Source organism: Flavobacterium luteum, assembly GCF_008806775.1.
Classification (GTDB): Bacteria; Bacteroidota; Bacteroidia; order Flavobacteriales; family Flavobacteriaceae; genus Flavobacterium; species Flavobacterium luteum.
Map to the genome: position 1 here is coordinate 115,344 of NZ_WAEM01000002.1, position 115,343 is coordinate 230,686.

Annotated in this window: 101 protein-coding genes, 1 tRNA gene and 2 pseudogenes (2 of these 104 cut by a window edge); 52 read left to right on the top strand and 52 right to left on the bottom strand. The window is 32.4% G+C overall.

Annotation, left to right across the window (positions count from 1 at the left end; all coding sequences use genetic code 11):
• Positions 1 to 773, bottom strand: partial view of a putative porin gene (locus F6464_RS04315; RefSeq protein WP_151106578.1) — the 5' end (the start) only. It extends 1,171 nt beyond the left edge of the window; only the first 773 of its 1,944 coding nucleotides appear in the window; it begins with the start codon at positions 771 to 773; its stop codon lies beyond the left edge, outside the window.
• Positions 774 to 1,008: 235 nt separating this feature from the next.
• Here F6464_RS04315 and F6464_RS04320 point away from each other — a divergent pair, with 235 nt between their 5' ends.
• The 5 genes from F6464_RS04320 to F6464_RS04340 all read left to right on the top strand — a co-directional run bounded on the left by F6464_RS04320 (position 1,009) and on the right by F6464_RS04340 (position 8,883).
• Entirely contained in the window at positions 1,009 to 4,374 is a 3,366-nt protein-coding gene (locus F6464_RS04320; RefSeq protein ID WP_151106579.1) for a SusC/RagA family TonB-linked outer membrane protein, read from the top strand.
• Positions 4,375 to 4,379: 5 nt separating this feature from the next.
• Complete coding sequence (locus tag F6464_RS04325) at positions 4,380 to 5,858, top strand: RagB/SusD family nutrient uptake outer membrane protein (RefSeq protein WP_151106580.1); 1,479 nt, start codon at positions 4,380 to 4,382, stop codon at positions 5,856 to 5,858.
• Between the two features lie 24 nt (positions 5,859 to 5,882).
• Positions 5,883 to 6,743: a zinc-binding metallopeptidase gene (locus F6464_RS04330; protein WP_151106581.1), complete on the top strand. Its 861-nt coding sequence runs from the start codon at positions 5,883 to 5,885 to the stop codon at positions 6,741 to 6,743.
• 46 nt (positions 6,744 to 6,789) lie between these two features.
• Positions 6,790 to 8,130 (top strand): DUF4302 domain-containing protein, encoded by a 1,341-nt coding sequence (locus F6464_RS04335; RefSeq protein ID WP_317132229.1) that lies wholly within the window; start codon positions 6,790 to 6,792, stop codon positions 8,128 to 8,130.
• An 87-nt stretch (positions 8,131 to 8,217) separates the two neighbouring features.
• Positions 8,218 to 8,883, top strand: coding sequence for a ribonuclease HII (locus F6464_RS04340; RefSeq protein ID WP_151106583.1), 666 nt, complete (start codon positions 8,218 to 8,220; stop codon positions 8,881 to 8,883).
• Here the strand turns inward: F6464_RS04340 and lipB are convergent.
• Complete coding sequence (gene lipB, locus F6464_RS04345) at positions 8,872 to 9,582, bottom strand: lipoyl(octanoyl) transferase LipB (RefSeq protein ID WP_151106584.1); 711 nt, start codon at positions 9,580 to 9,582, stop codon at positions 8,872 to 8,874. The genes F6464_RS04340 and lipB overlap by 12 nt on opposite strands.
• Positions 9,583 to 9,763: 181 nt before the next feature.
• Between lipB and lysS the strand changes: the two genes are divergently transcribed.
• Positions 9,764 to 11,473 (top strand): lysine--tRNA ligase, encoded by a 1,710-nt coding sequence (gene lysS, locus F6464_RS04350; protein ID WP_151106585.1) that lies wholly within the window; start codon positions 9,764 to 9,766, stop codon positions 11,471 to 11,473.
• Positions 11,474 to 11,617: 144 nt separating this feature from the next.
• Here lysS and F6464_RS04355 read toward each other — a convergent pair whose 3' ends face one another.
• Positions 11,618 to 11,998, bottom strand: a complete 381-nt coding sequence (locus F6464_RS04355) for a hypothetical protein (RefSeq protein WP_151106586.1) — start codon at positions 11,996 to 11,998, stop codon at positions 11,618 to 11,620.
• A 253-nt stretch (positions 11,999 to 12,251) separates the two neighbouring features.
• Here F6464_RS04355 and F6464_RS04360 point away from each other — a divergent pair, with 253 nt between their 5' ends.
• Complete coding sequence (locus F6464_RS04360) at positions 12,252 to 13,379, top strand: SDR family oxidoreductase (protein ID WP_225318029.1); 1,128 nt, start codon at positions 12,252 to 12,254, stop codon at positions 13,377 to 13,379.
• Here the strand turns inward: F6464_RS04360 and F6464_RS04365 are convergent.
• On the bottom strand, positions 13,369 to 15,189 hold the full coding sequence (locus F6464_RS04365) for a hypothetical protein (protein WP_151106588.1): 1,821 nt from the start codon (positions 15,187 to 15,189) through the stop codon (positions 13,369 to 13,371). The genes F6464_RS04360 and F6464_RS04365 overlap by 11 nt on opposite strands.
• Positions 15,190 to 15,425: 236 nt before the next feature.
• Here F6464_RS04365 and nadA point away from each other — a divergent pair, with 236 nt between their 5' ends.
• The 3 genes from nadA to F6464_RS04380 all read left to right on the top strand — a co-directional run bounded on the left by nadA (position 15,426) and on the right by F6464_RS04380 (position 18,431).
• Positions 15,426 to 16,355 carry a quinolinate synthase NadA gene (nadA, locus tag F6464_RS04370; protein WP_151106589.1) on the top strand — a complete coding sequence of 310 codons (930 nt, stop codon included), beginning with the start codon at positions 15,426 to 15,428 and terminating at the stop codon, positions 16,353 to 16,355.
• Complete coding sequence (nadB, locus tag F6464_RS04375; protein WP_151106590.1) at positions 16,355 to 17,884, top strand: L-aspartate oxidase; 1,530 nt, start codon at positions 16,355 to 16,357, stop codon at positions 17,882 to 17,884. Before nadA ends, nadB begins: the two co-directional genes overlap by 1 nt.
• 100 nt (positions 17,885 to 17,984) lie before the next feature.
• Positions 17,985 to 18,431, top strand: coding sequence for a hypothetical protein (locus F6464_RS04380; protein ID WP_151106591.1), 447 nt, complete (start codon positions 17,985 to 17,987; stop codon positions 18,429 to 18,431).
• A 93-nt stretch (positions 18,432 to 18,524) separates the two neighbouring features.
• On the opposite strand, the gene hemL is transcribed toward F6464_RS04380, so the two are convergent.
• From hemL to F6464_RS04405, 5 genes are all read right to left on the bottom strand, one after another.
• Positions 18,525 to 19,811 (bottom strand): glutamate-1-semialdehyde 2,1-aminomutase, encoded by a 1,287-nt coding sequence (gene hemL / locus F6464_RS04385; protein WP_151106592.1) that lies wholly within the window; start codon positions 19,809 to 19,811, stop codon positions 18,525 to 18,527.
• 4 nt (positions 19,812 to 19,815) lie between these two features.
• On the bottom strand, positions 19,816 to 20,712 hold the full coding sequence (locus tag F6464_RS04390; RefSeq protein ID WP_151106593.1) for a glucosaminidase domain-containing protein: 897 nt from the start codon (positions 20,710 to 20,712) through the stop codon (positions 19,816 to 19,818).
• Positions 20,705 to 21,610, bottom strand: a complete 906-nt coding sequence (locus F6464_RS04395; protein WP_151106594.1) for a 1-aminocyclopropane-1-carboxylate deaminase/D-cysteine desulfhydrase — start codon at positions 21,608 to 21,610, stop codon at positions 20,705 to 20,707. The genes F6464_RS04390 and F6464_RS04395 overlap by 8 nt, the downstream gene beginning before the upstream one ends.
• Before the next feature lie 84 nt (positions 21,611 to 21,694).
• Entirely contained in the window at positions 21,695 to 23,569 is a 1,875-nt protein-coding gene (locus F6464_RS04400) for a T9SS sorting signal type C domain-containing protein (protein ID WP_151106595.1), read from the bottom strand.
• A gap of 189 nt (positions 23,570 to 23,758) precedes the next feature.
• Entirely contained in the window at positions 23,759 to 24,085 is a 327-nt protein-coding gene (locus tag F6464_RS04405) for a hypothetical protein (RefSeq protein WP_151106596.1), read from the bottom strand.
• A gap of 27 nt (positions 24,086 to 24,112) precedes the next feature.
• Between F6464_RS04405 and F6464_RS14475 the strand changes: the two genes are divergently transcribed.
• The 8 genes from F6464_RS14475 to F6464_RS04440 all read left to right on the top strand — a co-directional run bounded on the left by F6464_RS14475 (position 24,113) and on the right by F6464_RS04440 (position 34,701).
• Positions 24,113 to 24,289 (top strand): DUF5522 domain-containing protein, encoded by a 177-nt coding sequence (locus F6464_RS14475; protein WP_191963321.1) that lies wholly within the window; start codon positions 24,113 to 24,115, stop codon positions 24,287 to 24,289.
• A gap of 53 nt (positions 24,290 to 24,342) precedes the next feature.
• The gene (locus tag F6464_RS04410) at positions 24,343 to 26,325 is read left to right on the top strand and encodes a urocanate hydratase (protein ID WP_151106597.1); all 1,983 of its coding nucleotides are present in this window, start codon (positions 24,343 to 24,345) and stop codon (positions 26,323 to 26,325) included.
• Positions 26,326 to 26,390: 65 nt separating this feature from the next.
• Complete coding sequence (locus tag F6464_RS04415; protein ID WP_151106598.1) at positions 26,391 to 26,924, top strand: DUF4136 domain-containing protein; 534 nt, start codon at positions 26,391 to 26,393, stop codon at positions 26,922 to 26,924.
• A 329-nt stretch (positions 26,925 to 27,253) separates the two neighbouring features.
• Positions 27,254 to 28,933, top strand: coding sequence for a dihydroxy-acid dehydratase (gene ilvD / locus F6464_RS04420; protein ID WP_151106599.1), 1,680 nt, complete (start codon positions 27,254 to 27,256; stop codon positions 28,931 to 28,933).
• Between the two features lie 12 nt (positions 28,934 to 28,945).
• Entirely contained in the window at positions 28,946 to 30,694 is a 1,749-nt protein-coding gene (ilvB, locus tag F6464_RS04425; RefSeq protein WP_151106600.1) for a biosynthetic-type acetolactate synthase large subunit, read from the top strand.
• A 10-nt stretch (positions 30,695 to 30,704) separates the two neighbouring features.
• Positions 30,705 to 31,292, top strand: a complete 588-nt coding sequence (ilvN, locus tag F6464_RS04430; RefSeq protein ID WP_151106601.1) for an acetolactate synthase small subunit — start codon at positions 30,705 to 30,707, stop codon at positions 31,290 to 31,292.
• A 64-nt stretch (positions 31,293 to 31,356) separates the two neighbouring features.
• Positions 31,357 to 32,835, top strand: a complete 1,479-nt coding sequence (ilvC, locus tag F6464_RS04435) for a ketol-acid reductoisomerase (protein WP_151106602.1) — start codon at positions 31,357 to 31,359, stop codon at positions 32,833 to 32,835.
• A gap of 123 nt (positions 32,836 to 32,958) precedes the next feature.
• The gene (locus tag F6464_RS04440; RefSeq protein WP_151106603.1) at positions 32,959 to 34,701 is read left to right on the top strand and encodes an aromatic amino acid hydroxylase; all 1,743 of its coding nucleotides are present in this window, start codon (positions 32,959 to 32,961) and stop codon (positions 34,699 to 34,701) included.
• 1 nt (position 34,702) lies between these two features.
• Here F6464_RS04440 and F6464_RS04445 read toward each other — a convergent pair whose 3' ends face one another.
• Positions 34,703 to 35,455, bottom strand: a complete 753-nt coding sequence (locus F6464_RS04445) for an enoyl-CoA hydratase/isomerase family protein (RefSeq protein ID WP_151106604.1) — start codon at positions 35,453 to 35,455, stop codon at positions 34,703 to 34,705.
• A gap of 119 nt (positions 35,456 to 35,574) precedes the next feature.
• Here F6464_RS04445 and F6464_RS04450 point away from each other — a divergent pair, with 119 nt between their 5' ends.
• Positions 35,575 to 35,883, top strand: a complete 309-nt coding sequence (locus F6464_RS04450; protein WP_151106605.1) for a rhodanese-like domain-containing protein — start codon at positions 35,575 to 35,577, stop codon at positions 35,881 to 35,883.
• 5 nt (positions 35,884 to 35,888) lie between these two features.
• Here the strand turns inward: F6464_RS04450 and F6464_RS04455 are convergent, their stop codons facing one another.
• A complete protein-coding gene (locus tag F6464_RS04455; protein WP_151106606.1) occupies positions 35,889 to 36,509 on the bottom strand; it encodes a DUF4230 domain-containing protein in 621 nt (206 codons plus the stop codon).
• A gap of 2 nt (positions 36,510 to 36,511) precedes the next feature.
• Positions 36,512 to 37,462 carry a GSCFA domain-containing protein gene (locus F6464_RS04460; protein WP_151106607.1) on the bottom strand — a complete coding sequence of 317 codons (951 nt, stop codon included), beginning with the start codon at positions 37,460 to 37,462 and terminating at the stop codon, positions 36,512 to 36,514.
• A gap of 104 nt (positions 37,463 to 37,566) precedes the next feature.
• Between F6464_RS04460 and F6464_RS04465 the strand changes: the two genes are divergently transcribed.
• On the top strand, positions 37,567 to 39,312 hold the full coding sequence (locus F6464_RS04465) for an ABC transporter ATP-binding protein (RefSeq protein WP_151106608.1): 1,746 nt from the start codon (positions 37,567 to 37,569) through the stop codon (positions 39,310 to 39,312).
• Positions 39,313 to 39,324: 12 nt separating this feature from the next.
• Here F6464_RS04465 and F6464_RS04470 read toward each other — a convergent pair whose 3' ends face one another.
• Entirely contained in the window at positions 39,325 to 39,702 is a 378-nt protein-coding gene (locus F6464_RS04470) for a GxxExxY protein (protein WP_151106609.1), read from the bottom strand.
• 169 nt (positions 39,703 to 39,871) lie between these two features.
• Positions 39,872 to 42,508, bottom strand: a complete 2,637-nt coding sequence (gene alaS, locus F6464_RS04475) for an alanine--tRNA ligase (RefSeq protein ID WP_151106610.1) — start codon at positions 42,506 to 42,508, stop codon at positions 39,872 to 39,874.
• Positions 42,509 to 42,829: 321 nt separating this feature from the next.
• On the opposite strand from alaS, the gene F6464_RS04480 reads away from it, so the two are divergent.
• From F6464_RS04480 to F6464_RS04515, 8 genes are all read left to right on the top strand, one after another.
• The gene (locus F6464_RS04480) at positions 42,830 to 43,807 is read left to right on the top strand and encodes a peptidoglycan DD-metalloendopeptidase family protein (protein ID WP_151106611.1); all 978 of its coding nucleotides are present in this window, start codon (positions 42,830 to 42,832) and stop codon (positions 43,805 to 43,807) included.
• Entirely contained in the window at positions 43,807 to 44,139 is a 333-nt protein-coding gene (locus F6464_RS04485; RefSeq protein ID WP_151106612.1) for a MerR family transcriptional regulator, read from the top strand. The genes F6464_RS04480 and F6464_RS04485 overlap by 1 nt, the downstream gene beginning before the upstream one ends.
• A 62-nt stretch (positions 44,140 to 44,201) precedes the next feature.
• The gene (locus F6464_RS04490) at positions 44,202 to 44,789 is read left to right on the top strand and encodes a LemA family protein (protein WP_151106613.1); all 588 of its coding nucleotides are present in this window, start codon (positions 44,202 to 44,204) and stop codon (positions 44,787 to 44,789) included.
• A gap of 43 nt (positions 44,790 to 44,832) precedes the next feature.
• A complete protein-coding gene (locus tag F6464_RS04495) occupies positions 44,833 to 45,270 on the top strand; it encodes a TPM domain-containing protein (protein ID WP_151106614.1) in 438 nt (145 codons plus the stop codon).
• Positions 45,270 to 46,085 (top strand): TPM domain-containing protein, encoded by an 816-nt coding sequence (locus F6464_RS04500; protein ID WP_151106615.1) that lies wholly within the window; start codon positions 45,270 to 45,272, stop codon positions 46,083 to 46,085. The genes F6464_RS04495 and F6464_RS04500 overlap by 1 nt, the downstream gene beginning before the upstream one ends.
• A 109-nt stretch (positions 46,086 to 46,194) precedes the next feature.
• The gene (locus tag F6464_RS04505; RefSeq protein ID WP_151106616.1) at positions 46,195 to 46,608 is read left to right on the top strand and encodes an RrF2 family transcriptional regulator; all 414 of its coding nucleotides are present in this window, start codon (positions 46,195 to 46,197) and stop codon (positions 46,606 to 46,608) included.
• Between the two features lie 251 nt (positions 46,609 to 46,859).
• Positions 46,860 to 49,451 carry a TonB-dependent receptor gene (locus F6464_RS04510; RefSeq protein ID WP_151106617.1) on the top strand — a complete coding sequence of 864 codons (2,592 nt, stop codon included), beginning with the start codon at positions 46,860 to 46,862 and terminating at the stop codon, positions 49,449 to 49,451.
• Between the two features lie 162 nt (positions 49,452 to 49,613).
• Complete coding sequence (locus F6464_RS04515; protein WP_151106618.1) at positions 49,614 to 50,354, top strand: DUF2490 domain-containing protein; 741 nt, start codon at positions 49,614 to 49,616, stop codon at positions 50,352 to 50,354.
• 7 nt (positions 50,355 to 50,361) lie between these two features.
• Here F6464_RS04515 and leuB read toward each other — a convergent pair whose 3' ends face one another.
• Together leuB and F6464_RS04525 are read right to left on the bottom strand one after the other, a co-directional pair.
• Entirely contained in the window at positions 50,362 to 51,483 is a 1,122-nt protein-coding gene (gene leuB, locus F6464_RS04520) for a 3-isopropylmalate dehydrogenase (protein ID WP_151106619.1), read from the bottom strand.
• Between the two features lie 20 nt (positions 51,484 to 51,503).
• Positions 51,504 to 52,670, bottom strand: coding sequence for a 2-isopropylmalate synthase (locus F6464_RS04525; protein WP_151106620.1), 1,167 nt, complete (start codon positions 52,668 to 52,670; stop codon positions 51,504 to 51,506).
• A gap of 154 nt (positions 52,671 to 52,824) precedes the next feature.
• On the opposite strand from F6464_RS04525, the gene F6464_RS04530 reads away from it, so the two are divergent.
• Complete coding sequence (locus F6464_RS04530; RefSeq protein WP_151106621.1) at positions 52,825 to 54,369, top strand: hypothetical protein; 1,545 nt, start codon at positions 52,825 to 52,827, stop codon at positions 54,367 to 54,369.
• A 22-nt stretch (positions 54,370 to 54,391) separates the two neighbouring features.
• Here the strand turns inward: F6464_RS04530 and F6464_RS04535 are convergent, their stop codons facing one another.
• Positions 54,392 to 57,124, bottom strand: a complete 2,733-nt coding sequence (locus F6464_RS04535; RefSeq protein WP_151106622.1) for an outer membrane beta-barrel protein — start codon at positions 57,122 to 57,124, stop codon at positions 54,392 to 54,394.
• A 108-nt stretch (positions 57,125 to 57,232) separates the two neighbouring features.
• Here F6464_RS04535 and F6464_RS04540 point away from each other — a divergent pair.
• Positions 57,233 to 57,436, top strand: a pseudogene (locus F6464_RS04540) (hypothetical protein); the annotation flags it as partial.
• 22 nt (positions 57,437 to 57,458) lie between these two features.
• Here F6464_RS04540 and F6464_RS04545 read toward each other — a convergent pair.
• Both F6464_RS04545 and der read right to left on the bottom strand, forming a co-directional pair.
• Positions 57,459 to 60,233: an outer membrane beta-barrel protein gene (locus tag F6464_RS04545; RefSeq protein WP_151106623.1), complete on the bottom strand. Its 2,775-nt coding sequence runs from the start codon at positions 60,231 to 60,233 to the stop codon at positions 57,459 to 57,461.
• A gap of 92 nt (positions 60,234 to 60,325) precedes the next feature.
• A complete protein-coding gene (gene der, locus F6464_RS04550) occupies positions 60,326 to 61,636 on the bottom strand; it encodes a ribosome biogenesis GTPase Der (protein WP_151106624.1) in 1,311 nt (436 codons plus the stop codon).
• A 141-nt stretch (positions 61,637 to 61,777) separates the two neighbouring features.
• Here der and F6464_RS04555 point away from each other — a divergent pair, with 141 nt between their 5' ends.
• Positions 61,778 to 62,272 carry a hypothetical protein gene (locus F6464_RS04555; protein ID WP_151106625.1) on the top strand — a complete coding sequence of 165 codons (495 nt, stop codon included), beginning with the start codon at positions 61,778 to 61,780 and terminating at the stop codon, positions 62,270 to 62,272.
• 13 nt (positions 62,273 to 62,285) lie between these two features.
• Here the strand turns inward: F6464_RS04555 and F6464_RS04560 are convergent, their stop codons facing one another.
• The 4 genes and pseudogenes from F6464_RS04560 to era form a co-directional block, all read right to left on the bottom strand.
• Complete coding sequence (locus tag F6464_RS04560; RefSeq protein ID WP_191963322.1) at positions 62,286 to 64,322, bottom strand: CotH kinase family protein; 2,037 nt, start codon at positions 64,320 to 64,322, stop codon at positions 62,286 to 62,288.
• Positions 64,323 to 64,447: 125 nt separating this feature from the next.
• Positions 64,448 to 64,549 (bottom strand): annotated as a pseudogene (locus F6464_RS14630) (GTPase Era); the annotation flags it as partial.
• Positions 64,550 to 64,758: 209 nt separating this feature from the next.
• On the bottom strand, positions 64,759 to 67,305 hold the full coding sequence (locus tag F6464_RS04570) for a TonB-dependent receptor (protein WP_151106627.1): 2,547 nt from the start codon (positions 67,303 to 67,305) through the stop codon (positions 64,759 to 64,761).
• Between the two features lie 720 nt (positions 67,306 to 68,025).
• Positions 68,026 to 68,907, bottom strand: a complete 882-nt coding sequence (era, locus tag F6464_RS04575; RefSeq protein WP_151106628.1) for a GTPase Era — start codon at positions 68,905 to 68,907, stop codon at positions 68,026 to 68,028.
• 344 nt (positions 68,908 to 69,251) lie between these two features.
• On the opposite strand from era, the gene F6464_RS04580 reads away from it, so the two are divergent.
• Together F6464_RS04580 and F6464_RS04585 are read left to right on the top strand one after the other, a co-directional pair.
• Positions 69,252 to 69,839: a DUF4202 domain-containing protein gene (locus F6464_RS04580; protein ID WP_151106629.1), complete on the top strand. Its 588-nt coding sequence runs from the start codon at positions 69,252 to 69,254 to the stop codon at positions 69,837 to 69,839.
• A gap of 84 nt (positions 69,840 to 69,923) precedes the next feature.
• A complete protein-coding gene (locus tag F6464_RS04585) occupies positions 69,924 to 70,580 on the top strand; it encodes a response regulator (protein ID WP_151106630.1) in 657 nt (218 codons plus the stop codon).
• A 42-nt stretch (positions 70,581 to 70,622) separates the two neighbouring features.
• Here F6464_RS04585 and moaA read toward each other — a convergent pair whose 3' ends face one another.
• The 12 genes from moaA to F6464_RS04645 all read right to left on the bottom strand — a co-directional run bounded on the left by moaA (position 70,623) and on the right by F6464_RS04645 (position 80,104).
• Complete coding sequence (gene moaA / locus F6464_RS04590) at positions 70,623 to 71,630, bottom strand: GTP 3',8-cyclase MoaA (protein ID WP_151106631.1); 1,008 nt, start codon at positions 71,628 to 71,630, stop codon at positions 70,623 to 70,625.
• The gene (gene moaCB / locus F6464_RS04595; protein WP_151106632.1) at positions 71,617 to 72,531 is read right to left on the bottom strand and encodes a bifunctional molybdenum cofactor biosynthesis protein MoaC/MoaB; all 915 of its coding nucleotides are present in this window, start codon (positions 72,529 to 72,531) and stop codon (positions 71,617 to 71,619) included. Before moaCB ends, moaA begins: the two co-directional genes overlap by 14 nt.
• Positions 72,532 to 72,969: a molybdenum cofactor biosynthesis protein MoaE gene (locus F6464_RS04600; protein WP_151106633.1), complete on the bottom strand. Its 438-nt coding sequence runs from the start codon at positions 72,967 to 72,969 to the stop codon at positions 72,532 to 72,534.
• Positions 72,970 to 72,987: 18 nt separating this feature from the next.
• On the bottom strand, positions 72,988 to 74,058 hold the full coding sequence (locus tag F6464_RS04605; protein ID WP_151106634.1) for a HesA/MoeB/ThiF family protein: 1,071 nt from the start codon (positions 74,056 to 74,058) through the stop codon (positions 72,988 to 72,990).
• A gap of 31 nt (positions 74,059 to 74,089) precedes the next feature.
• The gene (locus F6464_RS04610) at positions 74,090 to 74,326 is read right to left on the bottom strand and encodes a MoaD/ThiS family protein (protein WP_151106635.1); all 237 of its coding nucleotides are present in this window, start codon (positions 74,324 to 74,326) and stop codon (positions 74,090 to 74,092) included.
• Complete coding sequence (gene cobA, locus F6464_RS04615) at positions 74,323 to 75,120, bottom strand: uroporphyrinogen-III C-methyltransferase (protein ID WP_151106636.1); 798 nt, start codon at positions 75,118 to 75,120, stop codon at positions 74,323 to 74,325. Before cobA ends, F6464_RS04610 begins: the two co-directional genes overlap by 4 nt.
• Positions 75,121 to 75,250: 130 nt before the next feature.
• Entirely contained in the window at positions 75,251 to 75,994 is a 744-nt protein-coding gene (locus F6464_RS04620) for a sulfite exporter TauE/SafE family protein (RefSeq protein WP_151106637.1), read from the bottom strand.
• Positions 75,995 to 76,000: 6 nt separating this feature from the next.
• The gene (locus tag F6464_RS04625) at positions 76,001 to 77,173 is read right to left on the bottom strand and encodes a molybdopterin molybdotransferase MoeA (protein ID WP_151106638.1); all 1,173 of its coding nucleotides are present in this window, start codon (positions 77,171 to 77,173) and stop codon (positions 76,001 to 76,003) included.
• A gap of 121 nt (positions 77,174 to 77,294) precedes the next feature.
• Positions 77,295 to 77,367, bottom strand: a tRNA-Met gene (locus F6464_RS04630).
• 175 nt (positions 77,368 to 77,542) lie between these two features.
• A complete protein-coding gene (locus F6464_RS04635) occupies positions 77,543 to 78,394 on the bottom strand; it encodes a leucine-rich repeat domain-containing protein (RefSeq protein ID WP_151106639.1) in 852 nt (283 codons plus the stop codon).
• 425 nt (positions 78,395 to 78,819) lie between these two features.
• Entirely contained in the window at positions 78,820 to 79,674 is an 855-nt protein-coding gene (locus F6464_RS04640; RefSeq protein ID WP_151106640.1) for a leucine-rich repeat domain-containing protein, read from the bottom strand.
• A gap of 154 nt (positions 79,675 to 79,828) precedes the next feature.
• Positions 79,829 to 80,104 carry a 4a-hydroxytetrahydrobiopterin dehydratase gene (locus tag F6464_RS04645; RefSeq protein ID WP_151106641.1) on the bottom strand — a complete coding sequence of 92 codons (276 nt, stop codon included), beginning with the start codon at positions 80,102 to 80,104 and terminating at the stop codon, positions 79,829 to 79,831.
• An 85-nt stretch (positions 80,105 to 80,189) separates the two neighbouring features.
• On the opposite strand from F6464_RS04645, the gene F6464_RS04650 reads away from it, so the two are divergent.
• Positions 80,190 to 81,338, top strand: coding sequence for an 8-amino-7-oxononanoate synthase (locus tag F6464_RS04650; protein ID WP_151106642.1), 1,149 nt, complete (start codon positions 80,190 to 80,192; stop codon positions 81,336 to 81,338).
• 15 nt (positions 81,339 to 81,353) lie between these two features.
• Here F6464_RS04650 and F6464_RS04655 read toward each other — a convergent pair whose 3' ends face one another.
• On the bottom strand, positions 81,354 to 82,223 hold the full coding sequence (locus F6464_RS04655) for a diacylglycerol/lipid kinase family protein (protein ID WP_151106643.1): 870 nt from the start codon (positions 82,221 to 82,223) through the stop codon (positions 81,354 to 81,356).
• 65 nt (positions 82,224 to 82,288) lie between these two features.
• Between F6464_RS04655 and F6464_RS04660 the strand changes: the two genes are divergently transcribed.
• From F6464_RS04660 to F6464_RS04685, 6 genes are all read left to right on the top strand, one after another.
• A complete protein-coding gene (locus tag F6464_RS04660; RefSeq protein ID WP_151106644.1) occupies positions 82,289 to 83,254 on the top strand; it encodes an App1 family protein in 966 nt (321 codons plus the stop codon).
• Positions 83,255 to 83,295: 41 nt separating this feature from the next.
• Entirely contained in the window at positions 83,296 to 84,504 is a 1,209-nt protein-coding gene (locus F6464_RS04665) for a helix-turn-helix domain-containing protein (protein WP_151106645.1), read from the top strand.
• A 182-nt stretch (positions 84,505 to 84,686) separates the two neighbouring features.
• Positions 84,687 to 85,043 (top strand): hypothetical protein, encoded by a 357-nt coding sequence (locus F6464_RS04670; RefSeq protein WP_151106646.1) that lies wholly within the window; start codon positions 84,687 to 84,689, stop codon positions 85,041 to 85,043.
• 54 nt (positions 85,044 to 85,097) lie between these two features.
• Positions 85,098 to 85,601, top strand: coding sequence for a GIN domain-containing protein (locus tag F6464_RS04675; RefSeq protein ID WP_151106647.1), 504 nt, complete (start codon positions 85,098 to 85,100; stop codon positions 85,599 to 85,601).
• 173 nt (positions 85,602 to 85,774) lie between these two features.
• Positions 85,775 to 86,260: a DoxX family protein gene (locus tag F6464_RS04680; RefSeq protein WP_151106648.1), complete on the top strand. Its 486-nt coding sequence runs from the start codon at positions 85,775 to 85,777 to the stop codon at positions 86,258 to 86,260.
• On the top strand, positions 86,260 to 86,619 hold the full coding sequence (locus F6464_RS04685) for a hypothetical protein (RefSeq protein ID WP_151106649.1): 360 nt from the start codon (positions 86,260 to 86,262) through the stop codon (positions 86,617 to 86,619). The genes F6464_RS04680 and F6464_RS04685 overlap by 1 nt, the downstream gene beginning before the upstream one ends.
• 13 nt (positions 86,620 to 86,632) lie before the next feature.
• Here F6464_RS04685 and F6464_RS04690 read toward each other — a convergent pair whose 3' ends face one another.
• Together F6464_RS04690 and abc-f are read right to left on the bottom strand one after the other, a co-directional pair.
• Entirely contained in the window at positions 86,633 to 87,022 is a 390-nt protein-coding gene (locus tag F6464_RS04690) for a DUF4345 domain-containing protein (RefSeq protein ID WP_225318030.1), read from the bottom strand.
• Between the two features lie 201 nt (positions 87,023 to 87,223).
• The gene (gene abc-f / locus F6464_RS04695; RefSeq protein WP_151106651.1) at positions 87,224 to 89,131 is read right to left on the bottom strand and encodes a ribosomal protection-like ABC-F family protein; all 1,908 of its coding nucleotides are present in this window, start codon (positions 89,129 to 89,131) and stop codon (positions 87,224 to 87,226) included.
• A 64-nt stretch (positions 89,132 to 89,195) separates the two neighbouring features.
• Here abc-f and F6464_RS04700 point away from each other — a divergent pair, with 64 nt between their 5' ends.
• On the top strand, positions 89,196 to 89,576 hold the full coding sequence (locus tag F6464_RS04700; RefSeq protein ID WP_151106652.1) for a DUF983 domain-containing protein: 381 nt from the start codon (positions 89,196 to 89,198) through the stop codon (positions 89,574 to 89,576).
• 1 nt (position 89,577) lies between these two features.
• Here F6464_RS04700 and F6464_RS04705 read toward each other — a convergent pair whose 3' ends face one another.
• From F6464_RS04705 to topA, 7 genes are all read right to left on the bottom strand, one after another.
• Positions 89,578 to 90,624 (bottom strand): NAD(P)/FAD-dependent oxidoreductase, encoded by a 1,047-nt coding sequence (locus F6464_RS04705; RefSeq protein ID WP_151106653.1) that lies wholly within the window; start codon positions 90,622 to 90,624, stop codon positions 89,578 to 89,580.
• Between the two features lie 61 nt (positions 90,625 to 90,685).
• On the bottom strand, positions 90,686 to 91,600 hold the full coding sequence (gene porN / locus F6464_RS04710) for a type IX secretion system ring subunit PorN/GldN (protein ID WP_151106654.1): 915 nt from the start codon (positions 91,598 to 91,600) through the stop codon (positions 90,686 to 90,688).
• Positions 91,601 to 91,652: 52 nt separating this feature from the next.
• Entirely contained in the window at positions 91,653 to 93,194 is a 1,542-nt protein-coding gene (porM, locus tag F6464_RS04715) for a type IX secretion system motor protein PorM/GldM (protein ID WP_151106655.1), read from the bottom strand.
• A 44-nt stretch (positions 93,195 to 93,238) separates the two neighbouring features.
• Positions 93,239 to 93,874, bottom strand: a complete 636-nt coding sequence (gene porL / locus F6464_RS04720) for a type IX secretion system motor protein PorL/GldL (RefSeq protein ID WP_151106656.1) — start codon at positions 93,872 to 93,874, stop codon at positions 93,239 to 93,241.
• 45 nt (positions 93,875 to 93,919) lie between these two features.
• Positions 93,920 to 95,335: a T9SS ring complex lipoprotein PorK/GldK gene (porK, locus tag F6464_RS04725; protein WP_151106657.1), complete on the bottom strand. Its 1,416-nt coding sequence runs from the start codon at positions 95,333 to 95,335 to the stop codon at positions 93,920 to 93,922.
• A 241-nt stretch (positions 95,336 to 95,576) separates the two neighbouring features.
• On the bottom strand, positions 95,577 to 96,728 hold the full coding sequence (locus F6464_RS04730) for a formimidoylglutamase (RefSeq protein WP_151106658.1): 1,152 nt from the start codon (positions 96,726 to 96,728) through the stop codon (positions 95,577 to 95,579).
• Positions 96,729 to 96,731: 3 nt separating this feature from the next.
• Positions 96,732 to 99,233, bottom strand: a complete 2,502-nt coding sequence (gene topA / locus F6464_RS04735) for a type I DNA topoisomerase (RefSeq protein WP_151106659.1) — start codon at positions 99,231 to 99,233, stop codon at positions 96,732 to 96,734.
• A gap of 286 nt (positions 99,234 to 99,519) precedes the next feature.
• Between topA and miaB the strand changes: the two genes are divergently transcribed.
• From miaB to groL, 7 genes are all read left to right on the top strand, one after another.
• Positions 99,520 to 100,965, top strand: coding sequence for a tRNA (N6-isopentenyl adenosine(37)-C2)-methylthiotransferase MiaB (gene miaB / locus F6464_RS04740; RefSeq protein ID WP_151106660.1), 1,446 nt, complete (start codon positions 99,520 to 99,522; stop codon positions 100,963 to 100,965).
• Between the two features lie 84 nt (positions 100,966 to 101,049).
• Entirely contained in the window at positions 101,050 to 102,309 is a 1,260-nt protein-coding gene (locus F6464_RS04745; RefSeq protein WP_151106661.1) for a sigma 54-interacting transcriptional regulator, read from the top strand.
• A gap of 70 nt (positions 102,310 to 102,379) precedes the next feature.
• Complete coding sequence (locus tag F6464_RS04750) at positions 102,380 to 102,883, top strand: LptE family protein (RefSeq protein WP_151106662.1); 504 nt, start codon at positions 102,380 to 102,382, stop codon at positions 102,881 to 102,883.
• A 43-nt stretch (positions 102,884 to 102,926) separates the two neighbouring features.
• A complete protein-coding gene (locus F6464_RS04755) occupies positions 102,927 to 103,886 on the top strand; it encodes a tetratricopeptide repeat protein (RefSeq protein ID WP_151106663.1) in 960 nt (319 codons plus the stop codon).
• A 2-nt stretch (positions 103,887 to 103,888) separates the two neighbouring features.
• Positions 103,889 to 104,251, top strand: coding sequence for a preprotein translocase subunit SecG (gene secG / locus F6464_RS04760; RefSeq protein WP_151106664.1), 363 nt, complete (start codon positions 103,889 to 103,891; stop codon positions 104,249 to 104,251).
• 140 nt (positions 104,252 to 104,391) lie between these two features.
• The gene (locus F6464_RS04765; protein ID WP_035670228.1) at positions 104,392 to 104,667 is read left to right on the top strand and encodes a co-chaperone GroES; all 276 of its coding nucleotides are present in this window, start codon (positions 104,392 to 104,394) and stop codon (positions 104,665 to 104,667) included.
• A 65-nt stretch (positions 104,668 to 104,732) separates the two neighbouring features.
• Positions 104,733 to 106,361, top strand: coding sequence for a chaperonin GroEL (gene groL, locus F6464_RS04770; RefSeq protein WP_151106665.1), 1,629 nt, complete (start codon positions 104,733 to 104,735; stop codon positions 106,359 to 106,361).
• A gap of 66 nt (positions 106,362 to 106,427) precedes the next feature.
• On the opposite strand, the gene F6464_RS04775 is transcribed toward groL, so the two are convergent.
• The 6 genes from F6464_RS04775 to xrtF all read right to left on the bottom strand — a co-directional run bounded on the left by F6464_RS04775 (position 106,428) and on the right by xrtF (position 111,209).
• Positions 106,428 to 107,114, bottom strand: coding sequence for a DedA family protein (locus tag F6464_RS04775; RefSeq protein ID WP_151106666.1), 687 nt, complete (start codon positions 107,112 to 107,114; stop codon positions 106,428 to 106,430).
• 107 nt (positions 107,115 to 107,221) lie between these two features.
• Positions 107,222 to 107,593 carry a heavy-metal-associated domain-containing protein gene (locus tag F6464_RS04780; RefSeq protein ID WP_151106667.1) on the bottom strand — a complete coding sequence of 124 codons (372 nt, stop codon included), beginning with the start codon at positions 107,591 to 107,593 and terminating at the stop codon, positions 107,222 to 107,224.
• Between the two features lie 54 nt (positions 107,594 to 107,647).
• Entirely contained in the window at positions 107,648 to 109,666 is a 2,019-nt protein-coding gene (locus tag F6464_RS04785; RefSeq protein WP_151106668.1) for a TonB-dependent receptor plug domain-containing protein, read from the bottom strand.
• Positions 109,667 to 109,743: 77 nt separating this feature from the next.
• Positions 109,744 to 110,148, bottom strand: coding sequence for an HYC_CC_PP family protein (locus F6464_RS04790; protein ID WP_151106669.1), 405 nt, complete (start codon positions 110,146 to 110,148; stop codon positions 109,744 to 109,746).
• 82 nt (positions 110,149 to 110,230) lie between these two features.
• Positions 110,231 to 110,674 (bottom strand): exosortase F system-associated membrane protein, encoded by a 444-nt coding sequence (locus F6464_RS04795; RefSeq protein WP_151106670.1) that lies wholly within the window; start codon positions 110,672 to 110,674, stop codon positions 110,231 to 110,233.
• The gene (gene xrtF / locus F6464_RS04800; RefSeq protein ID WP_151106671.1) at positions 110,655 to 111,209 is read right to left on the bottom strand and encodes an exosortase family protein XrtF; all 555 of its coding nucleotides are present in this window, start codon (positions 111,207 to 111,209) and stop codon (positions 110,655 to 110,657) included. The genes F6464_RS04795 and xrtF overlap by 20 nt, the downstream gene beginning before the upstream one ends.
• 72 nt (positions 111,210 to 111,281) lie before the next feature.
• On the opposite strand from xrtF, the gene F6464_RS04805 reads away from it, so the two are divergent.
• The 3 genes from F6464_RS04805 to F6464_RS04815 all read left to right on the top strand — a co-directional run bounded on the left by F6464_RS04805 (position 111,282) and on the right by F6464_RS04815 (position 114,444).
• A complete protein-coding gene (locus F6464_RS04805; RefSeq protein ID WP_151106672.1) occupies positions 111,282 to 111,737 on the top strand; it encodes a GAF domain-containing protein in 456 nt (151 codons plus the stop codon).
• 141 nt (positions 111,738 to 111,878) lie between these two features.
• On the top strand, positions 111,879 to 112,148 hold the full coding sequence (gene rpsO / locus F6464_RS04810) for a 30S ribosomal protein S15 (RefSeq protein ID WP_151106673.1): 270 nt from the start codon (positions 111,879 to 111,881) through the stop codon (positions 112,146 to 112,148).
• A gap of 145 nt (positions 112,149 to 112,293) precedes the next feature.
• Positions 112,294 to 114,444 (top strand): polyribonucleotide nucleotidyltransferase, encoded by a 2,151-nt coding sequence (locus F6464_RS04815; RefSeq protein ID WP_151106674.1) that lies wholly within the window; start codon positions 112,294 to 112,296, stop codon positions 114,442 to 114,444.
• Positions 114,445 to 114,500: 56 nt separating this feature from the next.
• Here F6464_RS04815 and F6464_RS04820 read toward each other — a convergent pair whose 3' ends face one another.
• Positions 114,501 to 115,187: an LA_2272 family surface repeat-containing protein gene (locus F6464_RS04820; RefSeq protein ID WP_151106675.1), complete on the bottom strand. Its 687-nt coding sequence runs from the start codon at positions 115,185 to 115,187 to the stop codon at positions 114,501 to 114,503.
• 104 nt (positions 115,188 to 115,291) lie between these two features.
• Here F6464_RS04820 and F6464_RS04825 point away from each other — a divergent pair, with 104 nt between their 5' ends.
• Positions 115,292 to 115,343: the 5' portion of a hypothetical protein gene (locus F6464_RS04825; protein WP_151106676.1), read on the top strand. 911 nt of this gene lie beyond the right edge of the window; 52 of the gene's 963 nt are visible here — the first part of the coding sequence; it begins with the start codon at positions 115,292 to 115,294; its stop codon lies beyond the right edge, outside the window.

Consider the following 115,343-nt stretch of genomic DNA (forward strand, 5'->3'; position numbering starts at 1 on the left):
TTATGATCTAAAAATATTCGTTTCCCTTTTATAAAGGATTTGGCATCAGTCAAATAGACTTCTAATCGTTGTCGTTCTTTAAACTCTGGGCTTTTACTTTCAAAATCAACTATCGAAGTAATTCCACCATTTTCTCCGTTAAGAAAATCTTGACTTGTAAAATGTGCATTTACAAAATAACGTTTGTTTTTAGTGTGATAACTTGTTGTAAATCTAAAATTTCCAGTACTTGAAAGTTGATTGATGTATTTTCCTAAAGATCGTAATCCTTTATAAGCAATAGAAAAATTAAATCTTTCCGAAGTATTCAGTGTGATAAAAGCATCCAAACTTTGACCTTGGGTCATCACTGTTTTAAAATACAATTCGGTTAAAGGGGTTGCAACCGAGTAATACTTAATATCGTGAGCTTCTAGATAATTAAAATGCTTGGCTTTATAACCAAATTCTGGAAAAGGAGATACCCTATTTAAATCAAATTGTAATGTATTGTAGGTTTGCCCTTCATTTGCAAAAGGCAAAAGACCAAAATTATCTTTACGAAGATAATTATAATCGTACTCTTTTTTAATAGTAAGAGAAGTATCTACAAAAGTAGTATCGCGATCCAAAGTGATTATCTTATAAGAAGTAATTGGAGCTTTTTGAGAGCGCTCTTTAGCTTTTTGCGCTTCTGACTTTACAAGACTCTTTTTTTGTTTCTCTTTTGTTGGCTCTTGTGAAAAAACTATTATGGAAAAAAGAGAAATTAAAACTGAAAATACAATTTTCATACATATATTATAAGCAACAAAAATAGGTATTTGTTTGTAAAAAGCATCTTACTAGTAAAAAATTTGTAATTTAATGAAATGTTTTAGCCAATAAAAAAGCCATTTAAAATAAAAGAAACTTTACCTTATTGTTAAAAAAATCAACCTGAACGAAAAAATAATTCAAAAAAATCAAATATAATATTATTAATTTGTTTTTTATTTTAATTTTGTTGCAAAATATAACTAAACGATTATGACAAAAAATGTATTTTTTTATTTCTTTTTCTTTTTGTTTTCAGCTTTAAGCCAACAAGGATACGCACAAGAAAGGATAATAGCTGGAACCGTAACTTCCAAATCAGATAAATTACCACTGCCGGGGGTAAGTGTTACTATTAAAGGCAGCAAACTTGGTGTTTCTACTGATTTTGATGGTAAATATTCCATTAAAGTTAAAGATAACGAAGCGGTTTTAATATTTAGTTCTATTGGATACAAAAAAATTGAAATAAAAGTTCTCAATAAAACTTCTATTAATGTTGCTCTTGAAGAAAGTGCAGAAGAATTGAATGAGGTAAAAATTACTACTGGTTACGAAACAACTTCAAAAAGAACGTTTACAGGAGCAAGTAGTAAAATTTCTGAAAAAGATTTAAAGGTAGAAGGTGTAGTTGATGTAAGTAGAATGATAGAAGGTAAAGCTGCTGGAGTTACAGTACAAAACGTTAGTGGTACTTTCGGAGCTGCTCCTAAAATAGTAGTACGTGGTTCTTCTTCTATTTTTGGAGATACGAAACCGCTTTGGGTAATTGATGGAATTGTACAAGAAGACATTGTTAATCTTTCGTTTGCCGATTTAGCTTCTGGAAATTCAGAAACTTTATTAGGATCTTCGGTAGCAGGATTAAATGCAAATGATATTTTGAGTATTGAAATTCTTAAAGATGCATCCGCTACTGCTATTTACGGTTCACGATCTTTAAATGGAGTGGTAGTAGTAACTACTAAAAAAGGAAAGAAAGAAACTCCATTAAGTATTAATTATTCTTATGAACAAGCTTTGAGAACTATACCGAATTATAGTCAATATAATATTTTGAACTCTCAAGAAACAATGGTTATTCTAAAAGAATTAGAATCAAAAGGGTTTCTAGAACTACCTACGATAGCTCAAGGCAGATATGGCGGTGTGTACAATATACTTGCTAAAGAATTAAATAGATATGATGAGACTTCTGGGCAATTTGGAGTGAGAAACGATCCTGCAAGTAAAAATAGATTTTTAAGAAAATACGAATTGGCGAATACGGATTGGTTTAAAGTATTGTTTAGACCGTCTATATCTCAGAATCATTCCTTAAGTTTTTCTGGTGGTGGAAAAAACAACAGTTATTTTGCTTCTTTAGGATATTATAGTGACCCAGGTTGGACTATTGCTGATAATGTTAAAAGGATTACTGCCGACTTAAAAAACACTTTTTTTATTAATGATAAACTTAATTTAACGCTTCAAACCCAAGCTTCTGTTAGAGACCAAGGCGCTCCAGGAACTTATGATAGTCAAAGAGATAACGTTACAGGAAGTACAACAAGAGATTTTGACATTAATCCGTTTAATTACGTTCTAAACACTAACCGTGCACTAAGGCCTTATGATGAAAATGGAAATTTAGAATTTTATAGAAATAACTGGGCTCCAATAAACATAATCAACGAATTAAAGAATAATTATATTGAGATACAAGTTAAAGATATAAAGTTTCAAGCTGACTTGAGTTACAAAATTAGTCCTGCATTAACCTATAATTTTACAGCTTCTTCAAGGTATGCAAATACCATAAGAGAGCATAATATCCTTGAGAATTCTAATGTTGTTGGAGCTTATAATGCAGATGAAACTACTATTGTTAGAGATGCAAACATTTTTTTATATAGAGATCCAGATAATATTACAAAACCACCTGTGTCTGTCTTGCCAAGTGGAGGCATTTTAAGAAAATTTACAAATGCTTTGACCTCTTATAATATAAGAAATAGTTTTAGTTATAAAAAAACACTAAAAGAGTTGCACGAATTAGATGCTTTATTTGGTCAAGAGTTACGATCTGTTGACAGAAGTAGTGATAATTTTACAGCATTCGGGTTGCAATACGATAGAGGTTTAACCTCCTTTACCGATCCTAAAATTTTGGCAAAATTACTTGAGGGTGGAAATTCTTATTTTGGAGTTAATGAGGAGAGAGAAAGAACTGTAGGTTTTTTTAGTAAAATTGGCTATACCTATGACCGAAGATATACTGGGTCTATAACTGGAAGATATGATGGGTCTAACAGACAAGGAAATACAAATTCCTCAAGATGGTTGCCTACCTACACTTTTAGTGGGAAGTGGAATGCAAGCGAAGAAGAATTCATAAAAAAAATTGAGACTATTAGCACTTTAGGATTTAGAGCTTCATACGGTCTTACTGCTACAGCAGGTCCTGCTACTAATTCATTAGCAATTTATCAAAGTTTTATTACCGATAGATTAAATTTAGGAGATCGAGAAAACGGCTTAAACATTCAGGATTTACAAAACAATGATTTAACTTGGGAAAAACAATTTGAAACCAATATAGGTATGGATTTAGGATTGTTTGACAATAGATTGCAGTTAACAACGGATGTTTATAGCCGAAAGGCGTTTGATTTAGTGGATGTAATTACTACATCAGGCATAGGTGGACAAAGTTCTAAACTAGGCAATAACGCCAATATGGAAACTAAAGGATTGGAACTTTCTATCACCACGCAAAATTTAAAAAACACTGCTGTAAAATGGTCTACTACATTCACTGCTTCTGTATTCAAACAAGAAATTACAAATTTACAAAATCAGCCAAGTGTGTTAGGACTAGTTGATGGTACTGGAGGAAATACAGTAGGAAGACCTAGAAATTCGTTATATTCTTTTCAATTTACTGGCCTTAACTCTCAAGGGATTCCTACTTTTGTTATGGCTGATGGCGTTGTTGACAATGTAGGTGGTGCCAATTTTCAAGACAGTGAGGACATAACCAAATATTTAAAATATGAAGGGTCTATAGAGCCTAACAAGTCAGCAGGTATATCAAACACATTTACGTATAAAAACTGGAATTTAAATATATTCATAGTAGCCTCTGGCGGAAATAAAATTAGATTAAACCCCGTATATTCTTCTCAATACAATGACTTGACAGTATTTACTAAAGAATTTAAAAACCGTTGGTTAAACCCTGGAGACGAAAACTACACTTCTATTCCTGTAATTGCAGATCAAGCTTTAATAAGAAATTACAGTTCTACTGGAACCGATTTGGGAATAGCCTACAACACTTATAATTATTCTGATGCAAGAGTAGCAGATGGTGCTTTTGTTAGGCTTAAAAACATTTCCTTAGGTTATGAATTCCCTAAAGATTTCAAGAAAAAACTTGGAGTGTCTTCTTTCAACTTTAAATTAGTGAGTACAAACCCGTTATTGATTTATTCAGACAAAAAACTAAACGGTCAAGACCCAGAATTTTTTAGATCAGGTGGCGTTTCGCTACCAATAACAAGTCAGTATACATTTGTAATAAATTTATCAATTTAAAAAACATGAAAACTATAAAATTAACCTTCTATTTTTTGATTGCTATAGGATTTAGTAGTTGTGAAGATTTTCTTTCGGAAATTCCTGATAATAGAACTCAAATAAATACACCAGAAAAAATTTCAGAACTTTTGGTGAATGCCTATCCAGCAGCAAATTACATGGAGTTTACAGAAACAATGACGGATAACGTTTTTGATAGTGGTGACAAGACCCTTACAACACTATTCAATACTCAAAATTACAATTGGGATGTACCTATAAGAGTAGATTTTGACACACCTGCTAGCTATTGGGAAGCCTGTTACAAAGCTATAGCGCATGCCAATCAAGCATTAGCGTCTATAAAAGAATTAGGAGATACGAAAGAATTGGAACCCCAAAAAGGAGAAGCATTATTATGTCGCGCTTATGCTCATTTTATGCTCGTTTCACTTTGGTCTAAACCCTATAATCCAGCAACTGCTGCTGCTGATTTAGGAATTCCTTATGTACTTGAACCTGAAACAATCTTACTAAAAAAATACAAACGCAATACGGTTGCCGAAGTTTTTAATTTTATAGAAAAAGACTTAGAAGAAGGATTGAAATATGTAACAAATGATTATAAGCACCAAAAATTTCATTTTAATAAATCAGCGGCAAATTGTTTTGCAAGTAGGTTTTATTTAGTAAAAGGAGAATGGGATAAAGTCATTTCAGTTTCAACAGAATTGGGATCAAATCCCGTAAATAAATTAAGAGATTACCAATCGTATCTTGATGTTGATTTTAGAACAAGACAAATAAACTACAGTAGTGCTGATGAAGGAACTAATCTATTACTTGCTTCTGTAAACAGTGTATATTTTAGAAGTTTTTATTCTAATAGATATCAGTTAACTGGTGCAGATGAAGGTGAAATATTAGGCAGCCAAACCAATGTTTTTGGTAAAGATTGGTTGTATCAAACCCTATCATATAATGGAAATATAACCAATTTCATTCCTAAATATTTTGAATATTTTAAAATTACCAATGCTAATGCAGGTATCGGAGAGCCTTATAATACTCTAGTTTTATTGAGTAACGATGAGTTTTTCTTAAACAGAATTGAGGCACATATCATGACCAATCAATTTGATTTGGCAAATGTTGAATTGCAATACTTTATTGGCACTAGAACCGATGGGTATGACCCTGATAACGATATTATTACCGAAGAATTAATTCTTGACCAATATCCTGTAATTGTAAATGAGTTTACTCCTTTTTATGGGCTAACTCCTAAACAAGCCTCTTATATCAAAGCGTTGGCCGATGTAAGAAAAAGAGATTTTCTTCATGAAGGTTTGCGTTGGTTTGATATTAGACGTTTTGATTTGAAAATTACACACCGCTTTTTTGATGCTCCACCTAATATTTTACAAAAAGGAGATAAAAGACGCGTGTTACAAATACCCTTAGCAGCTAGTAATCAAGGAATAGAAAAAAACCCAAGATAATTTATTAAATTACTTTTAAATATTATGAAAACAAAAAATAATTTATTTAAAATCGTCACAATACTGCTAATTTCAGTAATGATTAGTTGTTCAAGTGATGACAAACTAACAAGCAGTCAGTTGCCGGATTCTAATCCTGAAAATTCAGCATTAGATAATTGGATAGATACCAATTATGTAAATCCGTATAATATTGCAGTATATTACTCTTGGAATCAGAATAAGGTAGATAACAATCGTTTTTTATTTCCACCTTTTCAAAACAAAGTACAACCTGTTTTAGAAATTGTTAAAACAATATGGCTAGACAGTTATACCGAACTTGGTGGTCCTGATTTTGTAAAAAAAATTGCTCCTAGAGAAATAGTCCTTGTTGGAGGAATTAATTTGAACACCACAGGAACCGTTACCCTAGGATTAGCAGAGGCGGGACAACGTATTACTTTATTTGAAACCGATAACGTTAACAAAAAAGACAGAGAAAATGTTCAACGATTTATAGCAACTATTCAACATGAGTATATTCATATCTTAAATCAAACGAAACCATTTAACGAACAGGCTTTTGAAAAAATAACACCTGCAGGTTATACAACAAACTGGTACGCAACACCAATAGAACAAGCTAGAGAAGAAGGCTTTATAACCGATTATGCTAGAGCCAGCGTTATTGAAGATTTTGCCGAAATGGCTTCTATAATGCTAACCTATTCAAAAGACGAATATCAAAATATACTGGATAGTATTGTTAGCGACAAAGCCTATTTTGATATTAAAGCTAAAGAAGCATTGGTTGTAAGTTATTTCAAGCAAGCATTTAATATCGATTTTTATGCTTTAAGAGATGCTGCAGAGAGAAATACGGATAAAGTTGTAAACGATTAATTAAATCTTGTGCTAAAATAGCACTGCAAATAAAAAATAAATGAAAATGAAAAATTTAATAAAGCTCATTCTAATTCTAATAATTACATTGCAATTTGTTGGCTGTGAGAACAAGGAGGACATCACTGTATTTGATCAAAACGCAACTGAAAGATTAAATACCCGTACTAAAGAATTATCAGACATTCTACTTTCCTCAGAATATGGTTGGAAAGCAGTGTATTTTACTGACAGTACTCAACTAGGTGGTTTTACGCATTTATTCAAATTTAAAGATTTGAAAAATGTAGACATGGCTTCTGATTTTGATGAAGACACTTCTATAAGTAGTAGTGAATATAAATTAGAATTAGGAAGTACTGTAAGTTTATTGTTTACAACAAGAAATAGAATACATCTCCTTTCAGATTCTGACAATTATCCAACAGCCGAATTAAGAGGACAAGGATATAAGGGTGATTTCCAGTTTTTGTATTATGGGCAAGAAAATGGCGAAATTATTTTCAGAACCAATAGAAGTTTTGAAGAATTGCGTTTTGTAAAGGCTACCGCACAAGATTGGGGCGATTTAGCAAAAAACACAACTATACGTGCAAATTTAACTGGCACAATAGATTCCTCCCTGTTTAAATTCTTAGAAACAAATGATGGAAATACTATTGAAAAATTCGATTTCAATTATGATGTTCCTTCACGTTTTGCAGATGCCACTCCTATTGATGTTTCATCAGATGAAACTAAATCTTTCGCAATTGCTTATACTCCAACTGGAATTATTGTAAAACCAGCCCTAACGGTCAACGGTCAAAAATTATCTGTTTTTACATATGATTCAGAAACTAAAAACTTTGTAGCAACTGGAACAGGTGGTGTTTCTGCAATAATTGGCAGCACCAATATTCCTCCGCTTTTAACAGATGATTATAAAGATTTATTGTCTGGAAATCCAGAAACAGGATTTGGATATATTGCAGAATACCTTGAGGGAGCATCATCAAACTCACCTCTGTTTGAATCTATTATTAATGAAATAAATGCAGGACTTCCTCCTGGCGTAGCAATTGATAGAGTTCAATTTATTTTTAATGATGGTCCCTTCAATTATGTAGCATATACATTTACTGGAGGAAAGAAGGCAATATTACATCTCTTTACAACAACTGAAGATGAAATAAACAAGGCAATAATTTTTACACCTGGAGCATGGCAAGAAAATGGCAAAACAATTGCTGCTCCCGCTTTTTTAAAAAATTTAGACGATCAAATAATGAATTCATCTGGTCTTTATGTTAAAAAAGAAAACTTTAATATCGCTTTTTCTAATGATATTTATACTTTTACAAGTACAACAACACCATTTAGAATAACCACTTATTCGTTTCAATAAATAAATAAATTTTCAAAAAAGGTTGTCTTTTCAAGGCAACCTTTTTTATTAAATATAGTTTCAGTTATTTGTATTTTATTTTAAAATATGTTAAAAAACAACTTTTCTGATTTTAAATATGAAAGTGGTACTGACGAAGCAGGACGTGGTTGTCTTGCTGGTCCTGTAACAGCCGCAGTGGTTGTTCTTCCACCAGATTTTCAGAATGAATTATTAAATGACTCCAAGCAATTATCTGAAAAAATAAGAGAAAAATTAAAATCAATTATCAAAGAACAATCACTTTCGTATGCTATAACACATTTGTTCCCGAAGGAGATTGACGAAATTAACATTCTAAATGCTTCGATGAAAGCCATGCAAGAATGTATTTTGAAATTAAACCCAAAGCCTGAATTTATTATCGTAGATGGAAACCGTTCCTTGAATGCCAAATTGGGATTAGTAAGCGTTTTTGGAAAACAGTTTTCAAAAAATGAAATCAAAATTTTAAAGTCAATTCCCAACCAAAGTATTATTAATGGGGATTCAAAATATTTAAGTATTGCCGCAGCTTCGGTTTTAGCAAAAACGGAGCGAGATGCTTACATGAATACTATTCACGAGGAATTCCCTATGTATAATTGGAAACAAAATAAAGGCTATCCAACAAAAGAGCATCGTGAAGCAATACGAATACATGGTGTAACTAAATACCACAGGATGACGTTTCGCTTGCTGCCAGAACAATTGAATTTAGATTTAGAATTTTAAATTTTGGATTTCCGCCTCAAACAATTCAGAAAAATGTTTTAAAATTTTAGCTTTCACTTCGGCTTCATCCACTTTCTCAACACCGAGCTCAACGTTTAAAGAAGTAACAGCTTTACCTCGAATACCACAGGGAATAATATTATCGAAATAACCCAAATCGACATTGACGTTTAAGGCAAAACCGTGCATCGTTACCCAACGTGAAGCCCGAACACCCATAGCGCAAATTTTACGTGCAAATGGAGTTCCTACTCCCAGCCAAACTCCAGTTTCTCCCTCGCTTCTGCCACATACTAATCCGTATTCTTGCAAAGTCAATATAATTGCTTCCTCTAAAAATCGCAAATACTTGTGTATATCTGTAAAAAAATTTTCTAAATCTAATATAGGATATCCCACTATTTGCCCTGGTCCGTGATAAGTAATGTCTCCTCCACGATTAATTTTGTAGAAAGTTGCTCCTTTAGCTTCCAGTTGCTTTTCGTTTAATAATAGATTTTCTAAATCGCCACTTTTACCTAAAGTATACACATGAGGATGTTCTACTAAAAGTAGGAAGTTAGGAGTTGGAAGATGGGAGTTTGAATTTCGGTTTTTAATTTTTATCTCGACAACTTCTTTAAAAAGTGATTCTTGATACTCCCAAGTCGCTTTATAGTCTTTTAAACCTAAATCTTGAAGTTGTACTATTTTGTTCATTTTATAAAGAGACAAAGGTTTTAGGTTTCAAAGGTACAAAGGTTTTAGATTGTAGCCATCAATTTTTATATACCAAAATTACATTTCAAATTTACTGTTTCTTACTTTTCAACTTTGAGCCTTTGTCCCTTTGCAACTTTATAACTTATAACCTATCTTTGCACTCTTAAAATTAGAATACATGGCCTTATCCGAACAAGAAATCTTACGTAGAGAAGCACTTACAGAATTACGAAATTTAGGTATTGAACCTTATCCAGCAGCCGAATTTACAACTACAGCTTATTCTAACGAAATACTTGCTAATTTCGAAAAATTCGAGGGTAAAGAAGTTGTTTTAGCGGGAAGATTGATGGGAAAACGCATCATGGGAAAAGCTTCATTTGCAGAATTGAAGGATGCTGAAGGTCGAATTCAAGTATATGTTTCTAGAGATGATATTTCTACTGACGAGGAGAAAACCATGTATAATGTGGTTTTCAAAAAGCTATTAGACATCGGCGATTTTATAGGAGTTCGAGGTACCGTTTTTAAAACGCAAGTAGGCGAAATTTCCGTTCATATTTATGGTTTAACCGTTTTGGCGAAAGCTTTAAAACCGCTCCCAGTTGTAAAAATTGATGCTGAAGGTAAAGCACATGATGCTTTTTCAGATCCTGAACAAAGATACCGTCGTCGCTATGTAGATTTGACTGTAAACGACCATGTGAAAGAAACGTTTATCAAGAGAACAAAATTGTTCAATTCGATGCGATCCTTTTTTAATAATAAAGGCTATTTAGAAGTTGAAACTCCTGTTTTGCAACCCATTCCTGGTGGTGCTGCCGCTAGACCTTTTATTACCCATCACAACTCGCTTGACATTCCGCTTTATATGCGAATTGCGAACGAATTGTATCTAAAAAGATTGATTGTAGGTGGTTTTGATGGAGTGTATGAGTTTTCGAAAAACTTCCGTAACGAAGGAATGGACAGAACGCACAACCCAGAGTTTACCGCAATGGAAATATATGTAGCCTACAAAGACTACAACTGGATGATGAACTTTACCGAAAATTTGTTAGAGCATTGCGCTATTGGCGTAAACGGAACTAGTGAAGCTACTTTTGGGGAGCATAAAATTAATTTTAAAGCACCTTATGCCCGTGTTACCATGACCGATTCTATCAAACACTTTACGGGTTTTGATATTTCAGGAAAATCTGAATCTGAATTATATGATGCTGCAAAAGGCATGGGAATTGATGTTGACAAAACCATGGGAAAAGGAAAATTGATTGATGAGATTTTTGGAGCCAAATGCGAAGGAAATTATATTCAACCTACATTTATTACCGACTATCCTAAGGAAATGTCACCATTGTGTAAACAACACCGTAACAATCCAGAACTTACAGAACGTTTTGAATTGATGGTTTGTGGCAAAGAGGTAGCCAACGCCTATTCTGAATTGAATGACCCAATTGATCAAAGAGAACGTTTCGAAGACCAAATGCGTTTAGCTGAAAAAGGCGATGATGAAGCTAACGGAACAATAGATGAAGATTTCCTAAGAGCTCTCGAATACGGAATGCCACCAACATCTGGATTAGGAATTGGAATGGATCGTTTAATGATGTTTTTGACAAATAATTCATCTATTCAGGAAGTCTTATTCTTTCCGCAAATGCGACCAGAGAAAAAACAAGTTCAAATTGAGTTGGAAGATGAAGAAAAAGTTATTGTCGCAATTTTGCAAGAAAATAATAATCTTATGGAATTTGGTTTGCTAAAAATCAAATCAGAATTGAGCGGCAAAAAATGGGACAAAGCCATGAAGAATCTATCTGCATTAGGAATGACAGAAGTAGTAGTTAATGGTGATATTAAGGCGTGCCGATTGAAAGAGTAAATAAAACATTAATTATAGTTCCAAATAATAGATACCGATTATTAGATAAAAATAGAATCAAAGCAATTATGAGGATGATTTTTTTACTATTCAAAGATAAATTGTGAAATAAAATTGGCGAAGTTTTCATACTATTTTTTTATCTTAGCTTGTAAGAATTCCGTTTTGCTCTAACAATGCTAAAAGATAGATGTTTTGATTGGGATCGTATTTTTCTACACCACTTTCATACCATTTTTCTATAGTGTTAATCTGAATATCGGTATAACCATCAGCATCTATTTTCATTCCTAAAATTCCAGCTAGAAGAAATTCTTCTAAAACTTTGCTTGTAACAATTTTATCGGGAATTCCGTTAGTGACAAAACCATTACAATTCTCATATTCTATTCGGCCATTTGTAAAGCCAGAAGTAAATGCTAAACTTGCTTTTTTGCAATTTAGTAATTGTACAAATGGATTTAAACCATTTTCATATCCTTCAAAATAATCTTTCCTATATACTTGATTGAAAATATCGTCCATAATGTTCTACTTTTTTAAAGATTACTTGACAAAATTATGCGCTAAATTTTTATTAAAAAATTAAAATCGTTTAAATGAAAGAAAACTCTTTGAACATCAATTATTAACAAATTTCATGTTGTTTGTCGATGGAAAAACGCTCATGAATCGCACCTATTAGGTTGATTTTTTAATAAAATGATATTATGCTATTATTTTAATATTAGTTATTATCTTGATTTATTAAATCTATATTTGCTTTTAGAAGAAAACAATGATGAAAATTATACTTACAGGTGCGACCGGAGTTTTAGGCTCTCATATAATGTATGAAATCTTAGAACTTTTAATACTTGAAAAAACAGAAGGGAAATTATTTCTTATTGCTAGAAACAAAGGAAAAAAATCAGCGCTTGATAGAATAAACGAATTGTTGTCAAGCAATTACACTCCTACATTAATTAAAGAACAAGGTTTAGAAAAATTGCATTCATACATAAAAATAATTGACTCTGATTTAGAATCACTTAATGCCGATTTTACAGAAGAAATTAGAGGTTCATATTTCATTCATTCTTCTGGATTCGTAAATTTATCAACTGATGAGAGTCAAAAAAAAGTAATTTTTGATGAAAACACTAAAATCACTAAAGCTCTTTTTACAACTTTTCATCCATTTATCAAAAAATTTATTTATATCGGAACTGCTTTTTCATCAGGAATACGAAAAGGATTAATTAAAAATGATTTTCATAATTTAGATTTCAAACCAGAACATCGTAATGCTTACGAAGCTGCCAAATTTCACTCTGAGAATTATATTGCTAGCGAATGTAACAAACTTGGCCTGCCATTTCAAATTTTGAGACCAAGTGTTATAGGTGGAAAAATGTTAGGCATTGAAAATCGATATTTCATTCCAAAATATATGGTTTTTTATCTTTTAGCTAAGTTTTTTTACTTTAATACTCTTCGAAAAGTTGAACAAGAAAACGTGCGTTTTATTGTTAATGACGACACTGTTTTAAATGTTGTTCCATTAGACTATGTTGCAAAAGTCATTGTAAATGTTTTTGAAAGAAATGATATTGAACAACTCAACATTGTGCATGAAAAAAGCTATAACATGTCTAATGGATTGCAAGTAATACTGAAAGAAGTTGGCTATACTAATTTTACGTTAATACAAAATCCTCTAGAATTCAAGTATAAAAATACTATCGAAAAACTGTATTACGAAAGTATTGGCAAGCATTTAAACCCATACTTCACTTCAGAACCTAATGAATATGATACTACTTTACTAAGTTCAATCCTTGAAATTCCCAGATTAGACCAAGAAGAATTTACCAATATGATTCGGCATGCAAAAAATCAGAATTTTAAAGATATTAATGTGTAAATTCAATAGTTAAAACTGGTATCCTAATTTCATTTATTGCCTTTTTATAACATAAAAGTTGTTTGTAAATATCTTTTTTTAAGTTTTCAAAATAAGAAGTTGTTGCTAATAAATTTTCGTAATAAGCAATTCCGTCCAATATATTATTTTTGAAAGCATTCCATTTTTTTACCTGTCCAGCGGTCAAATCAGCAGTCGCTCCACTAATTTCGTTCTTCAAATAGTCAATATACATTTTCAATTCTTTTACAAAAAGATTTGGACGATCGGTATCGGTCATCACATTAGCGTTTCCATATATATGTTGCACCATTTCAGAAAGCGAAACTTCCTTGTCAAAATAAGCCATGTTTGGTCCAGGACAAATTACCACTCCTTGTGACTGACCTTTAATCATAATGTCGTTCTCTAAATAAGAAGCATTGGCAAGACCCACGCAAAGACATGCTTTTTCAGTAATGCTAAATTTAATTTTTTCGAAAGTTGAAACTGACAAAGTGTTTTTTATTTCGTTAAGTTCATTCAATTTCGCATCCTGATATTTCTTCGAAGAAGTACAGATTCCTTCTGCTCCAAATTCTTTGCTTAGTGCTAAAAACCGTTTCGGGCAAGAACTTCCTGCCTGGTTATTTTCGATACGTTTTTGTTTGAACATTTCGTTAGATGTACCTCTCAAAGTATTAAATGGCACTCCTAATGGAGAAATATTACTCAAATACAAATCGTTTTCTTTGGCTTTAATCAATAATTCCCGTGTTTCTTTATCAACAGATGTAGCTTCAGGAACCAAAAGAAATGGAGTTCCCCAACCCACAGAATCTAAATTGTAGTATTCTAGTAAAAAATCATGTTCCTCTGCAGTTCCCACTCCGCCTTGTACAGTAATTTTTAATTCTAATGGTGTTGTAGGAATTGGTTTTCCTTTTTGCATCAAAGCTTTTATCATTAAGCCATGTGCTGAATCAATTAATTGGTCTTTTTTATCTTTGAATTCTTGTAAAATGGGACCTAATAAAAACCCATCAGTTGCAAATGCATGTCCACCACAATTTAAGCCGGATTCTATTCGGTATTCCGATACCCAAAGACCTTTTTTAGCTAAAAAATTCCCCTGTATCATCGCCGATCTAAAATCGCTAACCTTTAATATGATTTTCTTTTTTAACTTACTACTTGAATCTGGAAAAAAAGCATCAAAGTTTTCAAAATAACTAAATAACCTAGGATTCATTCCCGCTGAAAGCACAACCGAAGAAGTTAAGTTACTATTAGCAAAACCACGAAGTGCCGCATGAGCATCGTTAAACTCAACTGGTAATTGCTCAATCTTTATAAAATTATCTTTGTCAAGTTTAGTCATAATATTAACATCTATATCTCCTGGATTTAGATGATTGTCTAGAAAGTTTCTTATATTTTCTTTGAAAACAATTCCTTCATGCAGTATGTTTTGCAACCCTTTTTTTACATCTGATTTATTAGGCAACATAGCAATATAGCTTTCTAACGCCAATTTACTTTCGGAAAGTTCGTTTTTGAAGCTTTCGAATTTTTCGTTTACAATTTTATCAACCAAATTCAAATAGGAAGTAATTCGTTCTGCACGATAATCGTGAATTTTTTGAGTAATTTCTTGATAAGGAACATCAAATTTTTCGCTATAAAAAGCTCTCATTTTTTCAATAAGCTCATCATCGGCGATAGAAATCACTGAGGAAATTCCGTACTTTGCGACTCTAATCGGGCTGTCTATTGTATATGCCAATCCCATAACTGGAATATGAAAAGTATGTAATGATTTATTAGTCATCTTTTTATGATTAATTAAAATAAATTACAAATTTGAAAAAATCAGATGGTTTAAAACCTGATAAATATCATATTGCCTTTACTATGAAACAAAAAATCAATATTTGTGTATTTATAATCTTAAATAAAAAGGGGATTACACGTTTTTGTATTATTTTTGTATTGTTATTTTTCATTTTAGAAAAAAAAATATTTCTAAAATTTATTTAACTTAAGAATTCCTTTTAATACAACACGATGAAAAGTCTTAAAGAGCAAATAATAGAATTAAAGAAAAAGAAAAATGTCGTTATTTTAGCACATTATTACCAAGAGGCTGATATTCAAGATGTAGCTGATTATGTTGGTGATAGCTTAGGATTGTCGATAGAGGCCGCTAAAACCGATGCCGATATTATTCTTTTTGCTGGGGTACATTTCATGGCCGAAACCGCTAAAATATTAAATCCAACTAAGAAAGTAATTCTTCCAGATTTAAAAGCAGGTTGCTCATTGGCAGAATCATGCCCTCCTGACTTATTCAAGAAATTTACTGACGCACATCCCGACCATATTGTTATTACTTATGTAAATTGTTCGGCTGAAATTAAAGCATTAAGTGATATTGTTTGCACCTCATCTAATGCTATAAAAATTGTTGAGTCTGTGCCAAAAGACACGCCAATAATATTTGCTCCAGATAAAAATTTAGGTAAATACATTATCAGTAAAACCGGAAGAGATATGTTACTATGGGATGGATCTTGTGTGGTTCATGAAGCATTTTCATTAGATAAATTAATTGCTGTTTACAAAGAACATCCCGATGCAAAAATTATAGCACATCCTGAATCAGAAACTCATATTTTAGAGACAGCTGCCTATATAGGTTCTACTTCGGGAATGATTGATTATGTAAAAACCAATCCCAATCATAAATTTATTGTTGCTACCGAAGCTGGAATTTTACATAAAATGCAACAAGAAGTGCCTCATAAAATATTAATTCCTGCACCAGCTAAAGAGAACAACACTTGTGCCTGTAGCGAATGTGGGTATATGAAAATGAATACCTTACAAAAACTTTACAATTGCTTATTGCACGAAACACCTGAGATTACTGTTCCTGAAAACATCAGAAAAAGAGCCTTAGTACCTATTAAACGCATGTTAGAATTATCTAAATAATGATAAAAACCAATTATTTAATTATAGGTTCAGGAGTAGCTGGATTGACGTTTGCCATAAAAATTGCAGAGCAGTTCCCAAACAAGAAAATCACTATTATTACAAAATCGAATGCGGGCGAATCCAATACAAAATACGCTCAAGGTGGTATTGCAATTGTGACTGACAAGATAGAAGATTCTTATCAAAAACATATTGAAGATACCCTAATTTGTGGTGACGGATTATGCAATGAAGAAGTGGTGAAAATGGTTGTAACTGAAGGACCAAAACGATTAAAAGAACTTATAGAATGGGGTGCCAAATTTGATAAAAATACTAAAGGAACTTTAGATTTAGGAAAAGAAGGAGGGCATTCAGAAAATCGTGTGGTACATCATAAAGACCAGACTGGACAGGAAATACAACGCGCTATTTTAGATCAAGTTAGCCATAAAGAAAATATTACTGTTTTAGATCATTATTTTGCTCTTGATTTAATAACTGACAACAATTGTTGTTACGGAGCGTATGCTTTGAATGAGAAAACCAATGAAATCTTAACTTATAAGTCAGATTTTACACTGCTTGCTACTGGCGGAATAGGGCATCTTTACGGACATACCACTAATCCGATTATTGCTACTGGTGACGGAATTGCAATGGCGTATCGCGCTCATGCTACTATAAAAGACATGGAGTTTATTCAGTTTCATCCAACGGCATTATACGAAAACAAGTCTGGCTCTTCTTCGTTTTTAATTTCAGAAGCAGTTAGAGGTTTTGGAGCCTATTTACGCACCAAAAACGGACATCGTTTTATGCTTGATTATGATTCTCGAGGAGATTTAGCCTCTAGAGATATTGTTTCACAAAGTATTGATTTAGAGCTTAAAAAATCAGGAGACGATTGTGTATATTTGGATTGTACTCATTTGAATTTAGAGGAATTTATGAAACATTTTCCAATGATTTACAAACGTTGTAAAAATGTTGGAATAGATATTGCAAAAGATTGGATCCCAGTTGTTCCAGCTCAACATTATCTCTGTGGAGGAATTGTAGTTGACAAAAACGGAAAAACATCAATAGACAATTTATTTGCTTGCGGAGAATGTTCTCAAACTGGACTTCACGGAGCCAATCGACTAGCATCCAATTCTTTACTAGAAGCTTTGGTATATTCAGATAAGATTTATGAGTATTTAGCGCATCAACCTATAAATGAAAGCAATTCAAAAATTACTGTTTCAGACTGGGAAAGAATTGAAAAACCAATGATTGATCCTAAGTATATTTCTGAATTTAAATCGAAATTGCAACTCCTAATGAGACAAAATGCCGGAATTGTTAGAAACGATGCTGACTTGCTTAAAGCTAAAGATCAACTCTCTAAATGGCAAATTGAAATAGATTCTATTTGTAGAAACTACCAGATTACTAAAGCCAGTTATGAATTAAAAAATATGATTGCCATTGGAACACTTATTGTACAACAATCTATTGAAAGAAATGAAAACCGTGGTGGATTTGTAAAAATCAATATCTAACTGCCCATTTGAAATAAACTAAAAATAATAAATTTTTGTTAACATTTAAACCTTTAAAACTTAAAAAGGTCTTATTATTAAAACTTAAAAAATATTTATTATGAAAAAATTATTTGTTTTGGCATTATTAATAGTTGGTATTACTATAATAGCGCAAGAAGAAAACAGAAATCAGCAAGGAAATGAAATGGGACAATTTTCTCCTGAACAACAAATCCAATTAATGTTGAAAAAAATGACACTAGAATTGGATTTGAATGATTCTCAACAGAAAGAAGTGAGTGCCATTATTTCGGAAAAAATAGCAAAAAAAGAAGCAATGAAGGCCGAAATGAAATCAAAAAAAGATAAAGAGGTTAAACTTACTAATGACGAACGATTTGCAATGCAAATGAAAATGTTGGACGAACAAATTGCTACTAAAAAAAGAATGGAAAAAATTCTGAATGCAAAACAATTTGAAAAATGGGCTTCATTAAAGGAAGACCATCAACAGAATCGTCAAGGTAAATCTAAAGGGAAACCTCAAAGTAAAAGACAAGATTAAATAGGTTATTTATTGGAACTTCCGGCTGGTACCGGAAGTTTTTTTTCTCACCCCGCCCCTTCCCAAAGGAGAGAAAGAAGGAAGCTTTTGCTTCTAAAATGTTTTCGATACTTTATCAATAGCTTGAATGGTAAAATCTAAATCTTCATATGTTAAAGCATCAGTTATAAACCATGTCTCATATGCAGAAGGTGCAATATAAATTCCTTCATTCAATAATCCGTGAAAGAATTTTTTAAAAGTTTCATTGTCTCCCCTAGCAGCACTTTGAAAATCAACAACATACGATTCATCAAAATGAACAGAAATCATTGAGCCTACTCTATTTATTGTAAAAGTTACTTTATTTTCAGTTAACACTTTTCGGATACCGTTTTCTAAATAAGCCGTTTTATCTTCTAATCTCTGAAAAACAGCAGCATCATTATTTAATGCCTGCAACATGGCCAACCCTGCTGCCATAGCCAAAGGATTCCCTGACAATGTTCCTGCTTGATATACTGGACCAATAGGAGCTAAATAATTCATAATTGCTGAACTAGCAGCAAATGCACCCACTGGAAGTCCTCCACCAATTACTTTTCCGAAGCAAACAATGTCGGCCTTAATGTTATATAATTCCTGAACACCGCCTTTAGCCAAACGAAACCCCGTCATGACTTCATCAAAAATCAATAAAATATCATTAGCAGTACATAATTGTCGCAATCCTTCTAAAAACCCATCTTTTGGAGGAATACATCCCATATTTCCCGCAACGGGCTCTATAATAATTGCTGCAATTTCATTTTTATTCGCTTCAATTAATTGAGCAACATTTTCTAAATCATTATAACGAGCTAATAAAGTATCTTTTGCAGTTCCTGCTGTAACTCCCGGACTATTTGGAGTTCCAAAGGTAACCGCTCCGCTGCCAGCCTGAATCAAAAATGAATCGGAATGTCCATGATAGCAACCTGCAAATTTTATGATTTTATCTTTTTTTGTAAATCCACGAGCCAAACGAATCGCACTCATACACGCTTCTGTACCTGAATTTACAAAACGTATCTTATCAATATTAGGTACCATAGCAACTACTAAAGCTGCAATCTCAGTCTCTAAAGCTGTAGGCATTCCGAAAGAAGTTCCTAATTTAGCACGACTAATTACCGATTCTACAACCGGTTCAAAAGCATGACCTAAAACCATTGGTCCCCAAGAATTAATATAATCTATCAATCGGTTTCCGTCCTCATCATAAAGATAAGCCCCTTTAGCACTTTTGACGAAAATGGGAGTGCCACCCACTGCTTTAAAGGCACGAACAGGAGAGTTTACACCTCCGGGAATTACTTTTTCAGCCTCAGCAAAAAGCTGACTGCTTCTTTTATATAACATATAATTATTTGATTATAAGATTTTGTCCAATTGAGATAGTATTTTCGCCTATATTGTTCTTTTTCTTTAAATCCTCAATAGTTAAATTGAATTTTTTTGAAATAGAATATAAAGTATCTCCTTGACTAACTTGATATAAATCAGATTTTAACGAAATCTGGTCTTTGGTATTGATTGGAATATATTCAGTTCCTAAAACTTCTGAATCGTATTTGCTTAACTGATACCGTTCTATAATTCCGATTAATTTTTCAGGATATTTAGGGTCTGTGGCATAACCTGCTTTTTTTAACCCTATCGCCCATTGTTTATAGTCGTCTTTTTCTAAATCAAACAGAGGTAAATACCAAGCTCTACTTGTTAAAAACAAAGCATGATCTTTATAGGATTCGCTAGGCAATTCATATTTCCTAAAACACTCTTGAGCCGAATCATCATCATACTTAACGCTTGGTCCTGTCCATTCTTTATGACATTTAATACCAAAATGGTTGTTGGCTAATGAGCTTAAAGGTCCCGTTCCAGCACCCGATTCAAGAATACCTTGACCTAAAATGATGCTTGACGGAATACCATACTGCTTCATATTACTTTTGGCAACATCCTTATATTTTGAAATATAGTCTAAAACCATAGCCGTTGTCACTTTTACTCGTGTGGTAGCTTCTAGAATTTCTGACTGTGAATTCTGATTTGTATTTTGGTTAGTTGTAGTGGGTTTAGTTGTTGAAGGCTTTGCAGTACTTTCATTTTTTGTATAAACTGGCTTCTTAGGTGTATTTACAACTACTGCAGTTGGTTTTTTATATGGAGGCTTGGTTGTTCTAACTATTGGTTGTTGTTGTGTAGAACATCCAACAATCATAATAACAAAAAGAAAAATTATAATTTTATTAATCATGATACTGAATTAATGGTAAATTTTTATTTTTTAATTTAATATTCATTCCTTGGTTTCCTTGAATTCCTCCAGTATGAATGACTAAAATATTAGAATTTACAGGAAAAAATCCTTTTTTTATTAAATCGAAAACGCCATAAAGCATTTTTCCTGTATAAATGGAATCCAATGGAATTTTAGTTTGTTTGTAAAATGTATTTATAAACGCAACTAACTCATCATTTATTTTACCGTAACCTTCAAAATGATAATCGGAAATTAAATCCCATCTATTATTCTTTGCAAATTTACAAATTTCATCTTTCAAAAAATCGCTTTTTAAAGCAGGGAATCCTAAAACTTTTTGATGCTCACTAGTACTATTTATAATTCCCGAAATTGTCCCTCCAGTTCCAACTGAACAACAAATATAATCAAATGCATTATCATCTTCATTCAAAATTTCCTGACATCCTTTAATCGCTAATTCATTGGTACCGCCTTCGGGAATAAGATAAAAATCACCATGTTTTTCTTTTAAATTTTCGATAAAATCAGGCTCCGATTTTTTTCTGTAGATTTCTCTTGAAACAAACTCAAATTGCATACCACAATTTCGGGCAAATGATAACGTTGGGTTTTCATTAACTTTATATTCGAGTTCATCACCTCTAATAATTCCTATAGATTGAAAACCATTTTTTTTTGCAGCATAAGCCACAGCGGCAATATGATTAGAAAAGGCACCCCCAAAAGTGAGTAGTTTGGTTTGGTTTTCACCTTTTGCTTGAAGAATATTGTATTTTAATTTTCGGAATTTATTTCCTGAAACTATTGGATGAATCAAATCTTCCCTTTTTATATAAACGGTACAATTAGATGAAAAAGGAAATTCTATCTTTTGATTGATGGATTGCATAACGCAAAATTAAGTAATTAAGGAGGATATATTTCAAAAAAAATCTCCCTTTCGAGGAGATTTGATTTCAAATTTATGGTATAGTTATTTTTTGGAAATAATGATTTTTTTTGTAATTACTAGATTGTCCTTGGTATTCAATTTTACAACATAAACACCGTCACTAAAAGATGAAGATGTGAAAGCATATCGATTATTAGAACCTAATTGTTTCGTATTGAAGATTAATTTTCCTGAAATATCATAAATGGAACATGTTTTTAAATCCAATAATTTTGGATTATCAATCGTTAACAATTCAGAATCATTATCTTGAAAAACCATACAACTTTTAATATTAGACAAATCTTCTGTGCTTAAAGATGCGTTTTTAAATGTAATTTCAAATCGGTCTTCTGAACCGCTATCTAAAGTTACTTCGTAATACCCATTTTTTATATCGTGGTAAAGACCTGTTACTTTGTCATAAACGTAGATCTCATCTGTTAAATCAAAATTTAGCAAACTTCCTACCATAAATTTAAATGACGTTCTTGCTTTACATTTAACTGCAAAAGGAATTCTTTTCTCGACATCAAAAGGCAAAGTACTTATAACATACTCGTTTTTATTGTCTAAAGGAAAATAAGTATCACTTGCTAAATTTTTATCGGCAGATTTTGCATCTTTCCCTATATCATAACCATCGGTTGCGTTTGGATTAAAAGCCAAAACCATTTGCTTAACAAAATCATTATTTACTATAGAGTGAATTTTTATTTGAGGTAATCCTTTTTTTGAATGTTTGCTATAATCTATTCCAGCTACATTTGGTATTTCATCCCAAAAATCACTTGGCTTTGAACCTCTATGAAATTGTGAATTATTAGCTACACCCTCTTTTCTAAAAACCCGATACGAATTTTTCATCACTGCTGTACCACCTAATGTACTACCATCAATCATAAAACCTTGACCAATTGGAGAAAACATTCTTGTGTAAGTTCCTCCAGTAGTATTTGCTGATGGTGGAGAAAGATTAATTGTTCCGTCTCCATTATAATAAACCCAAGTTGCTGCTGAATACGTTCCAACATCTAAAATTGGATCTAATCCATTCGCAATATAAACGCCATAACCTCCTCTATAGGCAACTAATACATGAGAATTAACACTTGGGTCGTGTTCCCAGAAATAAGCAGCTCCTGAAATAACTCCCGTTCCAACACTATTTTCATGTAAAAACATATTTAAATTAATAGCCGATGGATAAGGATTCCCGGTTAATGTAAGTAGCCCACCAGCACCCACAGTTATGTTGATATTACCATCATTAGGTTTACCTCTAAAATCATACCGTTGTTTAGATCCTGGATTATTTTGAATTCCTGTCCCTGAAGGCAATCCTGATAGAAGTCTACCATCTAATACGGTTGTATTGTCCGAACCACCAATTCCTTTCATTGTAAAACCTACGCCAGCTTGAATGGTTGAAGCCGAGCCAACTTGAACCCAACCAGAATAGGAATTTTTCGATAGAAAATTAAAAACCCAACGTGAAGCGATAGATAAACTTGTGTCTGTTGCTAGTCCGTCTAAAGTAGGTATGAGCGTTGCTGGAGCACTTGCTGTTAGATCAGTTGGTCTATTTAACATTGAAACTCCAAAAAGTCCATTTCCTGGACCAGCCAAATCTCCAATGGGAGAACACCAATAATTATAAGCATAATTATTCTCAGTTCCTTCTTGAAAAACCGATAATTTTCCTGTTCCTTGATTTGTTGAAACACCAGTTGTGCCTTGTAAAAATTGTGATTCATTTCTAAAGTAAATGTTTCCAGTATTTTGAATATTTACATCTTGATTCACATAAACATAGTTATCTGCAACATACATATAGCTATTAGGACTTACATAAAGCTGTGAAATTATTGTTTGTGATGCAAATAATAAAAATATATAAGAAATAAGTTTTTTCATAATTATGCTATATGCCACAAAGTTAGCAAAAAAAATATGTAGATTTTATTATTTTTAAACAAATCGATACTTTTGTTTATTCATCCATAAAATTTGTATTTCATCTGATTTTTAAGATTTTACAAACATAATTATGCAAGAAAAAGATTATAAAAAAGTCTCGTAATATTCTCATTTAACGGATATTCCTTATAAATATCTTAGCCAATTCCAAAATGCTCTTTTCTTTAAATAATTTATGTTTCTTTCATTTGAATAGGCCTCTTTTTCAAAAATAATATTTCTATATGCAATATTCTTATCTTTATATCGAACTGTTTTTAGCAAATAATCTAACACATAGATAAAATAAAATGGCAAAACCAACATTTCTAATTGCTGTCTAATATGAATTTTTTCATGATTGATTAAAACTAAATTTTTAGCGTCTAAATCTTCTTTTATTACTATAAAAGGAAAAATTGTAATTCCTCTAAACCCTCTCGGAATTAAAAATTTAGAAATAATAATCAACATTAGCTTTTTAGTTTATAAATTTGTTATATGAACGAGCAAAATAACGAAAATATATCAGTTGACACAGAAGATTTCTATTATACTCCCGAAGGATATAAATGTTTTACTGAAAAATACCATCTAAAAAGAGGCTATTGTTGTAAAAGTGGTTGTAAACATTGTCCGTATAGTTTTGATAAAAAAACTGGAGACATAAAAAAATAAACAATGTTGGGATACTTTTCCTTTAATAAAAACAAAATAATGAACACCCAGTCATGACTTTTCAAGAGCAAATTCTTCAAGGAATCCCGAATATTTTACCTAAAATTAAGCTTTATGATTTAAATATAAATCATGCTCCAAAACGAAAAGACATTCTCTCTGTTGAAGAAAAAAAATTAGCACTTAGAAATGCTTTACGCTATTTTGAATCGAAACACCATTCAGAATTATTAATCGAATTTACCGAAGAGTTAAATAGTTACGGCCGCATTTATATGTATCGCTTTCGTCCTGATTATAAAATATATGCCAGACCAATCTCTGAATATCCTGGAAAATCAGAGCAAGCCAAAGCAATTATGCTCATGATTCAAAATAATTTAGACAATGCGGTGGCACAACATCCTCACGAATTAATTACTTATGGAGGAAATGGAGCTGTCTTTCAAAACTGGGCACAGTATTTACTAACAATGAAATACTTGTCAGAAATGACTGACGAGCAAACCTTATCTATGTATTCAGGACATCCTATGGGATTATTCCCTTCTCATAAAGAAGCTCCGAGAGTAGTAGTTACAAATGGTATGGTCATTCCTAATTATTCCAAACCCGATGATTTAGAAAAATTCAATACGCTTGGTGTTTCACAATACGGACAAATGACTGCAGGAAGCTATATGTACATTGGCCCGCAAGGAATAGTTCATGGCACCACAATTACTGTCTTAAACGCATTTAGAAAAATTAAAAAAAATCCAATTGGTGGGCTTTTCCTAACTTCAGGATTAGGAGGCATGAGTGGTGCGCAACCAAAAGCAGGAAATATTGCAGGCTGTATTACGGTTTGTGCGGAGGTTAACGCAAAAATTACTCAAATTCGTTACAATCAAGGTTGGATTGATGAAGTAATTTCTAATTTAGAAGAATTAGTAAAAAGAGTAGCACTAGCAAAAGCTAATAAAGAAACTGTGTCTATTGCTTTTTTAGGAAATGTTGTAGAAGTTTGGGAACGTTTTTATGAAGAAAATATTCTAATCGATTTAGGTTCAGACCAAACATCATTACACAATCCGTGGGCTGGAGGTTATTATCCAACAGGAATTTCTTTTGAAGATGCTAATATAATGATGGCAAAACAGCCCGAATTGTTTAAACAAAAAGTTCAAGATAGCCTGCGTCGTCATGTTGCTACTATTAATAAACATGTATCTAGAGGGACTTATTTTTTTGATTATGGCAATGCATTCTTATTAGAAGCTTCTCGTGCAGGGGCTGATATTATGGCAGAAAATACTATCGACTTCAAATATCCAAGTTATGTGCAAGATATTATGGGACCAATGTGTTTTGATTTTGGATTTGGCCCTTTTAGATGGGTTTGTGCATCTGGTAAACAAGAAGACTTACTAAAAACAGATGCTATTGCTTGTAAAGTAATGGAAGAAATAGCAAAAAGCGCTCCTGCTGAAATACAACAACAAATACAAGACAATATAAAATGGATTAAAGGAGCTTCTGCAAATAATCTAGTTGTAGGTTCTCAAGCTCGGATTTTATATGCTGATGCTGAAGGTAGAATTAAAATTGCGGAAGCATTTAACAAAGCTATTGCAAATGATGAGATTGGAACAATCATATTAGGGCGAGATCATCATGACGTTTCAGGAACCGATTCTCCCTTTAGAGAAACCTCAAATATATATGATGGCTCTCGGTTTACCGCCGATATGGCCATACAAAACGTAATTGGAGATAGTTTTAGAGGTGCTACTTGGGTATCTATTCATAATGGTGGTGGCGTTGGCTGGGGAGAAGTAATAAATGGAGGATTTGGTATGGTTCTTGATGGTTCAAAAGAAGCGTCAAGACGATTAGAATCAATGCTTTTTTGGGATGTAAACAACGGAATCTCCAGAAGAAATTGGGCTAGAAATGAAGGCTCAATTTTTGCCATAAAAAGAGCCATGGAGAAACAACCTTTGCTTAAAGTAACGATTCCAAATGCAGTTGATGATTCCTTGTTTTTAGACTAGACTTACTAAATTTAAATTGACGTTGCATACGTAGCATATTAATTAACTTCAATTATTATAAAATCATGAAAACGAAATACTTACTATTATTGTTTTTGATATTTTTACTGGCTTCATGTAGTTCCGTAAGAGTATATTCTGATTATGATAAAAATGTAGATTTTTCAGCATACAAAACATATGCCTTTTACAAAACGGGCATAGATAAAGTAGAAATTTCTGATTTTGACAAAAAAAGAATTCTGCGTTCTATTGATGAAGAAATGTCTGCAAAAGGACTAACCAAAAGCGAAACACCTGATCTACTCATAAACATTAATACAAAAGCAGAAAAAAGCATAGATGTAAATCAATTTAATAGCGCATGGGGATATGGCTGGGGATTTGGTTGGAATCCATATTGGGGAGCAAACACTATGGTTTCTACTACAATTGAAGGCATTCTCATTATTGATTTAATTGATGCCAAGAAAAAAGAGCTCGTTTGGCAAGGTGAAGGTATAGGCAATTTAACGCGAGACACCAATAAAAAAGATGAAAATATTAAAAATTTCGTATCTAAAATTTTAGTTTTATATCCGCCAATTGTCAAAAAATAATTGCAATAGCATAATTATAAAATCCTCAATACTTTCCCAGCTTTTACAAAAAAGTTGGGATTTTGTTTTTATAAATCCCTTATTTTAAAAATTAATGCAAAAAAAATACAGTTTGTTTGAAATTGATTTCAGAAAAATCAAGAAGAAAAATAGTCTGGTAAAAATTTTACCGTCGTAATAAATCTTAATATAAATCATTTAAATACAGTATTTTACAAATATTTATATAGAGTTTAACACTGTAAAGCATAAAAAACAACTTAATAAAAAGCATAAAAAAACACTAGTTTTGCATTCTCTATAAAAAATAGTTATAAAAGATTAAAAAAATGGAATTAAATAGATACAGCAAAACTGTAACGCAAGATCCAACTCAACCTGCTTCTCAGGCTATGCTTTACGGAATTGGACTAGATGAAGAAAAATTAGCGCAACCTTTTGTAGGAATAGCTTCTATGGGTTATGATGGAAATACTTGTAACATGCACCTCAATCATTTAGCATCTTACATAAAAGTCGAAGTGAATGCTGCAGAAATGGTCGGCCTTATTTTTAATACAATTGGAATCAGTGACGGAATAACAAACGGAACAGATGGTATGCGATATTCATTGGTTAGTCGCGAAATAATTGCTGACAGTATAGAAAGTGTTGTTGCGGGACATTATTATGATGCTGTTATTGCAGTACCCGGTTGCGACAAAAATATGCCTGGAGCTATAATAGCCATGGGAAGATTAAACCGCCCGTCAATAATGGTGTATGGTGGAACTATTGCTCCGGGAAAATATCAAGGAAAAGATTTAAATATAGTTTCTGCTTTTGAAGCTTTAGGTGAAAAAATTGCAGGAAAAATATCCGACGAAGATTTCAAGAATATAGTAAAAAATTCTTGCCCTGGTGCTGGTGCTTGTGGCGGAATGTATACTGCGAATACCATGGCAATTGCTATTGAAGCTCTCGGGATGAGTCTTCCTTATTCTAGCTCTAATCCTGCTATTAGTGACGAAAAAATTGAAGAATGCAAACAATCTTCACATTATATAAAAATATTATTAGAAAAAAATATTTGTCCAAAAGACATTATGACTTTTGAGGCTTTTGAAAACGCTCTTACCACTCTGATTGCTCTTGGAGGTAGTACAAATGCAGTCCTTCACATGATTGCCATGGCAAAAAGTGTAGGTGTTAAAATTACAATCGATGATTTTCAAAGAATCAGTGACAAAACACCTTTAATTGCCGATTTTAAACCAGGAGGAAATTATTTGATGCAAAACTTGCACGAAAAAGGCGGCGTTCCAATGGTTCTAAAATATCTTTTAAGTAAAGGAATGTTACACGGGAATTGTATAACAGTAACTGGTAAAACACTAGCCGAAAATTTAAAGGATATTAAAGACATTGATTTTGAAGATCAAAACATTATACGTCCTATAGAAAAACCAATTAAAGAAACAGGACACCTTCAAATATTATATGGTAATATAGCCGAGAAAGGCTCGGTAGCTAAAATTACTGGAAAAGAAGGAGAAAAATTTGTTGGCCCTGCAAGAGTTTTTGATGGCGAAAAAGAATTAATTCAAGGCATTGAAGATAAAAAAATAAAAGCTGGTGATGTTGTAGTTATTCGCTATGTTGGTCCTAAAGGGGGGCCGGGAATGCCCGAAATGTTAAAGCCTACATCAGCTATTATTGGTGCCGGATTAGGAAAAAGTGTGGCTTTGATTACCGATGGAAGATTCAGTGGCGGTACACACGGATTCGTTGTTGGTCATATTACACCCGAAGCTTATGATGGCGGAGCAATTGCATTTATAAACGATGGTGATACTATAGTTTTAGATGCAGTAAACAACAAAATACATCTTGACATTAGTGATGAAGAATTAAAAGAAAGAAGAAAATCATTTGTAACTCCTAAACTTAAAGCAACAAATGGAGTTCTTTATAAATATGCTCAATTGGTAAAAGACGCTTCTGAAGGTTGCGTTACAGATGAATCGTAAATTCAACAAAAAATGGAAATATTGCAAAGCTCTGATATAAAAAACACAAATAAACAAGTTGTAAATACAACTGGAAGTTTAGCTGTAATTGATGCTCTTTTATCTGAAAAAGTAGATACTATCTTCGGATATCCTGGCGGTGCGATTATGCCAATATATGATGCGCTATATGATTTTAGTGACAAGTTAAATCACATACTAGTGCGTCACGAGCAAGGCGCAATTCATGCCGCACAAGGATACGCCAGAGTAAGCGGAAAAACAGGTGTTGTTTTTGCAACAAGTGGTCCAGGCGCAACTAATTTGGTAACCGGTTTAGCAGATGCTCTTATCGATTCTACTCCATTAGTATGTATTACTGGCCAAGTATTTGCTCATCTTTTGGGTACCGATGCTTTTCAGGAAACTGACATTATAAATATAACTACACCTATTACCAAATGGAATTATCAAGTAACTGATGCTAAAGAAATTCCTGAAATTTTAGCAAAAGCGTTTTTTATAGCAAAAAGTGGTCGTCCTGGTCCAGTTGTAATCGATATAACAAAGAATGCTCAAATGCAATTGTTTGATTATATAGGCTATAGACCTTGCATACATATTAGAAGTTACAGACCAAAACCTATTGTTCGTCCAGAATATATAGAAAAAGCTGCCGCTATAATCAATCAAGCAAAAAAACCATTCATCATTTTTGGGCAAGGCGTTTTATTAGGAAATGCGGAAAAAGAATTTATTGATTTTATAGAAAAATCAGGAATTCCAACAGCTTGGACTATTATGGGAATGAGTGCTATTCCTACCGACCACCCTTTATCGGTTGGTATGTTAGGAATGCATGGCAATTATGGCCCTAATTATTTAACCAACGAATGTGATGTGTTAATTGCTGTAGGGATGCGTTTTGACGATCGTGTTACGGGACGTTTAGATAAATATGCCAAACAAGCCAAAGTCATACATCTTGATATAGATCCTGCAGAAATAGACAAAAACGTTCAAACAACCGTACCCGTATGGGGCGATTGCAAAGAAACATTACCATTACTTACTGCTTTAATTGAAAAAAAATCGCATCCAGAATGGTTTGCCGAATTTGATAAAAAAAGAGAAAAAGAAGAAAAAACAGTAATCCAGAAAGAGTTGAACCCAACTGAAGGTGGTTTAACTATGGGTGAGGTTATGAGTGTATTAAATGACTTAACAGGTGGCGATGCTGTTATTGTAACCGATGTGGGACAGCATCAAATGGTCGCTTGTCGGTATACAAAACAAAATATCAAGCGAAGCAATGTTACTAGTGGAGGCTTAGGTACAATGGGGTTTGCCCTACCAGCTGCTATTGGCGCCAAGTTTGGAGCTCCAGAAAGACAAGTTGTTGCTATAATGGGTGATGGAGGTGCGCAAATGAACCTACAAGAGTTAGGTACCATTATGCAATTTCAACCTAATGTAAAAATCTTAATTCTTAACAATAGCTTTTTAGGAATGGTGCGCCAATGGCAAGAACTTTTTCATGAAAAAAGATATTCCTATACTGACATCACTAGCCCTGATTTTGTGAAAGTAGCAAATGCCTATAACATCGCTGGAAAACACGTTTCTGAAAGAGAGCAATTAAGAGAAAGTGTAAAAGAGATGTTAGATCATCCAAGTTCGTTTCTTTTAGAAGTTGCCGTAATTCATGAAGACAATGTATTCCCTATGGTTCCGCAAGGAAAAGGAGTGGCTGAAATTGTATTGAGCAAAGAAGAAATCTAAAATAATCAAAATGAAACAGGAATATACATTAACCGTTTATACAGAAAATCAGGTTGGCCTTCTCAATAGAATTGCAATCATGTTTTCTAGAAGAAAGATTAATTTAGAAAGCTTAAATACTTCTCCAAGCGAAATAGACAATATTCATCGATTTACCATTGTTGTAGAAGAAACCGAAGTTGTTGTTAAAAATTTGGCGCGACAAATGGAAAAAATGGTTGATGTCTTCAAAGTAAATTACAACACAAATGATGAAATTATTTGGCAACAAATAGCACTCTATAAAGTTCCAACTTCTGTAATCATGAAAGAAGTAAAAGTAGAACGATTACTACGAAGATATGGAGCTAGAACAGTAGTAATTCGGGAGGATTACACCGTTTTTGAAACTACTGGTCAAGATGAAGAAATTGATAATTTATTGAAAGAATTAGATAAATACGGCTTAATCGAATTTGTAAAAAGTTCTCGCATAGCCATTATTAAATCGAGTGAAGGTGTTCATAAAAGGGTTCTAAATATGGAAAAAAATGATCCAACAAAAAAACCTATAAACAACGAATTTTTGAATCATAAAAGTATGATCTTTCAAATGTAGTCGCCGAAAAAAAGAATAGAACAAAGACAATAGACAAATAAATATTTAAATTAAAACAAAAAAAATGGCAAATTATTTCAATTCACTTCCACACCGTCTTAAAGTACAGGAATTAGGAAAATGTGATTTTATGCAAAGCAGCGAATTTGCAGATGGTGTTAAAAAACTTATCGGAAAAAAAATTGTAATCATAGGTTGCGGTGCTCAAGGATTGGCTCAAGGTCAAAACATGCGCGATAGTGGTCTTCATGTAGCGTACGCTTTACGTCAAGAAGCTATTGACAATAAAAGAGCGTCGTATCTTAATGCTATAGAAAACGGTTTTGAAGTGGGAACTTTCGAAACAATAATTCCAACTGCTGATTTGGTTTCCAATTTAGCTCCAGACAAACAACATACACCGGTAATCAACAAAATTGTTCCTTTAATGAAACAAGGGGCGTGCCTGTCTTATTCTCACGGTTTTAATATTGTTGAAGAAGGAACTCAAATCCGTAAAGATTTAACGGTGGTGATGATTGCTCCAAAATCGCCAGCTTCTGAAGTGCGTCACGAATATTTACGTGGTTTTGGTGTGCCAACACTAATTGCTGTTCACTCTGATAACGACCCAAATGGCGACGGATTAGAAATTGCAAAAGCATATTGCGTAGGAACTGGTGGGCACAGAGCGGGAGTTTTACTTTCTTCTTTTGTAGCTGAAGTAAAATCAGATTTAATGGGAGAGCAAACCATTCTTTGTGGATTGTTGCAAACCGGTTCTATTTTGAGTTTCAATAAAATGGTTGAAAAAGGAATTGATGCTGGATATGCCTCTAAATTAGTGCAATACGGCTGGGAGGTAATTACCGAAGCCTTAAAAATTGGCGGTATTACCAATATGATGGATCGCCTTTCTAATCCTGCAAAAATTGAAGCTTTCAAAATTTCAGAAGAATTAAAAGATATCATGCGTCCGTTGTTTGTGAAACACATGGATGATATTTTGTCTGGCGAATTCTCTAAAACAATGATGGAAGATTGGGCTAATGGAGACAAAAACTTGTTGACTTGGCGTGAAGCTACTGGCCAAACTGATTTCGAAAAAACACCTGCTGGAAACGTTGAAATTTCAGAACAAGAGTATTTTGACAATGCCACTTTGATGGTTGCTTTTGTAAAATCAGGAGTAGAATTGGCATACGAAACGATGACTTGTTCTGGTATTAAAAACGAATCGGCTTACTACGAATCGTTACACGAAACGCCACTTATTGCTAACACAATTGCTCGTAAGAAATTGTTCGAAATGAATCGCGTTATTTCTGACACAGCTGAATACGGTTGTTATTTGTTTGATCATGCTTGTAAACCGCTTTTGACTGACTTTATGAAAACAGTTGAGACGAACATCATTGGAAAAAACTACAATACAAGTAACAACGGACAAGTAGACAATTTCGAATTGGTAAAAGTAAATGCGGCTATCCGCAACCACTCCATCGAAATTTGTGGAGCTGAACTTCGTGCTGCTATGACTGCCATGAAAAAAATTGTGGAGTAAGTAAATATTCTTATAAAAATATTTTTTATTAAAACCGTAACAGTGATGTTACGGTTTTTTTTGTTTAACCAAACATAAAAACAACAAATAGTTGTAAATTTACTTAACAGTTAGTGCATCGTTATGGAAACTCCTATTGAAAGCAATCTTTTATTAGATCGACTACCCAAGCATCTGAAACAGTTTGTTAAACCTCAGCTTTATTCCGATTATACTCCAATCAACCAAGCCGTTTGGCGTTATGTGATGCGCAGAAATGTTTCCTATTTGAGTAGCGTTGCCCATAGTTCCTATTTGGAAGGATTAAAAAAAACAGGCCTAGAAATCGATTCCATTCCCAACATGTATGGCATGAACCGAATTTTGAAAGAAATTGGTTGGGCCGCCGTAGCCGTTGACGGATTTATTCCTCCCAATGCTTTCATGGAATTTCAAGCGTATAATGTTTTAGTAATTGCATCCGATATTCGGCAACTAGAACATATTGAATATACTCCCGCACCAGACATTATTCACGAAGCTGCTGGCCACGCTCCTATTATTGCCAATCCTGAATATGCGGAATATTTACGCCGTTTTGGTGAAATTGGCTGTAAAGCTATTTCCTCTTCGCTCGATATTGACATGTATGAAGCCGTTCGATTGCTTTCTATTTTGAAAGAGGCAGAAGATACTCCACATTCTGAAATTGAAGCAGCTGAAAAAAAAGTGACTGATTTACAAAACAACATGGGTGAATTGTCGGAAATGGCACAAATCAGAAATCTACATTGGTGGACTGTTGAATATGGATTAATAGGAACTATTGAAAATCCTAAAATATACGGTGCTGGATTGCTTTCTTCTATTGGCGAAAGCGCTTGGTGCATGACCAATAATGTAAAGAAAATTCCTTACAACATATCAGCAGCTTTTCAAAATTTTGACATTACAAAACCCCAGCCTCAGTTGTATGTTACTCCTGATTTTGCTTATTTGAGTATGGTTTTGGAAGAGTTTGCCCATAAAATGGCTTTGCGAACAGGCGGATTGCTTGGCATTCAAAAACTCATACATTCGAAAGCTATAGGAACTATTGAATTGAGTACTGGAATTCAAATTTCTGGGTTGTTTTCTAATGTTATTGAACATGAGGGCAAACCCATTTATATTCAAACTACGGGAAAAACAGCTTTATCCTACCGAGAAAAAGAATTGGTAGGACATGGAACACTTTATCATTCTAAAGGTTTTGGCAGTCCAATAGGGAAACTCAAAGGCATTAATCTGGCCATTGAAGATATGAGTCCGAGAGATTTACGTGCTTATGATATTTATGAATCTGAAAAAGTAACTCTGGAATTCGAGGGAAATATCATCGTTTCGGGAGAAATCATTACGGGTTCTCGAAATCTTCGGGGTGATATCATTTTGATTCGTTTTGCAAATTGTACGGTAACTCATAACGACACCACTCTGTTTAAACCGGAATGGGGAACTTATGACATGGCTGTAGGTAAAAAAGTAATCTCTGCTTTCTCTGGTCCGGCAGACATTGATAGTTTTGACTTGATTACTCCCATTTCATCCTGTCATACTAAAAAACAAAAAATAACTAAAGAACGGGAAGAGTTAGAGCTTTTATATCAAACTATTAGAAACCTTCGTGAAGGAAAAAAAAGTAAATTTTCGATAAATACAATTTTTGAAATGCTAAAAAACAATCACCCTAACGATTGGTTGCTTTCCGTTGAAATTTTAGAGCTATTACAAAAAAAGAAAAACAATGAATTAGTATTGCTAGTTTTGAACCATTTGGAAATCTTAAAACAAAATCGTCCTGAAGTAGCTCCTTTAATTAAGGCTGGAGTCGAGCTGATTTTGTAGTTTATTTAAACTTCTTCAAGGTTTCTTTAGTAAAATCTGAAAGTACTAATTTTCCACTTATAGCCGCTCGTTCCGCTAAAAGCACATCCCAATAGTCAGTACCATTCCAAAACATTTTTTTTGCTTCAAGCATGGCTTCTGGATTGTAATTTCGAATGTTTTCTGCTAAAGTTAAAATAGCTTCGTCTAATAAATTACTGTTTTCATAAACAACAGCGTACAACCCTTTCTCTCTTGCCCATGATGCCTCAAAAAATTGAGCTGCATTTATTGTCATTTGAGATAAAGCCGAAAGTCCTATTTTACGTTCAATTGCTGGACTCACTACAAAAGGTCCAATACCAATTGTGAATTCACTTAATTTTATAGAAGCATATTGAGTAGCCATACAATAATCTGCTGCTGCTGCTATACCTACTCCACCACCAACAGCTTTACCTTGTATGCGCCCAATAATAAACTTCGGACATTTACGCATGGCATTTATAACATTAGCAAAACCAGAAAAAAATGCTTTACCGGAATCTATATCGTTTATCTGAACCAATTCTTTAAGGCTGGCTCCAGCACAAAACGTTCGGTCTCCGCCACTTTTAAGAACAATTACTTTTACAGTATTGTCTATTCCTGCATTAGTTATGGTTTCTGTTAGCTTAGACAACAAATTTGCTGGCAATGAGTTTTGTTCCGGGTGAAAAAACTCAATAGTGGCAATTCCGTTTTGGATGTCCTGTTTTACATATGCTTCGGTCATTGTAGTAGTCTGGATATTGATGTCATATCAAATATAGAATTTATTTTAGTTCAAGGTAACTTTTGTTACAAAATAATTCTATTTATCAAAATACATTTGCATCGTAAACAAATAAAATTATGGGATTATTCGATTTTTTAGGTATTGGAAATAAAGAAAACAGCATTCAAGAGTTTATTAAAAAAGGTGCTATAATTATTGACGTTAGAAGTGTTTCAGAATTTAATAGTGGTCATATTATGAACGCTAAAAACATCCCTTTGAACAATCTAGAAAGCAAAATAGATGAAATCAAAAAGTGGAACAAACCAATTATTGCTTGCTGTCTTTCAGGAATGCGAAGTGCACAGGCAACTTCTTTATTGAAACAAAATAAAATTCAAGTCATTAACGGTGGTGGATGGCAAAGTTTAAAAAGTAAATTATAAAATAGTTACATTTTTATTTTAGTATTCCAATCTGAATCCTTTTTAATGATTTTATCTTCATATTGAAGCGTCCAACCCATGGTATTGGTAAGAATTAATATTTTAGAAAGTTCACTCACCAGTCTATTTTTTGCGTTTCTTTTCAGTGAAGATTTCTCCATTTTTTTTGCAAGATTGGCTCTTACCGACTTATTGATTTTATTATAATCATCTCCTGTAAAAGGATTCAATTTACTCTGTTCGACATCATAAAACTGAATGTCTGGCGAGATTTTAATTTCTTCTTTTGGGATCTTTAAAATAGTAATGATCTTGTTTTTCTCATCAATATCGTATTTCATCTTGCGTAAATCATAGGCTACGGTTACATCTGCATTGACAATAATTAAAGCTTTTTTCTCGAAAGAAATCATGTCCATGAAATACTTGTCTTGATCTTTATAGGTCAATACTTGAGAGAAATGACCTTCGGTAACGATTAGCTTTCCAACGTTTACAATTTGCTGTTGAATTAGATTTGAGTTGTAATCTATAGTTGAAGTATCGTCTTTTTTAAACTCACAAAACTTGAATAGTAAAAAAACAGCTAGTGAAATTCCGGTTATAAGTAAAATTCTTCTTTGCATAATTAAAATTTAATTAAAGGATATTCCGAAACTAATTTAGTTATTTTCATTTTAAGTTTATCAGCAAATTTTATATGGCTTTCAGAATTTGGATTAAAAGGCCGATGCGCCAATCCCTTTTGAATGCTGTCTACTTCTGCCATCATAGTATATGACAATTCCGAAATCCAGGTTTCAGTAAAACGCTCCCAGATATAATCAATCGCCACTTGACTGGGATGTAACATATCTTCGGCATAAAACCGATAATCACGAAGTTCGTCCAATAAAATTTCGTAGGAAGGAAAATAATTGACAATGGATAATGGATACTGAATAATTTGATGAATCGCTGTAATTAAGTGTGCTTTGCTGCGTTGATTTTCTACAAAACCATCTTTAATGTGACGCACTGGCGAGATGGTGAAAATTATAGTACAATTTGGATTTGTTTTTTGAAGTAAATCTATTGTATTTTGAATAGATTTTGTGATTGTTTCAACAGATAAAATTTCTTTATCAAATTGATTTTGAGGCGCTTTATGACAATTAGCAACCGCTTCATTTGTTGCTTTTAATTTATATATCCATGAGGTTCCAAACGTAATGATTATATGTGTGGATTCAGTTATGTGTTGATGTGTTGATTGTTGTAAGGAATTTAATGTGTTTAAAAATTCCTCCTTGTTTTCTGTGCTCAAATCCGAATGTACCTCGTAACAATGCCAACGTTCGTTGTGAAAGAAAATATCCTTCTCTGTAAATTGTTCGTGATTAATTGCTCGTGATACTACCTTTTCAATAGAAACTGGATTAAAAATGATACCAAACGGATTAACAATATTTTGAAATTTAAAATACTCGAATTTCACCGCCATACTCTCCGCAAAACAAGAACCCAAAGACACAATATTGGAATTGTAATCAATTGGTATATGACTTTCGGGTATTGAAACTTTGGTTGTGAAGTTCATTTAGAATATATTTTCCTTCAAAAATACAAAATAGCAATCAAATAAATTTGGCAATTACATATTGCATAATTAATAACTACTTTTGCAACTTCAAAATAAACTATATGAATTTATTATATTCTTATCTAAAAAAACATAAAACATTATTATTATTTGCCTTACTGATGGCCGCAATAAATATTTGTTTTAGCCTATCTGACTCGGTTATTACAGGAAAATTAATGCAAGATTGCGGGGTTGGGATTGCCAAGTATAAAGGAAACGAAATAGGGTTTATAAAAGCAGTCGGCTTTTGGCTACTACTATCTTTAGGTGCGTCAATGATTTCTCGTTTAACAAAAAATTTTCAAGATTATTTTACTAATGTTGTCATTCAGCGAACGGGTGCCGAAATGTATACGGACGGAATTAAAAAATCATTGGATTTGCCTTACGAAGATTTTGAAGACCAACGCAGTGGTGAAACGCTGAGCCGATTGCAAAAAGTAAGAACTGATTCTGAAAAATTAATCACTTTATCGATTTCTCTAATTTTTCAAACCATTGTTGGATTTATTTTTGTCATAATTTATATCTCTAGAATTGACTACCGAATTTCTTTTATCTTTTTAATTGCCGCGCCTATTATTGCAATATTGAGTTCTTTTTTAGGAAAAAAGATAAAAGTGATTTCTCGTCGAATTGTTATGCAAACGAATTCTCTTGCTGGCTCTACAACCGAAAGTTTGCGAAATATTGAACTTGTAAAAAGTTTAGGCTTAACAAAACAAGAAGAAAAACGATTAAACACCAATACACAAAAAATATTGAGTCTCGAACTACAAAAAATCAGATTCATTAGAAGTTTGAGTTTTATTCAAGGTACAACTGTTCATCTTCTTAGAACCTGTGTCGTTTTTGCCTTATATTATTTTTTATTTGGCGATAAAATTTTGGTTGGTGATTTGTTAACGATGGTGTTTTTTACTTTCTTTATTTTTGGTCCGTTACAAGAATTGAGTTCGTTTATTATTGTTAGAAATGAAACCAAAGTATCGCTAGAAAATTTTCAAAATCTACTGAATTCGCAATCGGAATTCCGACCAGAAAATCCAAAATCAATCGCAAAAATAGAATCATTGCAATTTTCGAATGTAAGTTTTAAACACAAAACAGCACATTATCCAGCGGTTGAGAACATCAATTTTACAATAAAAAAGGGAGAAACCATAGCTTTTGTTGGGCCATCTGGAGCTGGAAAAACAACCTTGGTAAAATTATTGGTTGGATTATATCCGCCGGCTCAAGGCGAAGTATTGTACAACGACATCAATTCTAAGGAAGTCGATTTATTAGATTTACGCCAACAATTAGGTTTTGTTACCCAAGATGCACAATTGTTTTCAGGAACCATTCGTGAAAATTTATTGTTTGTAAAACCATTCGCTTCTGATGAAGAGTTATATGATGTTTTAAAAAGAGCGAGTTGTGAAACTTTATTGCAACGTGCGCAAGACGGATTAAATTCGACTATTGGTGAGGGAGGCATTAAAGTTTCTGGTGGTGAAAAACAACGATTATCGATTGCTCGTGCTATTTTACGAAATCCAAATTTATTGATTTTTGATGAAGCTACTTCGGCTTTAGATTCGATTACCGAAGAAGAAATCAATTCGACTATAAGAACTATTTCAGATACGAATCGAATTACGGTTTTAATTGCACATCGACTTTCAACTATCATGCACGCTGATACAATTTTTGTTTTAGAACAAGGAAAAATTATTGAGCAAGGAAAACACGACGATTTATTGTTAGAAAAAGGGTTGTATTACGCGATGTGGAGACAACAAATTGGGGAGAGGAAATAGATTTATGTAACATTATAAACCATTAGCTACTCTTGTTATTCCCTTTTTGATTAATGCTTCATTAAAATTAATAAGTAATCCGAGTTTTATTTTTGTAATTCTCAAATAAGTTAATAACTGTTTTGGATGAACTCTTGAAACTTGTTCTACAGATTTTATCTCAATAATTACTTTATTTTCAACTATTAAATCCGTCCTAAATCCTACATCGAGAAAAACATTTTCCCAAATAACTGGAATTGGTTTTTGCCTTTCTACACTCAAACCTATTTTTACTAATTCATGAAAAAGAATTGCTTCATAAACCGACTCCAATAATCCTGGACCAAATTTAGTGTGAATTTTATAAGAAATGTCAACAATAATTTTTGATATTTCGTTTTCTGTCATAATTCAATGTGTTCACGCAGAGACGCAAAGCTATACCTTTTATAAGTATTTTTATCTTCTTATCTATTTGTTAAACTTTTTGCCTAATCCTCATAAAATTTATGTGGCCCTAAACTTTGCGCCTCTGCGTCTTTGCGGGATTTAAAAAATCCAAATCGATCAATAAATATTACTTCACAAACTCAACAGCTTTTTCCAAAGCTTCTTTGATTCCATCGACTTTTTTTCCTTTTCCAGAAGCGAAGAAAGGTTGTCCGCCACCATTTCCATCAATATATTGTCCTAATTCTTTTATTACTACATTTGCGTTCAACCCTTTTGTCGCAACTAATTCTTTTGAAATATAACAATGAATATTAGGCAATCCATCTTCTATAGAAGCTAAAACTACGAATGAATTTGGTTTTGCGTTTCCTAATAATTGCGTTAAATCTTTAGTCGAACTCATAGACAAATTTACTTGTTTGGCTAAAAAGTCAATTCCGTTTATTTCTTGAAAATCAGCAACTAAGGCATTCTTCAATCCATCTACTTTTTCTTTCAATAATTGCTCAATTTGTTTTTTCAATTTGGCATTATCGTCTTGTAAACTAGTAACCGATTTTAAAATATCTTGTGGGTTTTTCAACATCTCCTTGATTTCTGCTAAAGTACTTTCTTGGTTTTGATAGAACTCTTTCACAGCATCACCAGTAATAGCTTCAATTCTTCGAATTCCAGCGGCAACCGCTCCTTCTGAAATAATTTTAAAATGCCAAATTTCAGCTGTGTTTTTTACGTGAATTCCTCCGCAAAGTTCTTTACTTTCACCAAACTCAATCATGCGGACATTATCTCCATATTTTTCTCCAAACAACGCCATTGCGCCTTTATCTAAAGCTTGTTGAATTGGAATATTTCTGTGCTCTATTAATTGCAATTGTGCTTCGATTTGGGCATTGACACTTGCTTCTACTTTACGTAATTCTTCATCTGATACTTTACTGAAATGTGAAAAGTCAAAACGCAAGTAATTCGGATTGACCAACGACCCTTTTTGTTCCACATGTGTTCCCAAAATGTTTCGCAAAGCCAAATGCATCAAGTGTGTAGCCGAGTGATTCTTAGAAGTTGTCGTTCTTAATTCAGTATTTACTTTAGCAACAAAACTGGCATTTAGATTCTCAGGCAGTTGTTTTGCAAAATGTAAAATTAAGTTATTCTCTTTTTTTGTGTCTAAAATATCAATAGTTTCATTCGGCGAAAATAATTTTCCTTTATCGCCAACTTGACCACCGCCTTCGGGATAAAACGGCGTATTATCTAAAACTATTTGGTATAGAATTCCGTCTTTTTTAGAATCAACTTTACGGATTCTAGTAATTTTTACTTCGTTTTCGGTTTTATCATACCCTACAAATGTTTCTATATTTCCTGGAATTAATACATTCCAATCTTCAGTTGAAACTTCAGATGCAGCACGGGAACGGTTTTTTTGTTCTTGCATAGCAGCTGTAAATCCGGCTTCATCTAATTCATATCCTTTTTCTCTTAAAATCAATGACGTTAAATCAATTGGAAATCCAAAAGTGTCATACAATTCAAATGCTTTTGCTCCCGATATCTCTTTTCCTGAAGTTTCAGCAACCACTTTGTCTAATAATTGTAATCCTTGATCTAAAGTTCTTAAAAACGAAGCTTCTTCTTCACGAATGACATTGGTAACCAATTGTTGTTGCGATTTGATTTCTGGAAAAAATTCGCCCATTTGATTGGCTAAAACTTCAACCAATTTGTTGATAAAAGGTTCTTTGGTATTCAAAAATGTAAATCCGTAACGAATGGCACGACGTAAAATCCTGCGAATTACATAACCTGCACCTGTGTTGGATGGCAATTGTCCGTCGGCAATAGCAAAAGCAACGGCACGAATATGATCTACTACCACTCGAATGGCAATATTGATTTTGTTTTGTTCCTCAGATATGTTTTTAATATCGTCAGATGTATATTTTAATCCCGTAATTTGCTCTACTTTTTCAATTAATGGTGTGAAAACATCTGTGTCATAATTAGATGTTTTGCCTTGTAAAGCCATACACAAACGTTCAAATCCCATACCGGTATCAACGTGTTGCGCTGGTAATTTTTCTAAGGAACCATCGGCTTTACGGTTGAATTCCATGAAAACGTTGTTCCAAATTTCAACCACTTGTGGATGATCAGCATTGACTAAACTTCGACCTGAAACTGCTGCTCTTTCAGCATCCGTTCTCAAATCAATATGAATTTCGGAACACGGACCACACGGACCTTGATCTCCCATTTCCCAAAAGTTGTCTTTTTTATTTCCTAAAATAATTCTGTCCTCTGGAACGTATTGTTTCCAAATATCAAAAGCTTCCTGGTCAAAAGGAACATTTTCGGAAGGATTACCTTCAAAAACAGAAACGTACAAACGGTCTTTGTCTAACTTTAAAACTTCAGTTAAAAATTCCCAAGCCCAGTTAATCGCTTCTTTCTTGAAATAATCGCCAAAAGACCAATTGCCCAACATTTCGAACATAGTGTGATGATACGTATCGAAGCCCACATCTTCTAAATCGTTGTGTTTTCCTGAAACACGAAGACATTTTTGTGTATCGGCAATTCTTGTACTTTTTGGAATGGCATTCCCAAGGAAATATTCTTTGAATTGTGCCATTCCAGAGTTATTGAACATCAGGGTTGGGTCATCTTTTAGCACTATTGGTGCCGAGGGAACGATTAAGTGTCCTTTGCTTTCAAAAAAATCCAGAAACTGCTTACGTATTTGTTGTGATGTCATTTATTTGATTTAAAAATTTAAGATTTACCGAGATTGAATTTTTCAATCCTTAATCTTTAAATGTTATAATTTCTTTGCCCCAGATAGTAGTAGAAAGCTTCGCTGTTTTGAAACTTATTTTTTCTTGTGCTGGCAGAGCGACCAAAGGAAGCTCCTGCAAGCGCAATAGAAAAAAAAATTTCAAGACGAGAACTTGCAACGAATAGCTGGAAAAGGCATATTAAAATATTTATTGTTAAAAAAATATCAGAACAGATGAAACATTTATTAAATTTGTTCTACTAACTTTTTACGAAGTGCAAAAATAAGGTATTTTAAAATATGGCGAAAGTAAAATATTATTTCGATTCTGAAAATTTGGCTTACCGGAAGATAAAAACAAAAATATCTACAAAATTTGGTGTTGTGGCCTTGTTTTTAGTTGCTTCGGCTTTATTTGGATTCTTATGTTTTGTAGTGCTTTTGAATACGCCTTTTTTTGAAACGCCTAAAGATAAATTGCAAGCCAGAGAAATAGAAAATTATAAGCTTCGCTATGAAATTTTAAACAAAAGAATGAATCAAATAGACGAAGTTTTAGCAGATATTGAAGATAGAGATAACAATATATATAGAGTTTATTTTAACACATCAGCTATTCCATCGGAACAACGCAAAGCGGGTTTTGGAGGCGTAAATAGATACAAGGAATTAGAAGGCTATAACAATTCAGACTTGGTTATAAATACATCAAAACGGGTAGATGTAATTGCTAAAGAATTGGTTATTCAATCGAAATCATTAGATGAAATTTTGAAATTAGCCAAAGAAAAAAATAATTTATTAGCGGCTATTCCAGCCATTCAGCCCGTAAGAAATGAAAATTTAAAGCAAATTGCATCAGGTTTTGGATACAGAAATGACCCTTTTACGAAAGCTAGAAAATTTCATGAAGGAATGGACTTTTCTGCTAAAACAGGAACACCTATTTTTTCTACTGGAAACGGAGTGGTAGAACGAGCAGATAATACCGCATCGGGCTATGGAAACCACATTGTAATTAGGCATGGTTTTGGATATGAAACTTTATACGGTCATTTAAGCAAATACAATTGTAGAGCAGGACAAAGAGTGAAACGCGGCGATATTATTGGATATGTAGGAAGTACAGGACGATCTGAAGGACCACATTTGCATTATGAAGTGCATAAAAATGATGAAGTTGTTAACCCCTTGAATTTTTATTACGGAAATATATCGGCAGCAGAGTATGTTATTATTACAAAATTAGCGAATCAAGAAAATCAATCCTTAGACTAATGCATATAGAATTATCACCAGACAAAAGATATTACAGTATTGGCGAAGTAGCCAAAGCTTTTGATGTTAACGCTTCCTTAATTCGGTTTTGGGACAAAGAATTTGACATTTTGAAACCTAAGAAAAACGCAAAAGGCAACAGAATGTTTACTCCTGAAGATGTAAATAACCTAAAGTTAATTTTTCATTTAGTGAAAGAAAGAGGCTTTACTCTTGAAGGTGCCAAAACACATTTGAAAGAAGGCCAAAAGAAAACTTTGGACAAATTTGAAATTATTAGCAAATTGGAAACTATAAGAACGCAGTTGACAAATATTAAAAATGAACTTTGAAATTGAAATTTCAATGAAAATTTAAAATAAAAACTAAATATTAAACTTTAAAATTAAATAAAATGAGAAGATTTTTGCCTTGGATTATCGGAGCAGTTGTGATTTTTGGAATTTACAGCTGGGTTAAAGGAATAAATAATACCGCAGTTACTTTAGGACAAACAGTTGAACAATCCTGGGGTGATGTACAAACAGCATATCAAAGAAGAAATGATTTAATTGGTAATTTAGTAAATACGGTAAAAGGTGCTGCCGACTTTGAAAAAAGCACTTTAACTGCAGTTATTGAAGCTCGTGCTAAAGCAACTCAAACTACTATTGACCCAACAAACATTACTCCTGAAAAATTAGCTGAATTCAATAAAGCTCAGAGTGGGGTAAGTAGTTCGTTATCCAGATTATTGGTTACTGTTGAACAATATCCTGAATTGAAAGCCAATCAAAATTTCTTGAAATTACAAGACGAATTGGCAAGTACGGAGAATCAAATTCTAACTGCTAGAACACGTTTCAACGAAGCTGTCATGCCCTATAATACTCATATTAAAACGTTTCCAAACAGTTTATTTGCAGGTATTTTTGGTTTTAAAGAAAAGGCCTATTTCCAATCTGTTGAAGGTGCTGAAAAACCAGTTGAAGTTAAGTTCTAATCCTACCCAACCCCTCTAAAGGAGTGGCTTTAAAAAACTAATTATGTCGAAAGTTGAAGATTTTTTAACCAAAGAAGAAGAACAAGAAATTGTTGAAGCTATTCGTGTGGCTGAAAAAGAAACTTCTGGAGAGATAAGAGTTCACATAGAAAAAACGACTTCCAAAGTTCCTTTTGATAGGGCTTTGGAAGTTTTTCACGAATTGAGAATGGACCAAACCGAACTAAAAAACGGGGTTCTTATTTATCTCGCTGTTAAAGACCATAAGTTCGTAATTTGTGGAGATAAAGGTATTAACGAAGTAGTCCCGAAAGGTTTCTGGGATAGCACAAAAGAAGTTATGGCAACCCATTTTAAAATCGGTAATTTCAAGCAAGGATTGATTGACGGAATTACTAAAGCTGGCGAACAATTACAAAAATACTTTCCATACGATGCCGGCGACACAAATGAATTATCGAACGAAATATCTAAAGGATAATGATTGCAATAAAATTAAATTCCAGAATATTTCCAACCCTTTTAGGGTGTTTGTTATTTACACATGTAGGTTTTGCTCAATTTACAATACCAGAAAAACCTAGTTTTCAAACTTCGGTATATGATTATGCCGCTATTTTAAGTGCTCAAGAAAAAAAGCAGTTAGAAGAAAAACTAATTAAATATTCCGATTCGACTACCACTCAAATTGTGGTTATTACAATTGAATCTTTGAAGGGTGAAGATGTTAGTGCTGTAGCTACAAAATGGGGACAAACATGGGGTATTGGAGGCACAGCTAAAGATGATAATGGGGTAATTATTCTTTTAGCAAAAAACGAAAGAAAAATTGCAATAAACCCAGGTTATGGTCTTGAAGACAGGCTAACAGCAGGAATAGGAGGAGAAATAATTAGAAATATTATTATACCCGAGTTTAAAGCTGGAAGTTATTATAATGGTTTAGACAAAGGAACAGATGCCATTTTTGATGTCTTTGTAGGCAAATACAAAGGCGAACGAAAACAAACCAAAAGCAAAGATTTTCCTATTTTACCATTTATCATAATCATCATCATAATTCTAGTTTTGATATCTCGAAATAAAAAAGGAGGAGGAAATTCTGGAAATTCTGGGGGGGGAGGCCCTAGTTTATTGGATGTTATTATTTTAAGCAGCTTAGGTAGAAACAGCGGAGGTGGCGGTTTTGGAGGTGGATTCGGTGGCTCTTCTGGAGGTGGCGGATTTGGTGGTGGATTTGGTGGTGGATTTGGTGGTGGTGGATTTAGTGGTGGTGGAAGTAGCGGAGGATGGTAACTTTTCAAATCATTTGAACTCTATTTTTTTAAACTCTACTATTTTTTTTATTAGATTTACCTAATAATACTGTTTAAACTAGTTCTTTAAGATAATTTCATACTTTAAAATGCTTTCACACAAAACCAAATACGCACTAAAAGCCTTACTTTACTTAGCACAGCAAGACAAAGATTATATTTCAAAAACTATTGATATTGCCGTAGGGGCTAGTATCCCAAAAAAGTTTTTAGAGCAAATTCTTTTAGACTTAAAAAGAGGACATTTTGTAGGGAGTAAACAAGGAAAATTTGGCGGTTATTACCTTTTAAAATCAAAAGAAGAAATTACTCTGGCTGAAATTCATCGGTTTTTTGACGGTGCAATTGCGCTTCTTCCCTGTGCATCTATCAATTTTTACGAACCCTGTTCCGATTGCAAAAACGAGTCTGAATGCCTATTAAGACACGGTTTAATTGCTATTAGAAATGAAACTTTAAAAGCAATGGAGGGCATAACGATAGCCTCTTTAGAAAAAAAATAAAAAAATATTTTTTAAATTCTACTAATTTTATAGAATTAATTATATATTTGCCTCCGAATTTAATTCACAATTAAAAATCTAAAATTTAAGAAGTATGAAAACCTTTGCGATGAAGTTAAAAATGAATGAGAATCAAAACTTTAAACTGAATTCAAACACAATGAAGCAAAACAAACTATTACCTATGATGTGTATGTGCAGTCAAAAAAAATAATTTAAAACTCTACTAATCACATATAATATATAAAATAATGAAAACAATATTTAAATCAATTACTTTTTTACTACTGTTTAATTACTCATTTGCTCAAACTAACGTTGAAGGAATAGTAAAAAACTCAAATGACGCTCCGTTAGAAGGAGCTAATGTTGTCCTTAAAGGAACAAAATATAGCGCGTTAACTGATGCTAACGGTAAATTCTCTATAGACGCCCATGACAAAGTCCCTTTTGCTTTAATAATAGCTCAAGAGGGATATAAAACCGCTCAGTTAGATTATAATGAGTTGCCCAATAAAGAAATCCAAGTTATATTAACGATTGCAAACCAATTAAATGATGTAGTGATTACTTCTAGACGTAGAATTGAAAAAGCACAAAACGTTCCAATTGCTGTTTCTGTAATTGGTGGAAGACAGGCTGAAATAGCTGGAGCATTCAACGTAAATCGTTTAAAAGAATTAACACCCTCGGTACAATTGTATTCTTCAAATCCAAGAAATACAACACTTAATATTCGTGGTCTTGGTTCTACTTTTGGTCTGACAAATGATGGTATAGATCCTGGTGTAGGTTTTTATGTAGACGGGGTGTATTATGCTAGACCCGCAGCAACTACGCTTGATTTTGTAGATGTAGATCAAATCGAAGTTTTACGCGGTCCTCAAGGAACCTTATTTGGAAAAAACACTACTGCTGGCGCATTCAACGTAACTACGCGCAAACCTAGTTTTACTTCTGGAGCTACGCTTGAATTAAGTTATGGGAATTACGGTTTCATTCAAGCAAAAAGTTCAGTTACTGGTGCTTTGTCTAAGAAAATTGCTGGTAGATTATCATTCTCTGGAACTCAACGAGATGGCCTTCTTGAAAATGTTGCTACAGGAAATTCAGTTAATGATTTGAACAACCAAGGAATTAGAGGGCAGTTATTGTACAAACCAACTGAAGATATTGGAATTACTTTAGCCGCTGACTTTACAAAACAGAGACCAAATGGTTATGCACAAGTAGTTGCAGGTGTTGCTCCAACGCTACGTGATAGTTATCGCCAGTTTAACACTATTATCGCTGATCTTGGCTACAAACTTCCAAGTACCAATCCATTCGACCGTAAAATAGATACGAATACTCCATGGAAATCCAATCAAGATTTAGGAGGTGCTTCTCTTAATATAGAAGCTAAAATAGGAAAAGGCACACTAACTTCAACTTCTGCATATCGTTTTTGGAACTGGGACCCTTCAAATGATAGAGATTTTACAGGACTTGAAGCACTTAGACTTTCCCAAGCAACCTCAAAACACAAGCAATGGTCGCAAGAAATTCGCTATGCTGGGGAATTTTCATCGAAATTAAGTGGTGTTTTTGGTGTATTTGCTATTGGACAAAATTTACAAGCAGATCCTATACAAATTGAAGAGGCTGGTAAAGATCAATGGCGTTTTTCTCAAGATGCTGCACCAGGTACGCCAACCGCTTTGTTGTGGGCTACCCCTGGTCTTTTAGATGGTTACGGAATAAAAACAAAAAATAACTTAGATACATTTAGCGGGGCTGTATTTGGCCAATTGGACTGGAAAATTACGGACAAACTTCATGTTCTCCCTGGTGTAAGATACAATTATGATAAGAAGAAATTAGACTATAGCAGACAAACTTTTGGAGGAGGAGATTTGTCAGGTTATGATGCCGCAACAATTACAAAATTACTTGCGTTAAGAAATAAAGTTTACTCTAATCAAGCATTTAAAGTAGATTTTGATGATACTAACTTATCTGGTAATGTAACAATTGCCTACAAACCATCTGACCGAATTAATACTTATGCAACTTATGCAAGTAGTTATAAACCTGTTGGTGTTAATGTTGGTGGAATACCTACAGATGCAAACGGGCCTATAATAGATCTTGCCAAAATAAAAGCAGAAGAAGTAAGTCATTATGAAGTGGGTGTAAAAACGAACCCATTCACTAATACCATACTAAATCTTTCAGTCTTTACTACTGACATAAAAAACTATCAAACATTGGTTCAAAGTGAAGATCCAACATTAAACAGAGGTTATCTTGCCAATGCAGAAAAGGTTCGTGTTCGTGGTGTAGAAATCGATGGCAGAATTACGGTTTCTAAAAATCTTTCCTTCAATACTGCTCTTTCTTATACGGATGGAGAATATGTAAGTTTCAAAAATGCTCCGCTACCACTTGAAGAAACTGGATTAAAAGTAAACGGTAAACAAATCTTTTCTAAAGACATTTCTGGTGCTCAATTACCTGGAATTTCAAAATGGGCCGGAACCTTAGGGGGTGATTTATCTAAAGATGCAAGATTCTTCGGAAATAAAGGAAAATTGTTCTTTGCAATTGATTCGTATTCACGATCTTCATTTTCATCAAATGCTACACCTTCTAAATATTTAGTGGTTAAAGGCTATAGTATTTTTAACAGCCGTATCGGTTTTAGAGCCTCTGAGGGATTAACTGTTTTTGTATGGGGTAGAAATTTATTTGACAAGAATTATTTTGAACAATTGTTACCAGCAGGTGGTAATGCTGGACAATATGCCGGTGTTCTGGGAGACCAAAGAACCTATGGTATTACATTGAAATATGTTCTATAAGATGGCCCAAGTTTGAAATAAAAATTATTAAAATAAAAAAAGGGTCGAAAAAAGAACAATTTAACGTTGTGTTTTTTGACCCTATATATTTTGATTTAATTTATTGTTTTGACTGATAAATATTATGAAGTTTGTATAAATTTGCAAACTCAAACTAACTTAATGAAATTTTTCAAGAGTCTAATATTTGTACTAATTAGTTTTATTTCTCAGGCACAATCTCAAAAAAATATCGACCATCAAAGTATTCTTTGGACTCGATATTACAATCAACTTCTTATAAACAATTCATGGTCTATTCATACTGAATTTGACAATAGGGTATTTTTAAAACCAATTGAGCAAAATCTATTTGTTTTTAGAATACAAGGTCGTTATAAAATTAATGAACAGTTGGAAGCTGGTATTGGTTATGCCTATTTCTCTGTTACTACACAAGATCCAGAAGTTACACCAGATTTTGAGGTACCCGAAAACAGAGGTCAACAAGATATTACTTGGAAACAAAATATGGATAAAGTAAACTTATATCAACGGTTTCAAGTTGAACAACGATTTGTTCATAATGCAAACAGTCAAGGCCTTACAGATGGAACTACCTTTTTTTGGCGATTTAGATATCGATTTCAGGCAGATTATACTTTTTGGAAAAAACAACAACGCTTTTTGAAAGCGGTTGTAAATGATGAAATTATGATTAATGCTGGGAAAAATATCATCTACAATACCTTTGACCAAAATAGAATATATGGCGCCTTACAAGTGGGTTTTAATGACAATTTAGCAATAGAACTTGGGTATTTAAACAGTTTTCAGCAGCGAGCAAATGGAGTAGATTATTTTAATAGAAACATCATTCGATTGAGTATTATTCATAAAATAAATTTGAAGAAAACGAAATAAAATGAGTTTAAAAGAAAATCGATTTTCCTATACTAATATTTTCTAAATTTATATAACCGTTCACCTCTTCATTATTCAATATACTGCTAACTATGGTTTCTCCAACGTGATCGGTACCAAAATTACGAACCACATTTATATCTTGTGTTACAATATTATGTTCTAATGTTAATTCGATTGCTTTTCTTACAGCATTAGCCTCTTCGTTTAATCCAAAATTATCCAACAACATCACTGCACTTAAAATAGCAGCGATTGGATTGGCAATGTTTTTCCCTTTTGCTTGCGGATAAGTACCATGAATAGGTTCGAACATCGCATACTTTGTACCAACCGAGGCCGAGGCTAATAATCCTATTGAACCTACGATAACACTTCCTTCATCTGATAAAACATCGCCAAACAAATTATCAGTTAGAATGATGTCGAATTGATTAGGATTTAAAATCATTTGCTTTACAGCATTATCAATATAAAGTATATTTAAAGTGACCTTAGGATATTTTTTAGCGATTTCCTTTACTACTTTTCTCCATAATCTAGAAGACTCTAGTACATTTGCTTTGTCTACTAAAGTTACTTTATTTCTTCTGGTTTGAGCCGCTTTGAAAGCAAGATGAGTAATTCTTTCAATTTCTATTTGTGAATATTCGCAAATATCTGTAGCGACGGTTCCGTCCTCACTTAATTTCTTTTCACCATAATAAATACCGCCCGTTAATTCTCTATAAATGAGAATATCAGTTCCTTCAATAATATTTCTTTTTAAGGGGGATTTGTCAATAAGTGGTGTAATGACTTTTATAGGACGTATATTAGCAAACAAGCCCAATTCCTTTCTTAACTGCAATAGTCCTTGCTCAGGACGTACTTTTGCCTCTGGATTGTTATCGTATTTTGGATCACCAATAGCTCCAAAAAGTATCGCATCAGACGATTTACATAAATTTAAAGTCGCCTCTGGCAAAGGGTTACCCGTTTTATTTATGGCAACTGCACCTACTAGTCCTTCTTCAAATTCGAAAGTATGATTATAAAATTCAGCAACAGCCTTTAAAACAGCAACAGCTTGTTTAATTACTTCTGGACCGATTCCGTCACCCGGTAAAACAGCGATTTTCAAGTTCATATACTGTAAAGAATTTATAATTACACTAAGATACTGATGTTACTGTCTTTTATAATTTGATGCACATCACCATCGATAACTTCTTTCTTTTTGTCGGCATATTTTAAAAACTCTAGGTAAACAATATCTAACTGAAGTTTTGTCAATTCATAACCAATTTTTTTTGCTCTATAGGCTAAAGCAGCTCGACCACTTCTAGCTGTAAGCACAATAGCGGATTCGGTTACACCTACATCATGAGGATTCATAATTTCATAGGTTTCGCGATTTTTAATTACACCATCCTGATGAATCCCTGAGCTATGGGCAAAGGCATTTGCACCAACAATTGCTTTATTAGGTTGCACAAACATTCCCATACTTTCTGAAACCATCCGACTGGTATCATATAATAGTTTAGAATTAATATTAGTATCCAAACCTAAAGTTGGATGCTGACGTAAAATCATGACCACTTCTTCTAATGCCGTATTCCCTGCTCGCTCTCCTATTCCATTAATCGTACACTCAATTTGTCTGGCGCCATTAATTACACCCGCAATTGAATTGGCTGTTGCTAATCCTAAATCATTATGACAATGACAAGAAAGGATAGCTTTCTCTATTCCTATTACATTCTCTTTTAGATATTTTATTTTAGCACCATATTCATCCGGAAGACAATAGCCTGTGGTGTCTGGAATATTTAAAACAGTTGCTCCAGCTTTTATAGCTTCGCTACACACATAGGCCAAGAATTCGTTATCAGTTCTACCGGCATCTTCAGCATAAAACTCAACATCGTCAACAAAGGTTTTTGCATAAGATATGGCTTCGGCAGCTCGATTTATAATCTCGTCCCTAGAAGCATTAAACTTGTATTTAATATGAGAATCCGAAGTTCCTATACCAGTATGAATTCTAGGTTTTTTTGCATATTGTAGTGCTTTTGCCGCAACATCAATATCTTCTTTCACAGCTCGTGTTAGGGCACAAACTGTAGCGTTTTCTACCACTTTAGCAATAGCCTCGACTGAGTTAAAATCGCCTGGGCTTGATATTGGAAAACCCGCTTCAATAACATCAACTCCCAACTCATCTAAACGGCGAGCAATAACTAATTTTTGCGCTGTGTTTAGCTTGCATCCTGGGACTTGTTCTCCATCACGAAGCGTAGTGTCAAATATTTGTACTTTTTGATTATCCATATCAATAATTAACCTTAATTTTAAGTTCTATTTACAAATTTAAGTTTTAAAGTAGTAAAATAATCCTTTTAAATGCTTAATTTTACAGTATTAAACCAAAAAAACAATTACTTAAAACGCTTAAAAACAGCATATTAAATATACTTTTTTTACGATGGCAAACCCTTCAAAAGATAATCTATTTGTTCTCATAAATTCCCTCTCTAAATCTGAAAAAAGACAATTTAAACTCTATGTAAATCGCTTAGGTGATAACACAGATGCTAAATTTTTGCAGCTTTTTAATCTTTTAGACAAAATAAATGAATATGATGAGGAAGAAATCTTAAAAAGCAACATAGTTACTAAACTGCAATTATCGAATTTAAAGGCTCATTTGTACAAACAAATTTTAATTAGTTTGCGAATGAATCCCGTGAATCAAAATATTCGTATACAAATAAGAGAGCAATTGGATTTTGCAACAATTTTATACCATAAAGGATTGTACAAACAAAGTTTAAAAATTCTAGATAAAACCAAATTGATTGCTCTTGAGCATGATGAAAAAAATATTGCTTTTGAAATTGTAGAACTTGAAAAGGTTATAGAATCGCAATATATTACTCGAAGTATTGTCGGCCGTGCTGATGAACTTGCTATTCAAGCCAAAGAATTGAGTCAGCAAAATGTAATTGCCAGTAAACTTTCTAACTTATCCTTACAACTTTATAGTATCATGCTAAAAAGTGGTTATGCAAAAAGCAAAGAAGAAATGCAGGAAATATCAACATATTTCAACAACCAATTACCTAATTATCAAATAGAGGATTTAGGATTTAGAGAAAAATTATGGTTGTACAAAGCGCATTTATGGCATAGTTTTTTGATTCAGGATTTCTTAGCCTGTTATCGTTATTCTAATAAGTGGGTGAACTTATTTAATGAATACCAACAAATGATTTTCCTGAATCCTGTTTGGTATATTAAAGGAAATACGTATTTGCTAGAATGTTTGTACCTCATTAAACACAAATCGTATATAAAAGAAGTACTGGAAAAACTTGAAACAACAATTGCACTTGAAGCTTTTCCTAAAAACGATAACTTAACTACGTTACATTTTTTATGTTATTACAACAGTAAATTTAACTTGCACTTTTTAGAAGGCGATTTTGAAGGCGGTATGTATTTAGTAGAGGAAGTACTAAAAAATTTAAAGAAAAACGAAGATCGAATTGACGAGCATCATACTATGGTTTTTTATTATAAAATTGCCAGCATGTATTTTGGCGCAGGCAATAATAAAAAATGCATTGAATATTTAAAGAAAATAATAGACAATAAAAACCTTTCGATGCGCGAGGATTTAATGTGCTTTGCACGAGTATTGAGTCTTGTGGCGCATTATGAGGCCGGCATGGATTACCTACTTGAAGTGCAACTAAAAAGCACCTATAAATTTTTAATTAAGATGAATGATTTGCATGAAGTGCAACGCGAAATGATAAAATTTCTTAAAAACTTAGGTTCTATTTTTCCAAGTGAACTGAAATCAGAATTCAAGAAATTACACGATCGATTAATAGTTTTTGAAAATCATCCTTATGAAAAACGTGCATTTCTATATTTAGATGTCATTTCATGGCTAGAAAGTAAAATAGAAAACAAACCAGTCGCTGCAATTATTCAGGAGAAAGCTAAGAAGTTAATTCGTTAATATTAATCCTTTAAAATATGAACTACCAACTATCTCTAGAAGGTTTTTCTTTCCCCGCAAATTTTCCAATTTTATACGTTAACGAAAACATCAAGTACCGTCTTAAAACCGTGTTTTCTTCATCACGAATTGTTGTTGGCGTTATCGTTTTGGTAACACTTTGATTTTGATTGAGTATATCATAGACTTTTACTTTAGCTGACATTTTTTTATGATTAAAATTATACGCTAAGCTCGTATTCCATAAATAAAAATCTTTTTTGAAATCGTCCGAAATATTCGAATTATAGGTGTATCCAAAATCATTACCAAAAACCCAATTTTTTGGCCAATAAGAGGTGGTTTGCAAATTAATATTATGTAACACATTCGAGTTAGCGTCTATTGCTGAGTTTTCATATTTTGTCTCATTGTACGTTTGTCTATAAGAAGGAGCGATTGTTAGTATTTCTCCATAATCATAACTTAGGTAAGCCCCAGGTGTCAGTCGTGTAGATTTTGCGTGATACATAACACCATTGGTAAAGCCCTTGTCAAAGGAATAATTTCCATTGAAGCTGATGCCATAACGAAAAACGTGCGCTTCATTCTTGATGTTTTGATTCCAATTACCGCCAAGTGAAGTGGAATGAGTATCGGCTACGTTTGTATATGTTGTCGTTTTTTTTCCATTTTCATCAAAAAAGGCTGTGGCAACAATTTCCTCAACAAATAAATTGGTCTTCAAATAAAAACTATATCCTGAACGCGTCCGATAATTGTAATTTTTGTAATTAATATTCGCGGCATGCGTTTCATTGGGTTTTAAATTTGGATTCCCAATAATAGTCACTAATGGATTTGATAAATTAGCCACTGGAATTAATTGAGTTGGTGTTGGCAGCGTATTGTCATAATCATATTTGAAGCTCAGATATTTAGAGCGAGTAATTCTATATCTAAATTGAGCATTAGCATACGGAAGAATGTATTTTTGATTCAACTCCGTATCTTTATTTAAATATAAAGAGTAATTTTCGTAGTCTATAATCGCCGTACTTGAATTAATATTGAAGGTGAATTTGTTTTTTTCATAGGTCAATCCTGCTTTGGGTCTGATGGAATTTCTGCTGGAATTTGTATAATTGGATTGCAAATTATTGAGGTCATTATAAGATTGCGAAATCGCATTAAAGTCGTACGTCTTTAGGTCAGCTTCCTCGCTATTCCAATCCAAATCAACACCAATTCGAACTCGCAAGGAATCGGTTACAGGTTCAGTGTATTCTATGTCCGCTGAATTAGCAGTAAAAGTATTTGTATTTAAAATATTCTGATTTCTATCTATGTTAGGTCTATTGTTTTGAAAGAAAAGAGTTTTTGATACCGTTAATCCGTCAGAATCATTCGCAGTGTAATTATTGTTAAACACAAAACTTAAGTTGCGTAATTTTTTGGCAAAAGTTTTATTGAAATTGATTGTGTTTCCTAATGTTACGTTATCCGTTTCTTTGCTTAATTTTGTTGCGCTTTCGTTAATGGGTTCTTCTTTGTCATTTTTAGCCTTACTAGCTGATATTAAATCACTATTGGAGTGTGTTTGATTTATAGTAGGTTCAAAAACAAGCCGAGTTGTCGGGTCTATTTTATATTCTAATTCAAAATTGGCTTTGTTAACCGTATTTTCATTTTTAGTTTTAGATTCAGCATCTGTAAAATTTGTACTGGTAGGCAAAAAATTGACTTGTTTTGATTTGCTTTCATTTTCATTTGTAGTATTCTTGTAATCAAAACTTCCAACGGCATCTATATTTTTAATCCATTGGTCGGAATAGCTGATTCCCGCTAAATTAGATTGTGTGATTCCTTTTCCTGGCGGAGCCGGAGTTTCTCTTTTGCTGTTTCGTCCCCCACCCATATTGTCGAAAACATCATCCATAGAGAGCCCAGTAGCATTAATGTTATTGGAGGATGCCAGTACACTTATTTTTTGTTTGTCTTTAAAAAAATTTAAAATAAAACTACTCTCATACCGTTCATCTGATCCATAGCCTCCTAAGAATTTACCAAAAATGCCTCTGTTTTTCTTTTCGTCGATTGTAATGTTGATACTTGAAAAATCTGAGGTAGAATCTTGTTTAGATAATTCTTCTTTTTTGGTTTTAAAATCTGAAACTTGAATTTTATTTATGATTTCGGCAGGCAAATTTTTGAGCACCATTAATCCTTCTTTATCAAAAAATGCTTTTCCATTGACTAGAACTTGGTTAACTTCTTTACCATTTACCGTTATTTTCCCCTGACTGTCCAATTCAAAACCAGGTAACTCTTTTAACAAGGTTTCTACGTTAGAATCAGGCCGAACCTTGAAAGATGAAGCATTGTACTCTAAAGTGTCCTTTTTAATTTTAATTGGAATATCCTTCACGATAACTATTTCCTTTAGAGCATATTTATTATTTAATAAGTATATTTTTCCAAAATCCTTGTTTTCTTTAAGTCCAGAATGCTCCTCAACGAAAGTTTGATAACTAGTTTGATCTACTTTTAAAAATACAGGAGCTTCGTATTTTTTAGTTGTTATTTTGAAAAAACCATTTTTATCTGAAGAAGTAAATTCAATCATAGTTGAATCTTTAACATTCGAAAAATAAATAGTAGCAGATTCAATAGGTAATTGCGTATTGATGTCTAATACAGAACCACTGATAATAATCTCGTTTTGAGCATATGAATAAAAGGATAAGAGAAAAAAAAACCGGAAGAATTTTGACATAATAACTGTGAGAAATAAAACAATAAGACTCCAAAGATTTAATAAGGTTTAACAGTAATTATAATTATTGTCTATTTAACCCGTTGGGTGTAATTAAATTATTTGATTCTTAAAAATTTAGGCTCAATTTTCCCTAGTGAACTGAAATCAGAATTCAAGAAATTACACGATCGATTAATAGTTTTTGAAAATCATCCTTATGAAAAACGTGCATTTCTATATTTAGATGTCATATCATGGCTAGAAAGTAAAATAGAAAACAAACCAGTGGCTACCATTATTCAGGAAAAAGCGAAAAAGTTAATTCGTTAATGTTAATCTTTTAAAACACAAACTACCATCTTGGCATAGAAGGTTTTTCTTTGCCCGCAAATTTTTCTATTTTATAGGTTAACGAAAACATCATGTAGCGTCTCAGAACCGTGTTTTCTTCATCGCGAATGGTAGTTGGTGTAATGGTTTTGGTAACGCTTTGATTTTGATTGAGCACATCATATACTTTTACTTTAGCCGACATTTTTTTATTAAAAAAATGATACGCTAAGCTCGTATTCCATAAATAAAAATCTTTTTTAAAACCATCGGCAATATTAGAATTATAGGTATATCCAAAATCATTGCCAAAAACCCAATTTTTAGGCCAATAATTGGTGGTTTGAATATTAAATGTATGTAAAACGTTAGTTGCTGAATTGATTAAATAATTGGTATATCGAGTATCATTGTAAGTAAAAGTATACGACGGATTTATCGTCAATAACTCTCCATATTCATAGGTAAAATTGGCTCTTGGACTAATCTGTAGCGCATGAGCAACAAACATATCGCCGTTTGTAAACCCTTTAGATTTAGTTAATCCTGCGTTGCTCCCAATCTGGAATTTAAAAGTATGAGCTTCTTTTTTAAAAGTTTTGTTCCAATTTGCTCCAAACCAATATTCAAAAGTTCCTGAAACATTTTCAAAAGTAGTTGTTCGCTTTCCACTGTCATTAAAAAGAGTTGAAGACACTATCTGATTATCAAAAATTTCAGCACTAGAATATATATAATATCCAGATCGAGTAGCATAATCGTAGTCGTTAAAACTAAAATTTATGCTATGATTTTTAATCAATTCCAGATTTGAATTTCCTATAAAAGTATTCAAAGGATTCGCTATATTCTCTATAGGTAAGAGTTGTGAAGCTCTCGGGAAATTTACTGTATAATCGTACATGGCCCATATCGATTTTGATTTTCCTAATCGTATATTTCCATAAAAATTAGCATACGGAAAAATATACTTCTTAATCAATTTTGTTGTTGTTCCTAGATACAACGATTGATTGTCGAACTGAGCCACATTGGTTCCGCTTGCAAAATTTAAATTGAATTTTTTCTTCTCGATTGCAAATCCCATTTTTGGAGCAATCAATCTAATAGTAGATGAAATCGTGTTGGTTAAATTATCGTTTACAGTTGAATACTTCTGAGAAGTTTTGTCATAATCGAATGCTTTTCGAACTTCAGAATCATTAATAGTTCGTCCGTAAACATTAAAAGAAACTCGTAACGAATCTGAAATAGGTTCCAAAAAAGTTATCTCAGAAGCATATAAATCTTTGAGATTTCTGTTGTTTATGTTTTGATTTCTAACATCATTTGGCGTACCATTCTGATAAAATACCGATGTCGATTTATTTAACGAATTGGCTATTTCAGTAGAGTTATCATTGTCGAGTACAACATTTATAGAGCGCCCTTTTCTTTTAAAAGCCTTATTGAAATTGATTGAATTGGTAAAATTAGTTTTGTCATTTTCATCAAAAGTATTGGAAACATTTTCGTTCAACAATTGATTGTTTTGATCTCTTGAAGACTCTGAAGAATTTGATGCAAATTTAGTATTGGCTTTAACAAATTTTGGAGCTATAAATATTGATGCTGTTGAATCTATCTTATACTCAAAAGTAAAATTTACATTATGTCCGAAACGATCTTCGTTTGTTTTAGCATTTGATTGTGTAGTGAAATCACCCGTTGGTAATAAATTAATTTGCTTGGTTGTATTGGTGTTTTGGGCATTTGAATTGGTAAAAAAATAACTGGTATTCGAATCGAAATCTTTAAACCACTCATCCCCATAATTTACACCCACCATATTCGACCTCGTAATTCCTTTTCCGCCACCAAATCGCATGTTCCCAAAACCATACGAACCATCACTACTATAAAAATAAGAGGAGTTTCTGCCGCCACCCATATTGTCAAAAACCTCATCCATAGAGAAACCTGTAGAATTAATATTATTGGATGAAGCTAAAACACTAATCTTTCTTTCACCCTTAAAATAATTGATTAATGCACTGCTTTCGTATCGATTATCAGTGCCGTAACCCGCCATAAATTTACCAAACAACCCTTTGTTTTTATTTTCATCAATGGTTAGATTGATACTAGCATTGTTAGTACTAGCCGCTTGATTGGTCACTTCTTCTTTTCGTGTTTTGGTGTCTGATATTTGCACTTTATTGATGATGTCTGATGGTAAACTTTGCAAAGCAATTTTTCCGTCTTTATCAAAAAATGGCTTGCCGTTTACTAAAACCTGATTGACTTCTTTTCCGTTTACAGTTACTTTTCCGTCGGGTGATACTTCTACACCTGGCAATTGCTTGAGCAAAGTCTCAACATTAGAATCGGGACGAACTTTAAACGAAGAAGCATTAAACTCTAAAGTATCTTTTTTAATTCGAATGGGTGGTGCTTCACTTTTAATAACGACTTCACCCAAAGTATTCGTAATTTCTGATAATCGAATAATACCATAATCTTTATCTGAAATAATTTGGTTCTCTTCTTGCTTAAAGGTTTGGTAGCCAACATATGAAATTTTAAAAAACACAAGACTACTTATTTTCTTAGTATTTATTTTAAAAAATCCGTTTTTATCCGTAATCGTATAATCGATTACCGTAGAGTCTTTTACAGTTGTAAGATAAACAGTAGCAGCTTCTAGAGGAACTTGAGTGTTTTTATCTAGAATTTTACCTTTTATAACAACACTATTTTGGGAAAATACCGAAAAACTAAAAAATAAAATGACTAATAGAAAGTACCGTTTTTTCATAAAAAAATTTCGTTGTTACTATAAAAATAATAACAACGAAATAAGTGATTTAGTATATAACTAAAAAATTTCTTACTAAAACTTTAACAATTTTATTTTTCCCTGATGTAAATATCAATCGGAACTCCTGAGAAATCCCAATTTTCTCTGATTTTATTTTCTAAGAAACGTTTGTAAGCTTCCTTCACATATTGAGGTAAATTAGCAAAAAACACAAACTGCGGTGTAGCTGTTGGCAATTGCATACAATATTTAATTTTTACATATTTCCCTTTTAAGGCTGGTGGCGGATACCCTTCGATTACTTTTAACATATAATCGTTGAATTTTGAAGTAGGTATTCTTTGTTTTCTGTTTTCAAAAACCTGAACGGTAGCTTCTAAAGCTTTTAACAACCGTTGTTTGGTTATAGCCGAAACAAAAAGAATAGGCACATCGGTAAACGGCATTAATTCTTTTCTGATCTTTTCTTCATAATCACGAGTTGACATAGTATCTTTTTCGACCAAATCCCATTTGTTTACCAAAATAACAACTCCCTTTCTGTTTTTTTCCGCTAGCCAAAATATACTTTGATCTTGTCCTTCAAAACCACGAGTGGCATCAATAATCAAAATACAAATATCGGCATGCTCAATGGCACGAACCGAACGCATTACAGAATAAAATTCTAAATCTTCTTTTACTTTTGCTTTACGACGAATTCCCGCTGTATCTACCAAGTTAAATTCAAAACCAAAACGGTCAAACTTGGTATCAATTGCATCACGAGTGGTCCCTGCAATATCAGTTACCATGAAACGTTCTTTACCAATTAATGCATTTATAAAACTCGATTTCCCTGCATTAGGGCGCCCTACAACAGCAAAACGCGGCAAAACAATTTCTTCTTGTGTGGGTTCAGGCAATGTCGGGAAAGCTTCTATTAAAGCATCTAACAAATCTCCTGTTCCGCTTCCTGAAATACTAGCAAAGGTATAATATTCGCCCAATCCTAAATTATAAAACTCGACTGCGTCTTTTTCACGTATGGCATTATCGACTTTATTTACAGCTAATAAAACGGGTTTGGTTACTTTACGTAATAATTTGGCAACCGCATCATCCATTGGCGTAATGCCTTCTTCTACATCAACTACAAAAATAATCACATCGGCTTCATCAATAGCCAATTCTACTTGTTTGCGAATTTCTCCTTCAAAAACATCATCAGAACCGCGCACATATCCGCCAGTATCAATTACTGAAAATTCCTTTCCGTTCCATTCACTTTTACCGTAGTTTCTATCACGAGTAACTCCAGAAACCGCATCAACAATTGCTTCTCTTCTTTGAATTAATCGATTAAAAAGTGTTGATTTCCCTACATTTGGTCTTCCTACAATGGCAACAATATTACTCATACTCTTTTTCTAACTATTTATTTTGTCCGTTTAAATGTTACACAGCAACGGGTTGCAAAGGTAGTGTTTAATAGTATATTATCCATAATTTTACTACATTAGCTAAATGGCAAATTATTTATTCATTACAATGTAGATACTATGGATACCAATACCACTATTCGGCTTCGGTTGCGTTTTTACAAAGACGTAGAAAAAAACATTGAAGATGTTCATGAAATTTTTGAAAAATCCATAAAAAGTAATGAAGGAAATTTTTTGATTAAAGTATATGAAAATCACATTTGGTTTTATGTTGTAGAGTCTAAGAAACGCATTTGGTCTCCCCATTTGCACCTCGAATTAGTTCCAAAATCAGAAAAAACTACGCATATTAGAGGCTTATTTGGCCCAGACCAAACCCTTTGGACTTTTTTTATGTTTCTTCATTTTATTATTGCAGGAACATTTGTGCTTTTCGGAATGTTTGCCTATTCTAATTTCTCGCTAAAACAATCCTACACTACTGATATTATGGTCATGGCAGCAATGGTTATTATCTGGTTTGTTCTTTATTATATTGCTAAAGAATTGCGTAAAAAAGGAAATGACCAAATGAATGAAATGGAAAATTTGTTTTTGAAGATTATAAAATAACTTCCGTAAAAAATTACTTTTTAATTATTTTTCTGGTCATAAATCCATTATCATAATAAACCGTAATAAAATAAATCCCATTAGAATAGGAACTCAAATCCATTTTAAAAGTATCTGAATTAACAAGACTATTTTGAACTAAAGAGCCAAAAGTATTATAAACTTTAATACTTTCTATAGATTTTACGCTCTGAATAAATAAAGCATTTGTTACTGGATTAGGATAAAGTTTTATCGAAGAAGAATTCTGAAATGATTTATTTGATAAAATTACATTCGATGAAGACTGCCAATTTGAAGCTACATTATTATCCAGAGCAGTATCCACTAATTGAAGATAACTACCCAAACCATCGGCTTCAACTGGCCAAGGTGTCGTGTCAAAATATTCAACAGCATCAATAACATTTCCGTAAGAATCAGCTAAAACAATATTTTGCGAAGTATTTGATAAATTTCTGCTGTATTGCCCAAAGGCTGAAAAGCCATATTTTCTTTGAAAAGTATTCAAATTACCTGACAAATAGATGGTTTCGTTTGTGTCAATAGTAGAATTAAAAGGAAATTGATAACTAGTGCCCAATTGTTTTAAGTAAACACCCGAAAGGTTTATGGTCTCTGTTCCCGTATTCTTAATAGCAATAAATTCTAAATCACTACTTATCGGAAACTCAACCGAAGTCATCGGGTTGTAATTTAATTTGGTAATTACTAAAGGAGGCACTTCAACATTTGAACAATTTGCATAAGGACCAATATTATTAGTTATCCAAGTAATTCGTTCCGCTAAAAAAGCCTTTATTTTGACAACATCTATAGCATGATTTTCTAATGTCCCCCATCTTTCATTTTCTCTAGGTATTGCCTCACTAATATAAGACAAAGTATTGTCTATAAATGAACTTAAAACATCCAAATTAAATGGTTTTGATGGTTGTATCAATTCATTCCATCGCCTTGAAAAATAACATGGAAAAGTTCTGTTATCAAATAATCCAGCCCAAAACCAAGGCCCTGTTTTATTGGCGTTACTAAATTGCCATTGATCTACATCACTGCTATTAGTAAATGTACTGCCGAAGGTAAGATTTAAATCCCAAATTGGGCCAGCTCTAAGTTTACCTCCTCTATCCTTGTGAAAAAAAGTACTGTATTGATAGGCATCAGCATTTGAAGTCAACTCGTTTACCAACATAAAATCCACAAAAGAAGGCACGTCAATTATGGTCTGAAAGCCATTCTCTAAATCATACTTATATAAATTATCCCCAAACCTTTCAAATTCACCTTTTATATACTCTGTTTGCTCAACAGTTGCATTTTCAGGCTTAGGCAATACATGAATGAAATTAGTTTCTTCTATAATCCAAGTTGGTGACGCTCCAATATTAGCTCTATCAGATTTAGTAATATAACCACCCGTTAAGTTAATAGAAGTATTATCAGTCTTTTCAATCTTAGAGACATTGACTCTATTCTCATTTGCTTTTATTTTTTCTTGAAGCACATAAAGCCCTTTATAATCTCCATTTAAAATAACTTCACAATACTCAGTCCTGCTGGCATAATTACCTAACTTTCTCGACATGTCGTATGAAAGAACATCACGAATTAATGAAGGATCGAAAGCCAAGGAATTTAACACCCAATCATTTTCTGAAGGCATCCCCAAAATGCTTACATTATTATTAGATACATTATCCACTTTTAAAGTGGTAAAACCATAAGGTTTTTTGGGTAACTCCTGCGAGGAAGAACCGCGTAAGTCTATTTTTATTCTACCATTATAATTTAAAAACGGAGTTGTATTTTCATCCGTTAGATAGTTTCTACTCCCATCTGGTCTTTTAATGATTTTCATTGTAGCCAATGTTTTCGGGTCAGAAGTTATTGCAAAAGGCTCATTTGTAATCGGATCGACGTCAACATTAATGATAATAATTGGTAAGTTACTATCTGTTAATTGAACTTGTGAAAAACTTTTTGTTTGTAAAAAAACTAAAAATATAATAGAAACTATTGAAAATTTGTTTGGGTGATTTTTTAACATAAACTTTATAATTTTAAACAAACTTAATAAAAAACTCATTGAATTTGTTAAATAGTAATAATTTTTTCAAAGTTCTTTACTTTAAAATAATAAAGTCATCGGATTAATCATGATAAATAAAGTGTTTACTGATTATATCCAAACCGTTTCAACATATTAGCGTTACTTCGCCAGTTTTTGTTGACTTTTACGTACAATTCGATGCGGATTTGTATTCCGAAAAACTTCCCTGCTCGTGCTATTTTCTAGCTCGTACCCACAAACAATATTTCTATAAGTTGTATTTAAATGATGTGTAACTTTTGATAGCTCTGATAAAATTAGACCTATCATCCCAATTTTGGGTCGATTAGCGCCACCCATGATTGCATTAATCCCAAATATACTATTTTTTCACAAATCATGAAATGAGTCTTTTAGTTGTGCTATGTTTTTTTTAATTACTATGAAGTGTCAAACTTCCAAAATAAAAACTGCCAATGCTAGACCCACCAATATAGGAATAATAATACTTGTTGGTTAGGTTTGTAGCTCCAATTTTAAAATTGAGATTACTTGCTACATCTACATTCACTTGCGCATCTAATGTCGTGTAGCTCGGCACTGTACCTGTTGCCAGAGCCGATTGCCACAAAAAGGAGTTTTGGTGTCGTAAAGTAACATTAAAACCAAGACTTTTGTAGACTTTTGGGTTGCCAATCGAAATGGTATAGGACCATTCCGGAGTATTAAAGCCGTCTTCTAAACCGTCGTTTTGGTCTTTTCTATCCAATTTTGAATAGGTTACATTGCCACTGATTTTATATTGTCTTGGCAACTCATAACTCATTCCTAATGAGGAACCGTAATTGTAGCTTATAGTTTTAGAGTTAGTCCACAATCTATATCGGTCTTGATTGCTTGAATTTTGTAAATTCGTTGCTACATCCAAACCATTATCCTTAGGCACATTGGCGTCTATTTGTGCCATTAAATTTTTATATTGGTTGTAGTAAAAGTCAATGTCAAGGGCTAGTTTCTTGTGCAACAATTCGGTTCTATAACCCATTTCAAAACTGGTCACTTCTTCAGGTTGTAGATAGGTATAGGTGTTTTTTTGCAATAGCGTTTGATTTTTTAAAATAGCATTTGATAACGTCAATCCGTTTTTATTCACATCGTTTTGTACAGCACTCTGAAACGAGCTAATCGAACTTTGGGTGTAGCTATTTTCAAAAATACCACTAGACATAATAGGCAACCCCCCAATGCGTTTTCTACCTCCACTGTTAATAGTAGAAAAGGCTTCAAAAACACTCGGAAAACGATACCCGTTTTGTATGGAGGCTCTTATGTTATGCTGTGGAGTTGGCGAATACACAAGGGCAATTCTGGGGTTGACTTTTGGCTCGTAATATTGGTTTTTATCAACTCTGACAACGGCAATAATTTTTAGTTTATTGTCCCAAAATAGTTTGGTTGTTTGTACAAAACCTCCAGTTTTCCAGTAATTTATATTTTTACTTGCATCGGTGGGATTGACGAAATAATTGCCGTCGGGTACGATGCTGTAATCGCGATAATCAAAACCATACATCAATTTTAGTTTGTGTTTTTCTCCAAAAGATTTTAACAATGTAGTAGTTAAGTCGTGCTGAAATTCGGAATGATAGAGTTTGGCTTTTACCTTCAAAGCAGCTCCAATATCCCAATTATTGATTTGGCTTAATTCGCTTATTTTAGCTTTGAAAGCATCTGTATTAGGTTGCCATCTGCCTTCGTCTGCAACATTTCTTGCATCCTTCATTGCCTCGATTAGAGTTTCCCCGTTGGCAGTGCTAGTGTTAAATTGTTTGGTGAAATCGGCAAACCAAACAGCATCGGTTTTAAAACTACGGTCTATGTTTTCTGCCATTGAACGTAAGTTATAGGAGTTACCAGTGTTTTCCGTAGTCAAATAGGTTTTAATCTGTATGCTGTTGGATTTAAAATTCAAAACGTGCTGTTGGATGATGTAGTCATCAAAACGAAATCGATTGGTGCGTTGGTAGATATTATTTTGATTTGTCATCTTGTAAGTATAGCTTATTTCGCATTTTCGGGTCAGCCTATAAAATAATGCGATATCGGCTTTGAAATTTTTTAAACCATAATCGGTTACATCCATTTCGGTATAACCCGTTCGGCCTACCACATATTGCTTCCCTGCTAGAGTAAGTGTTTTTCGGTTGCCTTGCTCATCGCCGTATGTATTTACAAGGTCACTACCTGGGTTATCTTCACCTAATAAATTGGTAGTGGAATTCGCATTTGAGTTCAAATCAGTTTGATTATCAGCATACCAATCGGTTGCTTTGACAAAGGTTCCGCTCGTCTTAAAAGCCCATTTTTGATTAAAAGCCTTGGCGATTCTCCAGTTTGTTTCACTAAAAAAAGTGGGTTCAGAATTGGGACTATTATAATTATTGAATCCTGATTTTTGATTGATAGTGATGCCTTGATAATCAAAAGGATCTTTGGTAATAAAATTGGCAATACCATTAATCGCGTTCATCCCATAAATAGCCGAGGAAGAACCTGGAATAATTTCGACCTTGAAAATATCTAAATCATTTGGCCCCATCGAATTACCAATTGGAGCGCCAATATGTGGTGCCTGATTGTCAATGCCGTCTACCATTTGAACGAAACGCACATTAGTAGTATTGGCAAAACCTCTTGCATTGATAACCTTGAAACCTAAACTAGGGGTAAGCACTTGAATTCCCTTGAGATGCTGTATAGCATCAAAAAAACTAGGCTGGGCAGACTGTTTTATGGTTTGCAAATCCAACTTTTCTATACTTACTGGAGCTTGAAGCAAATATTCTTTTTGCTTATTGGCAGAAACGATAACTTCTTGTAAATCCTGAGAGTTGGTCGAGTCTATTTTAGTTTTTTGCTGTTGAGCAAAAAGGGTTAGACTCCCAAAACAAAATATTAGAGAAGTAAAATTTAATTTCAAATCGCTATTCTTTTTAAAGTATAACGCAAATATAACAATAGAGCACTAGTTCTAAATAAAGTATTTTTTATAAATCAAGAAATGGGTTTTTAAAGTAGCATTAATTTCACCCAAGAGTTTAAAATCCAATCTAACGTAAAAACATAAAACTAGGCCATCATCTTCAAAAGCAGGGTACACAAAACAATACAAGCTTCCAAGAGTTAATTAAGTTAACATATAAATTAATTGTATAGCAACTATATAGTAACTTTATGGTAAGTATATAGCATATTTATAAGTAAGTAAAAATATATATAGGCTTTGAAATTCTAAAATAAGAAAGAAAACAAACCAAAAATAGATTTATGTTTACTTTTTTAACAAAATGCTCCCACTAGCGAGAGCTTGCAACCAATACAAAAAATACAATCCACAAAAAAAGCCCAATTCAGGGCTCATCACAATGCAAAATACAATCTTACTTGCTCAAATACATTTTATTTTCGGGGTTCAGCACATCAAACTGGCTCTCATACTGTAAAAATAGCTGAGCTAAGCATTCGTTCGACTACCCTTATCCTTATCGGGATGCATCTAGTCGCCAATACTATCTTTTATTTATAAATGTGCTTCAGTTCCAGTATCACAATCTATGTAGGGAGACATCTAAAAGGTATCTGTTCAAAAGATTCGTAATGCTCCACAAACACACTATAACGCAAATCAACCCAAAAAAACCTATTGATTGTACCCAAAACGCTTCAACATATTAGCATTGCTTCGCCAATTTTTATTGACTTTAACGTACAATTCGATATGTATTTGTTTGCCAAAAAACTTTTCTAAATCAGCTCGGGATTCTATTCCTACTTTCTTTAAAGCGGCGCCTTTATGACCTATAATGATTCCTTTTTGCGTGTCGCGTTCCACCATAATAAGCGAACGGATTCGGATAATTGTTTCGTCTTCAAAGAATTCTTCCGTAACAATTTCAACTGCATAAGGAATTTCTTTACTGTAATTCAATAAGATTTTCTCCCGAATGGTTTCATTAACAAAAAAACGTTCTGGTTTATCCGTCAGCTGATCTTTAGGATAATACGCTGGAGATTCTGGTAACAAAGCAAGAATTCTTGCAAAAACTTCTGGTACATTAAAATTCTTTAAAGCCGATATTGGAAAAATTTCTGCATTGGGAACTTTCTCTGTCCAAAAAGCCACTTGCTCTTCTAACTGCTCTTGATTGGAATTATCAATCTTATTTAAAAGTAATAAAACCGGTATTTTAGCGTGAATGATTTTATTAAAGAAAGCTTCATCTTTCAACTCTTGCTCTCCAATTTCAACCATGTAAATTAAAATATCTGCATCTTCAAAAGCCGACTTTACAAAATTCATCATTGAAGCTTGCATTTCATAAGCGGGCTTAATGATTCCAGGTGTATCCGATAGTATCAATTGAAAATCTTCACCGTTCACAATTCCTAAAATCCTATGACGTGTCGTTTGTGCTTTAGAAGTTATAATAGACAATCTTTCGCCTACAAAGGCATTCATAAGTGTTGATTTCCCTACGTTTGGATTTCCTATGATATTAACAAAACCTGCTTTGTGTGACATATATTCGTATTTCAGTTCAATTCTATTTCTCCCGCTTTCTTTACAAGAATAGATTTGCAAATATACAATATTAAGAAAGCCCTTAAACAGGCTTTTCTTTTAATTCCTATTTCTCAAATCAAAATACAAATTCTTATTTCTTATAATCAAATGTTATTATAGATTTGTAACAGTAAAAAAAATTAGGTATAAAATTATTATTAAAGTTATTATTGTCTGTAATGATAGTGATAATCTTAGTGTGACGATTTAAATACTGCAACTTACCCTATAAAATTGAAGGTGATGAAGTATACATTCGGTTTTTATAATAATTATGTATCTTTGAAAATATCCTTTTTCAGATGACAACAACTCCTTTTCAAAAAGCAATTGCCTTAATAGATGCAGAAAATGCACAAGATCCTAACCAAGAAATTAGCCAATCACAATCTATTTCTAAAGAATTATTATACTCTAATCGAATGTATGAAAGGCTTTTGATTTTTGAACCAAATGCATCTGAAGCCATTCAAATTGCAGCCAAAGCACAACATATTTGCCGATGGAAAATAGCAAGAGAATCCTATCCTATGGATCGAGTAGGCTATTTAAAATGGAGAGAAGACCTTAAAAAGTTTCATGCAAAAACTACCGCTTCTATTCTGGAAAAAGTGGGATATGAAAGAACTTTTAAAAATAGAGTTTCGTTTTTGATTGAAAAAAAATTACTCAAAAAAGATGTCGAAACTCAACTCCTTGAAGACATTATTTGCTTGGTTTTTTTAGAGTATTACCTAGAAGAGTTTATACAGAAACACGATACCGAAAAACTGAAAAACATCATCTTGAAAACTTGGAATAAAATGTCTGAAAAAGGGCATCAGGAAGCTTTAAAAATAAAATATTCTGCCTCTAGTTTAGCTTTAATTCATGCTGCATTAGGATTATAATTCCTATTGAATTTGAAAATTACGTATATTAGCACTATATTTTAGGTAATTATACGTAATAAAAGCATTCAAATTAAGTAAATTATGAGCAATACAATTCGAGTGGCACTTGCAGATGATCATGTTTTTGTAAGGGACGGCATCAAATCTTTGTTAGAAAATGAAGAAAACATAGTTGTTATTGGCGAAGCAAATGATGGACTCGAAGCATTAGCTGTAGTTGCGTCACAAAAACCAGATTTACTTATTGTAGACATTAAAATGCCATACTTAACTGGTATTGAAGTTATTGAGCAATTAAGATCTGAAAACAATTTAATCAAAATTGTTGTACTAACCATGTGCGAATCTGAAGAATATGTTTTAAAATCTGTAAAAGCGGGAGCTGATGGCTATCTTTTAAAAGGTTCTAGTAAAGAAGAATTTCTAAAAGCTTTGCATACGGTATCTAATGGAGGAAAATATTTTAGCGGAGATATTTCTTCGATTTTGGTAGATCAACTTACCAAACCATCATTGTCAGTATCCAAACCTATTACAGACGACGAATTGATGATTACAAAGCGAGAAAAAGAAATTCTTAAACTACTATTATCAGGCAAAGGAAACAAGGAAATTGCTGAAGTATTAGATATTAGCAAACGAACAGCAGAAGTACATCGATTTAATTTAATGAAAAAATTAAAAGTAAAAAACCTTATTGAACTTTCAAATAAAGCTACTGAATTTAGTTTGTTGTAATTCCAATCTGTTTTACTTATACCCTTTTTGGGATACTACTAATTAACCCCCAATGGCTATCATGCTTCGGTTATCTTGATTTAAAAGAGGATTATTAACAGCTTCAATCGTATCCATTCCTGCCCTTACTTTCTTTTTATTTTTAATAGCAAATGAGATAAGTTCTTCAAGGTTTTCTCCGTTTCTGAATGATGTCAACAAATCAGTTTCTAAATTAGAGAACAGACAATTTTTTATTTTACCATTAGCTGTCAGTCGAATTCGATTACAGCCATCACAAAACGGATTTGTAATGGAGCTAATGATACCAAAAGTTCCTAAATATCCCTTTATTTTAAACTCTCGAGCGGTAAAGTTTTTTTCATCTTCTAATTTCTGCACATCCAATTCGCTAAAATTATGTTGCACTTGATTCAGAATTTCTTCCTGAGAAACCATTTTGCTCCTATCCCAATCGTTACCAGCAAAAGGCATAAACTCTATAAACCGAATGGATAATGGCAAATATTTAGTTAATTTAATAAAATCTATAATTTCATTGTCATTAAATCCTTTTATTAAAACAACATTTACTTTTACTTTAAAACCGTTATTTAATAATAAATGTAAATTATCAATTACTTTCTCAAATTGATTTCGGAGTGTAATAGAATAAAATTTAGATGCAATTAAAGTATCTAAACTCAAGTTGATTTTGGTTACATTACTTAGCTTTAAAACATCAATATGTTTGTCTATAAGAATTCCGTTTGTGGTAATCGAAATCTCGGTTTGAAGCGAAGCCAGTTTGGTGATAATATCTGGAAAATCTTTTCTTAGCAAAGGCTCACCTCCTGTTAATCTTATTTTATCGACTCCATTATTAACAAATAATTGAGCAATTGAATAAATTTCGTCAGCAGTCATTAAGCTTTCCTTTGGACTTAATACAATACCATCTGCTGGCATACAATACGAACAACGCAAATTGCATTTCTCTAGTAACGAAATTCGCAAATAATTATGCTTACGACCAAAATCATCCGTTAAAATTGAATTATTTGGTGTCATGGTTATTGCCTTTTAAAATATGAAAAACATGCAATACATGAGGAAAAATGGCATCCATTGATTCTTTTGCTCCATTGGTTGAACCTGGCAAAGCCAAAATTAAAGCATTACCTAAAGTTCCTGCTACGGTTCTTGACAGCATTGAATAAGGCATACGATCTTGACCATATTTCCGAACCGCTTCTTCAATACCAGGAATTCTAGTTTCTAATAAAGTTTGTAGGGCTTGCGGAGTGACATCTCTTGGCGAAAGTCCCGTTCCTCCTGTAAAAATGACCAACTGGTTTTCTTTTGCATACCCTTTTGTTCGTTCTTGAATGATGTCTATTTCATCAGGAATAATCTCATAATGTGTCGTTTCAACACCATATGATTCTAGTTTTTCTACTATTATTTTCCCCGATCGATCTGCTTTATTTCCTGCAAAAATAGAATCGGAACATACAAAAACTGCCGCTTTAATTGTTGACGGAAATTGGTCTTTATATGATGATTTTCCTCCTTCTTTACTTAATAACTTTATGGTCGAAATTTCAATGTTTTTATCGATAGGTTTAAGCATATCATACATCGTCAACGCTACAATTGATGCGCCGTGCATGGCTTCGACTTCAACTCCCGTTTTGTAGATTGTTTTTACCTTGAAAATAATTTCGACACTTAATTGTTTTATTTCATATTCGACCGAAGTAAACTCAATTGGAATAGGATGACAATCTGGAATAGACAAATGGGTATTTTTTACTGCAAATAATCCAGCCGTTTTTGCCATTTCAAAAACATTTCCTTTAGGAACAGTATTATTAACAAGAGCGTCTATCGTAGCTTGATGACTAACACATACTGTTGCAGATGCAGTTGCTGAGCGGAGTGTACTTACTTTTTGAGTAATATCGACCATTTATAAAGTGTTTTTTTTCCATACAAAATCACTATTCTCGAAAAGTTCTTTTCCAAAAATAGGCACATCTGTTTTTATCCAATTGACTATTGCCTCTGTAGCTTCATACACTTGCTTTCTTCGTGTTGCAGATACAAACACAAATAAACAAATCTCTCCAGCTTTTACAGTACCTAAACTATGATAAATATGCATGCAAATTAAATCAAATTCAGCAAAAGCTTTCTCTCTAATAACGTTCATAGCTTCGTCAGCCATTTCTTCATAAGCAGAATATTCAATAGCAACAACACTATTTCCATCTATTGCGTCAGCGCGAACTTGCCCCAAAAATATATTATGGGCGCCAATGGTCATTTTTGACTGATGCTTTGCAATAGATTGTCCAATAAACTCCGAAGATATTGGCCCTTGCATGAAAATAGTTTTCTTACTCATACTATTTACTTTTATATTTTAAAATACAGAAACGGATTCATTATTTATCATTTTTTCAATAGCATTTGCACCACCAACAACACTTTTAGCATTATTATAATTATTATTAATAAGAATTTCAACTGCATTTTTACTTCTAACTCCCGACTGACAAAAAACAAAGAAAGTTGTTTCAGTATTTAATTTATGCAACTCGAATTCTAATTGGTTTAATGGAATTTGAATACTATTTTTAATTTTTAGTTTCGGATATTCATCTTCATTTCTAATATCAATAAATACCACTTCTGGATTGTTTATTTGTTTTAATGCTTTTGAAGCTTCAATTTCTATACTTTCAACTTCTGAATATTTATAATCAAATGATGCTTTATGTATTGTACTATCCGATTTTAAAATGTCAAATTTATGCTGTTCGTTGTTCAAAAAATTATAGACCAACAATTTTCCTGACAATACCTCTCCTATTCCTAAAATCATTTTCAAGACTTCATTTGCTTGAAACATTCCGATAATCCCAACAGAAACTCCTAAAACTCCAGCCTCATTACAATTACCTACTGTTATAGATTCTTCTGGAAACAAACAGCTGTAAGTTGGTCCATTTTTATAATTAAATACTGAAACCTGTCCTTCAAATTTATAAACTGAGCCATAAACAAAAGGTTTATTGGTTACGGAACAAGCATCATTTATTAAGCACTTGGTTTTTAAATTATCTGTTCCATCAACAATAATATCATATTTTTCAAATAAAGAAATTACGTTTTTAGAATTTAATTTTTCGGTAATGGCATTTATTTTTATTAAAGGGTTTAGAGCTAAAGCCATTTCTTTTGCCTCTAGTGCTTTGCTTTTTCCTATTGAATTATTTTTATAAATTACTTGTCGCTGCAAATTGGTAAGTTCTATAGTGTCATCATCAACAATGCCAATTTCTCCAACTCCTGCAGCCGTTAAATAAGGTAAAACTGCCACACCCAATCCGCCAACTCCAATTATAAGAACTTTAGCATCTTGCAATTTTTGTTGACCCATTGCTCCTATTTCAGGAAGAATCATTTGTCGGTTGTATCGTATAATTTCCATAATTTTAGGATTCAAATCATAATTTAAAAAACTAGCCTCCTGCAAATGGCGGTAATAAAGCAACTTCATCATTGTTTTTCAGCATACAATTTTCAGCATTTGTAATTATTGTTTTATTAACAGCAATGCTAAAAGTCATAGAGCTCAATTGGTATTTTTTTTCTAAAGAATCTATCAATTGTGATAAAGATAATTCTGAAAAAAGAAATTCTTCACTCTTACTATTTGTTTTTTCTGCAATTGCACCAAAATATTTTACTGCTATCATTCGTTTAGATTTAAGTTTTGATAAATAAACTCATCATCCGAAAAACTTTCTTGAAAATAGGTTTCTAAATTTGAAATGTTTCTTACCACTTCGCCAATAATAATTATAGCTGGAGACGCTAATTGTTTTTCTTGTACTAATTTTGCGATGGTGTTAATAGTACCAACTACTTTTTTCTCATTGTTTTTCGTTCCGTTTTGAATAATGGCAACTGGTAAATTATCAGTTCTGTTTTTTTGATAAATAGAAATAATTTCATCTAATTTATTCATCCCCATCAAAATAACAACTGTAGCCGATGATTGAGAGGCCAAAGCTACATCTTTAGATAATTTATGATCCGATGTTGTTCCTGTAATTACCCAGAAACTTTCAGCAATACCTCTTTGAGTCAGGCTAATTCCACAAGATGCAGGCACACCTAATACCGATGAAATTCCAGGAACTATAGCAGTTTCTATATGAAACTTTTTGGCAAAAGCTATTTCTTCGCTTCCTCTTCCAAAAACAAATGGATCGCCACCTTTTAATCGCACAACATGACCAAATTGCTTTGCCATAGACACAATCAACTCATTAATTTGATCTTGAGAGTAGGCATGACAACCAAAACGTTTTCCTACAAAAACAATTTCTTTTGTTTTGGCATATTGTAACAATTCTTCGTTTACAAGCGCATCATACAAAACAACATCAGCACTTTGTAATGCCTTAATAGCTTTTAAAGTAATCAGCTCTACATCGCCTGGACCTGCTCCGACTATTGTTAATTTTGGTGTATTTTGACTTTTCATTTCAATTTATTTAATAGGCATTCAATTCATTTAATTCCTCTAGAGAATTTACATTTTTTAAATGATTCCTTTTATCATTGACAGTTAGGAACGAATTGACACATGCCTTTTTTTATTGCTTAACTTCTTACTAAACGATTAACTTTATACTTGCTAAAACTATTACTGTTGCCAAAATATATTTGAGCACTTTATTGGAGAAATATCCACTGCCATAATATGCACCTACAATTCCCCCAAAAACTGCAATAGGAACTAGATAAAAACTTTGTGTTGGAAATGTGTTTTCACCCATAAAATATCCTGATAAACCTGCAATTGAGTTTACAAAAATAAACAAACTAGAAATAGCTGCCGTTTCTTTTAATGTTGCCCATCCCAAAAATAAAAGAATTGGACTTAAAATGACTCCACCACCTATGCCTAACATTCCAGATAATAAACCAATCCCAAAACCTATTCCCATAGCAAAAGGAATATTTAAAGTTACATTTTGCTTTTCTGAATTTTTAAAAAAACCAAATAATCGTAAAGCAGCAATAATTAAAACTATTCCTAAAAGTATTTTGTACAATTTATTTTCTAACGGAATCATTCCTCCAATAAAAGCAGCTGGAACTGAGGTTATGGCAAAAGGATAAAACAATTTGACCTTGAAAAAATCTTTTTTGTAATAGAAGAAAAAAGAAATTCCCGATACAAATAAATTGAGCAATAAAGCTGATGGTTTGATAACCGAAATTGGGAAAGAATATATAGCCATCAATGCTAAATAGCCAGAAGCACCACCATGACCCACACTTGAATACAAAAAGGCAACTGTCGCTAATAATGCGCCAAATACAATCCAAAATTCATTGTTTGTTATTGCCATTTGAGATTAATTTATTGGTATTATGCTTACTTCTTGATTTTCTGCTACAATCTCCTTGTCGTAAGGTATGTAAATCAACCCATTTGCTGTAGCAAAAGTATTCAACATGGCTGAACTTTGACTTTCTAAAACTGTCACGAACTCATCATTATAGAATCCTTTCAAGAATAGAGATTTTCCAGTCGTGTTTTCGAATGGAGTCGTTATTTTTCTGTTGATTTGATTTAAATGAACTGAATCAAAACCCATCTTTATTTTTAGTGCATGTTGAACATAAATGTAAAAACTAGTCAATGCAGATGCTGGATTTCCCGGCAAAGCGAAAACAAGGGTTTTAACTTTCTTTCCAAAAAACAAGGGTTTTCCTGGTTTTTGATTTATAGTATAAAATAATTCTTCTACTCCATTCGACAAAAGTGCCTCTTTTACAAAATCATAATCTCCAACTGAAATTCCGCCAGAAACTAAAACCACATCAAAAGAGGAAAGACAATTTTTTAAAATCTTTTTTGTGCTGTTTAAATCATCTTTTACCTTAAATATTTTAATTTTATCAATACCCATGCTTTGAAAAGCTGATGCAAGCATCACTGAATTGCTTTCGAAAATTTTACCTTTAGGCAGTTTTTTTCCAGCTTTAACCAATTCGTTTCCTGTAACAATTATAACTACTTTTGGCTTTTTGTAGATATTAATTTCTGTAATTCCTAAACAGGCTAAAAAACCTATTGCAGCTGGGGTTATTAGAGTGTTCCTTTCTAAAACAAGTTCTTCTTTTTTAATTTGCTCTCCTTTACTTCTAACATTTGCAAAAGCATTCGGCTTTTTTATAATTTTTAAACTTTGTCCATTTCTTTCTGTATGCTCTTGCATAACTACGGTATCTAAACAATCAGGAACATATGCTCCAGTAAAAATCCGTATAGCTTGATTTTTTTCAATTTGTTCATTAGAGAAATTACCCGCTTGTGAAGTACTTACAATATCAAACTGATTAAGTTCGCTGAACAAAAAAGCATAACCATCCATTGCCGATTGTCTAAAAGGAGGCATATCAATTGGGGAATGGATAGTTTCAGCCAAAATAAAACCAAGTGACTTATGCACTTCAATTTTTCTGATTGGCATTTTACAGCTATTTTCTGTAATAATCGACAAAGCTTGACTTACTTGAATCATAGAATTAAAAACTAAGTAAAAATACTTACTACAAATATAAGTAAAAAACAATCAACCCAATAAAAAAAGTAGTATTTAACAAATAAAAAACCCATCAATTTGTATTGATGGGTTAATCTAGTAGCGGGAACAGGACTCGAACCTGTGACCTTCGGGTTATGAGCCCGACGAGCTGCCTACTGCTCTATCCCGCGCTGTTTCGAGTGCAAATATACAACGAATATTGATACTCGCAAGTTAAATTTATAATAAAATTTATAATTTTATACTTTATTGGTTTACAGAAGTTTATAAATAAATGGTTGAAATAAAAAACCATCACCTTTCGATGATGGTTCAAACCAATTTATATAAATATTCACCAAAATATTATTCTTCATTAGCTAAAGCCGAGTTTTTGTCTTTAACTTTTAATACAACTGCTAAACCTTCATTATTAATCATTGTCATATTTAACGTGTCTAATTGTGCTAGATTTTTAGATACAAATCCGCTAAACATATTGTATGATATATTCATCTCTTTTAAATTATTTAGCTTTTCTATATCAAAAGGAACTTGCCCGTCCATTTTGTTATCAAATAAACTTAAAGTTTCTAATTGAGTTAAATTTGCAATCTCATTCCCTAATTTTCCTATAAACTTATTACTATTTAAAAGTAAGGTTTTTAAAGATTTAAGTTGGAAAATAGAAGAAGGTATCTTACCTTCTAACTCATTATTAAATAGTGATAAAGTTTTTAAATTCTTTAGATTTCCAATTTCTGAAGGCAAAATTCCTGATAATTGATTCATAAATAATTGAATATTTTCTAATGAATTTATACTTCCTATTGACGATGGAATTGAACCTGATAATTTATTAAAAGAAATATTTAACTCTTTTAATTCTTTCATATTTCCTATTTTCAATGGAATATCTCCAGAAATGTAATTTTTAAATAATATCAAATTTTTCAAATGAATCAAGTTTACAATTTCTGATGGTAAAACACCACTTAAATTATTATTTGATAAATCTAATTCTATAACTTTATCATTTTGCACTTTAACGCCAAACCAAGTAGCGACTGGTTTGTTTAAATCCCATTGTTTTTTCCATTGATTACCATTAGTTGCAATATAAAGTTTAACTAACGCATCTTTTTCAGAAAAAGAAACATTTGCGCTCATTGTTAGCGTAAAAAATAATATCAAGAGTATGGTGGCAATATTTTTCATAATTATAAATGTTTATTTATTGATGAAGTAAATTTAATAATAAAATCCGATTATATACAAATATAATCGTTGAAATACATTATTTTATATATATTATAGTATTTAACTTACAAATATTACTTTTGGTAATATATTAGATTATTCAAATGAAATCAATAATTTTAGAATTAGTAATAAAAAAGAAAGGGAAGAATCACTTTATTAAAATAAACAAATTACAATTAAAGAATAATAATTTTAAGGGTAGAAAGTTTGTATTTATAAACTTAAAAAAAGTTTTGAAATATCTAAAAAAAACTAAAAAATATTAAAAAATTTACTAGATCCAACTGTGAGCAATTATACCTCGCTTAAATCAATAAAAAAAAACCATCAACTTACGTTGATGGTTCAAACCAATTTAATTATAAATATTCACCAAAATATTAATCTTCATTTGCTAGAGCAGAATTTCTATCTGCTTTAACAGGTAAAACTATTGCAAGACCTTTGTCGTTAATCATTGTCATATTTAAGGTATCTAACTGTGCTAAATTTTTAGAAACTAAACCACTAAACATATTGTATGAAATATTCATTTCTTTTAAATTATTTAACTTTTCTAAGTTAAAAGGAATTTGACCATCCATATTATTTTCAAACAAACTTAAATTTTCTAGTAAAGTTAAATTTGCAACTTCATCACTCAATTTACCAGTCAAATTATTGCTGTTTAGTAATAAAACTCGAAGAGATTTCATTCCATAGACAGAACTTGGGATTTCTCCTTTAATTTCATTATTAAATAATGAAAGTACTTTCAATTCTTTTAAACTTCCTATTTCAGTCGGCAATTCACCAGAAAGTTTATTCATGAACAACTCTATCGACTGCAAATTAGTAATCGAACCAATAGACGAAGGAATACTTCCGGTTAGTTTATTAAAAGCCAAATTAAAAGTCTTTAATTGTCTTAAATTACCTATTGAAGAAGGTATTATCCCTGAAATTGTGTTTTTGAAAAGATTCAATTTTTGAAGATTTACTAGATTACAAATTTCAATGGGCAATTGCCCAATTAAGTTATTATTAGAAAGGTCTAGAGCAATAACTTTATCTTTTTGTAATTTAACACCATACCATGATGAAACTGGAGCATTTAAATCCCATTTATTATTCCAGTTAGTACCGTTAGTAGCATTGTATAACTTTATTAATGCTTCTTTCTCAGAAACTGAAACATTTGCAATTATAGAAGATGAAGCAATTAAAAACAAAAATAAAATAGTAATCTTTTTCATAATAATAGTATTTGCAATTATTTATGCTGTAAATGTATATTTGAAAACGATTATATGCAAATAAAATCGATTAAATGTAATTTATTTAACTTTATTAGGTAATATTTCCTACAATTATTAAATCTCTAAAGATTTAATAAGTCGGGATTTAATTTTATAATTCATTAATAGCTTTTGCCAAATCGAAATCTTTTATTGTTACACCGTTTGCATCGTGAGTTGTTAATCGAATGGTAACTTTATTGTAGATATTTATCAATTCTGGATGATGATTCTTTTTTTCAGATAAGACTCCTACTTGAACAATAAACGCTAAGGCTTGCGAAAAATTTTTAAATACAAAATGTTTTTCAATTGCATTGCTGTTATAAAACCAATTAGTAAGACCTACTAATTCGTGTTTGATTGTTTCTATGTCTAACAATTTCATTTTTTATTATAAAATTAGGTTAAAAAGGAATAAGTTACTTCAACATTAACTTAATTGTTTAATTTTGACCAACAGCAATCACGATTTGAAGACTCCGTTAACTTTCGAAATTTACTCAACCACTAAAGAACTTCCTATTACTTGGGATACAATAGCTAAAGACAATATCTTCTTAACTAACTCTTATCTTGAAATATTAGAAAAAGCCGCCCCCAAAAACATGACCTGCTTTTTTATCGGACTTTTTAAAAATGAAATATTAGTTGGGATTGCACTCGCGCAATTTTTGGATTTAAATAAATTAGAATCCTTTGGCGAAAGAGACAAATGTATAAAAACTATGATTCGGAATTTTGCCTTTAAAAATTTTAGTTCTCATGTTTTATTTATAGGAAATAATATGTTAACAGGTCAAAACGCCTATGTTTTTTGTAATGATGTAAATAAATTTCAAGCTCTAAAAACAGTACACCAAGCAGCAAATTCATTAAAAAACCAACTAAAAACGAAAGGCAAGAGAGTACATATTTTGACCTTTAAAGATTTTTATGAAGATAATCTTGAAAATTTTAATTTGCTAGAATTCAATAACTTTTATAAATTCTCGACACAACCTAATATGGTTTTTTCTGTTGCTGATAATTGGAAAACCGAAGATGATTATATCAATTCCCTATCTAAAAAATATCGAGATCAATACAAACGCTCACGAAAAAAAGGGGAAGGCATTAAAAAAAAACGGATGAATCTGAACGACATCATTGCTAATGAAACTGTTATTTATGAATTGTATTTTCATGTTGCTAAAAACGCGCCTTTTAATACTTTCTTCCTTCCAAAAAATCACTTTAGAGTTTTTAAAGAATTAATGCACGATAAATTTCTGTTTTACGGTTATTTCTTAAACGAAAAACTAATAGGTTTTAATACTTTAATTAAGAACGGGAAAGTTTTAGATACCTACTTTTTAGGTTATGACGACACACTGCAGCGCGAAAAAATGTTATATTTAAATATGTTATACGATATGATTTTCTATGCTATAAAAAAAGATTTTAAAGAAATTATTTTTGCAAGAACTGCATTAGAAATAAAAAGTTCAGTTGGAGCAAAACCTATAGAAACGTTTGGTTTTATATCACATTCAAACAGTTTAATTAATCGCAAAATGAGCAAACTATTTAATTATTTAGAACCTAAAACTATTTGGCAGGAACGTAATCCGTTTAAATAATTATTAGAAATTCTTTTAAGGAATAGCTACTTTTATTCGTTTGGGTGAAATTTTAATATCAAGACGTGTTTTGGTACCGCAGTATTCTCCATCCATTTGAAAGCTAACTGGAGAATTAGTTGTAATTGTTGCCTTGTCTGTTGAGATAATTTCAATATCATCAGAATTAATTGGCATATTGCCAGTAATGATTTTTCCTAAAACTATTAAATCTAAGTTTTTCAATATCACTAATTCAAATTTTCCATCATTCATTTCACCATCTGGATTTATGATTATTCCTGAACCATATTTTTTAGCATTAGCTATTACAATCATTCTTGCTAAACATTCTATAGTTTTATTATTAGCTGTAATTGTCGCTTTAAAAGGCTCTTCTAAATCTATAATAGTTGTTAATATTTGCAAGGCATATCCCCATTTTCCTCGAATAAGACTCTTCTCGTAGTTTTTGATAAGTTCAGCATTAAGTCCTAAATCACTTAAATGCATGCTTTTTTCATTATTAATTTCGATAACATCAATCTCTAAATATTTATTTAGGAAAGCAACGCTTAAATTTTCTTCCAGTGTTTCTGGCAAATCTAAATCAGCGGCTAAGCCATTAGAAGAACCCGCAGGTAGAACACCCAGGATTACATTGTCCTTTTCTATTGCTTCAGCAACCATTTTTATGGTGCCATCTCCGCCAGCAATAATGATTCTTTCTGGACTATAAGTATCGTAAAGGGATTTTATATTTGCGATATCATTTTTTCCTGAAGTTTTATAAATATACAGTTTGCAATTTACTTTTTTAGCAAAAAGCTTTGTAGCATTTATAAATTCAGTTTTATCAATTGCTCCAGAAATCGGGTTCACAACCATTACAACATTCTTTTCCAAATTTTAATTTCTTTTATTCATTAAAAATAATTAAATTTAAACTCCTATCAAAATTACTACTTTAAATGGAACCAATTTTAAAATTATATCGTGGCTATGCTAATGACCAAGAATTAATTGTGATGGGACATGTTTTTAAAGCAACTTCAATAAAAGAATATGATTTTCAGAAAAAAAACCTAAAAAATGCTACTTCAATTATTAATATGTTTAGAATAAAAACTCAGTCTAATGCTGATGTTTATTTAGAACACAATAACTCAAAAATTCATACTAAAACCCTAAAAGATGGCTACTTTAAATTTTGTGTGCCTTTAGATAAAATTAATAATTACGGTTGGATAGAATATAAAGTAAGTCTTATATATAACAACAAACCAATAACAACTAAGGAAAGTTACATTCGTCCTCATAAAGGAAATTTAGGAATCATATCTGACATTGACGATACTTTTTTGGTCTCTCACACGCTAAATCCTTTTAAGAAATTATATATTATGTTGTTTAGAAACATTAACAACAGAAAAATTTTTAAGGATGTTGTCTCTCATTATCAAGCTTTGAGTTCTTCAGGAAGGTCTAATAATGACGAGAAAAATGCATTCTTTTATGTTTCAAGCAGTGAATGGAATTTATACCGATTTATAACAAAGTTCACGGAAATTCATCAATTGCCTAAAGCGGTTTTATTGTTAAAAGATATTAAAACTAGTTTGACTGATTTTTTTTTTACAAGAAGGAGCAATCACAATCACAAATTTGAAAAAATTAAACACATTTTGGAGTTTTATCCGAATTTAAAATATGTTTTACTAGGAGATGACTCTCAAGACGATCCGTTTTTGTATGAAGCTATTTGCAAAATATTTCCAGTAACTGTTAAAGCTGTTTATATTAGACAAACTGGAAGCCATAAAAAGAAGGCAGCAATTGATGCCTTGAACACTTTAGAAAGCTTGAAAGTAGCTGTTTGCTATTTTAAAAACAGTAGTGAGGCTATCACACATTCTAAATCAATTGGAATTATATAAAAAATAACCTACTTTGTAATACTAATTTTTATTCAAAAATAATGTTATACGATTTTAATTTTTACTCTTCTCTCCTACTAATCACTTTTACTCAAGGTGTAATTTATTGTTTGTTGTTATTAAAAAAAGGAATTCAAACGGAAGATAAATCCAATTTTTGGCTAAGTATATTTGTCTTTTTATGCAGCATGTTTATTGCACCTTGGATGCTTGGTTTTGCTGGCTGGTATGACAATCAGCCATATCGAGATTTTATGTTCTATATGCCTTTTCAGCATTTATTTTTTATTGGACCAATCATTTTTTTCTACACGCAGTCACTACTGAATCCATCATTTAAATTTAATAAAAAAAATGCGCTTCATTTAGTTCCAGGCTTACTATATCTTGTTTATAATTTATACGTTTTCGTTTACGACAAAATAATCATCAAGGATTATTATTTCTACCAAGATGGCATTGATAAAGATTTTGATGAATGGTATCAGACTATCGGTAAAATTTCAATGACCCTATATTTTATACTTACAATTAGATATTATAATAGGTATAAAAAATTGATTGTTCAATTAACTAGTAATGCAGATTCAATGTTGTATAAATGGATAAAAAATTATTTAATAGCATTTTTAATCATGCTATTGTTACCATATGCTTTTGAAGTTATTAATTATTTCTATCCAAGTACAAATTCATATAAGGATGGCTGGTGGTTTTATTTAGCTTTTTCATTGGTGCTCTACTATATTGCTTTAACAGGATATTCGAATGAAGTACATTCTAAAATAGGGTTTAAAATGTCTGCTTTTGACTCTAAACCAATTTTACTTTTAACTACTTCAGATTCTTTTCCTGATGAAGAAAATATTATTGATATCGATTTTGAGGAGCAAAACGAAAAAAAATCAGAAGAAGTTGAAATATGGAAAAAGCAAATAGAAAGACTGATTCAGTCTGAAAAATTGTATCAAGATCCAGAATTAACTTTAGCTGAAGTGGCTAAAAAATTGCAAACTAACACCTCAGTTATTTCAAAAGCAATTAATCAAGGTTTTCAAATGAATTTTAATGACTTCATTAATAATTATAGAATAGAAGCTGTAAAAGATTTGTTTGCAAAAGGCGAGCATAAAAAATCTACTTTATTAGGAATTGCTTATGATTGTGGGTTCAATTCGAAAGCTACTTTTAATAGAGCCTTTAAGAAAAGTACCAATTTTTCTCCAAAAGAATACCTAAACACGATTTGATACTTATCAAATAAATCGTGTTTAAATCTTGTATTTACTTACTTTTTATGTTATTTATAATTTGAGACCTACTTTGTTTGGCTCAAATTATAATTTGCATCGTTTTGTTGTTGTTGTTCTCGCAATTTTGCTATATCAAATAACCAGAAATCGAAATAACGGTTTCATAAAACTTATAAAAAATGAGAACTTCATTAACAACAATTATTTTATCCTTAATTATTACATCTTGTAGTGTATTTGGATCATTAACATCTAACACGACTATTAAACCAAATGACAGTTTTGTTTTAGGAAATAATGAACACGGAACATTTAAAGTAAAACTCAAAAACGTTTCTAATCATTCTCTTACATTACTTATGGCTCCTATTGAAGGTGGAACTCATTCGCCAGTTATGGTAAAACCAAATGAAAACGTAACTGTAAAAGCAGAACGCAACACCGCACTTATTATAGAAAACAAATCAGATGAAGAGGCTTCGGTAGATTTGTATGTAACAGGTGATACCGGCTTATCAATGGGTTACAAAAAATAAAAAGTAATTTCAATCATCAAATCAAAAAAAAATTAATTCTTTAAATCAATTATCATGAAAACAATTCTAATTACACTAGCGATGAGTTTAATAACATTTCTATCATCAGCACAATTAAAAGGTTCAGGAAAAACAGTAACTAAAACCTATGACTACAATAACTTCGATAAATTATCTTTTGACGATTTAGACGGAAAAATTGAGGTAGAAGTAGGCAAACCATTTAGCGTTTCTATCACAATTGACGACAATTTAATAAATCTGCTTTCGGTTACAGAGCATTCTGGAAATCAAATTTTAACTGTTTCTCTAAAAGGAAATAAAAATAACCGAATGTACATTGAAGACACGAAAATTAAAGTAAAAATAACGCTTCCAAATGTTGTTACTTTAAAAAACGATTCTAATGCTTCAATGATTGTTACTGGTATCAGTGGAAACTACTTAAAAATAGAAACTTTAGACAATGGAAGTACTACATTAGTTGGAAAAATAGAAAATTTAGAAGTAACAAATAGCGGGAACGGAGTTCTAAATGCAAAACAATTAATCGTTTAAAATGCAAAAATCAAAGCAGCGGGAAATGGAAATGTTTACGTTAATGTTAGTCAACTAATTTCGGCTAAAACATCGGGGAACTGCACCGCTATGAACCTAGGTAAAGCAAAATTTGGAATTGAATCCTCTTCAACAGGTAATTCAAGATTTGTAAACAATTAAAATTTATAAATATGAAACTAATAACTACAATAACGAATCCAATTCTAATGCCTCATTGGCTCTTAGATGTTTTATTAACTATACCACGAATAACTTGCGGCTATTTATTAACCGTTGAATTTGGTTCGCCTAAATTTGGTTTGCCTTGGTCCAATCCTGATAATGGTTTAGGATTATTTGAAGTCGCTTTTTGGTTTCCTCAAGATGTGGCACAATATGGTAGTATCTTTGCCATTGCACCAGTATTCTTTGCTTGGATGGGAGCTTTTGCCGAAGGAGTTGGCGGAATCATATTAGCGCTTGGTATTCAAACTCGTATTTCTGGCTTTTTAATAATGTGTACGATGCTTGTAGCCATGTTTATGCAACAATGGAACGAAGGCATCTGGATGATGTTACCAGCCATGGGATTTTTATGGATTGGGATGTTCTATATGATTCTCGGATCAGGTCGATTTGGAATCGATTATTTATTCACTAAAAAAACAGTAAAATAATGAGAACAATTGCACTATTAACCGCATCAATTTTACTACTTGTAAATACTAGTTGTGTACAAAAAACGTACAAGAAAACCGTCCTTTTTTCACTTGATGTTTCGAAAATAAAAAACATCAAAACTGTTGGGATTCGAGGTTGGGACAATCCTTTATCTTGGAACAATGATTATCCAATGAAAGAAATTGTAAAAGACAGTTTGTATCAAGCTATTGTTACTGGAAAAACAGGACGAATTTGTACTGAGTTTAAATTTTCTATAAATAACAAGGTTGAACTTGAAGGCAAAGAAAATAGAAAGGTATATTTTGACGCCAAAAACGATACAACTAAAGTATCTTTTGTTTTTGATAAGTAATAAATAAAGAGCTTCATTCGAAGCTCTTTTGTTTTTTTAATAGATACGAAGCGTATATTCCAAGTACCAATTCACCAATTGTTCCTAGGACAAAAAGGGTCGATGGCATTCCGTCGGATAGTATAGAAATACTTCGTCCAAAGGCTAAACCCAGCATAAAAACCATATTGGAGACTGTAGCGATTTTCCAAAAAGCAGGTTTCAAAATTCCGATTATCCAAAGTGCAGAAAAGCAAAGATATAATCCCATGATGGCTTTAAAGATATTGGCTTCGTCTATAGAATTTATGGTTATATCAAATAGCAAATCAGGTTGAAAACCATAAACCAAAGCTACTGGAATGACAATAAATATTGAAATGATAAGATTGAGATTTTTTCTAATCCTTTTTTCATTTTTCATAATTCAAAAATAGAAATAATTGTGGTTTGAAAACTGTATTTATAGCCTCGATTGCAATGGAAATCCTTTTTTGATAAAATGTATTTTTTCTTGAAAATTCAGAACGACCAACGGAAGTTCCTGAATTTGCTTAGAAAAAACCATTTTAGATAAAAAGGTTGTAATGAAAAGCGGGAGATAGCTCCTTAAAATGAAAAAACTTTACAAATTATCGATTTCTTCTTGAACCAATTCCCAATCTAAAAGCAATTGGTCTAATTCTTTCTTTTTCTTGTTGTATGCCATAAAAAACTTAGCATCTTCTACGTGTTTGTCGTAATTAGAAGCCAGCATTTTGTCGTCGTTTTGTATGTCTTTTTCTAACTGCTTGATTTGACTTTCTACCTTACTCAACTTGTTTTGCAAGGATTTTCCTTTTTTCTGATCTTCGTAGGAAGCTTTGTTGCTTTCTTTAGGAGAAGCTGATTTTTGAGCATCTTTTTTCTCGACTTCACGCATGTTTTCCATGTTGCGCTGCTCTAAGAAATAGTTGATGTCTCCTAAATATTCTTTGATTTTTTGGTCTTTGAATTCATAAACCAAGTTTGACATTCCTTGCAAAAAATCCCTATCGTGAGATACTAGAAGTAGCGTTCCTCCGAATTTTTGAAGTGCCGCCTTCAAAACATTTTTAGATTTTATATCCAAATGGTTGGTAGGTTCATCCATTAGCAATACATTGATGGGCTGCAGTAACAATTTGCATAATGCCAAACGGTTTCTTTCGCCACCAGATAGGACTTTTACCTTTTTCTCGACATCATCGCCACGAAACAAGAATGAGCCTAGCATATCGCGTACTTTCATTCGGTTGGTGTCCATTGCGGCATCTTCCATGGTTTGCAGTAGTGTAATTTCGCCATCGAGATATTCTGCTTGATTTTGAGCGAAATAACCCAACTGTACGTTGTGTCCCAATTTAATTGAACCTTGATACTCAAACTCATCAACTATGGCTTTGATAAAAGTGGATTTTCCTTGACCGTTTTGCCCAACAAAAGCAATTTTGCTTCCACGTTCTACTAATAAATTAATATCTTTTAGTATCACTTTATCGCCATAACTTTTAGTAACATTATCTGCTTCAATAACAACTCTTCCTGGCTCTTTTGATACTGGAAAAGTAATGTTCATTACTGAATTATCGTCTTCATCGACCTCAATGCGCTCTACTTTATCTAATTTCTTAATTAACGACTGTGCCATAGAAGCTTTGGAAGCTTTAGCACGGAATTTTTCGATTAATTTTTCGGTTTCTTCTATTTTCTTGGCTTGGTTTTTTTGGGTTGCCAATTGTTTTTCGCGAATTTCATGACGTAATTCAAGGTATTGAGAATAGGGTTTATTGAAATCATAAGCCTTACCAAGAGAAATTTCGATGGTTCTATTGGTTACGTTGTCTAAAAACATTTTATCGTGCGAAACAATTACTACAACTCCTGGGTAATTTCTAAGGAAACTTTCCAACCAAATGATACTTTCGATATCCAAGTGATTGGTTGGCTCATCAAGAAGCAATACGTCATTGGCTTGTAATAATAATTTAGCCAATTCTATTCGCATGCGCCAACCACCAGAAAATGTTTCAGTTTGATTGTCGAAAACTTCTCTTTTAAAACCCAATCCCAAAAGAATCTTCTCAGTATCGCCTACATAATTGTAACCGCCTAATAATTCAAACCGATGGGTATAATCGGATAAATCTTCGATAATTTGACTGTATTCATCACTTTCATAATCGGTTCTCGTAACCAATTGATGATTGATTTCTTCTAATTTTTTTTCAACAATCTTAATTTCAACAAATGCTTCATAGGCTTCTTCAAGAACAGTTCTGCCTTGTTCAAAATCGATATCTTGACGTAAAAAGCCCATTCGAACTTCCTTCTCGGTAGCAATACTTCCCGAATCTGGTTCGAAATCTTTTGCTAAAATTTTAAGCATAGTCGATTTTCCAGCACCATTTTTACCTACAAGACCAACACGGTCTCCCGCTCCTAAACGAAATGTTACTTCTTCAAATAAATATGAACCTCCGAACGAAACGGATAAATTATGAATATTAAGCATAGTTTGTGACTAATGTTACATTGATAGCAATCTAAAAATGTACCTTTGTTAAAAATAATTGCAAATGTTAAAAAAAGGATCCAAACTAAATAGTATTTTAACAGGAAGTTGTCCTAGATGCCAAAATGAAAGCATGTATGTGGATAAAAATCCCTATCATTTAAAGAAAGTGTTAAAAATGAATGAAAACTGCAGTAGTTGTGGTTTAAAATATCAAATAGAACCTTCTTTTTTTTATGGCGCCATGTATGTAAGCTATGGATTAAATGTAGCACTTGGTGTTGGAACATTTGTAATTACCGCTGTTATGCTTCATAAAAGTTTAAAGTTTTCTTTTATAAGTATAATTTTGGCGATTATTTTTTTAACGCCGCTCGTTTTGAGATGGTCGAGAAATATATATATTAATATATTTGTTTCCTATAATGCAGATACCAAAAAATAATTTATTTCTTCTTTTCGTATCTTTCTATATTGATATCGTTAGGCAAACTGACACCTGATTCAATTGATTCGAATAATAATTTTGCAAGAAATGGCCCAAGCATTACTCCTCTAGTTCCTAAACCATTCAAAATATGAATGTTTTTGAATATGTGATGAGTTCCTATCAATGGTTTTCTATCTTTAACCGTTGGGCGAACTCCAGCAAAATGAGATACAATTTCAAAATCACAGTTAAGAATTTCTTTAATTCTATCTATAAGTTCTTGTTTCCCTTCAGCAGTTGGTATATTGGTTTTATCTTGCCAATTGTAAGTTGCCCCAATTTTAAACAAACCATTGCCTAAAGGCAAAATAAAAACACTTGTATTTACAATAACATCTAAATCTAGCTTTGGAGCTTTAATAATTAACAATTCTCCTTTTGTACCATCTAATGGTAAATGATTAAAATAAGGATTCGAATGCATGCCAAAGCCTTCAGCAAAAACAACATGTCTTGCTAAAATAGTTTTATATTCTATACCATCAGGATTTGATTTTAGAATGGTATAATCAAAAGACTCATTTAGAAATAAATTATTATTAATTAAATAAGATTTATAATTTTCTAATAATAAAGGAACATTTACATAGCCCGTTTGCTTTACTTCTCCAAAATCAAAAGGAGAATCTAAACCGCATATTATTTTTGTTACTAGAATTGTTGAAAGAAAAGGAACTAAATTTATTTTGTCTGAAGCTACAAACCAGTTGTTTTGTTCTTCTATAGAAAAGAATTTTCTAAGTATTGGTATTTTAAAATCTACTTGAATTCCAAGTTTGCTTTCTAATTTAGTATAAAAGCTTGTTAATTCATTGAGCTGTTCTTGAGCATTAGAAATAGGTGTAAATCTTTTCAAGATTACTGGATTGTATAAGCCCCCTGCAACTTTAGAAGAAGAATTGCTATCATTATCAATGACTAAAACTGACTTATTATTATTTAAAGCAGTTTCTGCAAACGCAATTCCTGCCAATCCTGAACCTATAATTAAATAATCTATCATGGTCTAAAATTAAAAAAACTCTTATCAATGATAAGAGTTTTAATATATAATTAAAATTAGCTTAGTAATTCCACATGTCTTGTTCGAAATCACGAATCTTATCTTTTACTCTTTCAGATTCTAACAATTGCATCTGCGAATTCTCTTTCATGTACTCAGCTATTTCTCTATCGCCATATACATTCTCTTCTTTATAAACAACGGCATTAAAACGTCTTGAATTTAAGAGATGGTCAAAAGTAATCGGCATTGCAGAGTTTCTATCATTAAAAGCCTTAGCTTCATGAAGAACGTCTCGAACGGCAGGAAAATAAACCCAAAATAGTTCAATGAAATCTTGATTTTCAGCACCAATCTCTTTTGCTTCAGGAGAAATAGGACAAATTCCTAAAAGCCTGTATTTTAATTCACTTTGACGCTTGTCAAAATACCAATATCCTTTAATTTTATAATCAGAAATATCAATAGCTCCTAGCTCTTTTTTATTTATATACTGAGGATCTAAAACTTTTTTTCCTGATTTATAATCTTCAGGATAGTTATTAATCTCTTCTTTTCCTGCATTAGTAGTGTCAACATAAGTAAATGAGGAACTCATATCCTTAAATGTCTTTTTAGTATTGAAATAACTATCAGTATACACCTCAGTAATCTTTTCTTCTTTTATTCCTTTTAATAAAACATCAAATAAAGATCTTCTATCTTTGCCAATATTTGCAGTATCAATTGGATAATATAAAGGAAAGTTAATTCTTTCATCTAAATCTATCGTTTCCCACATGGTCTTTCCTAACAATACATCTCGATCATGAACATAACCATAAGCTAAAGGCTTATCATTATCAGATATTAATTGTGCTGGGGTTTTCTTTCCTATTTCAGAAGGCACTTTTGCATTAAGCAAATTAGACTGAGCAAATGAAGAAAAACTTACAAAAACAACAGTTATAACGATTAAAAAATTTCTATACTTCATGATTTTAAATTTTAAGTTATGCTAAGACAATAACGTTTTCTAACTTAAATTATTATTGAATTTCGTAAGTAACTGGAGCTGTTCTTGATAATAAAATATCAGACCCTTCTAGTTTAGTTTTAATATCTGAAATTACAATTAGATCACCTCTTCCTGCTTTTGCAAGAGCAGCTTTACATTGCGCATTTACTCTATCACCATTAACAATTACAGTAGCTTGACCCGTTACTTTTAAACTGAAAGCTGTAACTCTTAATTTTACTTCAAAATCAAAGTCTAACATTTTAGCAGTAATTTGAGATACTTCTAAACGAGATTTAGCTCCTTTAACTGAACCATAATCACCTCCAATACATCCAGTTGGTGCAGGTATACTTTTAATTCTAAAAACTTTCTTATCTGATACCGTTTTACCATCAGGTAGTTTAGCATTAACATTGATAGCTAATTCAGTACCAGAACCAGGACGTATTTCGTATTTTCCGGTACCACTTGCTTTAGTCATACCAGGAGCACTAGCAGTAACATCTTTATCTGAAACTCCAGCAAAAGAAATAGTCATTGGATTGGTAACACCTCTATATACTACATTCATCTTATCTGCAGAAATGGTTGCTGAATTTGGTCTAGGAACCACTACATATTTGCCTTCAAATTTCAAAGGAACTGGCTTACCATCTTCCATAAAAGAAAAAGTTCCATTAATAGTTTTTTCTCCTACACCACCAGCAGTCATAGAAATAACAGCTTGACCATTCTCAATTTTTCCAGGCCCAGAGAAACTGGTTGGAACTGTATTAGCGTCATACTTACCTAAAACTACTTTACCTTTTACAGTTTCACCTTCAAAGAATACATTTTTCTCTAAAATTACCATTGCTTGGAAATTTTTCAATGAAGCTGCTTGAGCAATTGTATTTCCAATTAACGCATTGTAAATATCTTGTTCAGTAGCATGAACATCATTTTCCATACTAGTCAATTTTGCAATCGAAGCTACTGCTGGAAAAGATTCAAAATGATATGATAAATACTTTTTAGAAACACCATCTTTATCTTTTACATTGTCTAAATTAAATTTAGACTTAATGTTATTAATAATAGGTTGGTATTTAACATCATTTCCAAAAACAGCAATTATATCTTTTTTATAATTTTCAATGGTTGATATTATCTCTGTCCCTTTTGAAGAATAACCATCACCTTTGAACCAAGTTTGATCGATATAACCGCCCTTATCCATTGCCTCATAGGGTAATTTTCCTGTTTTTTCATCTCTTTCAAACTCTTTAGCAACTTCAGTTTTCAAATCCCCTATATAGGCATATAACTTTTTAGAAATTGCCTGTACTTGATTTGCTTTATCCAAAGGCGCCTTAAAACGAGCTGGTTCATCTTCAGCTTTTTGTTCTAAAGTAGCTAATAAACTTTTATTATATTCTTCAGAAAACTTATTAACACCTTCAAACTTCTCATTCATTAAACCGAATGCGGTTAATACTTCTTTTGACATATTTAATGCCAACATTGCGATGAAAACCAAGTACATCAGGTTAATCATCTTCTGCCTAGGGGTTAATTTTCCTCCTGCCATTTTTTCTAGTTAATTTTGATTTATATTAAAAATGTAGTGAGATACTAATTCCCTTTATTACTCATTGCAGAAAGCATTCCTCCATAAACATTGTTCAATGAAGACAAGTTTGAGGTTAGCGACTGCATTTGATCTTTTAATTTTAAATTGTTTTCAGCAACTTCATTGTTGATTTGTGCATTTCTAGAAGCACTTTCCAATTGAATTTTGTACAAACTGTTCAATGATTCCATTTGAGCAGCAGCTAAATTCAATTCTTCACTGTATTTTTTTGTTGATGCAATAGAATCTACAGTCGGAGAAATCCCTTTTGCAGCTGATTCAAAGTTTTTGATACTAGTACCTAAACTAGTCATCAACTCACTATCAATTTTAGCTTCTTTTAACATAGCGTCTAATTTCTGAGAAAGCAAACCTTGAGCATCAGAGTCATCTTTCTTAGATGATTTAGCCTTAGCCTCACCACCAGCCAATTCAGGATAAACTAATGACCAATCTAATTCGGTATCAACTGGATCAAAAGCTGATAAACCAAAAATTAAGGCTTCAGTTAAAAGTCCTATAATTAATAATGCGCTAGCTCCATGCCAGTGCTGTATTTTAAATAACGCCCCTACGATTACAACTGCTGCTCCCATACCGTAGGAGAAATTCATTACTTTTTTGCTTAAAAATGCCATAATAAAAAATTTAATTGGTTAAGTTAATTTGTTGAGTTTAAAAATTTATCTTTTAGGTGCTTTACCTGTTGTAACAGTTCCCATATAATCCTGTACGGTTCTAAAACCGATATAACTTCTTGCTGTGTCAGCGTATTCGAAGTCTCGAGTACCTACCTGTAAAAAATAAGCGACATCTTTCCACGAACCACCTCGAACGACTTTTCGCATATTTTTTAAATCTCCAACACTTGGATTCATACTAGAAACATATTCGTAAGCACCCGCATCATAAGAAGAATCAGTCCATTCAGCAACATTTCCAGCCATATTATAAAGATTATAACCATTCGGCTCATATGATTTTGCCTCTACAGTATACAAAGCTTGATCTGCGGCATAATCACCTCTATTTGGCTTAAAGTTTGCAAGGAAACAACCTCTGTCATTTTTAGAATAAGGTCCACCCCAAGGAAAGGTACCAGACTCTAATCCCCCTCTTGCTGAATATTCCCATTCTGCTTCAGTAGGCAATCGGAAAGTATTTATTAAATCCCCTCCTTTCTTTTTAGACTTGATATAAATATTCTTTTTCAGGGTTCTCCAAGCGCAAAACGCTTTGGCTTGCTTCCAGTTTACACCAACTACAGGATATTGAGAATAGGCTTCATGCCACAAATAATCATTATGCATTGGCTCATTGTAAGAATATGAAAAATCTTTAATCCAAACTGTTGTATCAGGATAAACTTTTGTTTGCTCTGTTTTGATAAAATCCTTTCTCTTTCCGTTTTTAGCTTTAGCAGCAGCTTGAATGTCCATCCAAGAATAACGGAATTTTAATTTATTAACATCTATAGTTCTTAGACCATTGAATGATTCTGCAACCGGAAGGTACATAGTATCCATTACTTCAGTATAGTATTCATCTGGATATTTAGAAGTATCAGTTATTAATTTAACTTTTCTGTTTAATTTTCTTCCCGCATAAGCATCATCAGCAGTTCCAACACTATAGTAGTTTTCATACATGTACTTGTCATAGGCAGTCATTTTTGCAGGGTCTGCATCGTTGAAAGCAAAATCAGCAATGCTCCCAGAGCTTTTTCCTCCTTTACCTTTTGTAGCGCCACCAGCAGTTCCTCCGCCACCAACTTCATCAGCCAAAATTGCTAAACGAACTCGCATAGTTGAATCTTTAACCCATTCAACAAATTCACGATACTCGCTATTTGTAATTTCAGTTTCATCCATATAAAATGACCTTACAGTAACTGTTTTTGTAGGAGCATCTTGCACATTAGCTAAATCATCATCAGATTTACCCATAATAAATGCGCCACCAGGTACTAAAGTCATACCAAAAGGCTTCTCGGGATTCCACTTTTTCCCTTTAACTCCAACTAATTCACCTTTGTCACCTGATCTGCCACAACCTACCAGCAAAGCTGAAATGACTGTAAAAGCAATTAATTTTTTCATATAAATTTGGGTTATGTATGTATTCATATTTTGAGGGCGTAAACCTATTTATTTTTTTTTAAAAAAGCAACTATTTATTTAAATATGTGTTAAATAATAACACAAAAATAATTTTTAAAATTTATAAAAAAAACATTTTGACGATTAAGTGCTTTTTTTAACGATTAAATACATCTAAAAACGCATTTATATGTGTTTTCTTACCTTTTTTGGTTTAATCTGCAAAATTTCAAATTCTTAGTTAGATACTATTCTTTCTTTGCATTTTCCACCATCGCTCTGGCAACTCTTGATTACATGCCAGCAAATATTCTTCATAAGAACATGGTAATAACGTATTCCTTTTCAATTTATTGTTAGAGGCAGAATTAAAAGATACTTCTAACCACCATCTATCTGTTTTATTACTTTTATAAAAAATTAATTCTTCATTTTCAAAAGGAATTATATACTTCAAGTAATTTTCTTTACTTCCAAAAGGATACTCATTTGATCTGTAATGAAACCCCTCAATAAAATACCAAACAATTTGAGCCATCAAAACAGCTTCTTGCTTTGAATTATTATGATTAAAAATTCCAAAAGAAGAAACTTTATCACTTATCCCTGAATATCTTGACAAAGCACATATCTCTTTACCCGTAAAACCGTTAGGTGTAAATGTAATAAAATTACCTGAATCAGACGATTTTACAGATGTTAAATCTACTACAACGATATCGGCGTCTCTAAAGACAGGTTCTGCTATAGCAATATTATTAGAAACATCGCCCAATCTGTAAGCATCGAAAAATAATTTCTCAATTAAATCTATTTCTTCTTGAGAATTATAATAGGTTTGAAACCCAATATTACTGTAGTTAAAAAGATTATTTGGTTCGTTTACAATAATATTGGTTAAGTATGATGAGGCGAATACAAATTCATTTTCTTTTCCCAAGTCAAATTTACTATCAATTGCAACTAAATTTACCATCTGTTCTAATTGATCATAGGCTCTATATATGGGATAGGTTAAATCCTGAGAGCCTCCAATAATAATTGGTAAAATTTTATTTTTGATTAAAGATTCTGAAACTTTTTGAAGTGCAAAATAGGTATCTTCTTTTGTATTTCCAGAATTTATATCGCCTAAATCCGCTATTGAAATATCCCAATTTCCTGGAAACAAACTATACAATTCCTTCCTTACATAAAATAAATCGACATCATTTATTGCGTTGATGTCGCCTCTGTTTTCTATAACGCCAATAATAGCAATTTTAATTTTATCTAAATCTGGGAAATCTGATTTTGTATGTAAAACCATTTTACTCCCCAAATGCTGAGAAGAAAGTTCTTTGACAAAATCAAGAATATTGTTATTTAAAGGAGAAAGAAAATCAAATTCCATTGTTTATTTCTTTTTTGTAACTGTTTTTTTAGCCAAAGGTTTTTTTGCTGCTGCTTTTTTTGCTGGAGCTTTCTTTTCAATCATTTCCTGTACCTGAGCTAATGTTAACTTTGAGGCATCAATATCTTTACTTAATTCTATTTTAATTTTACCTTTGGTAATTTCTGATCTTCCCCAACGTGCTTTTTGAACTAGAATACCTTCAGCTTCCCAATTATGAATTACTTTATCAATATTTTTTTGAAGTTTGTCTTCTATTATTGTTTCTATATCTTGTTGGGATAAATTATCAAAATTATATTTGGTGCTTACATTAATAAAAATACCATTCCATTTAAGAAAAGGACCAAATCTTCCAGTCCCTTTTTGAACACCTTCTCCTTTATATACTGCAATTGGCGCATCAGCTTCAGTTTTTTCGTCAATTAAAACTTTGGCCCTTTCTAAATCTACATCTAAAGGTTCTTCTCCTTTTGGCAAGGAAACGAATACTTTTCCAAATCTAATAAAAGGGCCAAAACGGCCTAAACTCACTTCAACTTCTTCTCCTTTATAAGTACCTAATGCTTTCGGAAGCAAAAATAGATTCAGTGCTTCTTCCAGGGTAATATTTCCAATATTCTGTTCTGGTCGTAAACTTGCAAATTTCTTTTCTTCGTCATCAACATCTCCTATTTGAGCCATCGCTCCAAATTTTCCTAAACGAACTAAAACCGTTTTGCCAGATTCAGGATGCTTCCCCAAAATTCTTTCTCCACTTTCTCTATCGGCATTAGCCTCTACATCTTTGACATTAGGATGAAATTTATCGTAGAACTCTTGCATCATTTTAGTCCAATTGATGTTCCCTTCTGCAATCTCATCAAAATCTTGTTCTACTTTAGCTGTAAAATTATAATCTAATATATTTCCAAAATTTTTCACTAAGAAATCAGTAACAATTGTTCCAATATCAGTTGGGACCAATTTACCTTTATCAGAACCTGTATTTTCTTTTAAAATTTTATCTGAAACTTTACCCGATTGCAGTGTTAATTGAGTATAGTTTCTCTCTTGTCCTTCTAGATTTCCTTTTTCGACATAATTTCTATTAATAATAGTAGAAATAGTTGGCGCATAAGTCGAAGGACGGCCAATTCCTAATTCCTCTAATTTTTTTACTAATGAAGCTTCTGTATATCTTGCCGCAGGACGAGAATATCTTTCGGTTGCGGTTATGTAATTATTTTGTAATTTTTCATTAACTTTCATTGCTGGCAACATCCCCTCTTGTTCATCATCGTCATCATCATTCCCTTCAAGATATACTTTTAGAAAACCTTCAAATTTAATTACTTCTCCAGATGCTGTAAAAACATCATTGTGATTATTTGCCTCTATTTTAACGTTGGTTCTTTCCAATTCAGCATCACTCATTTGAGAAGCTAAAGTCCTTTTCCAAATTAAATCATACAAACGAGCTTGGTCACGGTCAATATTTACAGAATGACGAGACATGTCTGTTGGTCGAATCGCTTCATGTGCTTCTTGAGCTCCTTTACTTTTATTTACAAAAGTTCTAGGTTTTGAAAATTCCTTTCCGTACGATTTGATAATCTCTGCTTGAGCGGCTTCCATAGCATCTTTCGAAAGATTAACGCTGTCCGTTCTCATGTATGTAATCAATCCAGCTTCATATAATCGTTGTGCCAATTGCATTGTAATTCCAACAGGCAAATAGAGTTTACGAGCTGCTTCTTGTTGCAAAGTTGAAGTTGTAAAAGGACCCGTTGGTGATTTTTTTGTAGGTTTGGTTTCTAAATCAGAAACTTTATAAGACGAGCCAATATTCTTATTCAAGAAATCTTGGGCTTCTTTTTTTGTATTAAAATTTTTAGGCAATTTAGCTTTGAAAGACCTTCCAGCTTCATTTGTAAATTCTGCTACGACTGAATAAGTCGCTACAGCGTTAAATTTTTGAATCTCTCTTTCTCTCTCAACAATTAATCGCACTGAAACCGATTGAACTCGTCCAGCTGACAATCCGCCTTTTATTTTTCTCCAAAGTACTGGCGATAATTCATAACCCACTAATCTATCTAAAACTCTTCTCGCTTGTTGCGCATTAACTAAATTGTAGTCAATTTCTCGGGGGTTATCAATAGCTTTTAATATTGCATTTTTGGTAATTTCGTGAAAAACAATTCGCTTGGTTTTGTTTTTATCGAGTTTCAATTCTTCAGATAGATGCCAAGATATGGCTTCTCCTTCACGATCCTCATCACTTGCTAACCAAACCATGTCAGCATTTTTAGCTAATGTTTTTAGTTTAGAAACTAATGCTTTTTTATCTGCAGAAACTTCATATTTAGGCTTGAATCCGTTTTCAACATCAACCCCAATCTCTTTTGAAGGCAAGTCGGCAATATGACCATAACTGGATTCTACTTGGTAATCTGCGCCAAGAAATTTCTCGATGGTTTTTGCTTTTGCTGGGGACTCAACTATAACTAAATTCTTTGCCATTGGTTTGTTTTTCTAGGGCAAAAGTAGGAGATTTTTTTAAATATTATCCTTTTGAAGTAATTTTTGACTCATATAAATTAGAAAATTATCTATTCCTGAAAATTTAGTTATAGATTTTTAGCCTTGATGAAGTATAAAACTATTCTCAAAAACAAAAAAGGTTTTTGTATTAATAAAGTCAATTTAAAAATATCAAATAGTATTTTATGAAAATTTTGTTAAAACAAAACTGACACATTGTCATATTTGTCGAAATTGCATTATCTTTGCGTTCTGAAAAGATGTGATGGAAAAAATTATTGAAGAAAGTAAGCAAGGTAAAAGTCTTGTACTGGCGTTTAACCCCGAAAACACTAAAAAACTTTTTATAGAGAGTTATGGTTGCGCTATGAATTTTTCAGATAGCGAGATTGTAGCTTCTATATTGTCTGGAAACGGCTATAATACAACAAATAATCTCGAAGAAGCCGATTTAGTGTTAGTAAACACGTGTTCCATTCGAGACAAAGCGGAACAAACTATTCGCAAACGTTTAGAGAAATACAATGCCGTAAAACGGGTTAATCCAAAAATGAAAGTAGGTGTTTTAGGCTGTATGGCAGAACGTTTGAAAGATAAATTTCTTGAAGAAGAAAAAATCGTGGACTTAGTTGTAGGTCCAGATTCCTATAAAGATTTACCTAATTTATTGAACGAGGTTGAAGAAGGTCGTGATGCAATAAACGTGATATTAAGTAAAGATGAAACCTATGGCGATATTTCGCCTGTACGATTAATGAGCAACGGAATTACTGCACTAGTTTCAATTACTCGTGGTTGCGATAATATGTGTACATTTTGCGTAGTGCCTTTTACTCGCGGCAGAGAACGCAGTCGTGAACCCCAAAGTATTATGGGAGAAATTCAAGATTTATGGGACAATGGTTTTAAGGAAATTACACTTTTAGGTCAAAATGTAGACAGTTACTTATGGTACGGTGGTGGTTTAAAAAAAGATTTTGAAAACGCTACCGAAATGCAAAAAGTAACTGCTGTTGATTTTGACCAATTACTAGAAATGGTAGCGATTGGTTTTCCTAAAATGCGTATTCGCTTTTCGACTTCTAACCCTCAAGACATGCATGAAAGCGTGCTACATGTCATTGCTAAATATAAAAATATTTGTAAGCATATTCACTTGCCCGTACAATCAGGAAGCAATAGAATCCTTAAAGAAATGAACCGCTTGCATACTCGTGAGGAATACATGTTATTAATTGATAAAATTAGAGCTATTATTCCAAATGCTTCGATTAGTCAAGATATGATTGCAGGTTTTCCTACTGAAACCGAAGATGACCATCAAGACACCATGAGTTTGATGAACTATGTAAAATACAACTTTGGTTACATGTATTCATATTCCGAACGACCTGGCACTTTGGCTGGACGCAAAATGAAAGATGATGTTCCAGAAGAAACAAAAGCAAGAAGATTGCAAGAAATAGTCGATTTACAACAAAAACATTCTTGGTTTCGTTCGGAAGAATTTATAGGACAAACGGTAGAAGTTTTGGTTGAAAAAGTTTCGAAAAAATCGGCTGAAGAGTTTTCAGGAAGAAATTCACAAAGTATTACTGTAGTTTTCCCAAAAGAGAATTATAAAAAAGGTGATTTTGTGAATGTAAAGATTATGAGTTGCACGAGCGGAACTTTAAAAGGAGAAGCTGTTGGATTAAGTGATATGAATTAAAAAAAATGGATAATTGATAATGGATAATTTCTAAATCCGAAATTAAACATCCATTGTTAATTGTCAATTATCAATTGAATAAAAATGGAAACAGTTCAATCAATAAAACAACGATTTGAAATTATTGGGAATGACCCAAAACTCAATCGCGCGATAGAGAAAGCCATTCAAGTTGCTCCTACCGATATTTCGGTTTTAGTAGCAGGAGAAAGTGGCGTAGGAAAAGAAAATATTCCTAAAATCATTCACGCGCTCTCTCATCGCAAACACGGAAAATACATCGCAGTAAATTGTGGTGCCATTCCAGAAGGAACCATTGATAGCGAACTTTTTGGTCACGAAAAAGGCGCTTTTACGGGAGCTACAAATACTCGAGAGGGTTATTTTGAAGTAGCCGATGGCGGAACTATTTTCTTAGACGAAGTAGGTGAATTGCCATTGACTACACAAGTGCGTTTACTTCGGATTCTAGAAAATGGGGAGTTTTTAAAAGTAGGGTCTTCGCAAGTACAAAAAACTAATGTGCGTATTGTTGCTGCAACCAATGTAAATTTGTTTACTGCAATAGAGAAAGGTAAATTTCGGGAAGATTTATATTATCGATTGAGTACCGTTGACATAACTTTGCCTCCTTTACGGGAGCGAAAAGAAGACATTCATTTGCTTTTTAGAAAATTTGCTGCCGATTTTGCTCATAAATATAAGATGCCTCCTTTAAAATTAGATGACAATGCTGTTCAGGTTTTGCAAAAATTTCGTTGGAGCGGAAACATTCGCCAATTGCGAAACGTGGCCGAACAAATTTCGGTTTTAGAAACCAATAGAGACATTTCTAGTGCTACTTTACAATCCTATTTACCAACAGAAGGAAGTAATTTACCTTCAGTCATTAAAGATCATCGAAAAGCCGAAAGTGATTTCAGTACCGAAAGAGATATTTTGTATAAAGTGCTTTTTGATATGAAAAGCGATTTGAACGATCTGAAAAAACTGACTTTAGAATTGATGAAAAACGGTGCAGCAAAAGCACAGGAAATAAATCCGAATTTAATTCAGAAAATATACGGCTCAAAAGAAAATGAAAGTGAAATTTCATTTGAAGAAGAGCCAAGAACTCCAGTTTTCACAACCCAAAACTCAGAGGATGACTTTGAAGAAAATGATGATAATTACTTATTTGCCGAAACGATAGAAGAGGAAGAAGTATTGCGTTTAGAACAAAAAGAAATTGAAATGATTAAAAAATCATTAGAAAAAAACAAAGGGAAACGCAAAGCTGCAGCCGATGAACTCGGCATTTCTGAAAGAACTTTGTATCGAAAAATTAAACAGTTTGATTTGTAAGCAAATTGATAATTAAAAAAATTGATAATTAACCATTGTAATGAATATCTTTGTCCTGTTATTTTAGAAAATGAATTACATTAAATCTATACTCTTTTTACTTACCGCCTTTAGCTTCAACAGTTGCTCGGTTTATAACTTTACTGGAACTGGGAAAATTGATGCTAAAACTTTTCAAGTAAATTACTTTCGCAATAATGCGCCGTTAATTGAACCTGGAATTGAACGAACATTTACTTTAGAATTACAGGATTTAATTCAAAATCAAACCAATTTAAATTTAGTAAATTCAGGAGGCGATTTGACTTATGAAGGTGAGATTATTGATTACAGAATTAGTCCAACAACTGCAACCGCAGATCAAAGAGCGGCACAAAGCAAATTAACCATTTCAATAAAAGTTCGATTTACCAATAAAAATAAAGAAGCCGATAATTTTGAGAAAACATTTTCATTTTTCCACAATTATACAGGAACTGACCAATTAGTAGGTGCTAAGCTAACAGCAGCATTGGATGAAATTTTCGAAAGAATTACTCAAGATATTTTTAATGAATCGCTTGCAAAATGGTAAATTTTAGAGTTAATTTGTTCATTGATAAAAACTAGAACTTATTTTGAACGTAATTGAATATACTTCCTTAATAAATAATCCGAATGCTATAAATGACATTCAGAGTATTACCTTGGAAAAAATTGCGCAAGAATTTCCTTATTTCCAGAGCGCTCGAGCATTATATCTAAAAGGATTATACAATCAAAATAGCTTTAAATACAATTATGCATTAAAAATAACAGCAGCCCATACTACAGACAGAACTGTTTTATTTGATTTTATTACTTCGGATTCATTTGTAACCATACACAAAGGATTGTACGATAAAAAAGTAGCCGAATTACTAGATATTTCTGTAAATGAAAATGAAATTATTAATGCTGAGAACTCTAAATTAGAACAAAGAATAAATACAGTAGAGGAATCGATTCTTATTTCTATTAAAAATGCAACTCCAGTTGTAGAAGAAGAAGTTCTTGTAGTAGAAGAAAAAATTATAGAAAAGGCAGAATACAGAATTCCTTCTGAAAAAGATTATGTTGCTATTGAAACTATTGAAGTAGAAAAAACAAAAGATAGTATTGTCGAAAATCTAGAAATAGGTAAACCATTAGTTTTTTCTAAAAACGAAAAACATTCATTTCAAGAATGGTTGCAATTATCTAAGTTAAAACCAATAATTAGAGAAGAAGAACATACTGAAATAGAAAATGAAAACCCTTCTGAAGTAGATTTCGAGAAGCAAAAAAAAAACGAATTAATTGACAAGTTTATCGAAACTAGTCCTAAAATCCCTCCTGTTAAGCATGATTCTCCAATAAATACTTTTGTTTTTGAGCCAAGTATCTCGAATACCTCCTACTTGATGACCGAAACTTTAGCTAGAGTATATTTAGAACAAAAAAAATATCAAAAAGCAATTCAAGCATATCAAATATTAATTTTGAAATATCCAGAAAAAAGTAGTTTCTTTGCAGACCGAATTTTAGATATTAAAAATTTACAACAAAATAATAAATAACAATGAGCACATTTTCAATTTTTTTAGTTTTAATAACAATCGTTTGTTTCCTATTAATCATAGTGGTTATGGTTCAAAATCCTAAAGGTGGAGGATTATCATCTTCATTAGGAGGATCTCAAATGATGGGTGGCGTACAAAAAACTACTGACTTTTTAGATAAAAGCACTTGGACACTAGCCACAATACTAATTGCATTAATTTTATTGTCGAGTTTAAGTTTTACAGGAAGCTTAAGCGATAATGACTCTAAAATTATTGACCAAACAGATGCAACAACTCCCAAAACAGAAACTCCTGCATCTAAAAACGAGAAAACTAAAACTGACGTGCCAGCTGTACCAGTTGCACCAGTAAAAAAATAATTTCCAATTAAAATATAGATAATGCCAGCTTGTCAATGCTGGCATTTTTTTTAAGTAAAATTGTCAGTTATAAAGGGCTGGCATAATTTCTGAACCTGATTATTTATTAAATTTAACATAACAATAAACATAAAATTATTATGGCTTTAAACATTAAACCGCTTTCAGACCGCGTTCTTATAGAGCCAGTGGCTGCTGAAACTAAAACGGCTTCAGGTATTTTTATTCCTGACACAGCAAAAGAAAAACCTCAAAAGGGTACTGTTGTTGCAGTAGGAAATGGCACAAAAGACCATACCATGACTGTAAAAATTGGAGATTCTGTTTTGTATGGAAAATATGCTGGGACTGAACTAAAATTGGAAGGAAAAGATTATTTAATCATGCGTGAAGACGATATTTTAGCAATAATTTAACTTTAAGCAATTAACTGAATTAACACCCGAGCGATAGCGAACGGATGAAATAAATAAACATTAAAATGGCAAAAGATATAAAATTCGATATTGAAGCACGTGATGGATTAAAACGTGGAGTTGATGCATTAGCAAATGCAGTAAAAGTAACACTTGGACCAAAAGGTCGTAATGTAATTATTGGAAAATCATTTGGTGGACCAACAGTTACAAAAGATGGAGTTACCGTTGCAAAAGAGATAGAATTGAAAGACCCGTTGGAAAATATGGGAGCTCAAATGGTGAAAGAAGTAGCTTCAAAAACGAATGACTTAGCAGGAGACGGAACTACAACAGCAACTGTTTTAGCACAAGCAATTGTAAAAGAAGGTTTAAAAAACGTTGCAGCAGGAGCAAATCCAATGGACTTGAAAAGAGGAATTGACAAAGCTGTTGAAGCTATCGTTGCAGATCTAGCAAAACAAGCAAAAGTAGTAGGTAGTGATTCTGAAAAAATAAAACAAATTGCTTCTATTTCTGCCAATAATGATGAAGTAATTGGCGAATTAATTGCTAATGCTTTCGCAAAAGTAGGCAAAGAAGGTGTTATTACTGTAGAAGAAGCCAAAGGAACAGATACTTATGTGGATGTTGTAGAAGGGATGCAGTTTGACAGAGGATATCTTTCTCCATATTTTGTAACCAATCCTGAAAAGATGGAAGCAGAATTAGAAAATCCGTATATTCTTTTATACGACAAAAAAGTATCATCTTTAAAAGAATTATTGCCTGTTTTAGAGCCAGTGGCCCAATCAGGAAAGCCATTATTGATTATTGCTGAAGATGTAGATGGAGAAGCATTATCAACTTTAGTAGTAAATAAATTACGCGGAGCATTAAAAATTGCTGCCGTAAAAGCACCAGGTTTTGGAGACAGAAGAAAAGCAATGCTAGAAGATATCGCTATATTAACTGGTGGAACCGTAATTTCTGAAGAAAGAGGGTACACATTAGAAAATACAACTATTGAAATGTTAGGAACTGCTAAAAGAGTTACTATCGATAAAGACAATACAACACTTGTAAGTGGTGCTGGTGAAGCCGATATGATTAAAAATCGTGTCAACCAAATTAAAGGTCAGATGGAAGCAACAACTTCTGATTATGATAGAGAAAAATTACAGGAACGTTTGGCTAAATTAGCTGGTGGTGTTGCTGTTCTTTATGTGGGAGCTGCTTCTGAAGTAGAAATGAAAGAGAAAAAAGACAGGGTTGATGATGCTTTACACGCAACTCGTGCAGCGGTTGAAGAAGGAATTGTAGCTGGTGGAGGCGTTGCTTTGCTAAGAGCAAAATCGGCCTTAACATCAATTAAAGCTGACAATGCTGATGAAGCAACAGGAATTCAAATTGTTTCACGTGCCATTGAATCCCCTTTAAGAACGATTGTTGAAAATGCTGGGCTTGAGGGTTCAGTTGTTGTTGCAAAAGTTGCTGAAGGAACAGGAGATTTTGGTTATAATGCCAAAACTGATGAATATGTAGACATGCTAAAAGCTGGAATTATTGATCCTAAAAAAGTAACTCGTGTAGCTCTGGAAAATGCAGCCTCAGTAGCTGGAATGATTTTAACTACAGAATGTGCATTGGTAGATATTAAAGAAGAAAATGCTGGTGGAAACCCTATGGGTGGTGGCATGCCAGGAATGATGTAATTCTAAAATTCCAATGAAAAATTAAAATCCGTCTTGAAAAACTTTTCTTGACGGATTTTTTATTTATTATGCTTTATCCTGGGGGCTTTTCTTTAGTAACTTTATTACAACTGGAAAAGTAGAAATTAAAATAATTAATATTATAATTTTTTCGATATGATGTTTTAAATCAATATCAAATTTATTTAAAAACAAACCATATAAATAATGTCCTGCGAAAATTAAAATAAAAGACCACAAAAAAGAACTCAATACATTATAGAACATAAACTTTTTTTTATCCATTGTAACAATTCCTGCTACAATTGGAGCAAAAGTTCTGAAGATAGGAAGAAACCGAGCAAAAATAATTGCCTTACCCCCATATTTTTCAAAGAAATCTTTAGATTGTAAAAGATACTTTTTCTTAAACCAAAAGCTATCTTCTTTTTTAAATAAATAATAACCGCTTTTTGCACCAAACCAATACCCAACCATATTTCCTAGTATTCCAGCAATAGCTACCAAAAGAGACAATAATGTAACAATTATAAAATCACTTTCAATAGCTGTTGTTACATTTTCTATTAAATCACGGCTGTAAATACCCGCTAAAAAAAGCAAACTATCTCCTGGTAGAAAAAAACCGGCAAAAAGTCCTGTCTCAGCAAAAATTATAAACAAAACAATATATAAACCTACTTGAATACCGCCAATGGTAAACGTAATATAAAATTCAGGATTTAATAATTGTGTCCAATCAAAATTACTCATAAATACGTGTTTGTTTGCTTTTCAGTGCGTGAAAGTATGAATAATTTGGCTCAACAACAATTTATTGCTTTACTTTAAAGTTTTATTAACGGTTTAGGAATTTACAATTATTGCCTATCATATTTACAACACGAATGAAGGTTATCATAATCCTCATTTGTAGCTTTCACATCCTTAGTATCATGTCCTACTTTTGCAATCGCTTTTTTCACATCTAATACCGAACTTTTTTCCTCATTTAAAATTAAACTCAACTCATGAGTTTCTATAGCCCATATAGCCGATTTAACTCCTGGAACAGAAAAAGCAGCTTTTTGAATTCGCTTTTGGCATTGCTCACAATTGCCGTTAACTTCAAAAGTGTATTTGGCATTTTTATTCTTTTTAGCTACGCTCAATTCGGCTCCGCCTCGGGTTTCTTGCGCTTGAACTGAAAATCCAATAAAAGTTACTAGCAGTATTAAAATTACATTTTTCATTTTTCTATTATTTTAAATATTAATTAATTTTTGATATTGAAATTAGTATTAACGTCATTTTATTTTAAACCTTAAACCCGCATAATACATTTGTCCAAAAATTGGTGCATATACAATTGACGCATCAAAATTTGGTCCAAAAGGATTATCACTGCCAAGAATCGCTTTTTCTTGTGTATAATTTCCTATGTTTTCTCCACCAACATATATTTCAAAGGTTGATGAAAAAGTTCTAGTAATTTGTGCATTCATTAACGAATAGGAGGAAGAAAAATCTGGTAATCTATCAACAATAGGATTTGAAGTTGTAATGGGCAATTGTTGTTGGCCAATCCAATTAAAAGTATAATCAAATTTCCATTGTTTCCCTTTGTTACCGATATGAGTTTCATACTCTAAATTGGCAAAAAAACGATTTCTAGCCAGAAGTGGTTTCTGGAAATTTCCTGAAATGTAATCTGTTTTCACATCATAAAATTTATATGCTGACCGCCAATTTAAGTGTTTAATTATTTCATAATTGAATTCAATTTGTAAGCTGTTAGCAAATGATTTTCCGTTCAAATTATAAAACAACACTTGTTGTGGCGAATTCATAACATCTACAACTGCTTGGTTTTGAAAATCAGTTCTGTAAAAATCAAATCCAATATCAGCCCTTTTACCTAAAAACAAAAAGTTTTGAGAAAAACTTATTCCGTAATTCCAAGCTATTTCAGGATTTAATCCGTAAATCTTTCCATTAGAATCTAAAATATCAAATGATCTAGAACTAGCTAACAGCTGTTGATTTTCAGCAAAAATATTAGCCAATCGTTTTCCTCTTCCCGCAGAAAATCGTAAAACTCCCTTTTCCCAAGGATTGTATCTTACATGTAATCTCGGAGTAAGAAATGTTCCTAAACGATTGTGATTATCAATACGCCCACCAAGAATGACGCTAAAATTGTCGGTATTATCATAGGTATATTCAAAAAAAGCTCCAAAAGCATTGTCAATTCTGCTATAATCTTTGACATTTACAAACTCCTGGTATTTATCGTATGTAAAATTCAAACCCGTTGCAAATTTATGCATCGTATTACTAATAATAGAGTTGAAAATTAAATTTGAATAATAACTACTTTGCTTAATATTATATTGATTTAAACCAAAATACGACTGCTGATTGTGATTGTTAAACGCATTCTGAAAACCAACACTTTGGTATGGCATGTCTTTAAATACGTATCCTATTTTAGTAGAAACATCCAATCGTTCAGTATTAATTTCGGAGCCCCAAAAATTAGTAGTCCTTTTATCTCTGTTAGGTTCAAATTGCAATTCTCCTGTTTGCTTTTGGTCGTTCATATAGCGAAAGTTAATAAAACTTACCAAACCCTTATCGGCATTGTAGTACTGATAACGATTCATAACATTGATTTGTTTGGCTAACGGATTGTCTAAAAAACCATCTTCGTTTCTATCCATTTTAGAAAGTCTTGTATTACCATGCAGAAACAAACTACTACTCCATTTATCGGAGATTTTAGTGTTGAAATGGGTGTTCAATTCAAAACGAGAATCTGTAGAACCGTAGGCATTTAAGAAAAAAGGGGTATCATTTATTGGTTTGATGAGTTCTGCATTTATCTGACCCGAAATACTTTCGTAGCCATTTACAACACTGCCCGCTCCTTTTGTAATTTGAATGCTTTCTACCCAAGTTCCGGGAGTAAAAGATAATCCGTAGGCTTGAGAAGCTCCGCGAACGGACGGAATATTCTCCTCAGTAATCATTAGATACGGACTTGTTAATCCGAGCATTTTTATTTGTTTTGTTCCTGTTAACGCATCCGAAAAATTAACATCAATAGACGGATTAGTTTCGAAACTTTCTGCAAGATTACAACATGCCGCTTTTAGTAATTCTTTGCTTGTAACAACTGTTGTGTTACTTGTTATTGTTTGCGACTTTTGAATTCCTTTACGCTTAGTTACCACTTTGACTTCCTCTAATTTTTCTTGATTCTCTTGAGAAAATGCATTAATCGAAAGTAAAGTCAGTATAAAAAGTATTACTGATTTTTTCATAAGAAATAGATTTTAATGATTATAAAAAAATAACGCCAAACCATAAAAAAAGGTTTGACTTTAAATAAACATTAAAATCAGGCGTAAAAAATATATTGGTGATACAACTTAAAGAGTGGCGGCGCATTTGCATCGCAATAATAAGATGTAATTTTTGAATTTTTGAAATTAGAAACAGAAGAGAAAACAATTGGAATCCATTCTTTCATTGTAAATAAATAATCGGAATGAAAAGAAAACGCTTTTATAATTAAATTGTCTGATTTTTGTTGAAAACTAAAAACTTTGTCAGAACAACAACTATGCTTTTTTAGGGTAATTTTTTTGCAACATCCTTCTTCAAAATTTTGAGCAGGAATTGCTGTTTTTAAAGAAACTGAAGCAATATTTTTTCCACAATAATGTACATTAAATGCCAATCCTACATTAGAAACTAATAGGAAGAATGCAAGAACAATACTTATATGTTTTTTAAACTTCATTAAAACAAAGGTACGGAAAAGAAAAAAGGGTTGTATTAAAATGGTGTTATTTTTTGAAGTTTATTTTTTTAAAGAAAATAAATTATTTGTTTTGTTTTTGATAAAAAAATGCAGGTATAAATAGCAATAAAAATAATGGCTGTATCAGAAATCTTCTGATGTAAAATAAAATAAAATTATTTTCGTTGCCAGAGAAATGTAGCATTAGAAAAAAAGCTGTTATTAAAATGAGGTAAAAAATAAAATACAATATTGAGGTAAATTTTGTAAACTTTAAATCCGAAAAAAGAAAATATATAATTGCTAAGGAAAATATCGCATTTAAAAAATACCTAAAACTAATTCCTAAAAACAATTTAAATCCATTGTATTCAGGTACTGAAATCCTTAAATAATCTCCTTTAAAATAATCTAAAAATGGATCATAAAAAAGTTCCTCTTCAAAGGCTCGAATTGCTACCAAAAACAATATGAGAAGTGAAACAAGAACTATTTTTAATTTATTATTACGGATTCTTTCTAACATGCAACGAAAATTTATTAACCCAAATAACCCACAACCCAAACACAACACCATAAATAAATAAAGGAAAAACAACGCCATGCAAAAAATGTTCTTGTTTAGGATATTGTAACAAAGCAATACACAACAGTGCTATTCGGAATACATTTAAAACATGAATAAGGAAAAATCCTCCAATTATATACAATACTGTATGAGTCCATTTTCCAGAAAACGCAACTATAAAAGCTGCAAAAAGAATCATTACACTTAGTGCATTACAACCTTCAACAACTCGAGCTACATAAATTTGGTTTAGTATTAATTTTACAGAAGCTTCATTTGTATGGGGTATAATACTAGAATCATAACCCAAAAACATCAAAACACAATTAACTTGATTCGCAACAAGTTGCGTAAATTCGTCCACTTGAAAAAGAAATGCACTATCGAATTGATTCAAATAATATTGATACAAGAAAGTTACCACAACATAAACCAAGAAAAACTTGATTAAAAAAATTAAAAAAGGTCGGTATTGTTCGAAATAGGTTTTCAATAATTTTTTTAACAAATTTAAATAAATTAATATAGTAAGCAAATACTACTTTTGTTTAAAAAATAAACTCCTATGTCATTTGAAATCTTAAAACCCAAAGTCACAGCCATTTTAATGCAAAACCATATTTCAAGAGACGAAAAATTATTTGAAATATGTACCTTATTAAAAAATACTATTGATTACTACAATTGGGTGGGTTTTTATTTTAGAAATGGAGAAAAAGAGGAATTACTTCTTGGCCCTTATGTTGGAGCTCCAACTGACCATACTGTAATTCCTTTCGGTAAAGGAATTTGTGGACAAGTAGCGGTTTCGAATCAGAATTTTGTAGTTCCTGATGTTTCGGATCAAGACAATTATATCTCCTGCAGTTTTACCGTAAAATCAGAAATTGTTGTTCCGCTATTTGTAAATGGAGCTAATATCGGACAAATTGATATTGATAGCCATGTGTTAAATCCATTTACCGAAGCTGACGAACGTTTTTTAGAGTTTGTGAATCAAGAGATTGCAAAGATGTTTTAGAAAAATCAATTAAAATTTCACAAATTAATTATTAATAGTTTAAATAAATTTTTCTATTGTAATTCTAAAAATAAAGATTACTTTTGCACCGTCTTACAATAGATGTATGACATACATAATAATCATTTAAATAATATTAAAATGTACTTAACTAAAGAAGTAAAAGCGGAAATTTTCGCTAAACACGGAGGAAAAGCAGAAAACACTGGAAAATCTGAATCTCAAATTGCATTGTTTACATTCAGAATTTCGCACTTAACAGAACATTTGAAAAAAAATCGTCACGATTACAATACAGAACGTTCACTAGTATTGTTAGTAGGTAAAAGAAGAGCTTTGTTAGATTACTTGAAGAAAACAGAAATCAACAGATACCGTGAGATTATCAAAGAATTGAATATCAGAAAATAATCAATAAAAAAGAGGTGCCCACGCGCCTCTTTTTGTTTTTATATAATTGCAGAAAAAAGTTTAGTTTTTCATTGGGTTTTAGACAACAACTACTACAAAAAACAACACAACTAGAACCCATGTTTAACTGAAAAGGAAAAAATTTATGATTCCACAATTATTTGTAGAAAAAATCGATTTAGGTGATGGAAGAAGCATCACAATCGAGACAGGTCGTTTAGCGAAACAAGCTGACGGCTCTGTAGTAGTTAGAATTGGAAACACTGTTATTTTAGGAACAGTAGTGTCCTCAAGAAAAGCAAGTCCCGGTATCGATTTCTTACCATTAACGGTAGATTATCGCGAAAAATTTGCTGCAGCAGGACGTTTTCCTGGTGGTTTCTTCAAAAGAGAAGCACGTCCAAGTGACAACGAAGTGCTAACAATGAGATTAGTTGACCGTGTATTACGTCCGCTTTTCCCAAGTGATTATCATGCAGAAGTGCAAGTGATGATCCAATTAATGTCACATGATGACAATGTTATGCCAGATGCATTAGCGGGATTAGCAGCTTCGGCAGCTTTAGCCTTGTCTGACATTCCATTTGAAACCTTAATTTCTGAAGCTAGAGTTGGAAGAATTGATGGGAGATTTATCATTAACCCTTCTCGTGCACAATTAGAATTGTCTGATATTGACATGATGATTGGTGCTTCTACTGATTCTATTGCGATGGTAGAAGGAGAAATGAAAGAGATTTCAGAAGCAGAAATGGTAGAAGCCATTAAATTTGCACACGAACATATCAAAAACCAAATTGCAGCTCAAGAGCGCTTACAAGCTGCTTTCGGCAAGAAAGAAGTTCGTACGTATGATCAAGAAAGAACAGACGAGGCTATTCACGCAAAAGTAAAAGCTGCTGCTTACGATAAAATTTATGCTATTGCGAGCAAAGGTTCAGCTAAACAAGAACGTACAGCTTCATTTGCAGAAGTAAAAGAAGAAGTACGCGCCTTATTTACAGAAGAAGAATTGGCTACTGACGGCGATTTAGTTTCTAAATATTTTTACAAGGTAAATAAAGAAGCGGTTCGTAATGTAACTTTAGACTTAGGAACTCGTTTAGATGGAAGAAAAACAACAGAAATCAGACCTATCTGGTGTGAAGTAAATTACCTACCTTCAGTTCACGGTTCAGCATTATTTACACGTGGAGAAACTCAAGCATTGGCAACAGCAACTTTAGGAACATCTAGAGAAGCAAACCAAATTGATTCACCATCAGAACAAGGGGAAGAAAAATTCTATTTACACTATAATTTCCCGCCATTTTCTACAGGAGAAGCTCGTCCGTTAAGAGGAACTTCAAGAAGAGAAGTTGGTCACGGAAACTTAGCGCAAAGAGCCTTGAAAAATATGATTCCTGCTGATTGTCCTTATACGATTCGAGTGGTTTCTGAAGTTCTAGAATCTAATGGTTCGTCTTCTATGGCAACAGTTTGTGCTGGAACATTATCATTAATGGATGCTGGAATTCAAATGATTCGTCCTGTTTCTGGAATTGCAATGGGATTGATTACTGACGGTGATCGTTTTGCCGTTTTATCTGATATTCTTGGTGATGAAGATCATTTAGGAGATATGGATTTCAAAGTAACTGGTACTTCTGAAGGAATTACAGCCTGTCAAATGGACATAAAAATTGACGGATTGAAATATGAAATCATGGAGCAAGCTTTGGCTCAAGCTCGTGACGGACGTTTACATATCTTAGGAAAATTAATAGAAACTCTTGCTCAACCAAATGCGGATGTTAAAGTTCATGCTCCAAAAATTATTATGCGTACTATTCCTGGTGCATTTATTGGTGCTTTGATTGGACCTGGTGGAAAAGTAATTCAAGAATTACAAAAAGCCACAGGTTGTACGATTGTAATTAATGAAGTTGATGAACAAGGTGTTGTTGAAATTCTTGGAACAGATCCTGACGGAATTGCTAAAGTATTAGCAAAAATCGATTCAATCATTTTCAAACCACAAATGGGTGAAGCTTATGAAGTAAAAGTAATTAAAATGTTAGATTTTGGTGCTGTAGTAGAATATACTGATGCGCCAGGAAACGAAGTTTTATTACACGTATCTGAATTGGCTTGGGAAAGAACAGAAAATGTTTCAGACGTTGTTAAAATGGGAGATGTATTTCAAGTGAAATATTTAGGCATCGATCCAAAAACTAGAAAAGAAAAAGTATCTAGAAAAGCACTTTTGCAACGTCCTGCTAGAGAAGAAAATAAAATTGTTCCTAAAGGAGAATAAACTAGATTTAAACTTTATAAAAACCCGTTTCATTAGTTTGAAACGGGTCTTTTTGTTTAAGATTTAAATTGCCAGTTCAAGAATGGTAATTTTCTTTTGCCGTTTGTATTCCATAGCCCAAACTGCATTCCTCTTAAGTTTTTTGAATTATTGAACAAACCTATTTGAACACCGTAATGATTTCTTGAAACATTTGACAATGCTATTTGAACGCCATTACCATAATCAGTAATATTAGCAATTCCCGAAATACAAACACCATTAAATTTTCTTGTTCCAATAACGCTTCCATTAATAGACAATCCATTCAGTTCATTAATACCCGTGAGTATTGAAATATTAACACCATTAACACTGGCATTACTCATAAATCCACCGCTACTTATATTTAAGCCGTTAACTTTAAACATCGTCTGTTCATTTAAATCACTTAAAAAAGTATTTTTTAAAAGTTTATCATTTACACCTGCAAAAATTCCCTCAAATGGAATATTAATTCCAAAAGAAATAAGAGCTAGAGAAAGAGGACTCGCTTCTAAATTAACTCCATTAATAGTTTGTTGTTTGATTCTTGGACCATCATAGTGACCAACACCAAAAACAAAACCATTCACTTTTCCAACTTTTGGTGACATAGGAGATAAACTAAAAACTCTAGTTTTTAACGGGGTTGATTGTAAGGCATCTTGCCCAAAACTTTTGATTGAAACCAGAACCAAAACCAATACTATAAAATTTTTCATATTTTTTTAAGTTTAAAATTACAGCACAAACATATTGCTATAATTACAAAATTATTGGCGATAAATAATTAATAAAATTTATATATTTGTGATTATCGCAAATAATGAATAATCAAGAACTATTTTTAAAAGAAATTAGAAAGCAAGTTTTAAGTT

Coding starts and splice junctions, on each gene's coding strand:
- F6464_RS04320 (WP_151106579.1), top strand. CDS start 1,009: ATGACAAAAAATGTATTTTTTTATTTCTTTTTCTTTTTGTTTTCAGCT.
- F6464_RS04325 (WP_151106580.1), top strand. CDS start 4,380: ATGAAAACTATAAAATTAACCTTCTATTTTTTGATTGCTATAGGATTT.
- F6464_RS04330 (WP_151106581.1), top strand. CDS start 5,883: ATGAAAACAAAAAATAATTTATTTAAAATCGTCACAATACTGCTAATT.
- F6464_RS04335 (WP_317132229.1), top strand. CDS start 6,790: ATGAAAAATTTAATAAAGCTCATTCTAATTCTAATAATTACATTGCAA.
- F6464_RS04340 (WP_151106583.1), top strand. CDS start 8,218: ATGTTAAAAAACAACTTTTCTGATTTTAAATATGAAAGTGGTACTGAC.
- lipB (WP_151106584.1), bottom strand. CDS start 9,582: ATGAACAAAATAGTACAACTTCAAGATTTAGGTTTAAAAGACTATAAA.
- lysS (WP_151106585.1), top strand. CDS start 9,764: ATGGCCTTATCCGAACAAGAAATCTTACGTAGAGAAGCACTTACAGAA.
- F6464_RS04355 (WP_151106586.1), bottom strand. CDS start 11,998: ATGGACGATATTTTCAATCAAGTATATAGGAAAGATTATTTTGAAGGA.
- F6464_RS04360 (WP_225318029.1), top strand. CDS start 12,252: ATGATGAAAATTATACTTACAGGTGCGACCGGAGTTTTAGGCTCTCAT.
- F6464_RS04365 (WP_151106588.1), bottom strand. CDS start 15,189: ATGACTAATAAATCATTACATACTTTTCATATTCCAGTTATGGGATTG.
- nadA (WP_151106589.1), top strand. CDS start 15,426: ATGAAAAGTCTTAAAGAGCAAATAATAGAATTAAAGAAAAAGAAAAAT.
- nadB (WP_151106590.1), top strand. CDS start 16,355: ATGATAAAAACCAATTATTTAATTATAGGTTCAGGAGTAGCTGGATTG.
- F6464_RS04380 (WP_151106591.1), top strand. CDS start 17,985: ATGAAAAAATTATTTGTTTTGGCATTATTAATAGTTGGTATTACTATA.
- hemL (WP_151106592.1), bottom strand. CDS start 19,811: ATGTTATATAAAAGAAGCAGTCAGCTTTTTGCTGAGGCTGAAAAAGTA.
- F6464_RS04390 (WP_151106593.1), bottom strand. CDS start 20,712: ATGATTAATAAAATTATAATTTTTCTTTTTGTTATTATGATTGTTGGA.
- F6464_RS04395 (WP_151106594.1), bottom strand. CDS start 21,610: ATGCAATCCATCAATCAAAAGATAGAATTTCCTTTTTCATCTAATTGT.
- F6464_RS04400 (WP_151106595.1), bottom strand. CDS start 23,569: ATGAAAAAACTTATTTCTTATATATTTTTATTATTTGCATCACAAACA.
- F6464_RS04405 (WP_151106596.1), bottom strand. CDS start 24,085: ATGTTGATTATTATTTCTAAATTTTTAATTCCGAGAGGGTTTAGAGGA.
- F6464_RS14475 (WP_191963321.1), top strand. CDS start 24,113: ATGAACGAGCAAAATAACGAAAATATATCAGTTGACACAGAAGATTTC.
- F6464_RS04410 (WP_151106597.1), top strand. CDS start 24,343: ATGACTTTTCAAGAGCAAATTCTTCAAGGAATCCCGAATATTTTACCT.
- F6464_RS04415 (WP_151106598.1), top strand. CDS start 26,391: ATGAAAACGAAATACTTACTATTATTGTTTTTGATATTTTTACTGGCT.
- ilvD (WP_151106599.1), top strand. CDS start 27,254: ATGGAATTAAATAGATACAGCAAAACTGTAACGCAAGATCCAACTCAA.
- ilvB (WP_151106600.1), top strand. CDS start 28,946: ATGGAAATATTGCAAAGCTCTGATATAAAAAACACAAATAAACAAGTT.
- ilvN (WP_151106601.1), top strand. CDS start 30,705: ATGAAACAGGAATATACATTAACCGTTTATACAGAAAATCAGGTTGGC.
- ilvC (WP_151106602.1), top strand. CDS start 31,357: ATGGCAAATTATTTCAATTCACTTCCACACCGTCTTAAAGTACAGGAA.
- F6464_RS04440 (WP_151106603.1), top strand. CDS start 32,959: ATGGAAACTCCTATTGAAAGCAATCTTTTATTAGATCGACTACCCAAG.
- F6464_RS04445 (WP_151106604.1), bottom strand. CDS start 35,455: ATGACCGAAGCATATGTAAAACAGGACATCCAAAACGGAATTGCCACT.
- F6464_RS04450 (WP_151106605.1), top strand. CDS start 35,575: ATGGGATTATTCGATTTTTTAGGTATTGGAAATAAAGAAAACAGCATT.
- F6464_RS04455 (WP_151106606.1), bottom strand. CDS start 36,509: ATGCAAAGAAGAATTTTACTTATAACCGGAATTTCACTAGCTGTTTTT.
- F6464_RS04460 (WP_151106607.1), bottom strand. CDS start 37,462: ATGAACTTCACAACCAAAGTTTCAATACCCGAAAGTCATATACCAATT.
- F6464_RS04465 (WP_151106608.1), top strand. CDS start 37,567: ATGAATTTATTATATTCTTATCTAAAAAAACATAAAACATTATTATTA.
- F6464_RS04470 (WP_151106609.1), bottom strand. CDS start 39,702: ATGACAGAAAACGAAATATCAAAAATTATTGTTGACATTTCTTATAAA.
- alaS (WP_151106610.1), bottom strand. CDS start 42,508: ATGACATCACAACAAATACGTAAGCAGTTTCTGGATTTTTTTGAAAGC.
- F6464_RS04480 (WP_151106611.1), top strand. CDS start 42,830: ATGGCGAAAGTAAAATATTATTTCGATTCTGAAAATTTGGCTTACCGG.
- F6464_RS04485 (WP_151106612.1), top strand. CDS start 43,807: ATGCATATAGAATTATCACCAGACAAAAGATATTACAGTATTGGCGAA.
- F6464_RS04490 (WP_151106613.1), top strand. CDS start 44,202: ATGAGAAGATTTTTGCCTTGGATTATCGGAGCAGTTGTGATTTTTGGA.
- F6464_RS04495 (WP_151106614.1), top strand. CDS start 44,833: ATGTCGAAAGTTGAAGATTTTTTAACCAAAGAAGAAGAACAAGAAATT.
- F6464_RS04500 (WP_151106615.1), top strand. CDS start 45,270: ATGATTGCAATAAAATTAAATTCCAGAATATTTCCAACCCTTTTAGGG.
- F6464_RS04505 (WP_151106616.1), top strand. CDS start 46,195: ATGCTTTCACACAAAACCAAATACGCACTAAAAGCCTTACTTTACTTA.
- F6464_RS04510 (WP_151106617.1), top strand. CDS start 46,860: ATGAAAACAATATTTAAATCAATTACTTTTTTACTACTGTTTAATTAC.
- F6464_RS04515 (WP_151106618.1), top strand. CDS start 49,614: ATGAAATTTTTCAAGAGTCTAATATTTGTACTAATTAGTTTTATTTCT.
- leuB (WP_151106619.1), bottom strand. CDS start 51,483: ATGAACTTGAAAATCGCTGTTTTACCGGGTGACGGAATCGGTCCAGAA.
- F6464_RS04525 (WP_151106620.1), bottom strand. CDS start 52,670: ATGGATAATCAAAAAGTACAAATATTTGACACTACGCTTCGTGATGGA.
- F6464_RS04530 (WP_151106621.1), top strand. CDS start 52,825: ATGGCAAACCCTTCAAAAGATAATCTATTTGTTCTCATAAATTCCCTC.
- F6464_RS04535 (WP_151106622.1), bottom strand. CDS start 57,124: ATGTCAAAATTCTTCCGGTTTTTTTTTCTCTTATCCTTTTATTCATAT.
- F6464_RS04545 (WP_151106623.1), bottom strand. CDS start 60,233: ATGAAAAAACGGTACTTTCTATTAGTCATTTTATTTTTTAGTTTTTCG.
- der (WP_151106624.1), bottom strand. CDS start 61,636: ATGAGTAATATTGTTGCCATTGTAGGAAGACCAAATGTAGGGAAATCA.
- F6464_RS04555 (WP_151106625.1), top strand. CDS start 61,778: ATGGATACCAATACCACTATTCGGCTTCGGTTGCGTTTTTACAAAGAC.
- F6464_RS04560 (WP_191963322.1), bottom strand. CDS start 64,322: ATGTTAAAAAATCACCCAAACAAATTTTCAATAGTTTCTATTATATTT.
- era (WP_151106628.1), bottom strand. CDS start 68,907: ATGTCACACAAAGCAGGTTTTGTTAATATCATAGGAAATCCAAACGTA.
- F6464_RS04580 (WP_151106629.1), top strand. CDS start 69,252: ATGACAACAACTCCTTTTCAAAAAGCAATTGCCTTAATAGATGCAGAA.
- F6464_RS04585 (WP_151106630.1), top strand. CDS start 69,924: ATGAGCAATACAATTCGAGTGGCACTTGCAGATGATCATGTTTTTGTA.
- moaA (WP_151106631.1), bottom strand. CDS start 71,630: ATGACACCAAATAATTCAATTTTAACGGATGATTTTGGTCGTAAGCAT.
- moaCB (WP_151106632.1), bottom strand. CDS start 72,531: ATGGTCGATATTACTCAAAAAGTAAGTACACTCCGCTCAGCAACTGCA.
- F6464_RS04600 (WP_151106633.1), bottom strand. CDS start 72,969: ATGAGTAAGAAAACTATTTTCATGCAAGGGCCAATATCTTCGGAGTTT.
- F6464_RS04605 (WP_151106634.1), bottom strand. CDS start 74,058: ATGGAAATTATACGATACAACCGACAAATGATTCTTCCTGAAATAGGA.
- F6464_RS04610 (WP_151106635.1), bottom strand. CDS start 74,326: ATGATAGCAGTAAAATATTTTGGTGCAATTGCAGAAAAAACAAATAGT.
- cobA (WP_151106636.1), bottom strand. CDS start 75,120: ATGAAAAGTCAAAATACACCAAAATTAACAATAGTCGGAGCAGGTCCA.
- F6464_RS04620 (WP_151106637.1), bottom strand. CDS start 75,994: ATGGCAATAACAAACAATGAATTTTGGATTGTATTTGGCGCATTATTA.
- F6464_RS04625 (WP_151106638.1), bottom strand. CDS start 77,173: ATGATTCAAGTAAGTCAAGCTTTGTCGATTATTACAGAAAATAGCTGT.
- F6464_RS04635 (WP_151106639.1), bottom strand. CDS start 78,394: ATGAAAAATATTGCCACCATACTCTTGATATTATTTTTTACGCTAACA.
- F6464_RS04640 (WP_151106640.1), bottom strand. CDS start 79,674: ATGAAAAAGATTACTATTTTATTTTTGTTTTTAATTGCTTCATCTTCT.
- F6464_RS04645 (WP_151106641.1), bottom strand. CDS start 80,104: ATGAAATTGTTAGACATAGAAACAATCAAACACGAATTAGTAGGTCTT.
- F6464_RS04660 (WP_151106644.1), top strand. CDS start 82,289: ATGGAACCAATTTTAAAATTATATCGTGGCTATGCTAATGACCAAGAA.
- F6464_RS04665 (WP_151106645.1), top strand. CDS start 83,296: ATGTTATACGATTTTAATTTTTACTCTTCTCTCCTACTAATCACTTTT.
- F6464_RS04670 (WP_151106646.1), top strand. CDS start 84,687: ATGAGAACTTCATTAACAACAATTATTTTATCCTTAATTATTACATCT.
- F6464_RS04675 (WP_151106647.1), top strand. CDS start 85,098: ATGAAAACAATTCTAATTACACTAGCGATGAGTTTAATAACATTTCTA.
- F6464_RS04680 (WP_151106648.1), top strand. CDS start 85,775: ATGAAACTAATAACTACAATAACGAATCCAATTCTAATGCCTCATTGG.
- F6464_RS04685 (WP_151106649.1), top strand. CDS start 86,260: ATGAGAACAATTGCACTATTAACCGCATCAATTTTACTACTTGTAAAT.
- F6464_RS04690 (WP_225318030.1), bottom strand. CDS start 87,022: ATGAAAAATGAAAAAAGGATTAGAAAAAATCTCAATCTTATCATTTCA.
- abc-f (WP_151106651.1), bottom strand. CDS start 89,131: ATGCTTAATATTCATAATTTATCCGTTTCGTTCGGAGGTTCATATTTA.
- F6464_RS04700 (WP_151106652.1), top strand. CDS start 89,196: ATGTTAAAAAAAGGATCCAAACTAAATAGTATTTTAACAGGAAGTTGT.
- F6464_RS04705 (WP_151106653.1), bottom strand. CDS start 90,624: ATGATAGATTATTTAATTATAGGTTCAGGATTGGCAGGAATTGCGTTT.
- porN (WP_151106654.1), bottom strand. CDS start 91,600: ATGAAGTATAGAAATTTTTTAATCGTTATAACTGTTGTTTTTGTAAGT.
- porM (WP_151106655.1), bottom strand. CDS start 93,194: ATGGCAGGAGGAAAATTAACCCCTAGGCAGAAGATGATTAACCTGATG.
- porL (WP_151106656.1), bottom strand. CDS start 93,874: ATGGCATTTTTAAGCAAAAAAGTAATGAATTTCTCCTACGGTATGGGA.
- porK (WP_151106657.1), bottom strand. CDS start 95,335: ATGAAAAAATTAATTGCTTTTACAGTCATTTCAGCTTTGCTGGTAGGT.
- F6464_RS04730 (WP_151106658.1), bottom strand. CDS start 96,728: ATGGAATTTGATTTTCTTTCTCCTTTAAATAACAATATTCTTGATTTT.
- topA (WP_151106659.1), bottom strand. CDS start 99,233: ATGGCAAAGAATTTAGTTATAGTTGAGTCCCCAGCAAAAGCAAAAACC.
- miaB (WP_151106660.1), top strand. CDS start 99,520: ATGGAAAAAATTATTGAAGAAAGTAAGCAAGGTAAAAGTCTTGTACTG.
- F6464_RS04745 (WP_151106661.1), top strand. CDS start 101,050: ATGGAAACAGTTCAATCAATAAAACAACGATTTGAAATTATTGGGAAT.
- F6464_RS04750 (WP_151106662.1), top strand. CDS start 102,380: ATGAATTACATTAAATCTATACTCTTTTTACTTACCGCCTTTAGCTTC.
- secG (WP_151106664.1), top strand. CDS start 103,889: ATGAGCACATTTTCAATTTTTTTAGTTTTAATAACAATCGTTTGTTTC.
- F6464_RS04765 (WP_035670228.1), top strand. CDS start 104,392: ATGGCTTTAAACATTAAACCGCTTTCAGACCGCGTTCTTATAGAGCCA.
- groL (WP_151106665.1), top strand. CDS start 104,733: ATGGCAAAAGATATAAAATTCGATATTGAAGCACGTGATGGATTAAAA.
- F6464_RS04775 (WP_151106666.1), bottom strand. CDS start 107,114: ATGAGTAATTTTGATTGGACACAATTATTAAATCCTGAATTTTATATT.
- F6464_RS04780 (WP_151106667.1), bottom strand. CDS start 107,593: ATGAAAAATGTAATTTTAATACTGCTAGTAACTTTTATTGGATTTTCA.
- F6464_RS04785 (WP_151106668.1), bottom strand. CDS start 109,666: ATGAAAAAATCAGTAATACTTTTTATACTGACTTTACTTTCGATTAAT.
- F6464_RS04790 (WP_151106669.1), bottom strand. CDS start 110,148: ATGAAGTTTAAAAAACATATAAGTATTGTTCTTGCATTCTTCCTATTA.
- F6464_RS04795 (WP_151106670.1), bottom strand. CDS start 110,674: ATGTTAGAAAGAATCCGTAATAATAAATTAAAAATAGTTCTTGTTTCA.
- F6464_RS04805 (WP_151106672.1), top strand. CDS start 111,282: ATGTCATTTGAAATCTTAAAACCCAAAGTCACAGCCATTTTAATGCAA.
- rpsO (WP_151106673.1), top strand. CDS start 111,879: ATGTACTTAACTAAAGAAGTAAAAGCGGAAATTTTCGCTAAACACGGA.
- F6464_RS04815 (WP_151106674.1), top strand. CDS start 112,294: ATGATTCCACAATTATTTGTAGAAAAAATCGATTTAGGTGATGGAAGA.
- F6464_RS04820 (WP_151106675.1), bottom strand. CDS start 115,187: ATGAAAAATTTTATAGTATTGGTTTTGGTTCTGGTTTCAATCAAAAGT.